The following is an 82,304-nucleotide window of genomic DNA, read 5'->3' as shown; positions in this document are numbered from 1 at the left end:
TCCAACTTGAGCCTAGACACCTCAAGGATCACAGGAGACGGCGTGTTTCCCGTATCGGGGCAGCTCAGGGCACCCACACATACGGCAGGAGAGCCCCTTTTTCCCTGCACCCTCTTGCCGAACTCGCCCTCGGCAACAGGGTGTTCTCCGCAGTGGAATGATGATGACCGGCGACACAGGACGACGCCGGGGAGCGCGGATTCCCGCTGACCCGGGCACCCCCGCCGACCCGCCGGTCCCCAACCGTCCCACCTGGTGGGAGAGGAAGATCACTTGGGACGGAGGCGGTCTTGGCCATGCGCGCGTCACGCGGTACGGTCGGTCCGATATCGACGACGGCGAAACGGAAGCCGGTGTGAATCCGGCACGGTCGCGCCACTGTATGCGGGCCCCCAGGGGGCTCGTGAGTCAGACCCGTGGTCGTCGTCCTGTGCACCACCGAGATGGGACGCGAACTCCCAGAGGAGGTCCTGCCATGGCGCAGACCGTCGCCCAGCCGACAGCCACCACCCCCGTCGTTCCCGCCAAGCTGCCACTGAAGGCGATTGCTCCCTGGGCGGTCTTCTTCGGCATCCTCATGCTGGTCCTGCTCTACTTCGTCGGCGCCGAGCAGGGCGCCACCTCCGTGCTCAACGGCACGGACGTCCACGAGTGGGTGCACGACGCCCGCCACCTGCTGGGCTTCCCCTGCCACTGACGCGAGGGTCACCGCACACCCATGAACTCCGCAACCGTACGGAACCTTCTCGTTCGGGGCATGCTCGCCGGCCTCGCGGCCGGTGTGCTCGCCCTGGTCGTGGCCTACGTTCTCGGTGAGCCGAACGTCGACAAGGCGATCAGCTTCGAGGAGGCCCACTCCCACGAGCACGAGATGGAGGTCGTCTCCCGCTCCCTGCAGTCGACCGCCGGCCTCGCCACCGGTGTCCTCGTCTACGGGGTCGCCTTCGGCGGCATCGCCGCGCTCGCCTTCTGCTTCGCCCTCGGCCGCGTGGGCCGCTTCGGCCCGCGCGCCACGGCACTGCTGCTGTCGGGCTGCGCGCTGCTCGCCGTGTACGTCGTCCCGTTCCTGAAGTACCCGGCCAACCCGCCGTCGGTCGGCAATCCCGACACCATCGGCAAGCGGACCACCCTGTACTTCCTGATGATGCTGCTCAGCGTCCTGCTGGCGGTCGCCGCCACCATCCTGGGCAAGCGGCTCGCGCCGCGCCTGGGCACGTGGTGGGCCACGGTGGCCGCGGTGGTCGCGTTCACCGTCGTGATCGGCCTGGCCTACCAGTTCCTGCCCGTCGTCAACGAGGTGCCCAAGGGCTTCCCGGCCACCCTGCTGTGGCGGTTCCGGCTCTCCGCCCTGGCGATCCAGACCACGCTGTGGGCCGGATTCGGCCTCGTCTTCGGTGAGTTGGCCGAGCGGCTGCTGAACCCCAAGCCGGCGACCGCAGCGAACCAGCGAGCGGTTCCGGCCGCGCACTGACTCGCTCCATACGGCAGAGGGCCACAACGTAACCATCCGTCGGGCCCTCTGCCGTTCTCCTCGGCTAACCGGCCTCCGGCGCGGCAAGCGGACACCCCAGTCGCAGATTCCAGCGCCCGGCCCGGCCGCTGAGTTCGGTCACGGTCAGCGGCGGCACGTCGAGGCGCCAGAAGACCGCCGCGGGCAGGCCCAGCGCGTCGACGACCGCCGCCCGCACCACCTCCGGTTCGACCACCGCGACCGTACGACCCTCCAGCTCCTGCGCTACGGTCAGCCAGCCCGCGACCCGCCCACACAGGTCCCGCACGGACTCACCCCCGTGCGGTGCGCATGCGGGGTCGGTGAGCCAGCGGCCCACCGCGTCCGGCTCGGCGGCCCCCACCTCTTCCAGGGTGCGCCCGCGCCAGCGACCCACGTCGAGGCCCGCCAACTCCGGTACCGGCACACCGTCGAGGCCCAGAGCCACGGCAGTCTCCCGGCAGCGGACGCCGGGGGAGGTGAGCACACGGACCGCCAACGGCAGGGCGCTGGCCGCCGAGCGGGCCCGTGCCGCGCCGCTCTCGTCGAGAGAGCCGCCGTCGTCGAAACGGGCCTGCCGCAGCGACGCGCTCATGGCGGGGGAGACGAGAAGGACTCGGCTGGTCATGTGATCCAGAAGTACCAGCATCCGCATCGCTCACACAATCCGCGGGGCAGGTCGGGTCAGTGGTAATAGGCCTTCAGTTCCGCGATCGACGTGAACGTCTGGGTGCCGCCGCTCCCGCCGATCACGCCTACGCCGTCGCCGGTCGTGGTGTCGAAGTCGAAGACGTACGTCTGGTTCGTGTCGACAGGACATAGCAGTAGCCCAGGCCGGCGACGCGCAGCGTACGGCGGCTCGGGCCGTCCGCCGCCGGAGTGGAGGTGGGTGATGGTGAGCCGGCCATGCTGAACTCCTCGGAATCGTGGGGCTTCCCGGTTCGCTTGCGCGGTCGTTCACGTGCCGGTTCGCGGTGCTCCGCCCGTACGGGGGGATGCCGGGCGGAACACCGCGAAGTCTTCGGGGGCGCACCGCCGGGTACACGGTCACCCGCCGACTCGGTTACAACGCTACGTCCCCGCACAGGTGGACATCGACGCCCAGCTCGGCGAAGAGGGCGGCCTTGGCGCGCAGCGCCTTGTCGGCCGTCTCCGCGTCGGGGGCGTAGGCCACGTTCAGGTGGTTGGCGCGGTGGCGGGCCATGAACTGGTCGCGGCTGACGCCGTGCAGCACCGCGTGCATGATCGGCCACTGCGGGGTGGTGGCGTCCAGCGGGCGCCGGGTCTCCTCCTCCGGCAGCTCGATCGCCGTGGCCACGACGATCAGCGGAGCGTCCTTCGGCAGGGTCTTGAACACCTCGATGCCGGCGCGCTGGCTGTCGATGAAGCCGTGCCCCTTGGCCGCGTCGAAGGCGTGGCCCCGGCTCACCTGCCGGCCGAGGTCGGTCAGCGCCGCGGCGAGGTCCTTCTCCAGCTTCTCCTGGGTCGGCCAGCAGGTGACGTTGGCGGCGGGGCGCAGGTCACCACTGGCCACGGTGTAGACGGTGTTCGGTTCGGCGGTTGCCGGCCGGCTCGGGACGGGCAGGGTGTACGAGGTCATGCGATCTCCGTTGGGGTGTGCGTATGACGGCCACCCTCCGGCCGACCGAGTCGGGTGGTGGGAGGGCATAGGTCGGGGGGCCAGGGGCGGAGCCCTCTGGCGGGGTTCAAAGGGCGGAGCCCCTTGCATGGACGCGGATGGGCTCAGCGCTCCTGGAGCGGCGCCAGGGCATGCACGGTCGCCGACGTCTCCCGGTACAACTGCCGGTAGAGGCCGTACAGCTCGTCGTAGCGGTGCCGGTGCTCCGCGCGGGGCGCCACCGTCCGGTGCACCGGGTTCCAGTCGTCGATGTCGGCGTCCCCGACGAGCTGGGCCGCGAGCAGGGCGCCGCCGTAGCTCGCGCCGATCGTGGTGGTGCGCAGCTCCTGCGGCCGGCCGGTGATGTCGGAGACGATCTGGGTCCACAGGGCGCCCCGGGTGCCGCCGCCGACGGCGACCACCCGGCGGATGTCGCCGCCCGCCTCCTCGATGACCTCGATGTTGTGGCGCACCCCGAACCCGGTGGCCTCCAGCGCGGCCCGGTAGAGGTCGCCGCGGGTGTGGGACAGGGTGAGTCCGGCGATCACACCGCGGGCGTCCGGGTCCATGATCGGAGTGCGCTCGCCGGAGAAGTACGGGAGCATCAGCAGCCCGCCCGCGCCGGGCCCCGACTCGGTGGCCAGACGGGTCAGTTCGGTGTGGTCGCCGTCGGCGAACAGATCGCGCAGCCAGTTGGTGACCGCCCCGGAGGTGGCCATGCCGCCGGCCAGGTTGCGGGTGCCGGGCAGGGCGCCGACCGTGCCCCACAGCGACGGGCTGGTGAGCGGCTTGGGCACGGTGTGGATCAGAAACATGGTCGTGCCATACATGAGCATCAGGTCACCGGTGTGCTGTGCACCGACGCTGAGGGCCTCGGCCCAGGCGTCGATGGTGCCGGTGGTGACGGGGATCCCGGCCGGCAGGCCCGTCGACTCCGCGGCCTCGGCGGTGAGGCTGCCGGCCGCCTCGCCGGACCAGTGCAGCGGGGGCAGCTCGATGCCGGGGGCCACGTCGGCCGCCCAGGGGCCGTACCACTCGCCCGCGAGCGTGTCGTACAGCGGGGTGCACTGGCTGGCCGAGTGGTGGTCCAGCACATAGGTCCCGGTGAGCTTGCGGACCAGCCAGGAGCTGGGCATGTACAGGCGGCGGGCGCGGGCGTAGAGCTCGGGCTCCTCCTCGGCGACCCAGGCGATCTTCGGACCGGCGGCCTGGGTGGTGAGCGCGGAACCGCACCGGCGGATGATCTCCTCGGCGCCCAGCTGTTCCTCGACGCGGCCGATCTGGCGGACCGAGCGGGTATCGACGCCGTAGAGGATCGCGGGGCGCACCGGGGTGTCGTGCTCGTCGGTGAGCAGGACGCAGGGACCCATGCCGCTGACCCCGACCGCGAGCACGGTGGTGTCACCCGGGCCGGTCAGCTCGCCGGCGATTTCGGTGAACTCGCGCCACCACACGGAGGCGTCCATCTCGAAGCGGCCGGGACCCGGCCTGGTGGGGGTGTGCTCCCGCACGGCCGAGCGGATCAGGGTGCCGTCGAGGCCGACGAGGACGCCCTTGCTGCTCGATGTGCCGATGTCCACACCGATGACTGCGTTGCGAGACTTGCGAGGCATGAGATGCACGCTGGCAGAAATCGATTTCATCGTCAAGAATCCGCGCGGAGTCGGGTCTTGCGGCTGGACGCAGTCGGGCAATCCGCATAAGACGGGTATGGCGGGGCGATGAGATGCGTAGGGATCTCACCCCTTGACGCCCCCTGGCGTCGGCCCTACTTTTCGCTGAAATGGATTTCAAAGGGTCGCACGGCGGCTCCGAGCCCGCCCCGCACCCCACCCATGAAGGCACAGAACACGATGACGACCTTTGGACTCGACGGGATCTCCCGCAGGACCCGTGCCGTGAGCCGTTCCATCAGCGCCGAGAACTTTCATGGTGCCAAGTCCGGCGGCGGCCGCGCCACCGAGGGCACCGGTGCGGTCGCGGCGAGCAGGCTGGGGCAGATCGTGGAGTCGATCAAGACGTCCGGACTCAAGTAGCTCCGGACCCTGCCGTGGGCCCGGGCGTGCGGCGGCGCAGGGCCCACGAAAAAAGGGCGCGGTACCGGTCACCCGACCGGTACCGCGCCCTTCGCGTGCGTGCCTGCGGGTCACGGCCCGGCGGTGCTCTCCCGCACCTGGAGCTTGGTGCGCAGCACCACGGTCTGCAGCGGCGACGGCTTGCCCTCGATGCGCTGCAGCAGCAGATCGGCAGCGGTACGGCCCAGTTCGTACGAGGGCAGCTCCACGGCGGTCAGGGACGGCCGCAGCAGCGACGCCCACGGCACGTCGCCGAAGGACAGCACACCGATGGCCGGGGGAGCGCTTCCGACCTCGCGCAACGCGTCCAGGACACCGATCGTCATGAGGTTGTTGGCGACGAACACGGCGTCCGGCGGCTCGGGCAGCGCCAGCAGCTCGCGCATCGCGGCCCGGCCCCCCTCGACCCGGAAGTCCGCGTGCCGTACGTAGGCGTCGCCGACCTGGTCGGCGTCGCCCGCGGAGTACAGCGCCGTGCGGTACCCGGCCAGGCGCTCCTCGGAGGTGGAGGCGCCCCGGGGGCCGGTGATGCAGGCGATGCGGCGGTACCCGGCCTTGAGCAGATGGCGGGTGGCCACCTCGCCGCCGTGCTGGTTGTCCACCTGCACCGCGTCCACCTCGGCCGCGTGCGGCCGCCGGTCCACGGCGACCACGGGCACGCCCCGGGCGATCAGCGGCGCCAGGTCCGTCTCGTCCTGCGAGGCCGCGGCCACGATCACACCGGCCATCTGCTCGCCGAGGGCGACCTCGAGGTAGCGGCGTTCCTTGTCGGTGTCCTCGTCGGAGTTGCACAGGACGACCGAGAAGCTGGTGCGCTGTGCGGCGTCCTCGACACCGCGGGCGAGCGAGGTGAAGAAGGGGTTCTCGATGTCCGGGATGATCAGGGCGATCACGCTGGACTGCTGCTTGCGCAGCGACCGGGCCAACCGGTTCGGCGCGAAGCCGAGAGCCGCGGCGGCCCGCTGGACGGACTGGGCGCGTTCCGGCGTGACCTTGCCGCCGTTGAAGACACGCGAGACCGTCGCCGGGGACACCCCGGCGGCCCGCGCCACGTCATGGATCGTCACCAACTGAGTGCGCATCCTTTCACCCGTGTGTGATAACACCCTACCCCGCGCCTGAAAAGGATTTCATCCCCGTGAGCTCAGGACAGGGCAGACGGGATGCCGGTCCTGCGCAGCTGCCCGGCCATGCCGTCAGGAACGCCGTCCCGCCGGCATGGCGCGGACATGCGGGGCCCGTGGCCGAGTGGTGCAATGACGGCAGGGCGTCCCCGAGTTCGACGCACGCCAGAGCATGCTCTCCGGCTGACACGGGAGGAACCATGCCGTGACGCGGTCGGATCCCTCGCCCGCTCCCGCCGTCGGTGCGCAGCCGGAAGAGGCCGACCGGCTGCGGGAGCTGTTGCGCGATCGCGCCTACCAGAAGGCGCTCGTCTTCTCGGCGCTCATCGGTGTCCCGGTCTCCCTGGCCGCCTTCTGGTTCCTCGCCGGGCTCCACGAGCTGGAGCATCTGCTGTGGGCCGAGTTGCCGGCCCGCCTGGGCGGAGGCGTTCCGCCGTGGTGGTGGCCGCTGCCCCTGCTGGCGCTCGCGGGTCTCGCCGTCGGCCTGGTCGTCAGGCAGCTGCCGGGAGCCGGCGGGCATGTCCCCGCCTCGGGACTGCACGCGGCGGGAATGGCACCGAACGCCCTGCCCGGAGTGATCCTCGCGGCCGCGGCCAGTCTTCCGCTCGGCGCGACACTCGGCCCGGAGGCCCCGCTGATCGCGCTCGGCGGCGGCCTCGCCCTGTTCTTCAGCAACCTGGCCCGCGCACCAGCGACACCGCAGGGCAAGGAGCTTCTCGGCGCGGCCGGTGCCGCCGCGGCCCTCTCGGCGATCTTCGGCAATCCGCTGGTCGGCGCGGTGATCCTGATCGAAGTGGCCGGGGTGGGCGCCCCGCAGCTGTTCGCGACCATGATTCCCGCGCTGCTGTCCAGCGGTATCGGATCGCTGGTCTTCACCGGATTCGGCCGCTGGACCGGCCTGTCACCGGGCAGCCTGTCGCTGAAGGTGGGCGTCCCGTTCCCCCGGCTCGACGCCGGAGACGTGCTCTGGTCGGTGCCGATGGCCGTCGCAGTCGCCGCCGCCGTCCATGTGCTGCTGTCCGTCGGGCGTCGGTCCGCGGTGTTCGTCTCCGCGAGCCCGGTCCTTCGCACGGTGCTCTGCGCCGTCGCCGCGGGAGCCTGTGCCTCGGTGTACGCGCTGACCGTCGACCGGTCGCCGGCGGACGTGGCCTCGTCCGGCCAGGGCGTGCTGGCGCGGCTGGCCGCGGATCCCCACGCCTGGAGCGTGGGCGCTCTGGTCGCCGTGCTGCTGTGCAAGGCAGTGGCGTACGCGCTCTGTCTCGGCAGCCTGCGCGGCGGCCCCGTCTTCCCCTCACTGTTCCTCGGCGCCGCCGTGGGTGTGCTGCTCGCCCCGCTGCCCGGCCTGGGCGTCGTGCCCGGCATGGCGGCTGGCATGGCGGCCGCGACGGCGGGGTTGCTGCGGCTCCCGGTCAGCAGTGTGCTGCTGGTCGTCCTGGTGCTCGGCAGCACCGCGATGATGCCCGTGGTGATCCTCGCGGCCGTGATCGCCTTCGTGACGGCGGAACTGCTGCCCCCCGGCCGCGCCGTGCCGCCGATGGGCAAGCCGGCCGACCCCCCGGCCGCCCGTCCCGCCACCACCGAGGACGACAGCCCCGAGCCCCGGAGGAGTTCCCGATGACCTCGCACCAGCGGCCCGCTCCCACGCACTCCCCTCCACCGCAACCCCTGTCCGAAGCGGCCTTCCGCGACCTGTACCGGCGGCTGCGGGAGCAGGCCCTGGACGGCGGGGACCGGCGGCGTGGCGCGCTCGACCGGCTGACGCCGGAGCGGGTGGTGGCGGCCGCCGCCGAGGTCCGCTGCGGGCGCACCGTGTCGCTGGCCGCGCACGTCGAGACCCGGTCCGGCCCGGACAGTCCGGAGCCCGCGACCCACCGGATGACGGCACCGACGCGACGGGAGACCTACGGGCACGGCCTCGACTTCGCGCGTGACCGCTTCGCCATGAATGTGCACGGCGACGTCGACAGCCACCTCGACGCCCTGTGCCACGTGATCTTCGACGGCGAGTTGTACGGCGGCGTCCCGGCGAGCACCGTGACACCGGACGGCGCCGGGGCGCTCACCCTCGATCTGGTGCGCGACGGCATCGTCGGACGCGGAGTCCTCCTCGACATCCCGCGCCTGCGCGGCGTCCAGTGGCTCGAGCCCGGCGACCAGGTGACCGCCGAGGACCTCGTCGCGGCCGAGACCGCCCAGCGGACCGCTGTCGGACCGGGTGATCTGCTGTTCGTGCGCGTGGGGCACCGCCTGCGGCGGCGGACCCTCGGGGCCTGGGACGTGACACGGGCCAGGGCGGGTCTGCATCCGACGGCGATGCGCTTCCCGGCCGAGCGGCGCGTGTCCGTCCTGGGGTCGGACGGCAACAGCGACGCCGCGCCGAGCGCGGTCGCCGACGTCGCGTTCCCCGTGCATGTGCTGGCCGTCAACGCCATGGGACTGCACCTGCTGGACTACCTGGACTTCGAGGACCTGGCAGAGGTGTGCGAACAGCAGGGGCGCTGGCACTTCCTGTGCGTGGTCGCCCCGCTGCGACTGCCGGCGGCGACCGGGTCCCCGGTGAACCCGATCGCCGTTCTGTGACCCGTGCCGGTGCGCGGCCCGTTTCCAGGTGCCGCACCGCCGCGGGGCGCCTAAGTTCGAAGAGGCATACCCGCAAACGGCCGCAGACCACGCGAACAAGGACGGTGGTTGACGTGGACGCCCTGCCCTCGTACGACGTCATCGTGATCGGTACCGGCGCCGGCGGCGGCACGCTGGCCCACCGCCTCGCCCCGTCCGGCAAACGCGTCCTCGTCCTCGAGCGCGGCGACTACCTACCGCGCGAACGCGACAATTGGGACTCCACGGCCGTGTTCGTCAAGGCCAAGTACCGGGCCCCGGAGTTCTGGCTGGACCGGCACGGCAACGAGTTCCCGCCCGAGGTGAACTACTACGTCGGCGGCAACACCAAGTTCTACGGCGCGGCACTGTTCCGGCTGCGTCCCGAGGACTTCGGTGAACTCCGCCATCACGACGGCATCTCTCCCGCCTGGCCCATCGGTTACGACGACCTGGAGCCGTACTACACCCAGGCGGAGCGCCTCTACCTGGTGCACGGCCGGCACGGCGAGGACCCCTGGGAAGGGCCGTGCAGCGCTCAGTACGCCTATCCACCGGTCGAACACGAGCCGCGCATCGAGCAGTTGAGCCACGACCTGGAGAAGCGCGGACTGCACCCCTTCCACCTGCCGATCGGCGTCAACCTGACACAGGACGCGGTCGGCCGGGCCACCCACACCAGCGCCTGCATCCGCTGCAACCGGGTGGACGGCTTCCCCTGTCTGGTCCGCGCCAAGTCCGACGCCCAGGTGATCTGTGTGGAGCCGGCGCTGGAGCACCCCAACGTGGAGATGATCACCAACGCCCGGGTGACACGGCTGGAGACCGACCCCTCCGGGCGCAGCGTCACCGGCGTCGTCGTCCAACTCCCGGACGAGCAGGAGGCCCGGTTCTCGGCCGACGTCGTGGTCGTCGCCTGCGGGGCCGTCAACTCCGCCGCCCTGCTGCTCGCTTCGGCCAACGACCGGCATCCGAACGGGCTGGCGAACAGCTCGGACGTCGTCGGCCGGTACTACATGCGCCACAACAACCTCGCGCTGATGGCCGTTTCGAAGGAGCCCAACGACACCCAGTTCCAGAAGACCCTCGCCCTGCACGACTGGTACCTGGGCGCGGACGACGGGGACCACCCCCTCGGCGGGATCCAGATGCTCGGCAAGTCCGACGCCGAGCAGATCCACGGCGAGGCGCCGCGCTGGGCCGGAGCGGTGACGCCGGACATGCCGTTCGAGGTCCTGGCCCATCACGCCGTCGACTTCTGGCTGTGCGGAGAGGACCTGCCGCAGCCCGACAACCGGGTCACCCTGGAAGACGACGGCCGGATCCGGCTCACCCTCGACGAGGGCAACAACATCGCCGGTGTCCAGCGCCTGCGGCACAAACTGCAGCACATGCTCGGCCATCTGGGCATGCACGAGCACCGTCTGCTGTCCCGCAGTATCTACCTGCACAAGGGCATGCCGATCGGCGCCACCGCACACCAGGCCGGCACGGTGCGCTTCGGCACCGACCCGGCGTCCTCGGCCCTGGACGTCCACTGCAAGGCCCACGACCTGGACAATCTCTACGTCGTCGACACCAGCTTCTTCCCGAGCATCGGCGCGGTCAATCCGTCCCTGACGGCCATGGCGAACGCCCTCCGCGTGGGCGACCACCTGCTGGAACGGCTGGGCTGACCCTCCGCCGGCGCCCCCGACTCCGACCGGGCCAAGAACCTCAGCCGGGCAGCGCAACCCGGTCCGCTCCGGGATGCCGCCCCCTCTCGGCGGTGCTTGTCTGAGGCCCGGACCTCCGGGCGACGGGCCCGGCTGGATGTGGGCACGCAGTGGAGGAGCAGGACATCGTGAGTTCCACCGAGGGCGCACCCCAAGACGTCATCCCCACCCACCTGCTACGGGGGCAGAAGGCGCTCGTGACCGGCGCGAACTCCGGAATCGGCAAGGCCACGGCCGTCGCCCTGGGCCGGGCGGGCGCCGATGTCGTGGTGAACTACGTGGCCGGCCGTGAGGACGCCGAGAAGGTGGTCGAGGAGATCACCGCATTCGGGGTGCGGGCGGCCGCCTACGAGGCGGACGTCTCCGACGAGCAGCAGGTCGTCGCCATGGTGGACCGGATGGTCAAGGAGTTCGGCACGATCGACATCCTGGTCGCCAACGCGGGACTGCAGCGGGACGCGGCGGTCACGGACATGACCCTCGCCCAGTGGCAGAAGGTCCTGGACGTCAATCTCACCGGGCAGTTCCTGTGTGCGCGTGAGGCGGCCAAGGAGTTCCTGCGCCGCGGGATCGTCCCGGAGGTGTCCTGCGCGGCCGGGAAGATCATCTGCATGAGCTCGGTGCACCAGATCATCCCGTGGAGCGGTCACGTCAACTACGCCGCTTCCAAGGGCGGCGTGCAGATGATGATGGAGACCCTGGCCCAGGAACTCGCCCCGAAGCGGATCCGGGTGAACGCGGTCGCCCCGGGCGCCATCAAGACCCCCATCAACCGCAGCGCCTGGGAGACGCCGGAGGCACAGCAGGACCTCATGCGGCTGATCCCCTACAAGCGGATCGGCGATGCCCAGGACATCGCCCACGCCGTCGTCGCCCTCGCGTCCGACCTGATGGACTACGTCGTGGGCACCACCCTGTACGTCGACGGCGGGATGACGCTCTTCCCCGGCTTCGCCACCGGCGGCTGACCCACCGCACCCGCGCCGGCCTTTGGAGACACCTCACATGCGCACGGTCCTGCTGCTGGCGGACGTGCCGCCGCAAACACTGCCGGCCAGATCGATGATGGCCTTCACCCTGGCCTCGCACATCATCCTGGTGCCCCTCGGCGTGGCGCTGCCGCTGATCACGCTCATCACGCACGGCTACGGTCTGCGCCGTGACGATGCCACCGCGCTGCTGCTGGCCGTCGGATGCCAGATCCTCGCCAGCCGGCTGCGGATCCCGGCCCCGATCCTGCTGCCGCCGGCCGGGTTCGCCGCCGGCGCCCTCACCGACGTCGTCCGCCCCGACGACCTCTCGGGACCGGCCTTCTCCCCGCTGGTGTCGGTGTCCGTGTCCCGCTTCTCGTGGGCGGTGCTCCCCGGGTCCTCGATCTCGTCCGAGCGCTGCGCGCCGCCGGACTGGACGTGCTGATGTGGGCGGGGGCGGCACAGGAGAGGATGCGGATCGAGGCGGCGGGGATCGAACTGGCCGCCGGGGAGCTCATGGCCGCGGCCTCCGATCCGCAGGCACGGCTGGAAGGGGTCACCTCACCCCATCTGCTGACGGACGACGACTTCAACGCGCTCGCCGCGATCGTCATGGAGGACAGCGTCGAGGGCCCGGTCCACCGGGTCGGCCCGCCACCCGACAGCGAGGGCGTCGTCGCCCGCTACACCGCCGGTGGCACCGTCTTCGGCCCGGAGCTCGTCCGCCACGTCCCGGCGACCCGGCATGCGCGGGGCGCCCGCTTCCATCTGCGGACCGCGTCGGAACCCCGCCCACCGGGGCACGACGCCCTGTTCGTCGTACGGCGCGACGGCCGGCTGGAACCGGTCACCGGCGACCGGCCGGTTGCCGCGCGGCAGGGGGACACCCTGGTGCTGCTCGGCCCCGGACGACCGGAGGGCTGAACCCGGTCCGCACTAGCGCCGGTCCAGCGCCTCGTTCAGGGTGAGGGCGGAGTCGATGAGCGCGAGATGCGTGAACGCCTGTGGGAAGTTGCCGAGCTGACGGCCCGTCGGGTCGATCTCCTCGGAGTACAGGCCCAGATGATTGGCGTACCCCATCATCTTCTCGAACACCAGCCTCGCCCGGTCGGTCCGCCCCGCGCGCGCCAGGGCATCGACGTACATGAACGTGCACAGCGAGAAGGTGCCCTCGGAGCCACGCAGGCCGTCCGGCGAGGCATCGGGGTTGTAGCGGTAGACGAGGCTGTCGCTGACCAGTTCCTCCTCCATGGCGTCCAGAGTGGACGCCCACATCGGATCCTCCGGGGTGACCACCCCGACCGTCGCCATGCGCAGCAGCGAGGAGTCCAGTACCTCACTGCCGTAGTGCTGGACGAAGGCCTGCCGTTCCTCGCTCCAGCCCTTGGCCATGACCTGTTCGTAGACGGCGTCCCGCTCGGCCTGCCAGCGCCCAGAGGCCGACGGCCACCCCGTCGACTCGGCGAGTCGCAGGGCGCGGTCGAACGCCACCCATGACATGACACGGCCGTAGGTGAAGTCCTGGCGACCGCCGCGGGTCTCCCAGATACCCTCCTCCGCCTGGTCCCAGTGGTCGGCCAGCCAGTCCAGGTCCGCCCGCATCGAGGTCCATCCCCCGTGCCCGACCTGGAAGCCGTGCCGGTGCGCGAAGTAGATGCTGTCCAGGGCCTCGCCGTAGATGTCCAGCTGGAGCTGCGTCGCGGCGCCGTTGCCGATGCGAACCGGCGCGGAACGCGCATAGCCCTCCCAGTGGTCGAGGATCTGCTCGTTCAGGTCGGAGGAGCCGTCGACCTTGTACATGATGTTGAGCGGACCCGTGTTCCCCTCGCTGCCGACCCGCTCCTTGACCCGGTTGCTCAGCCAGATGATGAACGCCCGGGCCTCCTCCGTGAAGCCCAGTCCCAGCAGGGCGTACACGGAGAAGGAGGCGTCACGGATCCAGGTGAAGCGGTAGTCCCAGTTGCGTTCGCCGCCCAGTTGCTCCGGCAGAGCCGCCGTCGGGGCGGCCACCACGGCGCCGCTCGGGGCGAAGGTCATGAGCTTCAGCGTGATCGCGGAACGCTCCACCACCTCCCGCCAGCGCCCGGCGTAGCGCGACTGAGCCAGCCAGGAGCGCCAGAACGCCGCCGTCTCGTCGAAGAGCCGCTGGTGTTCGTCGCGGTGTATCTCCGCGGGCGGCCCCTCGGCGCCCATCTCCAGAATCAGCCCGCGTTGCTGGCCGGCCCGCAGGGTCAGCGTGAGGTGCAGATCGGCGTCCCGGTCCGTGATCAGGTCCGCCAGCCGATCGTCCTCCGGTTCGCGGATCGGGTGCACGGTGAGTTCGGTGCCGTCCTCCGCGGCGAAGACCGCTCCGTGCGGGGTGATGTGCAACCGGTGGGCCATGCGCCCGTAGTCGAACCGCGGGGCGATCTCCACGTCGAACGACATGCTGCCGCGCACACAGCGGACCAGGCGGACCAGCCGGTGGCGGGAGGTGACCGTCGTCCCCGTCACGGGCATGAAGTCGAGCACCTCACCAGCGCCCGCCTCGGTCATGAACCGCGTCACCAGGATCGCCGTGTCGGGCAGGTACAACTGCTTGGTCGCATGGGTGAGATGCTCCGGCCGGACGGTGCAGTGTCCGCCCTTCTCCTTGTCCAGCAGCGCCCCGAAGACACTCGGCGAGTCGAAACGCGGAGAGCAGAACCAGTCGACCACTCCCTCGGTGGTCACCAGCGCCGCGGTCTGCAGATCTCCGATCAGACCGTGGTTCTCGATCAGCGGGTAGTCGTCCATCGGGGTGCCCCTTTCGGTGTCCGATTCACCCGGATGGGCCCCCTGGTCAGCGTAAGCCGCGGGTTCTGGTCCGGCCACGGGGCCGCCACCGGTCCCCGGACACGGCCGGAACTGAACGCTCGGCGGCGGCACGTTCGGCGACGTCGGGCGACGGGGCCCCACCGTGCGACTCCGTCGCATCTGGCGGATAGTGAGGAAAGGACGAGATCCCCGGCAGCTCCCCGCACCTCAGGAGGCGCTCGATGCCCCCTTCACGGTTGTTGGCCGCGCTCACCGGCATCGCGTTGCTCGGTGTCGCGCTCACCGCCTGCCAGGACCAGGCGTCCGGTCAGATCGTGGCGCGCAACGGTTTCAGGATCGTGCAGACCCTCTCCAACCCGCCGATCCACCAATGTCACCGTTTCCCCGAGGGCGTGACCCAGGTCAACAACCAGACACAGAGCAGCCTGCTCCTGTACACGACACCGGACTGCGCCGTGCCGCCGGGTGGACAGAGCGACTACCTGGACATCGGGGCGTCGGACCAGGTTGTCAGGACCACCGGCCTGTGGCACAGCTTCTCCTTCGCGCCTGGATGACGTCCGGACTCGGCATTGCTCGAACTAGCGCCCGAGGCGGCCCTGTTGAACCCTGATCAGGTGCCCTTCGTCACCAGCGGCTTTCACCGCCCACACGCTGCGGCGTGCCCGGTCGCTCAGCGGGCCCGTCGGGGCGCGCCTGCTGTACGGCCGCAGCCTGATCCGTGAGGGCGGCCGGGGGGCTCGCCTTCCTCGTCGCCCGGCTCGCGGTCCGGTCGGGCACCCGCGTACCTGTCCACCGACAAGATCATCTGGACCGAGCGGGCGACTGCCTGCAGGTGTGCCGGCAGTCGCTCCAGATGTGTGCGCCCGAATCTGGGCCGACCATGGATGAGGGCAGGACACCCGCCGGTACGGCAAGAGCCGAGGCGCCGAGCGGGAAGGAAAACGAGGCATGGGCACGAAGGACTCCTCCCGAGCAGGCCACGGCCGGTCGGTGGCGGGTCCTGGCGCGCCGCCCAGTGGCCTGCTGGATCTGCTCAGCATCGCCGCGGTGGTGCTGGATGCGAACGGCCGGGTGGTCTTCTGGAGCCCGAAGGCCGAGGACCTCTTCGGCTACACCGCCGCGGAGGCGCTGGGCCAGCAGGCGGCTCGGCTGACGGTGCACGAGGAGCACCGCGACGAAGTGATCAAGCTGTTCGCCGAGACCATGGAATCCGGCACCGACTGGGCAGGGACCTTCCCGATCCGGCACAAGGACGGCAGCACCCGCCTGGTGGAGTTCCGCAACATGCGGTTGCTGGACGACCTCGGTGGCGTCTACGCCCTGGGCCTCGCCGCGGACCAGGCCGCTGTGGAGCAGATCGAGCGAGATGCCGCCCTGGCCATGCGCCTGGTGTCCCAGTCCCCGGTCGGGCTGGCCATTCTGGACCCGGACCTGCGGTATCTGGCGGTGAATCCCGCTCTCGAACGCATCACCGGTCAGTCCGCCGCCGAGCGTCTCGGCCGGCCGGTCGGCGAGATCCTGACCTTCCTGGACACGAACCCCGAGGCACGTCTGCGCCGGGTCCTGGAGACGGGCGAGTCGGTCGTGGACCGGCACATCGTCTGCCGTCCCCCCGCCGACCCGGACCACGAGCACGCCTGGTCCGTCTCGTACTACCGGCTGGAGGATTCCGGGGGGCGGGTGCTGGGCCTGGCCTATTCCGTCATCGACGTCACCGAGCGTCATCGAGCCGCTGCCGAGACGGCACACGCCCGGCAACGGCTGGCACTGATCGCCCAGGCCTCCGCCTGCGTGGGTTCCACCCTCGACCTGGAGACGACAGCGCGGGAGCTCGCCGACATCGTCGTACCGGTCCTGGCCGATGTGGCCGCCGTGGACGTACTCGACAGCGCCCTCGACGGCCGGAGCGCGTCGCGCGAGGGCCCGGCCCGCTTCCGCGCCCTCGCCGTCAGCGGGGCCCACTCCACCGAGACGGTCCGCGCGGCCGACCCGCCAGGAGGACTCGCCACCTACGACAGCGACCGCCTGATCACCCAGTGCGTGCGCACCCGCCAGCCGGTACTGGTGCCTCACACCACCCGTCAGGATCTGGAGCGCATCGCCCGGCACGGCGAGGCCGCCTCCCTCCTCGCGGCGGCCGGCGTTCACTCCTACCTGGCCGTACCACTCCTGGCCCGGGGCGAAGTCCTGGGCGCCCTCGACCTCGCACGCACCCGGAACCCCGCGCCTTTCGACGACGACGACGCGCTTCTCGCCGGCGAGTTGGCCGCCCGAGCCGCGGTCTGCATCGACAACGCCCGCGGATACCAGGCCCAGCGCCAAACGGCTCTCACCCTCCAGCGCAGTCTGCTCCCCGAGTGCCCGTCGCACCTGCCCGGCCTGGAGGTTGCCTGCCGCTACCAGCCCGCCGGCGCCACGAGCGAGATCGGCGGCGACTGGTACGACGCCGTATCCCTCCAGGGTGACAGAACCGCCCTGGTCGTCGGGGACGTCATGGGCAGCGGTATCAAGGCCGCCGCCACGATGGGTCAACTCCGCAGTGCTGCCCGCGCGTTCGCCGAGCTCGCCGTCGCCCCCGCGGAGGCTCTCCGTCACCTGGATCACCTGACCGAAGGTGTCGAGCAGACCATCACCACCTGCGTCTACTGCGTCTACGACCCTCACCGGGGCACGTGCGAGATCTGCCTCGCCGGCCACCTGCCCCCGGTCCTGATACGACTCGGCCGAGCAGCCCGGCTGCTCGACCTTCCCACCGGCGCGCCGCTGGGTGTCGGCGGGGTGCCCTTCGAGGCCGCCACCATCGCCTTCCACCCCGGCGACGAGCTGGTCCTCTACACCGACGGCCTGGTCGAGACCCGAAACGAACCCATCGACGCTCGCCTGGACACCCTCCTCGACGCCCTCACCACGACACGGGGCCACGATCTGGAAGACACCTGCGACCTCCTCCTGGAGATCCTGCGCTCGCCCGGTGGTGAGGACGACGTAGCACTGCTCATCGCCCGGGCCCGGTCCTGAGCGATCACAGCCGGCACAGGTCCGGACGCAGCCACGACGGGCGCGCGGGCGCACCCCCACGCACCGGTGTTCGTCCTGCATCCGGTCACTGTGGCGGATCCTGTGAAAGGGCGTCGCGGAGTTGGGCCCTCGCGTGGATGCCCAGCTTGGGGAAGATCTTGTGCAGGTGGTAGCCGAAGGTGCGGGGCGAGAGGTACAGCCGGGCCGCGATGTCGCGGTTGGTGAGGCCCTGCGCGGCCAGTTCGGCGATCTGCCGTTCCTGCGCGGTGAGTTCGTCCGCGGGGCGTGTGGTCGGCCCCGCTGCCACCGGGGCTCCCGACGCCCGCAGTTCCGCGGCGGTGCGATCGGTCCAGGGTCGGGCGTCGAGCCGCTCGAAGCACTCCAGCGCCGCGTTGAGGTGCGGCCGTGCCTCGGCGCCGCGGCGGCGTCGGCGCAGCCACTTGCCGAAGTCGAGTTGGGTGAGCGCCTTCTCGAAGGGCCAGCAGTCGACCGCGGAGTCGGCGAGGGCGGCACGGAAGTGGCCCTCGGCGTTCTCGGCGTCGCTCAGCAGGGCGGCGGCCCGGTGCAGGACGGCGGCCAGCCGGGGTGACCGGTCGGGTTCCAGGCTGTGCTCGACGGCCTCGACCACCGTGCGCGCGTCCTCCTGCCGCCCGGCACGGACCGCCGCGGCGGCCAGGTCGCCCAGATAGTAGGCGGAGGCGTGGTAATGGACGGGGGCGGGTCGGAAGTCGCGGGTGAAGGTCGCGCGCAGCTGCTCGTAGGCGTCGGCGTGGTCCCCGGCGACGAACGCGGCCATGCCCAGGGCGTGCCGGTGCCGGACCTGAAGGCTCAGGGACCCGCGCAGGTCCACGCCCCGTACGGCTTCCAGCGCCTGGGTCCGCCCGGTCGCCCCGCAGCGCTCGCAGGGTGGCCTGGAGGATGCAGGAGCCCAGGGTCACGTTGTCGGATCCCGCTTCCGTCGCCATCCAGAAGGCCTCGTCCGCCGCCTCCTGGGCCGCCGTCCACGAACCGCTCTCGAACAGGGCGAGGGCGAGCGCCTGCGTGACGGTCGCGTTCGTGCCCGCGCTGCCGGCGCGGCGTATGACGTCCATGGTCCGCCCGAGAATGCGGACGGCCTGCTCGGTCTCGTCCAGGATCTCAGCAGCGTCAGCGCCTCGTCGTGGCGGAGCGTGACGCCCAGGGCCCATCCGCCCAGGAGCGATGCCTCGGCACGCAGCCGCGCGTCCTCGGTCAGGTCGCCGACCCGGCCGCTGATCTCGCCGACCCACTGCGGATGGCCGGCGAACATGGGCGCCTGCGCGGCCATCAGCAGGCGCCGGGCGCGCAGTTCAGGCTCCGGGGTCAGGTCCGCGGCGCGTTCCAGCGCCGACGCGGTCGCCGCGTACCCGCCCCGCGCACGGGCGCGCTCCGCGCTGTCCGCCAGGGCGTCGGCGACCTCCGGCTCGCGACGCTGACCCTGCTGCTCAAGGAGCTCGGAGACGCAGGCCGCGACGGGCGGTCGTAGTGGGGGAGCCGGGACAGAGTTGTCGTGCCGTCCCTGTTGCCGGGGCTCGGAGGCGCTGGTTTCGTGGCGGCCGGTCGCGAGTACGGCGTCGGGTCTGCCATTCGACGCGGGCGGGCGGACGGCGCCCGCGATGCACTGAAGCAGCTGTTTGACAATGAACTCAAGCGGCTGCTTGAGTTCACGCTGTGGTACGGGCGGAGAAGACGGATCTGCGTCGAGAGGCTGGTCAGCGCACGCGGGACGGCCTGCTGGCGGCTGCCCTGGAGCTGCTCGCACAGCGAGGCCAGGACGGTGTCACACTCCGGGAGATCACGGATCGCGCTGGAGCCAATGTCGCCGCGGTGAGTTACCACTTCGGGTCGCTGAAGGCGTTGTGCGACTCGGCGATCGAGCACGCGTTGGAACGGTATCTGGACGCGCAGATCCTGGCGCTCGATTCCGTCGGCTCCGCTTCGACGCTCCAGGAGCTGGCGGCAGCGTTCGCCCGGCCGATGGTGCGCGCACTGGCGGCCGGTGGACAGGACCTGGCCGTGATGCGGACCGTGGCGCGCGTCGGAATCGATCCGCCTCAGGGGTGGGAGCGACTGGCCGGCAAGTTCGACCGGGCTCGCCGGGATGCCCTCCGGGTGCTGTCGGCGAACCTTCCCGGGGTCGACGAGCAGGAACTGATCTTCCGTACGCGATGTGCAGCCGGCCTGCTGAACTGGCTGGCGCTGGCACCCATCGGCGCCGAGCTGGCCGCCATGTCCGCCGAGCAGATCGAGCGGCAGCTGGTCCCCGTGGTGGCTGGGGCGTTCCACGGGGGCCCCGTCATCGGCCGCTGACCAGGTCAAAGACCAGCGGAATCCAAACAACTCAAACGATTGCTTGACAAGGTCCCAAGTCGTCGGCATCTTTTTAATCAAGCATTTAATTAACTTCGTGGAAGGGGAGAGTTGTGATGGCTACCGACGCGGAAGGCGTGGTCCGGGCGGCGTACCACGCGGCGGAGGGCAGTGTCCTGGACGTTCAGGGGTTCATGGACCTGTTCACCGAGGACGGGGTGTTCAACAACGTCGTCGCGGGGGAGAGCTACCGGGGTGAGCACCTCGGTGATCTGGTCGTCTTCATGGGCACGTTCGCGCCCGACGTCCACCGTGAGCTCCACCGGTTCCACGTCATGGGCGGCACAGTCGCCGTCGAGCTGACGATCGAGGGCACTTTCACGGGGCCGTTCGAAACGCCTGCCGGGGTCATCCAGCCGACCGGCGCCAAGCTCAGCATCCCGACCGCCGACTTCTGGTACGTCGAAGACGGCAAGATCAAGGAGTTCAACTGCTACGTCGGCCTCAGCGTCATGCTCGCCCAGCTGGGTGTGCAGCCGGACTTCGCCTCCGCCGTCACGGCGTCGACGGCCGCAGCCAACTGACCGACCCGGCCGAACGCGAGGGAGGTGTGCGTCTGCCGGGCAGACGCACACCTCCCTTCTCCGGCCGCTCGCACAGCCCGTAGTCCGGGTCTGCTCGCACCGTGCCGCGCGACCGGCGAACCGCACCTCGACTCGGAAGGACGCCCCGTGGGCACCACACCCGCTCCGCTCATCGATGTCCGTCGGTCCGACGACCGGTCGGAGACCAACCTGACGTGGCTTCGCGGCAGGCACTCGTTCCGGGTCGGTGGCCAGCCCTACGAGCCTGGCAACACCCACCACGGCCTGCTGCTGGTCCACAACGAGGACACCATCCGACCGGGCACCGGCTTCGACACCCATCCTCACCGGGACATGGAGATCGTCACCTGGGTCCTCGAGGGAGCGCTGGTACATCAGGATTCCGTCGGCAACTCCGGAGTCATCTATCCGGGGCTTGCCCAGCGGATGAGCGCCGGTACCGGCATCCTGCACTCGGAGAAGAACGACTCCTGGCGCCTCGGCCGACAGCGCCACACGAACCCGGTGCACCTGATCCAGATGTGGGTAATGCCCGACGAGACGGGCGTGACCCCCGGCTATGAGCAGCTGGAAATCCACAACGACCTCTTGTCGGGCAGCCTGATGACAGTCGCTTCGGGCATGGCGCAGCATGACGGCGATGCCGCCATCCGCATCCGGAACCGTCACGCGGCGATGCATGCGGCCCGGCTGGTGCCCGGTCGGCCGGTGGAGCTGCCCGAGGCTACCTATGTGCACCTGTTCGTCACCCGCGGCTCGGTCGAACTCGAAGGTACCGGCGCGCTGGCCGGGGGTGACGCGGTCCGCTTCACCGCGAGCGGCGGCCAGCGGATCACTGCCTCCGTGCCCGCTGAGATTCTCGTCTGGGAGATGCACGCGGACCTCGCGATCTGACCCTGTGACGGGGGCAGCGTCAGCCACCGGTCCGCGTGGACCAGGCAGCACGGCGGATGCTGCGAGTATGCCGAGACCGCGCCGTCCTTCTGCCGCCGTCAAGCAGTCATCCTCACACCGCCTCACACCGTGCAGATGTGAGTGGTGCTGGACGATGCCGATGCCCGAACACCCCGAACTCGACAGTAAGTTGCTGTCCGGCGGACTGGTCGATGGCCTCCGACACGGACAAGCACAAAGACGCGTACGCTGGTCAGCCTCCGGTCCGGCGCAACCACTCTTCTTCCTCACCTGGGTCGGGCAACACGTGCCCACCCTCGACAGCGGACCGTGCAGGACCGTCCTGCAGCACCACCATGGTCCGGCGCACGTCCACGCCGGAGATCCGGGCGATCGCCGAGGACAGCTCCAGGGCCAGTCGCGTCGCCTCCTTCTGCGGATGGCCTCGCCGCACCCAGCCAGTGAGGATCAGCGGCGTCGCCGGCTGCCCACCCGCGAAGACACTGTCCGTAGGCAGCTCGGCTCGGGTTCCTGGCCCTCGGTGTTCACATGGTCGGTCGTGCAGTTCGCCGTGGGCTCCGTCAGAAGCCTTTGCGTACACCCCCGTCGATCGACAGCATCACGCCCGTGAGGTACGACGCGGCGGGTGACAGCAGGAAGGCGGCGCTGCGGCCGAACTCGTCCGGGGTTCCGTAGCGGCGCAGGGGGACGCCGGCGGTGGCACGCTCGCGGGCTGCGTCCGCGTCACCGTGTCGGGCGTCGAGTTCGCGTACCCGGTCGGTTTCGATGTGGGCGGGCACGAGGCCGACGACGCGGATGCCTCTGGGGCCCAGCTCGTTCGCGAGGTTCTTCGCGTAGCCGGCCAGGCCCGGCCGCAGGGCATTGGAGACGGCGAGGCCGGGGATCGGCTCGTAGACGGAGCTGGAGAGGACGAAGCCGATGGCACCGCCTTCGCCCAGCTCGGCGGCGACGGCGCGGGAGAGCCGCACCGCGCCGAGGAAGACCGACTCGAAGGAGGTGCGCCACTGGTCGTCGTCGATGGTGTCCGACGTGCCGGCCGGGGGGCCGCCGACGCTGATGAGCACTCCGTCCAGGCGCTTGAAGGCGTCGCGTGCCGTGGCGATCAGCCGGTCCGGAGTGTCGGTGTCGGCGTTGTCGGCCACGACGCCGACTGCTTGCCCCGGGCCGCCGAGTTCGGCCTGTGCGGCGGCGACCGACTTCTCGTCGCGGCCGCTGACGACCACCCTCGCGCCGTCCGCCACCAGTTCGCGCGCGGCGGCCATGCCCAGCCCCCGGGTGCCGCCGGTGACTATGTACACCCGGTTCTTCAGTCCGAAGTCCATGGTTGTTGTCCTCTCTCCGCTGTTCATTCTTCGACCGTGCGATCCGCGCGGCCTACAGCATGGCCTGCTGGGGTTGTGTGGTGACGACGATGACGGTGGTGGTGCCGGCGGTCAGGGCCGCCTTGAACTCCCGTTCCAGGTCCTCGGTGGTCTCCACGTCGACCGCGCGGCATCCGAAGCCGCGGGCGACGGAGGCGATGTCGAGCCCGGGCAGGTCGAGCCCCGGGACGCCGGGGGTCTCCTCCAGCACCGCGAACGACTTGAGGATGGAGTACTCCTGGTTGCGCATGACCACGTACACGATCGGGAGGTTGTGCTGGGCCGCCGTGTAGACGGCCTGCACGGAGTACTGGAAGGAACCGTCGCCGATCAGGCCGACCACCGGCCGTTCCACACCCCGCTCGCGGTCGCCGAGCGCGGCGCCCACGGCGGCCGGGGTGCCCCAGCCGATGCCTCCGCTGGCCGTGGCGAAGAACGATCCGGTCCGGGTGGTGGGGGCACCTTTCATGACGTATGGTCCGTTCGGTGATGGGCCTGCTCCAAGGGCTGGCCCGGGTTGCCGTGGTGGTGGACCATGGCTGGCCACTCGGTGAGCGAGGACCGCCGCTGCCTCCGCCCCGGCTGGTCGGCGGCTGTCAGGTGAGGCGGCGGAGGGCGTCCGGGGTGAGTTCGGCGAGGGTGGGGTAGCCGTCGACGGCCATGATCAGGTCTGCTTCGGCGAGCAGGGACCGCAGGACGTGAACGACGCCGGCCTCGCCGCCGTAGGCGAGCCCGTATGCGTAGGGACGGCCGACGCCGACGGCGGTGGCGCCCAGGGCGATGGCCTTGATGATGTCGGCTCCCGTGCGGACACCGGAGTCGAACAGGACGGGCGTGCCGTCGGCGGCCTGGACCACCCCGGGCAGGGCGTCGAGAGCGGGCAGGCCGCCGTTGGCCTGGCGTCCGCCGTGGTTGGAGCAGTAGATGCCGTCAACACCGCCGTCCTTGGCGCGGCGGACGTCGTCGGGGTGGCAGATGCCCTTCAAGATCAGCGGCAGATCGGTGATCGAGCGCAGCCAGGACAGGTCGTCCCAGGTCAGCGGGTTGCCGAAGATCCGCGCCCACTCGGCGACCGCGGCCGTCGGGTCGTCCTCCGGGCTGCGGGCAAGGCGGGCTCGGAAGACGGGGTCACTGGTGTAGTTGGTCAGGCAGTGCCCGCGCAGCTGGGGGAAGTTGCTGACGCCGAGGTCGCGGGGGCGCCAGCCGGTGATCCAGGTGTCCAGGGTGACCACAACGCCCTTGAACCCGGCCTTCTCGGCCCGGTGGACCAGGCTCTCGGCCAACTCCCGGTCCGTGGGCGTGTAGAGCTGGAAGACGCCCGGGGTAGCGCCGAACTCGGCGGCCACCTGCTCCAGCGGATCGACGGTCAAGGTGGAGGCGACCATCGGCACGCCGGTGCTTGCGGCGGCACGGGCCGTGGCGAGATCGCCATGACCGTCCTGCGCGCAAAGCCCGATCACGCCGACCGGGGACATGAACAGCGGCGAGGGCAGGCGCATCCCGAACAGGTCGACGGACAGGTCCCGGTCCGTGGCCCCCACCATCATCCGCGGGACCAGGCCCCAGCGTTCGAACGCGGTGACATTGGCCCGCTGGGTGCGCTCGTCGCCGGCGCCGGCCATGACGTAGGAGCGCACCGAGGCAGGCATCGCGGCCTGAGCCAGCGGCTCCAGCTCGTCGTAGGTCATCGGGAAGCGCGGCACCACCCCGCGCAGCCCGTCCATGTAGATCTCGTCCTGATAATCGCCGTACGCCATGATCCGGCCCTCCTTCACGCTCGCCAGGTGCGGGCCCCTGAAGTCCACAATGGGAGAGTGACGCGTGAAAGCCGCCAAACGCAGGAATCTGCCTCAACGGGCTGGAGCATGCAGGATGATGCGCCCGCACTGCTGAAAGAGGACGACCTGGCGCTGATCAACGCCCTGCAGTTGCAGCCGCGGGCCTCATGGACCGAACTCGGGCGCGCCCTGGACGTCGACCCGGTCACCGTGGCCCGCCGCTTCGGCCGCCTGTCCGAGCAGGGCGCCGCATGGGTGGGCTTCTCGCCCGGCCCACGTCTGTTCGAGCAGGTCTGCGTGGCCTTCGTCGTGATCGACTGCGCTCCGGGAGCCACCGCCGACGTCGCCCGAGCCCTGAGCGCCCACCCTCAGATGCTCACGATCGAGCGCGCGGCCGCCGGCCACGACATCCTCGCCACCGTCGCCACCCGCGACCTGTCGGCCCTGTCCCGCTACACCCTCGACCTGCTCCCGAACCGTCCCGGCATCACCGCCGTGGAGGCCCGGATCGTCACCCATATGTTCACCGAGGGCGGCCGGTGGCGTATCGCCGCCCTGGCCCCCGGCCAGCGCGCCCAGCTGGCAGGTCCGCCGCCGGCCCACGCCCCTGTCGCCCCCGGTGAGATCACCCCCTTCGACCGCGCCCTCATCACCCGGCTCGCCCACGACGGCCGCGCCTCCTACCAGACCCTGGCACGCGACCTCGGCGTCAGCCTCAACACCGCCAAACGCCGCACCGAACACCTCACCCGACGCGGCCTGCTGCGGTTCCGCTGCGACTTCGCCCGCCCCCTCGGCGGCTGGCCCGTCTCGGTCACCCTCTGGGCCAGAGTCCCACCCGCCGACCTCCCCGAGGTCGGCCAGGCCCTCATCCGCCTGCCCGAGACCCGCAACTGCGCCGCCGTCAGCGGCCCCCACAACCTCATCCTCCAGGCCAGCCTGCACTCCGTCAGTGACGTACTGCGCCTGGAAACCCAGCTGGCCTCCGCTCACCCGAGCCTCGACATCGTCGACCGTGTCATCACCCTGCGCCAGGACAAGCTGCTCGGACGCCTCCTGGACCCCCACGGCCGCTCCGTCGGCATCGTCCCGCCCGACCTCTGGTCGGAGCCGGAGATGTGACGCACACGGTGCCCCAAGCTGCCGGCTCCTCCACGTTCCTCATGGCCGGCCTGCCGACGGCCACGTCACGCAGGAAGTGCCGACAGGGTGGGGCACTCGGCCCAATGAGGCACGGCAGCACGGCGGACGATGCGCTTCGTACCCGTCGCCTCGCTCAGGCGAAGTGTCGGAACTGCTTGGGCACGGTGGGGACAAGGAGCAGGGTCGTGCCTGCAGAGCATCGGGCCGGGCCGCCGACGGCGCCGACTCGCGCGCGCAGAACACCGCGGAAAATCTGGTCCAACCAGTTGACCAGTGGGCCCGTCACCTTCACCCTGATCGCCATGAATCAGGGACTCATCCGGCGCGAGGCGGTCTCCGACCAGCTTTTCGCCCTGCTGCGCGACAGGATCCTCGGCGGGGAACTGCCGGCCGGTGCCGCGCTCACCGCCGAACGGGTTCTGGCAGCCGAGTTCGGGGTCAACCGGCATGCCGTCCGCGAGGCCGTCAAGCGGCTCCAGCAGGCACGGCTGGTCGAGGTCAGCCACGGAGGCCGCACGCTCGTCGTGGACTGGCGGCACACCGCCGGCCTCGACCTCGCCATGGGCATCGCGGCGGCCGACGCCGGACCCTCGCTGGAGGACCTCACCCGCGACGCCCTGGAGATGCGGGCGTGCATCGGCGCCGACGCGGCCCGGCTGTGCGCGCTCCGGTGCTCCGAGGCCACCGCCGGAAAGATTGCCGAGGCCACGGCCCGGTACGCGCGCACCGGGCCCGATCTGACCGAACTGGGCGACGCGGACGTCGCCTGGTGGCGGCTGATCGTGGAGGGTTCCGGGAACGTCGCCTACCTGCTGGCCTTCAACAGCCTGGTGGGCGGGACACTCCCGGTCGCCGCCGTGCCGGACGACCTGCGGACCGCGGAACTCCTCGACGTAGAAGCGCATCAGCGGCTGGCGGCGTACATCGCGGCACGCGAGGCCGAGGCGGCCGAACGGCTGGCGCGCGAGCTGCTGGGCCGCAGCGTGCCCGCGACGCCCCGGAAGGCGGTGCGCTGACATGATCCCGGCCGTGGTCTACGCGATACCCGCGTTCGTGCTGCTGGTCGTCGTCGAGGCACTGTCCTACCGCTTCCTCCCGGACGACGACGAGCGCGGCTACGAGCTGCGGGACACCGTCACCAGCATGTCCATGGGCGCCGGCAGCCAGGTCGTCGCGATGCCGTGGAAGGCGGTGACGATCGTGCTGTACGCGGCTCTCTTCGCCGTCGCTCCCTGGCACCTGTCGCCGTCCTCCGCGTGGACGTGGGTGCTGCTGTTCTTCGGCGACGACCTGGCGTACTACGCCTTCCATCGTGCCCACCACCGGGTCCGGGTGCTGTGGGCGAGCCATGTGGTCCACCACTCCAGCGTCCGCTTCAACCTCTCGACCGCCCTGCGCCAGAGCTGGACGCCGATGACGGGCCTGCCCTTCTGGCTGCCGCTGGCACTGCTCGGCGTTCCGCCGTGGATGATTCTCCTCCAGCAGGCCTTCAGCCTCGTCTACCAGTTCTTCCTGCACACCGAGCGGGTGGAGAAGCTGTGGCTGCCGGTGGAGTGGTTCTTCAACACGCCCTCCCACCACCGAGTCCACCACGGCTCGAACAACGTCTACCTGGACCGCAACTACGGTGGCATCCTCATCGTCTGGGACCGGCTCTTCGGCACGTTCGAACCGGAGGGCGAGCGGGTGGTGTACGGCCTGACGAAGAACATCGGCACCTACAACCCGGTGCGTGTGGCCTTCCACGAGTTCGCGGCCGCCTGGCGAGACGTCCGCGCGGCGCGGCGCTGGCGCGACCGAGCGGGGTACCTGTTCGGGCCGCCCGGCTGGACACCCCGGGCGGACGCGTGACACGCCGCTGCTGATCGTCGCCTTCGCCGCGCCGGCCGCTCTCATCCAGGAGATCGCCGGCGTCTGGTCCAAGCTCCTCGGCCGGTTCATGTCCGGCGGCGCGGCCGCGCAGGGCGGGACGGCGGCGGAGGGCATCCAGTCGACGGTGGCGAGCGACAGCACGGCGCGCAGCGTGCTGTTGATGTCGGCAAGGCCAAGAGCTGCGGTACGACCGCAGTCTGATCTGTGAGGTCTCGGACACCAGCAGCACCTCGCCCCACCTGCGCTACGCGGCCACTACCGACGAGGGCGGCCGAGGGCTCTTCCTCGTCGCCCAGCTCGCGGCCCGGTGGGGCACCCGGTACCTGTCCACCGGAAAGATCATCTGGGCCGAGCAGGCGATCCCGGTACCGATGGCGGAAATTGCCGAACCATCCAACAGGTGACCGTCGGCACAGCCCCCGTGCGGATGTGTTGTCCGTGCCTTCGCCGCGCTCGCCCTCGCCGAGGCTCTCCATCACCTGGATCACCTGACCGAAGGTGCCGAGCAGGTCATCACCACCTGCACCTACTGCGTCTACGACCCGCACCAGGGCCGCTTGGCGTCGGCGGGGTGCCCTTCGAAGCCGCTTTCGAGGCCGCCACCCACTCGGGCACCCCGCACATCACTGCCCTCCCCGACGGCGGCCTGGAGGCCGGCATCGGTTTCGCGCGCGGCCACTCCCGGCCCCGGACCCGGGGGCAGACAACGATGTGGAGCCGGCCCGCTCACGCAGGCACCTGGCTCCGCACCGCAGAGTGCCACACTTCGCCACGTCCCGGGCGGCCGATGAGGGCGGACCGGGACGTCGGGCTCAGGCGAGGTCGAACCGGTCGAGATTCATCACCTTGTTCCACGCTGCCACGAAGTCACGTACGAACTTCTCTGCCGCATCCTGAGACGCGTAGACCTCCGAGACGGCTCGGAGCTGGGAGTGCGCACCGAAGATCAGGTCGACCGCGGTGGCGGTCCACTTGACCTCGCCGGTGGCGCGATCCCGGCCTTCGAACACGTTCTCGTCCGTGGCCGACGCCTTCCACTCCGTGCCCATGTCGAGCAGGTTGACGAAGAAGTCGTTGGTCAAGGTTTCCGGCCGGTGGGTGAAGACACCGTGGGGGGATCCCTTGAAGCCGGTGTTCAGGGCCCGCATTCCGCCGATCAGCACCGTCATCTCGGGAGCGGTCAGCGTCAGCAGGTTGGCGCGGTCCAGCATGAGGGTCTCCGGCGACAGCTTCTCGCCCGACGGAAGGTAGTTGCGGAAGGCATCCGCCTTGGGCTCCAGCACGGCGAACGACGCCGCGTCGGTCTGCTCCTGCGAGGCGTCCGTACGCCCCGGTGCGAAGGGAACCGTGGCGTCGTACCCGGCGTTCCTCGCGGCCTGCTCGACGGCCGCGCACCCGCCGAGGACGATCAGGTCGGCGAGGGAGACCCGCGTTCCGCCGGTCTGCGAGAGGTTGAAGTCCTGCTGGATCCGTTCGAGCGTGCGCAGTACCTCCGTCACCTCGGGTAGGTCGTTGAGTTCCCAGTCCTTCTGCGGCGCGAGCCGGATTCGTGCTCCGTTCGCCCCGCCGCGCTTGTCGGTGCCGCGGAAGCTCGCCGCCGACGCCCAGGCGGTGGTGACCAGCTGGGAGACGGAGAGGCCCGAGGCGAGGATCCTGCCCTTGAGGGCAGCGATGTCCTCGTCCCCGACCAGTTCGTGATCGACGTCGGGAACGGGGTCCTGCCACAGCTGCGGCTCGGGAATCCACGGGCCGAGGTAACGCGAGCGGGGTCCCATGTCGCGGTGCAGCAGTTTGTACCACGCCTTGGCGAACGCCACCGCGAGTTCGTCCGGGTTCTCGTGAAACCTCTTCGTGATCGGGCCGTAGACCGGGTCCACCTTCAGCGCGAGGTCCGTCGTCAGCATCATGGGGGCGTGCCGCTTCGACGGATCATGGGCGTCCCGTACGGTGTTCCTGGCCGCGGGATCCGAGGGAGTCCACTGGTGGGCGCCGGCGGGGCTGCTCGTCAGCTCCCACTCGTACCCGTAAAGATTGTCCAGGTACCCGTTGTCCCACGTGGTCGGCTCGGTGGTCCATGCGCCCTCCAGACCACTGGTGAGCGCGTGGGGGCCCGTGCCGCTGTCGTATGTGTTCCGCCAGCCGAGGCCCTGCTGCTCGATGGGGGCCGCCTCGGGTTCCGGGCCGATATAACTGGCTTCGACGGCGCCATGACACTTGCCGAAGGTGTGGCCGCCGACGATGAGTGCGACCGTCTCCTCGTCATTCATCGCCATTCGCCCGAACGTCTCCCGAACGTCCTGGGCGGCAGCCATCGGGTCCGGGTTTCCGTTGGGCCCCTCCGGATTGACGTAGATCAGTCCCATCTGTACGGCGGCGAAAGGACCGGTGAGTTCCCTGTCGCCGCTGTAGCGCTCATCTCCGAGCCATGTGTCCTCGGGCCCCCAGAAAATTTCCTCGGGTTCCCAGATGTCCTTTCGTCCGAAACCGAACCCGAACGTCTTGAACCCCATGGATTCCATGGCACAGTTTCCGGCGAAGACCAGAAGATCGGCCCAGGAGATTTTCCGGCCGTACTTCTGTTTGACCGGCCAGAGCAGACGGCGCGCCTTGTCCAGGCTCGCGTTGTCCGGCCAGCTGTTGAGGGGGGCGAAGCGCTGGGCTCCGCTGCCGCCGCCGCCGCGGCCGTCCTCGATGCGGTACGTTCCCGCGGCATGCCAGCTCATGCGGATGAAGAGCGGCCCGTAGTGACCGTAGTCGGCGGGCCACCAGTCCTGGGATGTCGTCATCACCTCGAAGACGTCACGCTTCAGCGCGTCGACGTCGAGGGTCGCGAACTCTTTCGCGTAGTCGAAGTCCTCGTCCATCGGGTCGGATCGGGGCGAGTGCTGGTGGAGAACCTGAAGGTCCAGCTGATTCGGCCACCAGTCCCGGTTCGTCCTGGGCCGCCGAGTTGGTGTGGGCGTCGGTGAAGAGATTGCAGGATTCTCACTTTCACTGCCGGACATGCCCGTCCTTCTTCCTGTCTCGGGTTTCCTCCTGCCGGCTGCCGCTCCTGACGTTGGCTTTGCTGGTGTCGAGCACGTCGACCCACACAATCAGCGCACCATGGCGCCCACCGGCTGGAAAATGTGCTGTACCGCGTCCGTATGGTGGCGCACCGCGGACCACACCTCTATGAAACACGCAGAGCACCCCGCATGACAGACGTGAGAGAAAGGCGCGGCCTTTCTGCTCCCGTGCCGACTTCCGACGCAAGCCGAATCGAATACGACAGCCCCCGGACTCGCCCGAGGGGCCTGGCTGGTGGAGTCTCGCCGCACAGTACCGCCGCCCGTCGCTCAACGGGTTCCTGGAGCGGACCGGTGGCGGCTCGCACCACGTGTCGCCCGGCCTGGTACCCCGGCTGCGCAGCCCGGGCCGGGTCCGCCCGCACGCTCCACCCCACCCCGCGTCAGTCCGGACGCCACCGACGCGGCCCTCGCCCGGCCCGGGACGCGCGTCTTCGACATGGACAGTCGCCCGATGCGCGGCTGGATCGTGGTCGTGGAGGACGCCGACCTGGCCGGGTAGATCGACGAGGGCCGCGTCTTCGCAGCGAATCCGCCGCCCAGGTGACGGCACTGGTCGATGCGCAACCCCCACCCTATTTACGCTGCGAGGACTCGAGTGGCGCTTCCCGCGCGTGGGATCAAGGACTCGGCCCACGCCTCGGTACGGTTGAGGCGCCTGAGGACGGGGAGCCCAGCCCGTGTGGGCGCCTTGTTACGCGCCGCCCGGTCGGCATTGCAATGCGCCGACACTCGGCCCAGGGCCTGGCGGATCACCGTGCCTGGCATGTCTACGCAGATACGTTCCTCCGCGTAGGCGCGGACCAGTTCGTGCGTCCGGAACCACCCCGATTCCGCCTCCACCACGAGATGTGCTGCCGACAGTGCCTTGAGATGCGCTCGCGTGGTCTCGTCACGCTCACCCGCGAGCGCAGCGGCGCCGGCGGTGTCTGTGCGGTGCATCGGGTGGAGGGCGAGGAGGCGCAGCAACCTCTGCGCACCTGCGCCCAGCCGCGCGTCGGAAGCAGCTATGGCGCCACGGACGCCGTCCTCGAGCGCGAGGTTGATCACGGGCTCGCGGTAGTAGTCGTCCAGCGTCCATCCGGGGTGTTCCCGCATGTGGCGGCCGACGACGGCCAGCGCCAGGGGGAGGTGTCCGAGGTCCTCGGCGATCCGGTAAAACGCTGTGGTGCCCTTGGTGACTCGATCCGCTCCGGCCGTCTGCCGCAGTACTTCCACCGAGTCGACCGGCGCCAGCGGGGCGACCGGCAGACGGATGGCGCCGGACAGAGAGTGCAGCGCGCGGCGGCCGGTGACCAGAGTGCGGCAGGTGGGGTCATCGGGGATGAGCGCCTCCACGTGCTCTTCGTCCGCCGCGTCGTCCAGGACGACTAAAGCGCCTGTCCCGGCGAGGAGCTGCCGATACAGGCAGGCTCGGGCGTCGACGCCGTGCGGGATGCGGTCCCCGGCGACGCCCAGCAGGCGCAGGAAGGTCTCCAGGACTGCGGCCGGATCGGCGGCCGGGCCGTTCGGTGCGAAGCCGCGGAGGCTGGCGAAGAGCACGGGCGTCCCGGCGCACCGTTGCTCAAGCAGGCGACGGGCTACATGCAGGGCCAGTGAGGTCTTGCCTACTCCTGCAGTACCTTCCAGCACCACAATGCCCGGTTGGCTACCAGGCGTGAGTGCAGCTTCAGCCTCAGACGCCACCTGGGCTCGGCCAATGAGACCGGTAGCCGCGGCGGGCAGCCGGTCGTAGGCGCTGACACGGGCAGCTGCCTCGGCTTCGCCCAGGAATGATCGACGGGTTGCCCGCCCACGCCTTCAGCAGCCGCAGCTCCGCGATGAAGTCGTCTATTGTGCGGGCTTTCCCCGGATCCAGTACCTGCGGCACGAACATCCTCCCCCATGGGACACTGGCCACGATCAACTTGGAACGGTCATTTCAAGTTAGGGGATGAGGGGCCACGACTGTCAAGCGGTTTCCGAGTGTTGGTCATCCGCCACGGAGCGCATCCAGGATCGTCCACGATCTTTCTGGAACTCGTGTTCTGTTCCTGATACTGAGTGCCGTCTTCGCTGACCACATCGGTCGCAAGACCCGCTCGCCTCACCACCACCGGCGGCTACATGGCCGCCTCCGGGCTGGCCGCCATCCACATCCCGCTGGCCGGCTGGCGCGTGCCGTGGTTCGCCCAGCTCCCGCTGGTCCTGATCCTGATCGCGGTGAACCGGTGGATTCCGGAGTCGGCCGCCTTCACCGCCCGGCAGGCACGGCCCGAACCCGTCCCCGCCTCCGCCCTGTTCAAGCGCCCGCAGACGGCCAAGACGGTGGTCGTCAGCGCCTACGCACTGGCCTGGGGCCTCGTCTACTGGGGCTTCATCACCTTCCTGCCCAGCCATCTGGAGTCCTCGGGCGGGCACGGCATGTCCGCCGCCGCCCTGCTGTTCATCTCGTCGCTGCTGGCCATCCCCACCTGTGCTGTGGCCGCATGGCTCTATATGCGCTGGTCGGCAAGGGGCACCATGGTCGTCTACGCCGCCCTCACCGTCGCGGCCCTCCTGGTGCTGGCCGCCGTCGGCATGGACGGCAGCCGGCCTGTCCTGCTGACCGCGGTGATGCTGCTGTTCGCCGGCACCGCCGGTGTCATCTCGTGGCCGTCCGGGGCACCGCCGGCGGATGGGCCGCCGCCGTCGGCAAATCTGGAGGAGCCTTCGGACCGCCCCTCATCGCACTGGTCCTCTCGGCACCGGGAGGCATGCGCACCGCCGCGGTGCTCGTGGCGCTCCCCATGGCCCTGGCAGGCATCTCCGTCGCCGTCCGCGGAAGCAACCCGCAGACCACTTCGCAGCCGATCGCGGGCACCCCACTGGACGCCGAACTCGACGACCTCGTGCGCAGCGAGGCCGTTACCGCCCAGGCCACACCGGCAACGCCCGTTCCCACGGCGTATCCGTCTCAGGCTGCGGTCAGTCGGCTGATTGATTCCAGCGCCGCGGTGACCGTCCTGTGCAGCGCCTTGGCATCGGCGCCGGCGCGCGAGCGCAGGTTCACGCCATAGGCGAGCAAGGCCAGTAGGTCGGCCGCCGCTCCCGGGTCGGCTCCGGCTGCCAGCTGCCCTTCGGCTTCGGCCGCGACGAGCGCCGCGTACATCGCGTCCCGCAGCTCCTGGTGATGCTGGTCGAGGATGGCGCGGACGTCGGGATCACCGTTCTCCGCTCCCGCATGCGCGTTGGAGACCATGCAGCCCCAGCGGGCGTACTCACCTGAGCACCGTGCCTTGATCAGGCCGTCGAAGAATTCCGCAACGGCGGGCAATCCACGCTCGTCCTCGGCGAGCCGGCGGAACATCGGCTGGGACCGCTGTTCGAGATAGCGGCGCAGCGCGGCGAGATAGAGCTCTTGCTTGCCGCCGAAGGTGGCGTACAGGCTGGATCGGTTGAGGCCGGTCGCGGTCACGATGTCCTGGATGCCCGTGGTGGCTACGCCCTGCTGCCAGAACAGCCGCACCGCGGTGTCCAGGGTCGCGTCCGGGTCGAAGTGCTTGATGTCCGGCATGTTCCACCCCGCCATCTTGAAATAACGGTTCCAAGATACTCCGCGTACGCGGCACGGCAAGGCTTTCGTCTGTGCTACGAGCTTTGCGCCGACCGCAGGGGAAACCGCCGCGTCCAGGATCGTCCACGATGCACCCCACCATGCCATCAAGGCGCCATCCTGCGGCCATGAATCGCATACCAGCGCTATGGACGGCCGCATACGGCCCGCAAGCTCCACCGGCCCTTCGCTTCCTCGCCCGCAAGGCGGTGCGTCTGGCCGACTTCGTGCGCATGCTCGCCCTGGCGGACCACCAGCACTTCACCACCCTCTGAAAGCCCGATACCGCACCTCGCCTGGCGCGGGCCGTACCCTGCCACTATCTTGGAATGAGCGTTTCAAGAATCGGACCCGGGGCATCGGCCCCGCGCCAGGCGTCATCCGGGAGGAACGGCACCGTGACCAGCCTCAACGCTGAACTTCGCGCCTTCTACGAAGCCCGCCAGCAACAGATCCCCGCCGAAGTGCGGCAGGTCATGCAGCGGGCCGGCCAGGAACTCGCTGACTCCGGTCAGGCTGAGCGTGCCCTCACCGTCGGCGACCGGGCTCCCCGGTTCAGGCTGCCCTCCGCAACCGGCCAGACGGTGGCGCTGGACGACCTGCTCGCCGACGGCCCGGTCGTGCTCACCTTCTACCGCGGCGCCTGGTGCCCGTACTGCAACATCGCCCTGCGGGGCCTGCAGCAGCACCACACCGACATCACGGCACGTGACGTCCGCCTCGTCGCTGTCTCCCCCCAGATCCCCGACGAGTCCCTGACCCTCACCGAGAAGCACAGCCTGGCCTTCGACGTCCTCAGCGACATCGGCTCCGACACGGCCAAGCAGTACGGCCTCGCCTTCGACCTCCCCGACGACCTCGCCGCCGTCTACGACAAGCTCGGCTTCGACCTGCAGCACGTCAACGATGGCCACCCGCGGACACTGCCGCTGCCCGCCACCTACGTCATCGACCGCGATGGCGTCATCCGCTGGGCCTTCGTCAACACCGACTACACCATCCGCGCCGAACCGGCTGACATCATCGCTGCCCTCGACGCACTGGGCTGAGAAGGCGTCTGTCATACCGATCTTGAGCAGTGTTCGCCGAACCGCAGCGTCGATCGGGTGATCGCGGAGGTGCCGGGCATGGGACCAGGAGTGAGCTGCTCTTGCTTTCGGTTAGCTCCCCTGTCGGGTTGCCTGGAGCCCAACGATGCCTCGAGGCAACCGACTTCAGGCTCTAGAAGAAGCCAAGCTTCTGAGGGCTGTAAGGGCTGGGACCAGAATGAGGTGCTTGCCGTTTAGAGGTGGCGGGATGTCAGTTCTCGTTGCCGGGCAGGGGATGGGTGCGACCGAAACGCATAGTGGGGCAAGCCGAGGCTGGTCGAGGACGGGCCCAGGAAGCGGTTCAGGCGCTACGGCGCGGGCGGCTTGCTTGGCGGCTCCCAGCCGTGGGTGAGGATGTCGAAGATTGCCTCGACGGCGGCCCGGCGATCCTGCCGGCCGCGAGCGAGTACCGGGATCTCGAGTACGAATCGGGCAAGAGCCACACATGCGAGGTTGTCGTGGTCCACGCCGAACTCGTCGGCGATGACCGCGCTGAGACTGTCGGTGTACCGGGTCCACATGCGTTCGGCGTAGGCGCGCAGCACCGGCGTGGAGTTCACCAGGTTGGTGAACTCGGCCGCCTGAGGATGTGCCTCGATCGACGGCCAGGTGTCCAGGACGTGCTGTCGAAGGGCGTCGGGGATGCTCTGACCGGAGGGTCGCTGCCGCACCGCGGCGATCAATTGTGACTCTCGGTCTTCGTCCTGGTCGAACACCAGCGCTTCCTTGCCGCTGAAGTGCTTGAACACCGTAGCGGTCGACACGTCGGCGGCGTCGGCGATGTCACGGATGCTCACCTGATCGTAGCCACGCTCCAGGAAGAGTTGCAGTGCGGCGTCGGCGATCGCCTGCCGGGTGGCCGCCTTCTTACGGTCGCGGCGGCTGGCAGAGGGCACGGTCATGGCTACAGCGTACTCGATAGTCGAACCAGTCACTAAGTAGAGTCGTTGCACTTTTTGACTCGCTCTGATTTCATCGGTGCCTGAGCGGCACATCCCCGTCGGCCTGGTCATCGTCTGCACCGCGCCAACCTGTTCAGCTGAGAGGCCCCTCCGCGTGGCACATCCGGTGCCGAAGCCGACAACGCCCGGCCTGCTCGCCCTCTTCGCCGACTGAAAGGGACAACCATGAACTCCCCAGAACCCGCCCGGGCACGCATCAGCATCATCGGTGCCGGCCCCGGCGGACTCACGTGCGCCCGCATCCTTCAGCAGCACGGCATAGCGGTCACCGTCTACGACCGCGACCGGGGCCCGAACGCGCGCAACCAGGGCGGCACCCTCGACCTGCACGCCGACAACGGCCAGATCGCCCTGCGCGAAGCCGGTCTGCTCGACGAGTTCTTCAACCTCGCCCGCCCCGAAGGGCAGGAAATGCGCCAGATGGACCCGGCCGGCACGATCACGTCCCATGAAGCCCCGGCGGCCCACGAACTCTTCAAGCCGGAAATCGACCGTGGCCAGCTGCGAAACCTGTTGCTCGACTCCCTGCAACCGGGAACCGTGCACTGGGGCCGCGCCCTCGACACGATCAGTGGACCTGACGACGGGCCGCGGCAACTGCACTTCACCGACGGCACGACCATCCAGACCGATCTGGTCATCGGCGCCGACGGCGCCTCCTCCCGGGTACGCCCGGCCGTGTCCCCCGCCGCCCCCGAGTACACCGGGGTGAGCTTCCTGGAAGCATGGTTCTCAGACGTCGAGAACCGGCACCCGGACATAGCCGAGCTGGTCGGCCAGGGCAGCGCCCACGCAGCCGACGGCGAGCGCGGCCTGTTCGCCCAGCGCAACAGCGGAAACCACATCCGCGTCTACATCATCCAACGAGTCCCGGTCGACTGGATCAGCACGAGCGGCCTGACAGTCGAGGACACCGACGGCATCCGCACCCTGCTCCTGGGCGAGTACGCCCACTGGTCGCCCCGCATGCGCCGGATGATCACCGAAAACGACGGCCCCTACGTCAACCGCCCGATTTTCGCCCTCCCGGTCCCGCACACCTGGGAACACAACCCGACGGTGACCCTGCTCGGAGATGCCGCCCACCTCATGCCCCCGCTCGGCGTCGGCGTCAACCTCGCCATGCTCGACGCCAGCGAAATCGCCCTCGCTCTCGCGAACGCCGCCACCGTCACCGACGCGATCCGCACCTACGAGAACACCATGCTCCCCCGCTCCACCGAGACGGCCAAGGCCCTCGAAGGCGGCGCCGAACACCTGCTGTCCGCCGACGTACCCGACCTCGGCAGCAACGACGTCCTGCCGGAGCCGCTGGCGGAGGCGGCGGAGGTCAGGCCGTAGGCCGACTGCAGGTCGCTGGGGCCGAAGCCGGTGGGGGAGTCCCGGCGGCGTTCGGCCGGACGGTCTGGGGTGCGATGCCCTTCTTCGCCGCCTGCTCTTCCTGGAAGGCGGTGGTGCCGCTGGTGACGCGCAGGGCGTTGCAGGATGCGTAGCCCTTCTTCGGGGTGCCGGTGCACTGCAGCATCTCCAGGCGGAACCGCCGGCCCGCCCAGCGCTACGCCGTGGGGGGCCGCTGCGGGGAGCGGAGTACGAGCAGGGTGATCTCGCTCGGGGCGAAGACGCGGAAGGGCGGGCCCCAGAAGCCGGTGCCACGGCTGGTGTAGAGGAGGGTGCGGGTGCCGTGGCGGCTGAGGCCGGCGAGGGCGGGCTGGTCGATGCGGACCAAGTGGTGGAAGGGCCAGATCTGGCCGCCGTGGGTGTGCCCGGAGAGCTGGAGGTCGACGCCGCCGGCTGCCGCCCGGTCGACGAACTTGGGCTGGTGGGCCAGGAGCAGGACGGGGTAGTCGGGGTCGGCGCCGTGCAGGGCTCCGGCGAGGTGGGCGCCGTGGCCGGCGAGGCCGGAGGACTCGGCCGTGACGTCATCCACGCCGGCGACCACGAGGGTGTCGCCACCGCGTTCGAGCAGCAGATGGCGGTTGCGCAGCGGCTCCCAGCCCAGCTCGTCCATCAGGTCGACCCAGCCCTGGGCCTCGCTGTAATACTCGTGGTTGCCGGTGACGTAGACCCGGGCCCGGGTGGCCCGCACGGTGCCGAGTGGGGCGGCCTGGGCGCGGCGGCGTTCGGCCGTGCCGTCCGCGATGTCGCCGGTGTGGCAGACCAGGTCGGCCTCCAGCGTGTTGACCGTCTCGCAGACCCGCGCCGACCAGCGGGCGCGGTCGAGCGGGCCGTAGTGGGTGTCGGTGATGAGGACGACACGCGTGCCATCCAACCCGGCCCCCAGGCGCGGAAGTTGCACGTCCAGACGGCGTACCCTTGGTACCCGGCGGGCCTCGGCGTATCCCCAGGTGAGCAGCACGGTGGCTGTGCCGAGGACCGCCCAGGCGACGATCCGGGCCCGGTCCTGGCCGTCGCCGACGCCGGTCACGGTCAGGGCGAGCCGCAGCGGGACGCCGAGCACGACGGACCAGGTGAACAGGGTCCAGATGGTGCCCAGCAGGGTGTCTCCGACGATCGCCGCCCAGTCCTGCTGGCGGCGGCCGTGGCCGCGCACCATCGCGAGCGGCATACCGATCAGGCCGAGGGCGAACAGGGCGGTGCCGGCGAGCGTGACAGGGAGCGGCCACTGCTGGCCGGTGTGCAGCAGCAGCCAGCAGGGCACGGTCCACAGCAGGACCGGGGCGATCAGGGGGAGGTAGCGCATCAGGCGGTGCAGTCGGCTCTGCTGAGTCGCGTGCGCTGCACTGTCGGCGGATCGGGTTTCGCTGGTGTCGGTCACGCTTCCCCTCCTTGAGCAACCAGGCTGCCGTCGCGCGCACTGTATCCGGCCGTCCCGGGCCGGTCGGACGGACGGGGTGCTCATGGTGGGCTGCCCCATGTGGCGAGGTGGCCTCCGAGTTCGCCCCCGGCTCACGCGGTTGGTGACTCCGCTCCTGACCGGGGCCGCGGCGGCTTCGAACGGTGAGGCGTAGAAGCTCCGGAAGCAGTGGAGAGTACAGCCCATCGTCGTGGGCCGGGTGAGATCCACATGCCGGTGCCCGTAACGCTCAGTATTTCACCGAGTACTTCGGCGTCAGATCCTGGGCCATGACATACCTCGACTTCCTCAGGGTGTGCGTCGTCTGCACCAGCACGATTGCCCCGGTTCGACCACGCCGGACCTGGGCGGTCGTGGCTCAAGCCACGATGCAGTCGACGATCCGGCGCTCTTGTGAGGGTGACCGGCTGTGAGTTTCGGGTACGCGGGGAGGCGGCCGACCACGGCAGCGGGAGAGATGAGGACCGCATGCGTACTGTCCTCGGCAGCCGCCCGTCTACCGCCATGCGCGACAGCCCACTGCGGGGCCGGGTCGCTGTGGTGACGGGGGCGGCGCGCGGTGTCGGCGAGGCTCTGGTGCGGCGCCTGGCCGTGGAGGGCATGCGGATCGCTCTGGTCGGCCGTGAGGAGGCGACGCTGTCCCAGGTGGCGGCGTCGCTGGCCACCATGACCGTCTGCGTCGAGGCGGACGTGACCGATCAGGTGGCCCTCGACCGTGCTGCGCGGCAGGTCGAGGAGCTGCTCGGAGCGGCCGGTGTCGTGGTGGCCAACGCCGGCATCGCCGTCGGCGGGCCCTTCACCCGCACCGAGGCCGAGCTGTGGCGACGCGTCGTCGACGTCAACCTGGTCGGGGCGGCGAACACCGCCAGGGCCTTCCTTCCCCAACTCACGCGGACCGGAGGTTACTTCCTCCAGATCGCCTCGACCGCCGCGTTCGGCTCCGCTCCGATGATGAGCGCGTACTGCGCGTCCAAGGCAGGTGCGGAGTCCTTCGCCTTGGCCCTGCGTGGTGAGGTCGCCCCCGAGGGGGTCACCGTCGGCATCGCCTACCTGCACTGGACCGGCACAGACATGATCGCCGGCATGGACGAGCACCCGGTGCTGAGGGCCCTCCGTCGGCACCAGCCGTCGTTCGCACGGCAGGTCCACAGTCCGGCGCAGGTGGCCGACTGGCTCGCCACCGGCATCACGCATCGCGCCCGGAACATCTACGCGCCCCCGTGGCTGCGCTGGTGCCAGCCGCTGCGGCCGATCTTCCCGTTCGTCGTCGGACACATCACCCGACGCGAACTGCGGGAGGGACCGACCGACGAACTCGCGGCCGACGTCGAAGTCCTCGGCGCGGGCGGCCGTGCCGACTGGATGTCGGTCAGGCCCGAGACCTGACCCACGACGGGGCCCGGAGGCGACCAGAGGGTGTCCGACAGGCCGTGCGACGTCCGCGCATCGCTGCGATCGTCAAGCGCAACGCCCGCGGAGGGAACGCCTACGCCGGGCCCGCGATCAAAGGCCCGCTGCCCGACCGGGACCGCCACAACACCTCGCTGTCGGCAGTCCGCATGCGGTCGGCCGGACCGGCCAGACGGAGCGCTCAGCCACACGCCGTAAGGAAGCAACGCGGCCCGGTGAGACCGTAAGTACATGCCTGGGCCCTTGTGCCGTGCACGGCTTCAATGCCCTACCCGAGGAGTGGTTTCCCAGGGCGGAAGCGGCCGTAGGGCCGCCAGGCGGGTAAGTGGTCGCCATGGACGAGGATGACGGGGACGCGGCGCTGCGAGCGGCGCTCGACCAGCTGGCGTTCGCCACCCGGAGCGCGGCGGCGCTGTCGAGCACGCTGGACGCGGTCGAGGGACTCAGGCGGGTGTGCCGGGTGCTGGTGCCGGGTCTGGCCGACTGGGCCGCGGCCGACCTGATGGACGAGGACGGCGCCGTCGAGCGGGTCTGTGTCTCGCACCGTGACCCCAATGCCGCCCTGACCGGCCTGACGGGACCGTTGCCGACGGCGCCGGAGACGGCGGCAGGCCCGTTGTCCCGGGTGCTTCGCGGTGCCGGCCCGCTGCTGCTGTCGGCCGGGCGGCTGGCGACCGGGCAGGAGGCGTCCGATCCGTTGCACGCCGCATCCATGCAACCGTTCGCCCGACTGGGTGGAGACTCCGTGATCATGGCACCCTTGCGGGCACGCCGGAGAGTGCTGGGTGCGCTGACCCTGGTCAGGGGCGAGGGGCACCCGCCATGGGGCGAGGGGGACCTGGCGCTGGTCGAGGACCTGACCCACCGCATCGCGCTGGCTCTCGACAACGCCAGGCTCTACGCCGAGACCCAGGCCGTCGCCGAGCGCCTCCAGCGCTCCCTGCTGCCGGTCCTGCCCGTCTTGCCGGGTCTGCGCATCACCGCCCGCTACTCCCCGGCGCTCGCCACTGCGCAGATCGGCGGTGACTGGTATGACAGCTTCGTCCTGCCGGAAAGCGGTGACACCACTTTGATCATCGGCGACGTGACCGGCCACGATCTGCATGCCGCCGTGACCATGAGCCAGGTGCGGAACATGCTGCGTGGCATCGCCTGCGACCGCCGGGAGCCCCCCGGCATGATCCTGCGCCGCTTGGACCTCGCAGTCGACGCCCTCTACAGACACCGGACCGCCACCTGCGTGTACGCGCTGCTCAAGGGCCAGGAAGGAGGGCCCTACCAGCTGGAATGGGCGAGTGCCGGACATCCACCGCCCCTGCTGGTCACCGCGGACGGCGACACCGCCTACCTGCACGAAGCACATGGCCTGCTGCTGGGCGTCGACCCGCACGCCGAACGGCCCAGTGCCTGCCTGTCCCTGCCCGAGGGCAGCACCCTGCTGTTGTACACGGACGGTTTGATCGAACGGCGCGGCGAATCCATGGATCACGGTATGACCCGGCTCCGGCAGCACGCTGCCGCCTTGGTCGACCAGGACCTCGACGAGCTAAGTGACGAGCTGATGAACGGACTCGTGGCAGGGGCCCACGACGACATCGCCCTGCTCGCCCTGCGACTGCCACGGTCGGACGATGGCGCTTCCCCTTGAGGCCAAGTCGGCTGCAGGCCGTACGCGATGCAGGCAAGGCTTGCGATCATGACGCCTAGGTGTGCGCTGGAAAGGAGACACTGCAGGAGCCGTGGACGACCTGGGCCGGCCTGCCGAGCAGCGAGGAGGGCGAGGACTCGTGGGCCAGGAGATCGACATCCACGTCAGCACGCATCCGAGTCCCTCCGCCCAGCCGGATCCGGTCGAGCGGCTTCGGCGGGAGAATGTCGCCCTGCGCAATCGGATGCTCGCGCACGCGGCCGTGGCCGCCGCTCAGGGGATCCTCAAGGAGCGATACCGTCTCGCCTCCCTGGAGGAGGGGTCCGAGCTGCTGCGCCGTACTTCTCAGCGGCACAACGTCAAGCTCCATACTTTTGCGGACGCGGTCATCCGCATTGCCGGGCCGGACGAGCGGACCGGCGCCTGGCTTCCCCACCGCGCCCGGGCCGGCGCTCCCCCGCTTCCCGGGCTCCGGCTGTCCGGCGGCACAAGCTCGACGGCTCCGCAGGGCGCGGTCCTCGGCGCGGGGCTGCGCCGGGTACTGGAGATCACCGAGGCCGCCATGGGCAATGTGCAGCTAGCCGAGGGCGGACTGCTGCGCCTGGAGAAGCACTCCGGGCTCGGTCGGCAGTCCACGGACTTCTTCGCCTTCGTCGACCACTCCGGCACCGCATGCGCGCGGGCCGCCCGGGACCGCCGGCAGGTGACCATTCGCGACGTCGCCACTGCCACCGCCTTCGACGAGGATTCCCGGCACGTGATCCTGCGCGCCGGCAGCCGCGCTTGTCACAGCGTTCCGCTGCTCGGCGAGCGTGGTGCCTTGCTGGGAGTGATCCCGTCGCATCACGCCCGGTCGATCGCCGGATTCACCCGCAGCCAGCTCGCGGCCCCGCACGAAACCGCTGACGTGGTGGGCCGGGCCGGCATGGCACCGACGCACCGTCATCCTGGACGCCCTGGAGGATTTCCAGCGCACAGCGTCCCAGGCGTACTGAGCGGCTGTTCGGCCCGGCCTGCCGCCCGGTGCTGGTACGCGGCCTCGGCCGGCCCCGGCGCGCGTACCTACGGCTTCACGCCCAACGGACCGCGCATACGCGAACGGCTGGGGGTTGCTCGAGCGTCGCAGGGTTCGGAGCAGATCCCGGCGTGAGCCTCCGGACGTGCCGTCACGGTCCGGGGGCTCACGCGTCCCGTCGCACGAGCAGCACCCTCCGCGAGCACCTTGAACGGATGGATGGACACGAGAAGAGGCGTAGTCCCTCCTCGTACCCATGCGAACGACGCGCCGGGGCGAGAGATCCTCGCTGGCGGACTACGGAACGACGGGACCGCCGGGCGTCTGTGCGGAGCCCCGCTGACGCGTCCTTCCCCCCGACGCGCACGTCACCCGATTGCCGCGCGCACGGAGTGCATCCGGCCTGACCGGCGGCACGGTAGAGACAGTGGAGAAGTCCGGTGCGGTGCACCGGTGCACGAGGGAGCGCAGGAACGGTGACCTTGCGCATGAGGCAGCCATGATGATGACCGAGGACGAAGCGACGGCCCGCGAAGCGCTGACCTGTCTGGTGACCGGCGCGAGCGGATACATAGGCGGCCGACTGGTGCCGGAGCTGCTGGACGCCGGTCACCGGGTGCGCTGTATGGTCCGCACGCCGCGCAAGCTGCGCGACCATCCGTGGGCGGACCGGGTGGAGATCGTCCGGGGCGACGTGACCGATGCCGAGTCCGTGGCGCGCGCCATGGAAGGTGTGGACGTCGCCTACTACCTGGTGCACGCGCTCGGCAGCGGCCGCGATTTCGAGCGGACCGACCGCGACGCCGCGCACGTCTTCGGCGCGCAGGCACACCAGGCAGGCGTCCGCCGCCTTGTTTACCTAGGTGGTCTCACGCCCGCCGGCGTCGACGCATCGCGGCTCTCCCCGCATCTGCGCTCCCGCGCCGAGGTCGGCCGCGTCCTGTTGGCCTCGGGTGTGCCGACCGCCGTTCTGCGCGCCGCCGTCATCATCGGTTCCGGCTCGGCCAGCTTCGAGATGCTGCGGTATCTGACCGAGCGGCTGCCGGTCATGGTGACCCCGCGCTGGGTGCAGACCCGCATCCAGCCGATCGCGGTGCGGGACGCGCTGCGCGTCCTGGTGGGCTGCGCCGGCCTGCCGGCTGGCGTCAGCCGCGCCTTCGACATCGGCGGCCCGGAGGTGCTCACCTACCTGGAGATGATGCAGCGGTACGCCGCCGTCGCCGGCCTGCCGCGGCGGCTCATCGTGCCCGTTCCTGTGCTCACGCCCGGCCTGTCCAGTCACTGGGTCGGCCTGGTGACCCCGGTGCCGGCTTCGATCGCCCGCCCGCTGACAGAGTCCCTGCGCCACGAAGTGGTCTGCAGGGAGCGGGACATCGAGCGGTACGTGCCCAGCCCTCCGGGACACCCGCTCGGCTTCGACCGGGCCGTCGCCCTGGCGTTGCAGCGGGTACGTGACGCGCAGGTGAGCACTCGCTGGTCGTCCGCCTCCGTGCCCGGCGCGCCCAGCGACCCGCTGCCGACCGACCCGGACTGGGCCGGCGGCAGTTTGTACACCGACGTCCGGGAACGTGAGGCGGACGTGGCGCCCGACGCCCTGTGGCAGGTGATCGAGGGGATCGGCGGCGAGAACGGTTGGTACTCCTTCCCGCTGGCCTGGGCGGTGCGCGGCTGGCTCGACCGTCTGGTGGGCGGTGTGGGCCTGCGCCGCGGTCGGCGGGACGCCGGGCGGCTCCGGGTGGGCGACTCGCTGGACTTCTGGAGGGTGGAGGAGATCGAGCGCGGGCGGCTGCTGCGGCTGCGCGCCGAAATGCGACTGCCGGGTCTGGCCTGGCTGGAGATGCGCGTCGACGGAGACGACGGCGGGCCTGTGCGGTACCGGCAGCGGGCGGTGTTCCATCCGCGGGGGCTGCTCGGCCAGGTGTACTGGTGGAGCGTCTCGCCCTTTCATGCGGTCGTCTTCGGCGGGATGGCCCGCAACATCGTCCGTGCCGCCGCCCGCGTCCAACGTGCTGCCTCCGACGGCGCTGAACCGGCAACGAACGGCCGCCTCGCATCCGGACCCGCCACGCCGCCGGAAGACAGTGCCGTCCACACCGGCCGACGCCGCCCGCCGGAACGAAGCTGACCACTATGCGTGTCTTGGTGGTTCTTTTCGCCTCCTACCTGTGCCTGCACGACCATCCGCAGTTCCGTGCGGCGGTGGAGACCGCCGGCGCGGTCGTTCCGCTCCTTCGTCCGTGACCGCGCCGTGGATGCGGCCGGATTCGCCGCGCCCAACCGCGTGGCCTTTCTCGGCGCCTGCCTGGCCGACCTCGACACCTCTCTGCGCGAAACGCGGCGGCCAGCTCGTGGTGCGCTCCGGCGACCTGGTGGCGGAAGTGTGCCGCGCGGTGCGCGAGGATCCCCCTCGACCGCGACGACAGAGCGGCAGTGCCACTTCCCGGCCTCCGCACCGAGGCTCCGACCGAGCGGGACCGGATGCGCGATACCTGCCGGACGGCACTCCTCGCATTCGTTGCCTATGCCGTCGACGAGGCACCGGGTCGGGCGGGAGGCCGATGCCCGTCGAGCCGACGCCCGCGCCGGTGCCCAGCGTCGGACCTGAAGAAGCCGGTAGGGCATCGAAGGACCTGCGGTTTTTCGACTTCCCGGAAGTGGAGCAGCATTCGGGTGTGGGGAACTCCCTCGTCGCCGCCTGCCCTGCCCCTGGGCCGAAGCGGAAGCCCCCGATACGTCTCCTCGGGCCGGGCGGAGCCGTGATGGCCTGCTCGCCCGCATGTACGAGCTCGGCCGGCGGGTGTTGCATCAGCGGCTCGCTCCGGTATCGCCATCGTCATGTGGAGAATTCCGGTGTCTCCTGCCGCCCGGAGCGGAGTCGTCCCCCTTGTCTTCCAACAGTTCGAGGAGCGCGGCGTCCGCCCTCTTCTGATCTTCCTTCGTCAGCTCGACCGGCGCATTGTTGTAGACGGTGTAGCGACTCGGATCGACGATGTTGGCGGCCCGCAGGGTGAACGTCAGCAGGCGGCGCCACCCCTTGCGGTGACCGACCCGCGCTTGCAGCTGGACCGTGTAGTCACGGGCCTCCGGCATGAACCCGGAGAACGGTGCCTCGAACTCGATGAAGAGCTGTTGCGCTTCTCTGCCGGGCACGACGAAGCCCGCCGGCAGCTTCGCGTCCTCGTCCGGCCCCGGCTGGAGGCGAGACGGTGAGGACACCCACAGAAGCGGCAGGTGAGAAGCGGGTTCGTCGGGGAAGGTCAGGATGAGGTCCTGGACGACTATCGGCTTGGGGCCGGTGTTGTGAAGGACGAGCGGGAGCCGCAGGCGGGCCGTGGATGAGTGGACAATCGCTGCGAAGGCATGAGGCTCCCATGTCTTCAGGCGCCCTTGTCTGGCGTTGAGCCACCAGAACGACGCGACGGTGAAGAGCAGTGCGCAGGCCGACACCACGCCGGCGCCTGTGAGTGATGAGGACGCGGCCTGATCGGCCGCGGTCATCAGCGGAACCACAGATTCAGTGTGCCAGGCCTGGAGTGGGCTGGCTAACAGGACTCAGGGACCTCCGCCGCGGGTTCATGTCATGAGTCGATACCGACAAGGAGCACGAGATACCACGCGACCAGAGCGGCGCACACCACCGCCGGGACGAGTTTCGGCAACCTGTCTCCCTTGCGCACGTGCGTGGTCACAGCACTGGCGAGAAGTATCAGGAGCCCGACGCCGGCCAGACCTCCGAACAGCGGCAGGACCGGTCCGAGGGCCACGCCGATGGCGCCTGCCAACTCCAGCGCACCGATCACTCGGTAGGCCGCGGGGGTGAAGCCGGCGTGGGCGGCCAGCTCGGGCATCGGGCCGAGCGCCATGATCTTGGCCACGCCGAGCAGGTTGAAGATCAGCACGATGAGACAGGCCAGGGCGGCGGAGAGGGTCATGAGGCGTCCTTGACGGTGTGCGGGTGACGGGCCTGGCGGCGTTCTGTTCCCAGGCGGGCGAAGTAGGCGACGAGGTCCGGGTTGTCGACCGCCGCGGGGTTGAGGACCTGTTCGGCGGGGGCGCCCTGGAGGAGGCGTTTGACCGGGACTTCGAGTTTCTTGCCGGTCCTGGTGTGCGGGATGGCCGGTACGGCGAGGATCTCGTCGGGGACGTGGCGGGGCGAGGCGCAGGCGCGGATGGCGGCGCGGATCTTCTCGCGCAGGACGTCGTCCAGGGCGACGCCGGGCGCGGGTACGACGAACAGGGGCATCCAGTAGCCGCCGTCGGGTTCCTCCACGCCGATGACGAGTGCCTCGGTGATCTCGGGGAGGCGTTCGACGATGTCGTGGATGTCGGCACTGCCCAGGCGCACGCCGTTGCGGTTGAGGGTGGCGTCGGAGCGGCCGTGGACGATCACCGAGCCGTGGGAGGAGAGGGTGATCCAGTCGCCGTGCCGCCACACGCCCGGGTAGGCGCCGAAGTAGGCGTCGCGGTAGCGGCTGCCGTCGGGGTCGTTCCAGAGGTGCAGCGGCATGGAGGGCATGGGACGGGTGACGACCAGTTCGCCTACCTGGTCGACGACCGGCCGTCCTGCGTCGTCGTAGGCCGCGAGTGCGACGCCGAGGTGGGGGGCGGACAGCTCGCCGGCCCAGACGGGGGTCGTGGGGGCGCTGCCGGCGAAGGCGGAGACGACGTCGGTGCCGCCACTGGTGGAGGCCAGCTGGATTCCTGCGCCCACGTGGTCGCGGACCCAGGGGTAGGCGGAGGCGGGCAGGGCGGAGCCGGTGCTGCCGACGGCGCGGATGGCCGACAGGTCGTGTGCGGAGGGTTCGATGCCCAGTTTGGCCATGGCCAGCAGGTACTGGGGGCTGGTGCCGAAGACGGTGACCTTGTGGCGGGCCGCCAGATCCCACAGGACGTCGGGGCGCGCCACCGGGGCGGGGCTGCCGTCGTAGGTGCAGGTGGTGGCGCCGGTCAGGAGGGTGGAGACGACCAGGTTCCACATCATCCAGTGGGTGGTGGTGTACCACAGCAGGCGGTCCCCGACGCCCAGGTCGCAGTGCAGGCCGAGGATCTTGAGGTGTTCGAGCAGGACGCCGCCGTGCCCGTGGACGATGCCCTTCGGCAAGCCGGTGGTGCCGGAGGAGAAGACGATCCACAGAGGGTGGTCGAACGGCACCGAGGTGATGGTGAGGTACTCGGTGCGGGTGGCGGCGTCGTCCCAGGGGACCGTGAGGCCCGTGTGCCGGTTCTCGGGCCAGGCAGTGCCCAGGTGATCCACGAGCACCGTGGCCTTCAGGTTGGGCAGGGCGTCGGCCAGTTCGAGGGAGGCGGCGCGGCGGTCGTGCGTGGTGCCGTTGAAGAGGTAGCCGTCCGCGGTGATGAGCACCGTGGGTTCGAGCTGGGCGAAGCGGTCGGCGGCGGCCTTGGGTGCGTAGTCCTGGCCGCATACCGACCACACGGCGCCCAGGCTGGCGGTGGCGAGGAAGGAGATGAGGGCGTGGGGGGTGTTGGGCAGGTAGCCGACCACCCGGTCGCCTTGGCCGACGCCCAGGTCCCGCAGGGTGGCCGCGACGGAGGCGACCTGGGCGCGCAGCTGCCGGCCCGTGATCTCGTAGCCGGCTCCCGTCTCGTCCAGCGCGGTGATCGCGGGAGCGTCCGGGTGCAGGTTGCGCAGCGCGTGGTGGGCGTAGTTGAGGGTGGCGCCGGGGAACCAGCGCGCGCCAGGCATGGTCTCCTCGGCCAGCACCCGCTCGTACGGGGTGGTCGCGTCGATGTCGAAGTACTCCCACACCGCTGCCCAGAAGCCCTCCAGGTCGGTGACGGACCAATGGTGCAGAGCCTGGTAGTCGGTGGGGTCCTGGATCGCTTCGGCACGCTGTTGCCTGGCGGCCCAGCGGGCGAAGTCCGCGATGCGGCTGCCGGCGACCGTCTTCGGGTCGGGCGACAGGAACGGTTCCGGATACGGCGTGGGGCGCTGGGGGGTCATGGCGCGGTGCTCCTCGGCAGGGGGACGGACCGGGCTTCGGCGGTAGGACGGGCCGTGTGCAGCAGGGAGGCCCAGGCGGTGGAGTCCGGGAAGGCACCGGTGCCGGCAGGCACGGTGCTCATCACGACGCGGTCGGGCCGCAGCAGAACCGCGTCCGCCCGACCCTGTACCAGCCAGTCGGCCAGGGTGCCGTCGTCGTCAAGGTCGTCGACGTGGATCGTGGGTGCGTCCAGCGCCGTGACCACGGCCGTCATCTGTGGGGTGGGCGGGACAGCGGTCAGGACGGCGAAGGAGTCTCCCAGTACGTCATCCAGGCGGACTCGCCTGCCGTCGGTGGTCACCCAGGGCTGTGGGCAGAAGGTGCCGGCCAGCCCGCGTTTGATGAGCCCGGGGCGGCGTCGTACGAGCGGGCCGGCGGTCAGCGCGGGGCTGAGGTCACGGCTCACCGCAGAGGTCACCCCGGGCACGCGGCAGGCCATGCCCACGGCGGCCCGGCGGAGCGCCGCTGCGTGGTCCTGTCCACCCGTCATGGCCCAGCCCATGGCCACCGCGAGCCGGATCACATGGCGGGCGTGCGGTTTGCGCTCGCGCTCGTAGGTGTCCAGCAGCCTGTCGTCTGCGCCCTGTTGGAGAACGCGGGCGAGTTTCCAGGTCAGGTTGCGGGCGTCGCGCAGGCCCGCGCACAGGCCCTGCCCGATGAAGGGCGGGGTGAGGTGGGCGGCGTCGCCGAGCAGGAAGACGCGTCCCCGGCGCCACCGGTCCGCGAGGCGGGCCCGGAAGGTGTACTGCGCCTGCCGGATCACCTCGAAGTCGTCGCCGCCCGAGGCGTCGGACGGCACGTCCACCCAGGGGGCGATCAGCTCTCGCAGGAGTACCCGGCCGTCCGGGCCGTCCAGGTGTACGTCGGCGGGCAGCCGGAACTCCCAGCGGTAGCGGTCCTCGCCGAGGCGCATGAAAGTGGCGGGCTGGGTGGGGCAGCAGATCTGGTCGACGCCTTCCCATGTGCGCACCGGGCGGCTGGTGCGCACGTCGATGACCCGCCAGCTCTCCTCGAAGTGCAGGTCCTCCCACACGGCGCCGATGGCGTCACGGGTGAGACTGCCCGCGCCGTCACAGCCGAGGACGGCGTCGGCCCATACGTGCTCCTCGTCGGTGCCGCCCTCCCGTCGGAAGGTCACCCGGACCGGAGCCGTACCGTCGGTTTCCTGGGTGACGGACAAGACCTCCACCCCGCCCCACAGCTCGCACTCCGGGCGGCGCGCGAGAGCGGCGCGCAGCAGGCGCTCCAGGTCCGGCTGGTCGAACATGCTCGTCTGGGGGAAGCCGTGGTGACCGTGCGGCGACCGCGCGAATTCGGCGATCACGCGGTGCCGGGAGTCCAGCAGCCGCAGCCCGCGGGCCGGTCGGGCGAGGGCGGCGAACTCCTCGTGGATCCCGGCACTCTGCAGGATCCGGCGCACCTCGTCGTCGGCGACGACGGCGCGCGGCAGGGGGTAGACGTCCTGATGGCGTTCCAGGACGAGGCTGCCCACTCCGTGCCCGGCGAGCAGGAGCGCGGCCGTGACGCCGACGGGCCCCGCGCCGATGATCACCACGGGTCTCCGGGCTGTGTCGCTCACGTCGCGTCCGCCACGGCGTTGCGCTGCTCGCCCAGGTCGATGTGCCCGTCGGGGGTGGAGATCGTGGCTGTGACGAGGTCGCCGTTGCGCAGGTATCGGGGGTTCTTGGCCTGGCCGTTGAAGAACGCCTTCCACTTCAGCGCGGGCGGCAGCAGGGCGGCGATCTTCTCGACCGGCTTGGGCGGCGCCTTGAGGGCGGTGCCGCCAGGGGTTCCGGTCAGCAGCAGGTCACCCGGGTCGAGGGTCTGGAAGCGGGCGAGCAGGGTGAGCGCCTGCGCGGGCCGTACGATCATGTCGGCGAGGGTGCGGTCCTGGCGCGGCACGCCGTTGACCGACAGCCGCAACCGCAGGTCGATCAGCCGGGCGAAGTCCTCGGGCTCCAGCAGGGCCAGGTACGGGCCGGTCGGTGTGAAGGTCGGGTACGACTTGCTCTCGTAGAACTGGGTCTTGGTCAGCTGCACGTCGCGGGCGCTGACGTCGTTGGTGAGGACGAGCCCGGCGACGTAGCGCGGCAGGTCCGCCTCCTCGACGACGGTGCCCACCGGCAGCGTCGCACCCATGACGAGGCCGAGTTCGACCTCGTAGTCGAGGAACTTCACGTGTGCGGGGCGGACGATCGTCTCGTGCGGGCCGCTGACCGAGCCGGACGCCTTGCGGAAGAAGGTGGGCGGGATGTCGCCGGTGAAGCCGGAATCCTTGGCGTGACTGCGGTAGTTGACCATCTGGGCGACCACCCGGCACGGGGTGGTGACCGGAGGCAGCGCCACCAGGTCGGCGACGGGCGTGCCGCTCTCGCCGGAGGCGGCGGCCTCCCGCACGGCGGCGCGGTCGGCGAGCAGGTCGGCGGTGGTAACCGCCTTGGTCTCGATGCGGACGGCGCGCTCGTCGCGGACGACCCACCAGCCGTCGCTGGTGCGCAGAACGTTGGTGCTCATGAGCTCATCGCTTTCATCAGGCCCAGCAGGCGTGCGGGGTCGAGTTCGTTGTCGTCGCGCAGGGCCGTCATGACCTCGCGGAGCTTGGCGGGGGAGGGGGTGGTGCCCAGGAAGTCGCGGGTGGCGGGCGGGCCCCACTGGGCCAGGCCGCTCGCCGACATCGGCGCCCAGCCGGGTTCGAGGTCGCAGGAGAACAGGTCGCCGTCGGCGAAGTGCTCCAGCATGAAGCGGTCGGGGTCGCGCCAGTAGTCGAAGAGCTGACTGCCCTGGATGTGCCGGCCGATGCCCCAGCTGCGCCGGTAGCCGCGCTCGGCCAGGTACTCCCCGCCGGCGGCGATCGAGTCGAGGTCGGTGACCTGGTAGGCGGAGTGGACGTAGCCGGTCCCGGGCCCGAGGTGCAGGGCGAGAGTGTGGTGGTCCACGGGCGTGCTGCCCTGGTCGCAGCGGATGAACGCCATGGTGGGACCGCGCTCGCGCTGCCCGTCCAGGAACAGGAAGTCCGACACGATCATGCCGAGGGTGTCCAGATACCACTCCAGGGTGCGGGCGAACGACCGTGTCTCCAGCACCACATGGCCGAGACGCTGGATGCGGGACGGCTCGCGGGGCGGACGCTGGGTGGCGTTCGTACGACGGTGATCGGAACCGAAGTTGAGGATCAGCGGCTCCTGCCCGGGCAGCGCGGGCAGCGGCTCGGCACAGTGCACCACCCGGACCGGCAGGCCCGATGGATCGAACAGGGCTACCGACCGGCCGCCACCCGGTACATCGATGTCCCGGACGGTGTGCCCGACGGCCGCGGCAAGCCGGTCCACATCGGCCCGCTCGGCCGCTCGGAACGCCGGCCCGAGGAAGCGGGAGGCGCGCCCACGCCGGATGACCATGCAGGGTGAGCCCTCGAACGTGCCGCGCAGCCACAGTTCGTGGTCGGTGCGGGCGGCGATCGCGAAACCGAAGTCACGGGCGAACACCTCGGCCCGGTCCAGGTCCGGCTTCTCGAACTCCAGCCAGGCCAGGTCCGCCACCTTGATCACGGGATTGCGGGCTCGTCCGGGGTGCTCTCCGCGCAGGGCGCCCTGCTCGCTGTGGAGGTCTTGGTGGGGCGTCAGAGGACCGCCCTTGTTAACGGGGATGTGGGACATGGTGTCCTCCAAGCAACACTGCTGTAATGAGGGAATCATCAACTCTGCTGTTTCTCATCGTCAATAGGTGAAGCCCAAATAATTGAGGATTTCATCAGTAATGGCAGGGTCATCGTCGCGGCGGTTACACTGAGCCGTATGCCGACGTCAGCCCCACCCAAGAACCGCTTCGAGCGGCGCCGCGCCGAGACCCGTCAGGCGCTCGTGCGTGCGGCCCGGCAGATCCTCGCGGAGACCGGGGACACCAGCGCCAGCATCCAGGCCATTGCCGAGCGCGCCGATGTCGGTTTCGGATCCTTCTACAACCACTTCGAGTCCAAGACGGAGCTGTTCGACGCCGCGGTGACGGACGCCCTGGAGGAGTTCGGGCAGGTCATCGACGAGCGCGTGGAAGGCATCGACGACCCGGCCGAGCTGGTCGCCGCCGGTTTCCGGCTCACCGCCCGGATGGCCGACTCCCACCCGGAACTCCTGCGGATCCTGCGCGACCGCGGTCTGTCTCACATCCACTCGGACAGCGGTCTCTCCCCGCGCGCCTTGCGCGACCTGGAGATCGGCATCGCGTCGGGCCGTTTCACCTGCGGCAACGCGACAACCGCCCTGTCCGCCGTGGGCGGCACCCTGATGTCCCTGGTGGCGCTACGACTGGCCCGCCCCGACATCGACGGGGACGAGGCCGCCTCCGACCTGGCCGAGATGGTCCTGCGCATGCTCGGCGTCCCTCCGGACGACGCCCATGAGGTCACCCGACGCCCGCTGCCGGACCCCGCCTGACAACGTCCCGCACCTGGAGCGCAGCCGCCTGCGGTGCCACGCCGGCGGCGACGAGGAATGCGGTGGCGGCGGCCTCACCCGTCGGGTCCGCCCACGTGCCCGCGGCGTTCTCCTCGGCGAGGGTCAGCATCAGTGCTTCCAGCGCCTGGGCGAGGACAGGTGCCGGGACATGGTCTGCGAACACGCCTTGGTGTTGACCGCGCCGTATGGTCGCGACGGCCTCCTCACGGGCCTGTGCCAGGGTGGCGCGGATCGCCTCCTCTCCCAGGTGGCGTCGCCCCAGAGAGATGAGCATGCGGTACTGGTCGCCCACCGCCCATGCCGCCAGCACCATCCGCGTCATCGCCTCGAGCGGATCGGCATCCGTGGCAGGGGCTGCGCCGAACGCCTGCTTCAGCGCCCGTCCCGCTTCCCGTGCCAGCTCGGCGACCAGCGCCTGCCGGCTGGAGAAGTGTCCGTAGAGGGTACGTCGGGCGACGCCGGCCGTCTGAGCGATGCCGTCGAGACTCGCGTTGGGGTCGTCCCGCAGTTTCTGGCGAGCGGCCGCGAGGATTCGTCTGCGGTTCCCGTGAGCATCCCTGCGCTGCGGAGTACCGCCCGGGGTGTCGATCGTCTGCATGGCTCCGTCCCTGCACGGTTCTGCTGCTGGAAAACCGTGGGCGCCGGTGCTCCCTCACGCACCGGCGCCCACTCACCCCTGCCCAGGGTGGCTTGGTGTCCTGCTGACGGGCGTCAGGGGACGAGGATGAGGCGGATCGGGTCGCCGATCTTGTTCTCCAGGCGTCTGACCGCGTCGGCCGCGTCGACGAGCGGGATGTGGTCCGTGATGGAGGGGGCCAGGTCCAGGCGCCCGGCTGCGGCCAGTCGCACCAGCTCGGAGACCGACTCCGGGAAGCCGCCGTAGTGACCGCGCACCTGCTTCTGCAGGTAGTTGAAGGTCAGGCCCTCGGTGATGGTGAGCGGCTTGGGCGTGATGCCCACCAGGATCAGGGAGCCGCCCAGGCCGAGCACGGAGGCGGCCTGCTCGCGGACGGCGGGTACGCCGGCGCAGTCGAAGGCGAAGTCCAGGCCCCGTCCGTCGGTGGCCGCGCGGACCTGGTCGGCGAAGTCGGGGGCGGCCGGGTCCAGGGCGTGGTCCGCGCCGAAGGCCAGGGCGCGTTCGCGGGCGCTGGGCAGCGGGTCGACGGCGATGATGGGTGCGGCGCCGACCAGGCGTGCGAGGCGCACGTTGTGCGCGCCGACTCCGCCCACGCCCCAGATGCCGACGGACTGGGCGGCACGGACGCCCGCGGTGGCGACGACGGCGGCGTAGGGGGTGGACACCGCGTCGGGGATGATCGCGGCCTGGTCGAAGGGGAGGCTGTCGGGGATAGGGATGAGGGTGTCCTCGCGGGCGATCACGTACTCGGCCCAGCCGCCGTCGTAGTCGATGCCGGCGGTGAGCATCTGTGTGCAGGGGCGGCGGCGCACGCAGCCGGCGCACCGGCCGCAGGTCTTGCCGGCCTCCAGGGTGACGCGGGTGCCGACGGTCAGGCCGCGCTTGAGGTCGGGGCCGAGGGTGTGGATCACACCGGAGACCTCGTGGCCGACGGTGACCGTGTCGGAGGTGGCGAACAGCGGGACGAGGGAGCCGTCGAGGAGGTGGACGTCGGAGAGGCAGACGCCTGCGGCCTTGACCTCGATGAGTACCTCGCCCGGGCCGGGCACGGGGATGGGGACCTCCTCCACGGCGAACTTCTTGCTGTCCAGGTGGAAGCGTCCGGCGAGCATGGTGTCCATGAGGATCTGCTTTCTGTGAGCGGCACTCGGCGGTTCGGGCCGATGGGTGCCATGCGGTGTCCGAGGGGCTTGTGGTGGCCGGGAGGCGTACGGCCGGCAGCGGCGGATGCCGCACGCCTCCCGGCGGCTGGGGGGCACAGGCCTTGACGGCGTGCGACGGTCAGGCGAAGACGTCCTGCTGGTAGCGCTCGTCGGCTTCGAGCCGGGCGAGCCACTGCTGGGCGGTCTCGTCGTCGCAGCCGGTCCGCCGGCGGTAGATGGCGGCCAGTGCCTCGCGGACCGCGGGTGCCATGCGGCGGCCGTCACCGCAGACGTAGATGTACGCGCCGTCTTCGATGGCCTGCCACACCGTGTCGGCGGCGCCCGCGATGGCGTTCTGCACGAATCGGGCGGGGTGGCCGGTCACCGCCGAGAAGGCGGTGTGGACCTGCGCGATCCCGGCCTGCTCCCAGCCCTGCATCTCCTGCCGGTAGAAGTAGTCGTGCTCCGGGTGGCGGCAGCCGACGAAGACCTGCGACAGGCCGACCTGCGTGCCGTTCTCGTGCTGCCAGGCCCGCTCCTCAAGAAAGCCGCGCAGCGGCGCGATGCCGGTGCCCGGGCCGATCAGGATCAGCGGAGTGGCGGGGTCGGCCGGCGGGGCGAACGTCGGGGAGGGCACGCGGACATAGCCGTAGACGACGTCCCCGGGCTCGAGGCCCGCGATGTAGGAGGAGCAGGTGCCGCGGTACTGGCCGTCGCCGGACAGGGCCGGACCCTCCAGCAGGCCGACGGTGAGGCGCACATGGCGCGGGTTGGCCGACGGGGCGGAGGAGATGGAGTAGAAGCGCGGACGGATCGGCCCCATCATCTCCAGGAACACCGCCAGCGGCAGCTCGACCGCGGGGAAGCGCTCCAGCAGGCCCAGCACCGAGACCCGCCTGCCGAGGATCTCCTTCTGGTAGTGCTCCTCGGCCTCTTCCGTGTCGGCCGCGTACGCCTGGAGCTGCGGCCGCGTCCACGGGCACTGGGTGTACTCGGCCAGGGTCTGGATCTGGGAGCGGGTGGCCACGTCCTGCAGCTCCAGGAACTCGGTGAGCAGGATGCCGGCGGTGACGGGCACGCCGACCGGCAGGTGCGTGCGGCCGCCGCCGGGCTGGTCGAGCCGGAGTACTTGACCGTACTCGACACCGAGTCGCCTCAGTGCGCGCTCCACGAGGGCGGCTTCGTTCTTGGCGAAGACGGCCAGATGGTTGCCGGTGTCGTAGGTGACACCCTCGGGCAGCTCGACGGTGATGGACTTCGCGGACGGGCGCGGCGGCTCGATGCTGAAGTCCCACAGGCCGGTCGCGTCCTCCACGAGCTCCTCGTTGGCCACCACCGTGAGCGGGTATGCCTGCTCGGAGACGATGGCGGGGCGCACGTCGGACTCGGTGAGCAACTGGACCTGGTAACGCGGGCCGCTCGCCGCGGAGGTGTCGGCGGCGTACTCCTCGGCCAGGGTGGCCCACAGGGCATCCATCCAGCGACTCGCCATGCCGTCGAAGTCACCGGCGGCGTCCGCGATGCCGCGCTCGACGACGGGGGTGGCGCCGGCGGCCAGCAGACCTTCCTCGATCCGCTTGGGGAATGCCTGGAAGGTGGCCACCCACTGGGTGTTGCCGGCACCCAGCAGCGCGAACCGCACGTCGGACAGTGAACCCTCGGGCAGGCCGGCGGCGAGCAGGTCGTCGAAGCGCTGGGCGTTGTCGGGCGCCTTGCCGTTGTAGCTGGCGGCGACGACGACGAGCAGGCCCTCGGTGGGCAGGTTGTCGCCGAGGTCGTCCAGGCTCGTCAGCGTGGTGCCGAAGCCGGAGCGCTCACCGCGGTCGGCGAGGGTGCGCGCAAGGTCCTCGCAGGAACCGAGGCTGGAGCCGTAGGCGACGGTCAGGTTCACCCCGACACCGCTGACCGCTGTCTGCGCCTGGGTGTCGCCGGCCTGCAGGTCGGCGGCGCCGAAGACGGTCCGCTGGTGCTCCTGACGCCTGCGGACGACCAGCTGGAAGTCGCCGGGCTTGCGCGTCAGCGCCTCGCGGACGTCCATCTGGTAGTCGGTGGTGTCGGAGAACCGGAACTTCTGCAGTACCAGCGCCAGGGCCAGGCGGGCCTCGGTGAGCGCGAACTGCCGGCCGATGCAGGCACGTACACCGTTGCCGAACGGCTTGTAGGCGTGGGGGTGCTGCTCGGCGCGGTTCTCCGGCAGCCACCGGTCGATGTCGAACTCCTCCGGGCGGTCCCACGCCTTGGGGTGGGAGTGCAGTGCGCCCATGAGGATGTTGGCCCTGGTCCCCTTCTTCAGCTCGTACCGGTCACCGATGACGGTGCCGTCGATGGGCGCCTTGGCGATCATCGGGATGGGAGCCCACAGGCGCAGGGTCTCCTCCAGGATCCGCGGGATGACGTCCAGCTGCATGATCGTGTCGTAGTCCGGGACCGTGTCACCGGGCAGCAGGCGGTCCACCTCGGCGTACGCCTGCGCCAGAACGTGCGGGTTGCGCATCAGCGAGTACGTGGCGAACGACAGCAGGCCGCTGGTGGTCTCGTGACCGGCGATCAGGAAGGTCACCACCTGGTCGCGGACGTTGTCGTCCGCCAGCAGCTCGCCGGTCTCCGGGTCGGTGGCCTCCAGCATGAGGCCGAGCAGGTCCTCCTCGCCGCTGCCCTTCCCCTCACGGCGCTCCTTGATCACGCTCTCGACCAGGTCGCGCATCAGCTGGATGTTCTCGCGGTACTTCCGGTCGTCCGCCTTACGGAGCTTGGTCATCATCGGCAGCTCCTGGGAGCGCCGCATCGACTCGATCAGCGCCTCCAGCAGCGCGTTGAGGAAGGGGTGCAGCTCCTCCTTGTCGAAAGACTGGAAGCGGTAGCCGAACCCGGACAGGGCGATGGTGTCGAGGGTGAGCCGGGTGTAGTCGTCGGTGATGGCGACCGGCTGACCCTCCCGGCTCTCCCATTTGCCGACCAGGTTCTGGGCGATCTCCAGCATCTGTCCGTAGTAGGTCTTCATGGCTCGCTGACTAAAGGCCGGCAGGAGGATCCGGTGGGCCATGGCCCATTCCTCTTCGTGCTGGTGGGCCGTGAACAGCCCCGCCCCGGTGTAGTCCCGCACATGGGTCAGCGGCGTCTTCTCGATCTGCTTGAAGAACCGCGTCTCGTCGCAGACCTCGGCCACCAGGTCCGGGTCAAAGACGAAGACCTGCTCGATGCCGGCGATGTCCATGCCGTAGATCCCCTCGGGGAACTGCTTGGACAGCTCGTTGAAGTACTCCACCGGGTTGGTGTCAGGGATCTGCGGCGTGTGGCCGAGGAGGGGGATCCCGCGCGGGGACCGGATGGGGCGAAGGTCGTTCGCGGAGTTCGTGGTCATGGCTTGCTCCTGTGTGGGAGGGAGACGGGCAAGGGCGCGGTGCGCTGGTCGATGCCGTGGCGCCTCACGGAAACATACGCCGTATGGAATTGGTACCGTACGCCGTATGGAAACTCGACGCAACCCCCGGCGGTGCGGCCGGCCGCTGTGATCAAGGTCATTTCCATACGATGTACGAAACTGATACCGTGCGAGGTATGGAAAAGAAGGCGAGGCGTCCCCCGCGGGGAACGAGGAAGAGAGACGTGCCTCTGACCGAGGCCGGGATCTATGCCGCCGCCCTGCGGCTCATCGACGAGGACGGGGTCGAGGCGCTCACCATGCGCAAACTCGCCACCGAGCTCGATGCCAACCCGATGTCGCTGTACCACCACGTGCCGAACAAGGAAGCGGTGCTGCGCGGCGTGACGAGAATGGTCGGCGCCCAGTTCCGCACCGTGACGCTGGAGGACGCTCCCTGGCAGGAGCGCATCCGCCTGCTCGCCACGGACTTCCGTACGCTGGCGCATCGTCACCCCGAGCTGATGGCCTACTCGTTCAGCCACCAGCCGGATTTCATCCAGCCCGACGATCCGTTCTGGACCGCGCTCACCGCGATCGTGGCCGCCGCGGGAGTGCCGGAGTCGAAGGTCTCGGAGGCCGCTGCTCTGGTGCTCGCCGTCGTCGTCGGTGTCCTCACCGCCGAACTCAACGGCTCGCTTCACCAGTGGGCGAGCCTCAAGCCCCCCGGTCTCGCTGCCGGCGAAGACGAGTCCACCGACGCAGACCCGTCAGGGCCTGTCCAGGACCGCAGATTCCGCCTGGTGATGGACACGCTCATCGCGGGCCTGGAAAGCCGGCTTGCCGCCGAACGTGACAGCCAGGGCGCCGGCCGTTGAGTCCATGCTTCTGAGGCGTGGCTGCCTGGGAGCCGCCACTGACAGGGCCGCAGTCCGGATATCCGGGCGGCCCTCGTCGGGAGGGGGCGAGCGGGCCCTGGCCGGGCGGGCATCCCGAGGATCTTCTGGTGCAGCCGTCTGGTGCAGCCGTCCCCAGACGCCGGCCCGGGGCCAGATCAGGAACCGGCGGCGCACTGTTGACTTCGGCACCCCGAGGCATGGCGGCAGGGGCCGCCAGGCGCAGCCGGTGACCGGCACGTAGCTGATCGCCGCGAAGACTGCCTCATCAACGATGTTCGCGACCCCGCCGCACTGCGAACGCACCCGTGTCGGTGGCGGCCTCGCGGTCTCCCGCAGACCCTACGAACGATCCGTCCCCACCGTCCACTCCCCATAGCCGGCACTACCGCCAACTGGCCATGCGGGGCACGGCCTTGAGGGGGTGTGGGGAATTCGAGTATGTGAGGGGCCGCCGACCGCGAGGTCGGCGCCCCCCTGGGAATCAGTGCAGTGCGTCGTGGTCAGTCGTGCAGTGATGAGGGGGCGTCCGTGAGCGTGGCGTCGAGGGCGGCCGGGCCGAACCCGGCCTCGGTCAGGACGTCGGCGGCCACTCCGCGGCCGAGCTGGGCAAGACCGATCAGCAGGTCGTCGCAGTCGATGCGGTCGGAGCCGTTGTGTTCGGACCGCCTCTCGGCGATGGCGATGGCTTTGCGGGAGTAGGGCGTCCAGGCGATGCGCTCGGTTGCCTGGGAGGCACCCGTGCTCAGTCGGGTGCCGACGGACCGGTGGACCTCACGAGGAGCCGTGCGTCCGGCAGGTGCTCGACGTATGCCTCGACCAAGTCGTCAGCCAGCGCGTGCAGTTGGCCGGCAAGTTCGGCGGCGACGGTCAACAGGGCGAGCCAGTCGAACTGTTCTTGCCTTGCGGGGAGGTGCGCGGTGTCGCATCTCCGGTCGACTTCCGCGATGAGATCGTCCAGGTCCGGAAGAGCCATGGGGACGTTCACCCTTCTGGCTGCGTCAGCTGACGAAGGTCAACCGTCATCGCAGGGGCGAGTCGGCGGTGGGCGTCAGCACGGACTCGGCGATGCCGACGATCTGGGTGATGTCGAAGCCTTCCATGTCCGCGCGGAATTCAGGACTCGACAAATACGCCTCCAGCCGCTCCTGCATGTCGTCGGCGTCCCTGTAGGAAACGAGGGCGTACAGCTGGGGAGCCTCGCTTGCGGGCGCTGCGGGCGCCGTCCAGACGCCGTGTGTGGTGATCCGGTGCTTTGCCATACCGGGAATGTGCTTGGCCCAGATGTTCTCGTAGGCGTCGAGCGACTCAGGGCTGCGCAAGGTGTAGACGCGAAGCTGGTACTGGGACATGAACTTTCGTTCCTTTTCTTCTGGGCGTGGATGGGTGGCGGTCAGTCTTGCGAGAGGAGTGACGCCAGTTCGGTGTCCCAGTCGATACGTCCGGACTCGGTACCCCGTGGCACCAGCGTCTCCGTGTTTTCCAGGAAGGACTTGATGACCTGCACGGGAACCTCGAGCAAGGCGGTGCCTGCGGAAGATCCGAGGGTGATGTACATCGCCTCGTCACCAGGACCAACGGCCGGACAGACCCGGACATCTCCATCGCCTGCGGAAGCCTTCAGGCCCTCACTCAGAAGGTCGCGACCCAGGACCCATTCGACCGGCTCATCACCGTGGACGAAGAAGACGGCACGGACGACATAGGGGTCGGCGGGTTCGTAGCACAGGCGCATGCACATGGGCAGGGAGTAGTCGCGTGAGACGACAAGCTGCGCGGCCACATCCCGCACGACGGTCTTCAAGGACTTCATCGACATTCACTCCAAGGCGCCTCTCCCTCGGCCGCACCCCGCCGCCCGGCTGGCGACGAAGCGGCGGTGGAGGGAGGGGTGTTGCAGCGGAGCCCGGGCGCCGGACCGCACACTTCGTGTGCCATCGCGACAGCTGGGCGACGTGAGCCCGCGACACCTGATGGGTATCCGCAGGCAGTGGTGAGGAGGCAGGGCTCTCAGTCGGGCGGCCTGGACGGCGCTCAGGGACCGCTGATCCCTGACCAGCGAGTGCGTCCCTGCCGCCGACGGACTTCAAGGCGGGGGAAACGGCCTGGGCCCCTGGCCTCAAGCGGATCCTGCCTCACCAGTCACCGTGGTTCCGGTTGTGGTGTTCCCCGTTCCAGCCGATGTGCTCTGAGCGGTTCCAGTCGTGGCGGTACGACCGGCCGGACTTCCAGCCATGTCCGTCGCCCGGCCAGCGGTAGAAGTGACCACCGCGGTAGAAGAGACCATCGCAGTCGTGCCGGGTCGAATCGGTGCCGTGGTGGTCCTGGTGCCAGCCGCGGATCACGTCGCAGGAGTAGCCCTGTTCGAGCAGGTAACCGACTCCGCGGTCCCACTGGTAGTCGGCGGCCTTGACGCTGACGGGCGGCCGGTGGGCGTGTGCGGGCGCAGAAGTCGCGGCCGAAGCGGTGCCCCCGGCACCCAGAACGGCGACACCCGCGACCGCCACAGAGGAAGCAGTGACAGCGATGCGCTTCGTGAGCTTCTTCATGATCTTTCCTTCCTGGTTGGCGTGAGGTGCGCCGACCGGTTGTACAGGCAGGCGATGTGACGCCTGGCGCGGTCCGAGTCAGATTTTCCATACGGTGTATGGAACCTTCTCTCCATTAATACCATACGTTGTATGGAATGGTCGAAGTGGCGTGGGTCACGGAGATGGCCGGAGCTGACCAGGGCGACAACGGAGGCTTTTCTCAAGAGAGTTGCAATGCCCGCCTCATCGGCGCTCGGGAGTATGCGTCCCGCAGCCGCGACGTGCGGGCCTGCGATTCCCGGCCCCTGCTGAAAGCGAGGGGTGAGACAGCGGAGGAAAGTGGTGGACCTGCGCACCGGGGTGACGGGCACGGGCCTGCGCGGGAACGGCAGCTTCACCAGCGCGGAGCTGTCCGACGGCAGCCGCGTGGACGCGGACGTGTGCGTCGTCGCGCTGGGTGCGATCCGCAACGTCGAATAGCTGGCGGACTCCGGCCTTGCAGCAGGCCCGCGCGGGATCGCCTGCCAGCCCTTACTCGCTGTACGCGGAACTCCGCGGCTGGTCCCGTGGTACAGCAGACAGACGGCAGTTACCTGATCGGCACCTACCACGAGATCGCCGCTCTGCTCCACGACCCGCGGATGAGTACCGACCCCCGCGCCCGGGGGAAGTGACCCACAAGCCTCCGTTCCTCCGGCTCGACGACCCCGAACACCACAGGCTGCGCACCCTGGCCATGTGGCCCTTCGGACCGCCGCACAGCCCCGACCGGGTCGACTCCATGCGCGGCGAGATCGAACGGATCACCAGCGAACTGATGGCGTCCTTCGAGGCCGGCCGGCAGATCGACATCGTCGACGACTTCGCCTACCCGCTGCCCGTCACGGTGATCTGCCGGCTGCTCGGCGTACCGCGCGAGGACGAGCCGCTGTTCCGGGCGTGGTCCGACGCGCTGGTCGCGGCCGCCGACGTCAGGCCCGGCGACGACTCCACCGAGACGGACAAAGCCGGCGATCAGGCACGGATGGAGATGGGTGGGTACCTGGTGCACCTCGCCGAGCGGCGTCGCGGTGATCCGGGCGACGGCATGCTCTCCGCCTTCGTCACGAACCGGACCCGGCCCTGCGACTCACCCAGGAGGAACTCGCGGAAACCGCCGCGCTGTTGCTCATCGCCGGGCACGAGACGACGGTCAACCTGATCACCAACGGGGCGCTCACCCTCCTGCGTCGGCCCGAGCAGCTGGACCTCCTGCGCCGCGAACCGGACCTGCTGCCGCGAGCGGTGGAGGAGCTGCTGCGCTACGAGCCCCCGGTCCACATGCGCGAGCGCGTCCCGCGCGCCGGCATGGACGTCGCCGGCACCAAGATCCCGCAGCACGCGTCCGTCATTCTGGTGCTGGCCTCGGGCAACCGCGATCCCATGCGGTTCCTCGAGCCCGACCGGTTCGACCCCGGACAACCAGCACCTCGGCTTCGGCAGTGGTATCCATGTGTGCTACTGCAGCCCCCTTGCCCGCGTCGAGGCGTACGCCGCGCTCGGCGCGCTGCTTCCCCGCCTCGGCAGCGCCCGCCTGGTCGAAGACCCGCCCCCGTACCGGCAGAACGCCATGCTCCGCGAACCCCGCCACCTGCCCATCCAACTGTGAAGCCGCGTAGCCACGGCGCCCTCGCCCCCGCTGCGGCAGGACGAGGGCGCCGAACGATGAGCTGCACAGCGCGTGTCTGATTCCGATCAAGCAGGAGGGTCTTGACGTCTGAGGCATTACATCTGACTATTTCATCAGAAATGGACATAAGCTCCACTCTGATTCAAACCGCACCGTGTGCCGCTCACCGGGACAACGCCGTTCACCACGGCTGCACACAGGGCCGCCGGACCAAGCGCTGGCGCTCTTACTTCCGCACCGATGGGACGGACCGCTATGACCAACACCGACCACTTCCTCCTCGCCGAGCCGGTGGGCCCCCGTGATATGCCCGATGCCGCAATAGCGATGATCGATGCCGAGGGCATCGTGGTGGGGTGGACGCACGCCGCTCAGCAGCTCGTCGGCTATTCGGCCGGTGAGGTGGTGGGCCGGTCCGCCGTACACGTGCTGCCGCCTCCCCAGGACGCCCGGAGGGCTTCGGCGTTCTCCGAGCAGTGCCGTGCGCAGGGTGGCTGGTCCGGCACCGCGGCGATACGCCACCGCGACGGTCACACGCTCAGGATGACGCTGCGGGTCTCGCTGCTGCGGGGGCAGGACGCCGACACCCGCTGGCTGGTGTCAGTGACGGACATAGGCTCCCTGTCACCGGGGGCGACCGGAGGACCGGTGCGGGAATCGCTCCTTGCCCGCGCCCCGATCGGCATCGTCGTATATGACTCCCAGCTGCGCTGTGTCTGGGTGAACGACGCCATGGAGCGGTACGACGGCCTTCCTCGTCACCGACGCTTCGGGCGCGGTCTGAAGGACTCCCTACCCGCCGTCGAGGCCGAAGCGCTCAAGGTGGTGATGCGGCAGGTGCTGGAGAGCGGCACGACGACGGTGCACGAGTACCGTGCGTGGCCGCCTGCGGACCGGCGCCGTGAGCACGCGTTCTCGGCCTCGTTCTTCTGCCTGCAGGGCGCGGCCGGCACGCCGCTGGGCGTGTGCTCCATGACCGTGGACGTCACCGGGAACCGGCGGGCGCGTGAGCGCCTCGCCATCCTCAGCGAGGCCGGCACGCACATCGGGAGCACCCTCGACGTGATGCAGACCGCGCAGGAACTGGCAGAGCTCACCGTGCCCCTGCTGGCCGACCACGCCCTTGTCGATCTCGTGGAGACCGTACCGTTCGGCGTCGAGCCGTCGGCACGGACCGGCACAACGAGTGGCCGCTCGCGGCCGATGCGCCGTGCCGGTCTGGCCTCCATCGACCTTGGCGTCGTCGAGTTGCCGTGGGTGCGTGAAGAAGTGGTCCACCCCCACCCGGCCTCGCCGTTCTCCGCCGCCATGCGCACGGGTCGGTCGTACCTGGAGCCGGTGCTGGACGCCCATGCCGGCCCCTGGGTCGACCGCGACCCGGTGCGGGCGCAGAAGGTACGCGACAGCGGCGTCCACTCCTTGATGGTCATACCCATTCGCGCGCGGCGCTGCGTGCTGGGACTGGCGCTGTTCGGCCGCTCCGTGGAACAGACGCCGTTCCAGGAGGACGACCTGCTCCTCGCCGAGGAGCTGGTCACCCGGGCCGCGCTCAGCCTGGACAACGCGCTCCAGTACGCGCGTGAGCGCACCGCCGCCCTGACCCTGCAACGCGACCTGCTTCCCCATCGTGTGGGGGGCGGTGCCGCCGTCGAGGTCGCCTCGCGCTATGTGCCGGCCGACCTGGACCACGGTGTGGGGGGTGACTGGTTCGACGTGATCGAGTTGTCCGGCGCCCGGGTGGCCCTGGTCGTCGGCGATGTGGTGGGACACGGCATCAATGCCGCGGCGACCATGGGCAGGCTGCGCACCGCCGTGCGCACGCTCGCGGACCTCGACCTGCCCCCGGACGAACTGCTGGCGCACCTCGACGACACGGTCCGTCGACTGAACGACGAGGACGCCGACGACTCCGACCAGGTCCCCCCGGTGGTCGGTGCCACCTGTCTGTACGCCGTCTACGACCCGGTCACCCGGCGGTGCACGATGGCGCGGGCCGGGCATCCCCCGCCCCTGGTCGTCGACGCACAGGGCGGGGTCACCGTCCCCGACCTGCCCGCCGGAGCCCCGCTCGGCCTCGGTCTCGGCCTGGTGCCTTTCGAGTCCGTGGAACTGGAACTGCCCGAAGGAAGTGTGCTCGCCTTCTACTCCGACGGGCTGGTCGAGTCCCGCGACGAGGACATCGACGTCGGCCTGCAGCGTCTGGGTGCCGCCCTGGCACAGCCCGAAGTCTCCCTGGAGGACTTGTGCTCGCGGGCGATGGAGACCTTGTCGGCTCAGACGCCGGCCGACGATGTCACCTTGCTTCTTGCGCGGACCCGTGCACTGCAACCCGCCCAGGTCGCCTCCTGGGACCTACCGAACGAACTCGTCACCGTCCCGATGGCCCGGCATCTGGCCGCCCGCCAACTCCGTGAATGGGGTCTGGAGCCGCTGGTGACGGCCGTGGAGTCGGTCGTCAGTGAACTGGTCTCCAACGCGATCTGCCACGGCAACGGCCCGATCCGCCTACGGCTCATCCAGCACCAGGTGCTCACCTGCGAAGTCTCCGACACCAACACCGGTCAGCCACGCCCCCGCCGTCCCGGCACTCTCGACGAGCACGGCCGCGGCCTTTACCTCGTCGCTCGGCTGTCGCGCAGATGGGGTTCCCGCTCCGCAGCAGACGGCAAGGTCGTCTGGGCCGAACAAGACCTGCCGTCCACAGCCGGCGCCCTCTGACGCGCCGACGGCCGACAGCGGCCACAGGCCCCCTCTCCCGTAGCCCCGCAGCGTAACCCGCACGGTCCGGCGCGCGACCAGTAGATCGACAGAGCAAGCGCACGCTCACGCCGACGAGGTATGACCCGGATCCACGAGGCCACGAGGATCCGCCGGCGTGTCCGTCCCCCGCGGCCGTCACCCCGGGGAACGACAGCCATGACAAGACTCCGCGAACGCAAGAACAACTGGGAGGCGGTCCTGCGATCCCTGTACGGGGCCGTCGAACGCAATCGCCTCGAGGTGAGCGGATCGGTACTCCGCGCCGAGCTGGGCCTGCCCGACGAGGACCTCTCCGCCGCCTTCGCCTATCTGGCTGACGAGGGCCTGATCATCGTGGACTGGACCTCGCACCGGACCCCCGCTTCCGTCTCGCTGACACATGAGGGCATCTGCCTGATGGAGGGGCTGGAGGAGGAACAAGAGGAGATGGCGGAGAAGGAGGCGGAGCCGGGCGACTGACCCGTCCGCTTCTCCTCGGCCCAGGAGTAGCCTGACCGTACCGAGAGCTTTTCGCGCAGCGCTTCCGGCGGTGCCGTTCCCGGCGAGGGACGAAACGGGCAGTCGTCCTACGGCTCCCGGGACGGGACCGCACGATGGAACCCACCAGAACGCCGGCCGAAGGCGCGTCCGGTGCCGACGCGCACACGTACCGCATGCCCCTACCCCGCCTGACCCTCACCCCGGACGTCAGCCACGGCCCGCTGGACGGGGCCTGGTGGCCGCGCTGCGACGCGCCGGAGCTCGAACTTCCCTCGCTCGTCGACTTGTTGGAGCCGGAGCCGGGAGCCGCGATACGGGTCACCGTGGACCCCGCCGAATGGCCTGACTACCCGCACACGGTCATGGCGCCCGGCCGGGTGATCGCCGTGGAGCCGGCCGGACCCGGGAGCGACGCGCCCGTGATCACCCTGGACTGCGGCACCGTGGGACGCTGGGTGCTCCTGGTCGTCCCGCCCGAGGAGCCCGCCGGAACCGCCGCTCGGCTGCTGGCCGCCGCCGACCCCGAGAACCCGCTGACCGCCGCGCGCATGCTGAGGCTCGCCGAAGAGGGTCGCCCGGTGGGCGCGGCCGGGGAGGCGGAATGAGGCACGGGGCCCCCTGGGAGCCCACTGCAGGGACGACCGGCCGGCCTCGACCACCATCCTCGCGCGAGCCGTTGCCCACTCAGGATGAAGCATCTGCGCTCTTCGAGGAGTGCCGCATCGTCCGCGCGCACGGCGAACTGGACACGCGGACCGTGGCCCCACTGGTCCGCGCCCTGGCCGAGGCCCGCGCGGCCCGGCCCGGACGCCTCCTCCTGATCGTGGACCTGAGCGAGGTGACCTTCAGCGACTCCAGCATCCTGCCGCCCCTGTGCGAGGCGTGGTCCGACTGCTGCGCCCGGGGTGGCTGGATGCGCATTGTGTACGACAACCACACGACCGATCTGGTCGTCCGCCACACCGGCCTGCTCGACCGCTTCCCCGCCTACGCGAACGCACAGGACGCCTGGGAGGGGCGAACGGCCGACGACACCCCACCTCACCGCGAGCTTGCTCCAGGCCGCCGGGGCGCACCGCCCGGCCGAGGACGACGTGCCGCGCCGAACCACCCGACAGGACACCTCATGAGCAACCAGCTACGGCGCCCGCCACCGGCCCCGCCCCTCCTCCGCCTGTACGTCGCGCCCGAGAGCACCGTGCCACGCCGTATCGACGGGGCCTGGTGGCCGCGAACCTTCGACCTCATGGTGGAACTCCCGTCACTTCTCTCCGGTCTGCCCAGCGGCTGGGGCCAGATCGTCAGTGTCCTGGTGAACGGCACAGGGTGGGCCGGGGCCCCGGGCCGCATGCTTGTCTGCAACCAGGTCGTCCGGCTGCGCAGGACCACCACTGCCCGCACTCCGAGCACCATCGTTCTGATGGCTCCCGCCCATGGGCGCCGGGATCTGCTGGTCGTGCCACCGGAGGCCACCGAGCAGTCCGCAGATTCGCTCATGTCCGCAGTGGGACTGACGCCGGAGCAGGGTCACTTTGCAAGCTGAGTGCGTGGGTCCGGCCCGTCCGGCGGCACAGGCAGGCACACCCGACGAGGATGTGCTCGGTTGGTGGCGGACCGGACGCGCGAACCGCGTCCCGAAGGGGCAGGCGGTTCGGCAGTGAACCGCAAGCCGCACGAGGCAGGTTCGGCCCGGCCCGCTCCGCTCGGTTGTCGCCGCCGGGCTGCGCGGCGACAACCGGTGTGGCCTGGTTGAGCCGCCCCCACATTGCTTCGCATGCGCACGCGCAACGGCTCACGGGGCGGCCAACTCAGGAGCGTCCGACCGCGAGTCGGCAAGGGCCGCGCGCACCTCGCACCACCCCCACCGATGAATCCGTGTCCTCAGTGTGCTCTTGAGACCGGACAACAAGGGTCCGGCGCCGACCGGTTACGGGGGACGAAGGGATGGGCCATGGTGCCCTGACGCTGAGCGGTGATGGGGTGGACATCGGCCGGCTGCGGGCGAGGCTTCTTCCGGCGCGGCCCTGTGCGCGATGCGGTGCAACGTCTGGCGTGGGTACGGCGGCTTACGGCTGTTGACCGGTGGCTCTCGGTGTGGGCGCGGGGCGTTGCGGCGGTCGCGGTGCGGTCATGTCGAGCAGGAGGAGGGCGTCGTGGTCGGGGGTGCCGGGTTCGGCGATGTAGACGCCGATGCGCTGGCCGGGTGTGCCTTCCACGTGCAGGGACTGCGAGGTGAGGGTGACCGTGCCGACCTGGGGGTGGTGGAAGGTCTTGTGGGCGGGTCTGCGTCCGGTCACTTCGTAGCGTTCCCAGAGGCCGGCGAAATCGGGGCTCTTGAGGAGGAGTTCGCCGACGAGGTTGGTCAGGTCGGGGGCGTCGGGTGCGGTGCCGGCGATGGCGCGCAGGCGGGCGACGCATGCGGTGATCTGCCGGTCCCAGTCGGTGAAGAGGCCGCGGGCCGCGGGGTGGAGGAACAGGTAGCGGGCGAGGTTGCGCTGTTTGGCGGGCCAGTCGTCCAGGCCCGTGTAGAGGGCGAGGCCGCCGGGGTTCCAGGCGAGCATGTCCATGCTGCGGCTGATGACGTAGGCCGGGTTGGGGCGGAGTGATTCGAGCAGCAGTTTCAGGTGGGGGTGCACGGTCCGGCTCGGGGCGGGCGCCGGTTCGGGGGTGTAGCGGGCGGCGCGGGCGGCGAGCTCGCGCAGGTGCTGGTGCTCCTGGTCGTCCATGTGCAGGGCGCGGGCGAGGGAGTCGAGGACGGCGGTGCTGGGGCGGGTCTCCTTGCCGCGCTCGAGGCGTACGTAGTAGTCGATGCTGATGCCGGCGAGGGTGGCCAGTTCCTCGCGGCGCAGCCCGGGGGTGCGGCGGATGCCGGCGCCGATGGTGAGGCCGACGTGTTGGGGGCTGGTCTGGGTGCGGCGGGCGCGCAGGTAGCGGCCCAGCTCGGCTCCCTCGCTGTTCGCGCTCTCGGATGCCATGTTTCCAGTCTCACCCGATGAGTACCTGCCGCGCGGGGGTGAGGGGGGTCCTGTCATTACCCCTGAAGAGCCCGCCCTGCCACACCGGCGCCATCCGGGCGAAGGTGAATGAACAAGACGCCGGCACCCCCGCCGCCCCGCCGCCCGAACCACAGCAGGCACGACCTGCCGGGCCGGGCGAGAGTGAGGGGCCGGGCCACGACATGAACCGGAGGGAGTGAGATGCGGCTCATCAAGCTGCGTGACCTGGAGGTTTCCCGGATCGGCCTGGGCGCGATGGGCATGTCCCACGGCTACACCGGCTCGGGCACCGACGACGCGGAGTCGATCAGGACCGTGCACCGGGCGCTGGAGCTGGGCGTCACGCTCATCGACACCGCCGAGATCTACGGCCCCTACACCAACGAGGAACTGCTGGGCCGGGCACTGAAGGGCCGCCGGGACAAGGTGGTGCTGGCCACCAAGTTCGGCCTGGTCTCCCACGGGGGCGACGGCGCGTGGAACCTGGACTCCGGCCCGGCCAACATCCGCACGGCCGTCGAGGGCTCCCTGAAGCGGCTGGGCACCGACCACATCGACCTGTACTACCAGCACCGGGTGGACCCGAACACGCCGATCGAGGAGACCGCCGGTGCCGTCGGCGAGCTGATCACCGAGGGCAAGGTCCGCGGCTTCGGGCTCTCCGAGGCAGGCCCGGACACGATCCGCCGCGCCCACGCCGTCCAGCCGGTCACCGCGGTGCAGTCCGAGTACTCACTGTGGACGCGCGGCATCGAGGAGCGCATCCTGCCGGTCCTGCGCGAGCTGCACATCGGGCTGGTGCCGTTCTCCCCGCTGGGACGCGGTTTCCTGACGGGCACCGTGCGTTCCACCGATCAGTTCGACGAGGACGACTTCCGGCGCGGCAACCCACGCTTCACCGGCGAGAACTTCCAGCGCAACCTCGCGCTCGCCGACGAGGTGCAGGCCCTGGCCGTCGAGGTCGGTGCCACGCCCGCGCAGGTGGCGCTGGCCTGGCTGCTCGCCCAGGGCGACGACATCGCCCCGATCCCCGGCACCAAGCGCGTCAGCCGGGTCGAGGAGAACACCGCCGCCGACACGGTCACGCTGACCAGCGAGCAGCTCCACCGGCTGAGCAGTCTGCCGCCCGCCGCCGGCGACACCCACACCGCGGCCCAGGCGCAGATGCTCGAACGCTGATCCCGCCCCGGCACGCCGCGCTTCTCGTGGCGCCATCCCGCCCCTCGTTTGGAGTAACACCTTTCATGCGTGCAGCAGTGATGTACGGAGCCGGCGACGTCCGCGTCGAGGACCGGCCCGACCCGAAGATCGTCCAGCCGACCGACACCGTGGTGCGCACGCTGGCCGCGTGCGTGTGCGGCAGTGACCTGTGGCCCTACCAGTCGATGCCCGCCACTGACGCCGGCCGCCCCATGGGGCACGAGTTCCTCGGCGTCGTCGAGGAGATCGGCGCGGACGTGACCGGTCTCAAGCCGGGTGACCTGGTCGTCGCGCCATTCACGTACAGCGACAACACCTGCGACTACTGTGCCAAGGACCTGCACATCTCGTGCCGCAACGGAGGTCGGTACGGCTTCGACGGCGTGGACGGCGGGCAGGGCGAGGCCGTCCGCGTCCCGTACGCGGACGGCACCCTGGTGAAGCTGCCGGTGGCCCCCGACTCCGCGCTGCTGCCGTCGCTGCTGGCGCTGTCGGACGTGATGACCACCGGTCACCACGGTGCCGTCACCGCCGGCGTCGCACGCGGCGACGCGGTGCTCGTGGTCGGCGACGGCGCGGTCGGTCTGTGCGCGGTGATCGCCGTGAAGCGGCTGGGCGCCGAGCGGATCGTGCTCGCCGGCCGCCACGAGGCGCGCACCAACCTGGGACGTGAGTTCGGTGCCACCGACGTGGTCGCCGAGCGCGGCGAGGAGGGCATCACCCGCATCCGCGAGTTGACCGGTGGCGTGGAGAAGGTGATCGAGGCCGTCGGCACCCGCCAGGCCCTCGACACCGCTCTGGGCGCGGCCCTGGATGGCGGCACCATCAGCCGCTTGGGCGTCCCGCAGTACGAGCAGGGGCCGATCGGTCCGGCCGAGTTCATGCGCAACATCACCCTGACCGGCGGCGCGAGCCCCGCCCGCGCCTACATCGAGCAGCTGCTGCCCGACGTCCTGGACGGCGCCATCACCCCCGGCCGCGTCTTCGACCAGACCTTCACCCTCGACCAGGCGCCGGACGCCTACCGGTCCATGGCCGACCGCCAGGTCCTCAAGGCCCTCATCCGCCCCTGACCACCGCCCCCATCCCGCACAGTGAAGGACATTGCGCTCATGCAGACCGTCACCCTCAACAACGGCGTAGAAATGCCGATCCTCGGCTTCGGCGTCTACCAGATCCCCGCCGAGGACACCGAGCGCGCCGTGTCCGAGGCCCTGGCCGCCGGCTACCGCCTGCTGGACACCGCCGCCGCCTACGGCAACGAAGAAGCCGTCGGCCGCGCCATCAAGTCCAGCGGCATCCCGCGCGAGGAGCTGTTCGTCACCACCAAGCTGTGGGTCCAGGACGCCCCCGCCCAGGAGAACACCCGCCGCGCGTTCGAGACGTCCCTGAACAAGCTGGGCCTGGACCACCTCGACCTTTACCTGATGCACCAGCCCTTCGGCGACGTGTACGGCCAGTGGGGCGCCATGGAGGGACTGAACCGCGATGGCGTGGTCAAGGCGATCGGTGTCGCCAACTTCTACCCGGACCGGCTGATCGACCTGATCGTGAACAACGAGATCGTGCCGGCGGTCAACCAGATCGAGACCCACCCGTTCTTCCAGCGCGCCGACTACCAGGACCTCATGCGGCAGCACGGGGTGCAGATCCAGTCCTGGGGCGGCTTCGCCGAAGGCCGGAACGACCTGTTCACCAACCCGCTGCTGGCCGAGATCGGCAAGGAGTACGGCAAGTCGGTCGCGCAGGTCGTGCTGCGCTGGCTGACCCAGCGCGGCGTCGTCGCCATCCCCAAGTCGGTGCGCGCCGAGCGCATGGCCGAGAACATCGACGTCTTCGACTTCCAGCTCACCGACCAACAGATGGCCCAGATCGCCACCCTCGACACTGGCCGCTCCCTGTTCTTCGACCACCACGACCCCGAGATCGTCACCTGGCTCGCCAAACGCCGCCTGGACGCCTGATCCGCTCCCGCCCCTCCCGTGCCAGATCCCTCGCGCAGGCCCCCTGTCTGTGATCGCACCACCCCTCGCCCGCCCAGTCTCCACGCAGGGACAGTTCGGTCCAGCCAAGCTCGTACAGAGACCGAACGGCGCCGGACGCGCGCCTTTGGGACGGCAGCCGGTCCGGGTCCACCGGCCGCAGCACCAAGGACAGTCAGCTGCCCGAGTCCTTGAAGCGCGCGATGGCCCGGCAGGCCGAGGCCGAGCGGGAAAAGCGATCCAAGATCATCAACGCCGAGGGTGAGTCCCTGGCCGCTGCCGCTCTGGGCGACGCTTCCGACACGATGATGGCCCACCCGCTCGCCGTGCAGCTGCGCAACCTGCAGAGCCTGGTCGAGATCGGCGTGGACAAGAACACCACCGTCGTCTTCCCGGCACCGCCGATGAGCACCATCGGAGACCTCGGCGCCTTCCTGGCCCGCGAGGCGAACGCGGCCGCCACCACGGCGCCACCGTCTCCCCCCAAACCCGTACCGGCCCTCGACCTGCCCGACTCCGCTCGCGTGCCGGCACCGAACGGGGCGCCCGAGACCAGGTGAGTGCCCCTGTCACCTCAGGGGCGACTCGCCGGTCAGCACCGACTCGTCGCACTCCAGACCGGTGACCTCCAGCAGCCGCAGGTCGGCCGGCACGATGTCACCCAGACGCAGTTCCACCACATCACCGGGCACCAGCGCCGTGACGTCCACCAGTGTTGCCCGGCCGTCTCGCAGCACCACCGTCTGATGGCGGATCTGGGAGTGCAGCGCCTCGGCAGCTTTCTCGGCCCGGTACTCGTTGACGAATCCCAGCCCCACGGACGCACTCACGATCACCCCGATGATCACCGCATCGCTGCGCTCTCCCACCAAGAAAGACGCCACAGCGGCTGCCACAGGCAGTGCGAGCAGCGGCGAGCGCAGATGGTGCCACAACACGGGAAACACTCGGGCACGGTGCGTAGCGACCGCGTGGGGCCGAACCGCGCCTGCCGTCGCGCGGCCTCGTCGCGTCCCAGTCCCTCCCCGGCGACGACACCGAGCCCACGAAGGACATCGTCCCCCGACACCGCCGCCGCCGACACCACCCCGGGCGCGAGCACGGGCGGTTGCGACGGCGCAAAGACGCTCACGGACCATCCATCCGTGCGGGATACCGGCTGGCCTCACGAAGCCGGCACTGCTGCTTGGTCATCGCGTCGCCGCCTTGGGTCCGGTGAGGACGCGGAGTCCGAAGGCCAGGGCGCACTCGGAAAATCCAGCATCGCTCGTGCCCGCTCCTCCCCCTGTGACGACGAGAGCTGACACTCCCATGAAAGACAGACGACCCAGCACCTCGTCTCTGCCGCCGTCCGAGCCTGAACAGCAAAAACGCAACTGACCGACCCAGAAAGAACGGATGCGACAGGCCAGTCAGGCCCAGGAATGCCAATCATCCCTCTCGCCGGAGGCCGCCGAAGGATCTGCGTCCCCGCCCTCGGCCGCGTCGGCGTTCCCACAGATCGCGTCATGGACGTCGCGGATGAGGTGCTGTTGTGCCTCTGTAAGGCCGCAGGGCATGGTTTTTCCGGAGCCGGACTCAAAACGGTCGCCGCCGATGGTCAGGTCCCCGAAGACGCACCGGTTCGGGCCTCCGAGCGCGTACACAACAAGGGTGGCGATACGGTTGAGCAGGTGGGTGCGACGGGACCTCGGATGTCGCCGTGGAGGCCGTGACCACCCCATGCGGCCCGCTGGATGGCGAAGGCAGCGCCGGTGCCCTGGTCCGGGATGCCGTCGCGGAACTGGATGCCGCCGTCGATTCGGATCAACGCGTAGATGCTGTTCATGAGAGCGCCTGGATTCGTGCGTCCGGTAGGCGTGATCCGCGAACGGCAAGGAACCGCAGCGATACCGCGGCGTGAGGCAAGGGAGCGGGCCCGTCTGCTCGCCGTGTGGCTGTTTCCATCTCCATCGATCCCGTGATACGGGCCACCCTGCGAGGGCCGCATCTCACCGTGGGGATTTGCCACGCGAGGCACAGGAACAGGCTCAAAGCGTTGACAGACTTGATTCCACATCATGGGTAACGACTACCTGACCGCGCCCGACCACAAGGTCCGCCTCAGCTGCCTGACCCCTTCCGGCCCGCCCGTCTGGGGCGTGTACTTCAACGACTTCTGCCCCACCTAGTTCGTCACCGCCTTCACCACCGCGCTCGCCGAGGCGTACCAGCAGGGCCCGCACCGGCCGGGAGAGCGCCCTGGTCACCGCTGCTGCTTCGTGCGGCCGGCTGAAGCCTGCTGAGTGTCCGCGCCGGAGCTGACGTGCCGCAGGGTCTGCTGGGGGCCGTGCCAGTCCAGGCACATCACGGTGGCATCATCTGCGAGCCGGCCCCCGGCGGCATCCCGGACCGCGGACGTCAGCGTCAGCGCCGTTTCCCGTGGGTGCAGATCCCGGGTGCGCTCCAGCAGGGCGAGCAGGTCGACCTTCTCCCCATGACGTTCGAGCATGCCATCGGTCACCATGAGCAGACGGTCACCCGGGCGCAGGTCGATGTCCTGGACACGGTAGGGGTGGGGCACGGAGACAGGCAGCCCGAAGGGATGGTCCACCTCGCAGGTGATCGCTTCCGCAGCCCCCTCGCGCATGCGCAGTGGCCAGGGGTGGCCGGCGTTGACGAGCCGGGCGCGACCGGTGTGGAGGTTGATCCGCAGCAGTTGCCCGGTGGCGTGACCGTGGCCGTGATCGGCCAGGGCCTGGTCGGCCCGGTGGGCCTGCTCGGCCAGGCCGGCTCCTGCGCGACGGGCGCCGCGCAGGGCGCTCACCAGCACCGTGGCGGCCAGGGCGGAATCGATGTCGTGGCCCATGGGGTCGGTCACCGACACGTGCAGGGTGTCGCGGTCCAGCGCGTAGTCGAAGGTGTCGCCGCTGAGGTCTTCGGAGGGCTCCAGGTGCCCGCACAAAGTGAACTGCGCAGCCTCGCAGGACAGTGACGGGGGCAGCAGCTGGTACTGGATTTCAGCAGCCAACGTGGGGGGCCTGGAGCGTTTGCCCCAGGTGTAGAGGTCCGTGAAGCGTCCGTCGGCGATCACGACGTAGGCCAGGATGTGGGCGGCTTCCCCGACCTCGTCAAGGACATCGTCGCCGGGGTCGGCAGGCAGGAACAGTTCCAGCAGTCCGATGGCGTCCCCCCGGTTGGTGACCGGCACGATCACCCGCTGTCCCTGGCCGGTCGCCTCCTGATACAGCCGCTGGGTACGGATCACCTGCTCGTAGACGCTGCCGAACATGGGGATCCGCTGCGCTTCCTGCTCACCCTCCGCACCGACGGCAGTGGCCAGCCGCGCCACCGCCTTGCCCGTCAGGTCCACGATGAGGAATGACACTTTCGTGGCCCCGAAACGCCGCCGCAGGTCCTCGGCGACCACCGCGACGGCGTCCACCGGCGCCGCCCTCTCCGCTGCGGTCAGCAGCCGGGGAAGTCCACTCTGCCTAGTGCTCACGACCACGGCCCCTTCCACCAGCCCCTTCCCAGCTTGGGAACCGTCACAGCAGGCGTCAATCCGTGCGTGATCACGGCCGGTGGTCAAGCTGTGCCTACACGGAGATGAATCGGCCTCGGCGCCCGCCTGGGGGAGCCGCCGTCTGGTCGCGCGACCCGGCGAGGCGCTGACGTATCCGCCCCCACCCCACCACCACACTCGCAGGCGGGGGCGACCTGCCATCCGGCTCCACGCCGAGATGTCGGCCCACTTCGTCGCGTTCGATGCCCTCCAGATCGACGGGCAGGAGCTGTCGAGGGCCAGGAGCTGTTGCGGGCGCCGTGCCGTGAAGCCGTGCCCGCTTGGAGGCGCTGTTCGCCGAGCGCGACCTGACCGACCCGTGGGGCCTGTGCCCCGAGACGACCGACGTCGCCCTCGCCAAGGAGTGGTTCACCGCCTGGACCGAGGCGCCGGGTATCGGGGGCTGATCATCCGTGGGAGCCAGCAGCGGTACTTGCCCGTCGCCCGAGCTCTCATCAAGATCCGGACGTCATCGGCGCGGTCGCCGGCGCCCTGCGCCGCCCCCCCAGAACCTCCTGCTGGTCCGGTACGACCGGGAGGGGGCCTTGCGGGCCGTGGCGCGCAGCACGCAGTCCGATCCCGACCACGTCCGGTACATCGCCAGACCAGCTCAGCCCGGCCGCATCGGGACACCACTGAGAGGGCACACGGTCCACGACGCCGTTCACCACGCCATCGGGATCACGAACCCCGCTGGGCGTCGTCCTCGTCGAGCCCGAGCCGGTCGCCGAGATCGACGTGGACACCGCCCGGGACCGAGGGGTCCGGAGGCATCCCGCCCGATTCGTGCGAGTCCGTGAGGACATGGAGCTCGAAGACGTCGCCGCGTTCGCACAGGGAGCTGTGCCGATGGCCGGGTGGCCTCAGCCGATAAGCCGGAGCAATCCTCGGCGGCCTTGGCCGCACGGCAGGCCCGGCACACGAGCTGGGCCTTGCGTCCGTAACGGCGCGTCAGCCCCTGGCAGCGAGCGCAGTAGCCGACATCGTCGGGGCGCATCCGAGCAGCAGAGCGACGGCGAACCGGGTCATCTCGACCTTGTCTCGCTGAAGGCGCAGGAAAACGGTGGTGGTCGCGGTCAGGAACCGGTTCCGAAGCGGTCGAACTGCAAGGCCAGGCACTGGCCGGCGAAGTCTGAGCGCCTCTGGCCGATCGCCTGCGCGCCGGCTCTCTCCAGTTGCCATCGGGGTGTGCTCAGCGCTTTCTGGAAGAGCGGGTGGAACGGCCCGTTCTTCCAGGAGGAGCGCACCATGGCGCAACCGGTAAGTAGGCCGACGATCAGCGCCGAGCAGTTCAGCCGAGTGTGTGACGAGATCAGGAGCACGGCGGCGACCGAGAAGAGCGCCCAGTCCATCCGGGACTGCGCTCTGCGCATCGTGCAGACCCTGGGCCTGGCGCTGTCCACTGATGACCTGAGCGGACTCCTCGCCGAACTCATGGCCCCCGGGGCGGCCCCACCCCGAGGGAGCCCTCACTACACCCGAGAGGCCATCCTGGACATGCCTGACGAACAGAGAGGAGAAGACGAAGGTCCGGTCAGGTAGAGCGGCCGGAACGACTGGTTGTGTCCCCGGCTCGCCGGACGGTGCTTGTTCCCACCGCCCGATTTGTGTCCCGTGGAAGTGGCGGTTGGGAACGGGCAAGACCGTCCTGTGCTCCCGAGCTCACCCCGTCGAGGGCGTGTGCTCCGGGAGATGCTGTCGGCCCGATCCAGCCAGATCAGCAACGTTTCTCCCCGATGGCCGAGCACGACCTGTAGGTCGGGATGACGGTCGAGAGCACCTCGGAGGATCAGCCGCAGTGCTGCTGTCGCGGTATCCATGTGCCATCCCCAGCCGAAAGTGGCCAGGGCGAGTTCCGTCATGGGGTCGAATCCTCGGTACGAGGCATCACGGACAGCTCTCGACGGCAGTTGAGGGTGAATGAACACGGGCTGCCCGATTTCCGATGCCGCGCCGAAAAAATCGTCGTAGACGGGATCGTCGAGAAACAGGTCCTCTGGTCGGCCGTACACCATGGTTCCCACGTGCCCCATACCCGCGGCTCGTTCGAGCTCGGCCGGAACGCCCTTCAGTGAGGACATGGGCAGGGTGGACAGCGAGCGAAAACGGGCGGGGTGTCGGGCGACGGCCGCCGCGGCCACGTCGTTCGCAGCGCGACTCAGCGCCAGGGCTTTCGGGTGGCAGCGCCTGGGTTCCGGCGTAGCTCGCCGAGGTATCGGACACCGTGCCGACGGGAGGCGGTACCGCGCCGACCATGACGTGCATTGCCCGTGAATACCGACCGCCGGCCGTCGTGCCAAAGCACGGTCGCAGAATGGATGAAGGATTTCCTCCACCCATAGGCCGTTGTTGACGTGCGCGCCTCAAGCGCGGCGTGACCGGGCGTGCCGCGCCCTCTCTGGCACAGGAGGCCACGTGTCACCGCGTCGCTTCAAGACGAGGGAGCGCAGATCCTCCGGCAGGCGGTGAGTGAGGATCCGGGCCATCTCGGAGGGCAGGCCCCTCCTACCACAGAGAAGGGTCCGCTGGTCCACCCGTTCGGCAGCACGCCGCGCCTGCGGGCCGGGGCACCCCTAGCATGCTGACTGTGCGACCCATTCTCCCGAAGATCGAGGGCGGCCGGGTACAGGGCCTCCTGCAGCTCATCGAGGACGGCATCCACCTCGTCGTCGCGGCGCTCCTCGTACTGCTCGCGGGGCTCCTGAGCGTTGGGGTCGTCCACGACGTCATCAGGTCGGTCCAGGGGCCGTACCGCGAGGAGACGGTCGTTCTCTCCGCCCTGGACAACGGCCTTGTGCTGTTCATCGTGGCCGAGCTGCTCCACACCGTCCGCCTCACCATCAGGAACCAGACCCTCGATGCGGAGCCTTTCCTCGTCGTCGGCCTGATTGCCGGCATCCGCAAGGTGCTCATCGTGACGGCCGAGGCGGAGCAGTCCTTCCGGTGGAACGTCGAGGGGATCGAACTGCTGATCCTGGCGGGTCTGATCCTCGTGATGGCGACAGCGGCGTACGTGTGGCGGCGCTCCACGCGGCCGGGAGACTATTTCCCGCTCCAGGAGGCGCGGCGCTCTCCGTCGCCGACTTCGTCACCCACCTCGGTGCGCGGGCCCTGATCCGTTACCTTCCGCAGCCAGGGTCGTCCGCACCCGCTGCTCCTCGCGAGCAGAGCCGACGTCCCGTTCCAGGGGTGTGCGGCTCACGGCCGTCGCGAGGTCCTCCAAGGCCCGCTTCCGCAGTTCCGCCCCGCGCCGCACCACCGGGCTCCGGTCCCCGGCGGCGCCCTCCCACGAGTGGAGCGCCTCCTCCACGCGCCCCCAGTCCGGATTCCTGTCACACCGATGCCGGAGCAAACCCCCGGATCAGGTCGAACCCGTACACCACTTCCGTGGACGCAACCGGAGGCGCAGTGGCCGAGCCTGTCCGTATGCGCAGACCGACCGACCAGGAAGGGCAGAAGCTGCAGCAGATTGTGCGGCGTGGCAGCACCCACGCGGTGCGATCGAGTCGCATCTCCCAATTGGCGGTCGAGTCGTCGCGGGGCTCGGGCGGCCAAGCCTTTCCAGCCACCTCATGGCGAACCGCTGACAGCCATACCCGGAGTCCCTGGGTCCCGCTGATCTTACGAGTGACCAGTTCGAACCACGATCAAGAAAGTAGGGCATCCGCTGGGGCGGACGGCCCCAGCGATTGGCGGCCTGACCTGGCAGGAAGGTGAGTCACCGAGATTGCGGGGCGAGCGGGGCTTTTCGCCTGAGGCGGCAACTGGTGGCGCCGACAGGGACTCAGGGTTCGATGACGAGGCGTTCGATGAGGCCGTCGCGGAGTGTGAACTGGTAACGCAGATCGATGGTCCCGCCGGGGAAGTTGCCTTCGAGGTGGTGGGTGGCGATGTAGCGGGTCGCGTCGGTCTGCTGGGCGCCGGTGAGGTGGATGGTGTAGGTGAATTCGGTGGCCGATCGGTCGAGCCACTTCCCGATCGCCTGGGTGCCCTCGTAGGTGTTGCCGTCGTCGATCACTGTGGCTTCGCGGGTGAACGCCGTGATCGCGGTGGCGGTGTCGTGGGCGCGGTGCGCTGTCAGGTAGCGGGTGATCACCTCGGGCAGGGTGTCCGGGGTGCTGGTTCGGGGCTGGTTGTCGTGCATGTCGCTCCTTGGGGTGGTGGCGGGTTCAGACGGTGGGGGTGGTGCCGCCGTCGATGACGTGTTCGGCGCCGACGATGGCCGAGGCGCGGTCGGAGACGAGGAAGGCGACGAGCTCGGCGACTTCCTCGGGCCGGTTGGGACGGCCCAGCGGGATGCCGCCCAGGGAGTCCATGAGCCGGCCCAGCGCCGCTTCCTGCGTGATGTCTGCGTCGTGGGCGATCCGGGCGACGAGGTTGTCGGCGGCCGAGGTCTGCACGAAACCGGGCGAGACGGTGTTGACGCGGACGCCGTGCGGGGCGACCTCGTTGGCCAGGCCCTTGCTGTAGGTGGTCAGGGCGGCCTTGGCGGCGGCGTAGGCCAGGGTTCCGTTCCACAGCGGCATGCGGCGCTGGATCGAGGTGACATGCACGATCACGCCCTTACCCGTGGCGATCATGTGCGGCAGGAGCGCGCGGTCCAGGCGGACGGCGGCCAGCAGGTTCGTGTTCAGCTCCCTGGTCCAGTCGTCCTCGCCGAGCGCGGCGAACCCTCCGGCCGGCGCCTCGGACCCGCCGAGGGTGTTGACCAGGATGTCGACGCCTCCCACGCGGGCGTCCACCTCGGCGGCCACGTGGGCTGCGCCCTGGGCGGTGGACAGGTCGGCGGTGATGAACGCCTTCTCCTCGACGTCGTCGGGGCGGCTGCGGGCCGTGACCAGCACGGTCGCGCCGGCCTCGGCGAGACGTCGGGCGATGGCGGCTCCGGTGCCCTTGGTGCCGCCGGTGACCAGAGCGCGTCGGCCTTCGAGGGATTCGCTGATGGATGTGGTCACGGCGTGCTCCGTTCCCGGGTGCGGGCGCAGAAGGCACCGCTCCCGTCGTTACTGCTAAAATGGAAGCTAATAACTTCGACTTTAGCAGTAACCGAGGGGATGGCCACCATGGCAAGGCGGATCAGGCTGGAGGACAGGGAGTGCCCACTGTCCACGACGGTGGAACACGTAGGTGAGTGGTGGACGCTGCTGATCCTCCACGACGCGTTCGACGGCTACACGCGCTTCGACCAGTTCCAGGAGAGTCTGGGCATCTCCTCCAGCATGCTCACCACCCGGCTGAAGACCCTCGTCGCAGACGGACTGCTGGAGCGCCAGCCCTACCAGACCAACCCCGTACGCCACGAGTACGTCCTCACCGAACTCGGGCGCTCCCTCCGACCGGTGGTCGTCGCCCTGGCCGCGTGGGGCAACTCCCGCCTCACACCGGCCGAACGCAGCATGATCCTCGTCGACGCGCGCAGCGGCGAGGAAGTCGAGCCCGTCGTCGTCGACGCCAAGACGGGCCGCCGGCTCGACGACAGCGACACCTACGTCTTCACCGCAGGTCCCGCAGCCAGCGACGCCATGCGCCATCGATACGCGACACGACCGACCACCTCCGCGGAGGCGTAAGGCTCAACAACTTCGTTAGCTATCCCGGGTGTTGTGCTCGTATAGTTCTGTGCATGGAGTTGCTGCGGTTGTCCAAGGCTGCGAAGTGTCTCGG

Annotated in this window: 75 protein-coding genes, 6 pseudogenes and 1 riboswitch; of the genes and pseudogenes, 44 read left to right on the top strand and 37 right to left on the bottom strand. The window is 70.0% G+C overall.

Annotation, left to right across the window (positions count from 1 at the left end):
* The first annotated feature begins 302 nt into the window (after window positions 1-302).
* Window positions 303-440: riboswitch (cobalamin riboswitch) on the top strand.
* A 35-nt stretch (window positions 441-475) separates the two neighbouring features.
* Window positions 476-697 (top strand): CbtB-domain containing protein, encoded by a 222-nt coding sequence (locus AB0M27_RS28015; protein ID WP_365725295.1) that lies wholly within the window; start codon window positions 476-478, stop codon window positions 695-697.
* A 21-nt stretch (window positions 698-718) separates the two neighbouring features.
* Window positions 719-1,471, top strand: a complete 753-nt coding sequence (locus AB0M27_RS28010) for a CbtA family protein (RefSeq protein ID WP_365725294.1) — start codon at window positions 719-721, stop codon at window positions 1,469-1,471.
* A 64-nt stretch (window positions 1,472-1,535) separates the two neighbouring features.
* Here AB0M27_RS28010 and AB0M27_RS28005 read toward each other — a convergent pair whose 3' ends face one another.
* From AB0M27_RS28005 to AB0M27_RS27995, 3 genes are all read right to left on the bottom strand, one after another.
* On the bottom strand, window positions 1,536-2,117 hold the full coding sequence (locus AB0M27_RS28005) for a histidine phosphatase family protein (protein ID WP_365725291.1): 582 nt from the start codon (window positions 2,115-2,117) through the stop codon (window positions 1,536-1,538).
* Window positions 2,118-2,552: 435 nt separating this feature from the next.
* On the bottom strand, window positions 2,553-3,089 hold the full coding sequence (locus tag AB0M27_RS28000) for a hypothetical protein (protein WP_365725289.1): 537 nt from the start codon (window positions 3,087-3,089) through the stop codon (window positions 2,553-2,555).
* Window positions 3,090-3,232: 143 nt separating this feature from the next.
* Entirely contained in the window at window positions 3,233-4,720 is a 1,488-nt protein-coding gene (locus AB0M27_RS27995) for an FGGY-family carbohydrate kinase (protein ID WP_365725288.1), read from the bottom strand.
* A gap of 285 nt (window positions 4,721-5,005) precedes the next feature.
* Here AB0M27_RS27995 and AB0M27_RS27990 point away from each other — a divergent pair, with 285 nt between their 5' ends.
* The gene (locus AB0M27_RS27990; protein ID WP_365725286.1) at window positions 5,006-5,143 is read left to right on the top strand and encodes a hypothetical protein; all 138 of its coding nucleotides are present in this window, start codon (window positions 5,006-5,008) and stop codon (window positions 5,141-5,143) included.
* Between the two features lie 110 nt (window positions 5,144-5,253).
* Here AB0M27_RS27990 and AB0M27_RS27985 read toward each other — a convergent pair whose 3' ends face one another.
* On the bottom strand, window positions 5,254-6,264 hold the full coding sequence (locus AB0M27_RS27985) for a LacI family DNA-binding transcriptional regulator (RefSeq protein WP_365725285.1): 1,011 nt from the start codon (window positions 6,262-6,264) through the stop codon (window positions 5,254-5,256).
* A gap of 247 nt (window positions 6,265-6,511) precedes the next feature.
* Between AB0M27_RS27985 and AB0M27_RS27980 the strand changes: the two genes are divergently transcribed.
* The 6 genes and pseudogenes from AB0M27_RS27980 (at window position 6,512) to AB0M27_RS27955 (ending at window position 12,514) form a co-directional block, all read left to right on the top strand.
* Window positions 6,512-7,924, top strand: coding sequence for a chloride channel protein (locus AB0M27_RS27980; RefSeq protein ID WP_365725284.1), 1,413 nt, complete (start codon window positions 6,512-6,514; stop codon window positions 7,922-7,924).
* On the top strand, window positions 7,921-8,886 hold the full coding sequence (locus AB0M27_RS27975; protein ID WP_365725281.1) for a cyclase family protein: 966 nt from the start codon (window positions 7,921-7,923) through the stop codon (window positions 8,884-8,886). The genes AB0M27_RS27980 and AB0M27_RS27975 overlap by 4 nt, the downstream gene beginning before the upstream one ends.
* Window positions 8,887-8,999: 113 nt before the next feature.
* The gene (locus tag AB0M27_RS27970; protein WP_365725280.1) at window positions 9,000-10,580 is read left to right on the top strand and encodes a GMC family oxidoreductase; all 1,581 of its coding nucleotides are present in this window, start codon (window positions 9,000-9,002) and stop codon (window positions 10,578-10,580) included.
* Between the two features lie 167 nt (window positions 10,581-10,747).
* Window positions 10,748-11,587, top strand: coding sequence for an SDR family oxidoreductase (locus AB0M27_RS27965; RefSeq protein WP_365725277.1), 840 nt, complete (start codon window positions 10,748-10,750; stop codon window positions 11,585-11,587).
* A gap of 37 nt (window positions 11,588-11,624) precedes the next feature.
* Window positions 11,625-11,807: pseudogene (locus AB0M27_RS27960) on the top strand (cytochrome ubiquinol oxidase subunit I); the annotation flags it as partial.
* A 161-nt stretch (window positions 11,808-11,968) separates the two neighbouring features.
* A complete protein-coding gene (locus AB0M27_RS27955) occupies window positions 11,969-12,514 on the top strand; it encodes a hypothetical protein (protein ID WP_365725275.1) in 546 nt (181 codons plus the stop codon).
* 12 nt (window positions 12,515-12,526) lie between these two features.
* On the opposite strand, the gene AB0M27_RS27950 is transcribed toward AB0M27_RS27955, so the two are convergent.
* Window positions 12,527-14,365 carry a glycoside hydrolase family 15 protein gene (locus tag AB0M27_RS27950; RefSeq protein WP_365725273.1) on the bottom strand — a complete coding sequence of 613 codons (1,839 nt, stop codon included), beginning with the start codon at window positions 14,363-14,365 and terminating at the stop codon, window positions 12,527-12,529.
* A 242-nt stretch (window positions 14,366-14,607) separates the two neighbouring features.
* Between AB0M27_RS27950 and AB0M27_RS27945 the strand changes: the two genes are divergently transcribed.
* Window positions 14,608-14,943 carry a hypothetical protein gene (locus tag AB0M27_RS27945; protein ID WP_365725271.1) on the top strand — a complete coding sequence of 112 codons (336 nt, stop codon included), beginning with the start codon at window positions 14,608-14,610 and terminating at the stop codon, window positions 14,941-14,943.
* 394 nt (window positions 14,944-15,337) lie between these two features.
* Window positions 15,338-17,407: a SpoIIE family protein phosphatase gene (locus AB0M27_RS27940; protein ID WP_365725268.1), complete on the top strand. Its 2,070-nt coding sequence runs from the start codon at window positions 15,338-15,340 to the stop codon at window positions 17,405-17,407.
* A gap of 85 nt (window positions 17,408-17,492) precedes the next feature.
* Here AB0M27_RS27940 and AB0M27_RS27935 read toward each other — a convergent pair whose 3' ends face one another.
* Window positions 17,493-18,257: a helix-turn-helix transcriptional regulator gene (locus tag AB0M27_RS27935; protein WP_365725266.1), complete on the bottom strand. Its 765-nt coding sequence runs from the start codon at window positions 18,255-18,257 to the stop codon at window positions 17,493-17,495.
* Between the two features lie 309 nt (window positions 18,258-18,566).
* On the opposite strand from AB0M27_RS27935, the gene AB0M27_RS27930 reads away from it, so the two are divergent.
* From AB0M27_RS27930 to AB0M27_RS27915, 4 genes are all read left to right on the top strand, one after another.
* Window positions 18,567-18,911, top strand: coding sequence for a hypothetical protein (locus tag AB0M27_RS27930; RefSeq protein WP_365725263.1), 345 nt, complete (start codon window positions 18,567-18,569; stop codon window positions 18,909-18,911).
* A 185-nt stretch (window positions 18,912-19,096) separates the two neighbouring features.
* Window positions 19,097-19,735, top strand: a complete 639-nt coding sequence (locus tag AB0M27_RS27925; protein WP_365725261.1) for a TetR family transcriptional regulator — start codon at window positions 19,097-19,099, stop codon at window positions 19,733-19,735.
* A gap of 116 nt (window positions 19,736-19,851) precedes the next feature.
* Window positions 19,852-20,319 (top strand): nuclear transport factor 2 family protein, encoded by a 468-nt coding sequence (locus AB0M27_RS27920; RefSeq protein ID WP_365725259.1) that lies wholly within the window; start codon window positions 19,852-19,854, stop codon window positions 20,317-20,319.
* 147 nt (window positions 20,320-20,466) lie between these two features.
* Entirely contained in the window at window positions 20,467-21,234 is a 768-nt protein-coding gene (locus AB0M27_RS27915) for a pirin family protein (RefSeq protein ID WP_365725257.1), read from the top strand.
* A 253-nt stretch (window positions 21,235-21,487) separates the two neighbouring features.
* Here AB0M27_RS27915 and AB0M27_RS27910 read toward each other — a convergent pair whose 3' ends face one another.
* From AB0M27_RS27910 to AB0M27_RS27895, 4 genes are all read right to left on the bottom strand, one after another.
* Complete coding sequence (locus AB0M27_RS27910; RefSeq protein ID WP_365725255.1) at window positions 21,488-21,688, bottom strand: hypothetical protein; 201 nt, start codon at window positions 21,686-21,688, stop codon at window positions 21,488-21,490.
* A gap of 127 nt (window positions 21,689-21,815) precedes the next feature.
* Window positions 21,816-22,577 carry an SDR family oxidoreductase gene (locus AB0M27_RS27905; protein ID WP_365725253.1) on the bottom strand — a complete coding sequence of 254 codons (762 nt, stop codon included), beginning with the start codon at window positions 22,575-22,577 and terminating at the stop codon, window positions 21,816-21,818.
* Window positions 22,578-22,629: 52 nt separating this feature from the next.
* A complete protein-coding gene (locus AB0M27_RS27900; RefSeq protein ID WP_365725251.1) occupies window positions 22,630-23,085 on the bottom strand; it encodes a thiamine pyrophosphate-dependent enzyme in 456 nt (151 codons plus the stop codon).
* A gap of 127 nt (window positions 23,086-23,212) precedes the next feature.
* A complete protein-coding gene (locus tag AB0M27_RS27895; RefSeq protein ID WP_365725301.1) occupies window positions 23,213-24,373 on the bottom strand; it encodes a lactate 2-monooxygenase in 1,161 nt (386 codons plus the stop codon).
* Window positions 24,374-24,481: 108 nt separating this feature from the next.
* Here AB0M27_RS27895 and AB0M27_RS27890 point away from each other — a divergent pair, with 108 nt between their 5' ends.
* The 4 genes and pseudogenes from AB0M27_RS27890 to AB0M27_RS27875 form a co-directional block, all read left to right on the top strand.
* Window positions 24,482-25,516, top strand: a complete 1,035-nt coding sequence (locus AB0M27_RS27890; RefSeq protein ID WP_365725249.1) for an Lrp/AsnC family transcriptional regulator — start codon at window positions 24,482-24,484, stop codon at window positions 25,514-25,516.
* 323 nt (window positions 25,517-25,839) lie between these two features.
* Complete coding sequence (locus tag AB0M27_RS27885; RefSeq protein WP_365725247.1) at window positions 25,840-26,553, top strand: GntR family transcriptional regulator; 714 nt, start codon at window positions 25,840-25,842, stop codon at window positions 26,551-26,553.
* Window position 26,554: 1 nt separating this feature from the next.
* The gene (locus AB0M27_RS27880) at window positions 26,555-27,388 is read left to right on the top strand and encodes a sterol desaturase family protein (protein ID WP_365725245.1); all 834 of its coding nucleotides are present in this window, start codon (window positions 26,555-26,557) and stop codon (window positions 27,386-27,388) included.
* Window positions 27,389-27,597: 209 nt separating this feature from the next.
* A pseudogene (locus AB0M27_RS27875) lies at window positions 27,598-27,813 on the top strand (ATP-binding protein); the annotation flags it as partial.
* A gap of 408 nt (window positions 27,814-28,221) precedes the next feature.
* Here the strand turns inward: AB0M27_RS27875 and katG are convergent.
* Both katG and AB0M27_RS27865 read right to left on the bottom strand, forming a co-directional pair.
* Window positions 28,222-30,414, bottom strand: a complete 2,193-nt coding sequence (gene katG, locus AB0M27_RS27870) for a catalase/peroxidase HPI (RefSeq protein WP_365725243.1) — start codon at window positions 30,412-30,414, stop codon at window positions 28,222-28,224.
* A gap of 642 nt (window positions 30,415-31,056) precedes the next feature.
* The gene (locus AB0M27_RS27865) at window positions 31,057-32,019 is read right to left on the bottom strand and encodes a hypothetical protein (RefSeq protein WP_365725241.1); all 963 of its coding nucleotides are present in this window, start codon (window positions 32,017-32,019) and stop codon (window positions 31,057-31,059) included.
* A gap of 564 nt (window positions 32,020-32,583) precedes the next feature.
* Here AB0M27_RS27865 and AB0M27_RS27860 point away from each other — a divergent pair.
* Complete coding sequence (locus tag AB0M27_RS27860) at window positions 32,584-33,435, top strand: MFS transporter (RefSeq protein WP_365725239.1); 852 nt, start codon at window positions 32,584-32,586, stop codon at window positions 33,433-33,435.
* On the opposite strand, the gene AB0M27_RS27855 is transcribed toward AB0M27_RS27860, so the two are convergent.
* Window positions 33,413-34,012, bottom strand: coding sequence for a helix-turn-helix domain-containing protein (locus tag AB0M27_RS27855; protein ID WP_365725300.1), 600 nt, complete (start codon window positions 34,010-34,012; stop codon window positions 33,413-33,415). The two genes, AB0M27_RS27860 and AB0M27_RS27855, sit on opposite strands and share 23 nt — an antisense overlap.
* 167 nt (window positions 34,013-34,179) lie before the next feature.
* Between AB0M27_RS27855 and AB0M27_RS27850 the strand changes: the two genes are divergently transcribed.
* Together AB0M27_RS27850 and AB0M27_RS27845 are read left to right on the top strand one after the other, a co-directional pair.
* Window positions 34,180-34,326 carry a hypothetical protein gene (locus AB0M27_RS27850; RefSeq protein WP_365725237.1) on the top strand — a complete coding sequence of 49 codons (147 nt, stop codon included), beginning with the start codon at window positions 34,180-34,182 and terminating at the stop codon, window positions 34,324-34,326.
* Between the two features lie 123 nt (window positions 34,327-34,449).
* On the top strand, window positions 34,450-35,100 hold the full coding sequence (locus AB0M27_RS27845; RefSeq protein WP_365725235.1) for a peroxiredoxin-like family protein: 651 nt from the start codon (window positions 34,450-34,452) through the stop codon (window positions 35,098-35,100).
* A gap of 347 nt (window positions 35,101-35,447) precedes the next feature.
* On the opposite strand, the gene AB0M27_RS27840 is transcribed toward AB0M27_RS27845, so the two are convergent.
* Window positions 35,448-36,041 carry a TetR/AcrR family transcriptional regulator gene (locus AB0M27_RS27840; protein ID WP_365725299.1) on the bottom strand — a complete coding sequence of 198 codons (594 nt, stop codon included), beginning with the start codon at window positions 36,039-36,041 and terminating at the stop codon, window positions 35,448-35,450.
* Between the two features lie 225 nt (window positions 36,042-36,266).
* Here AB0M27_RS27840 and AB0M27_RS27835 point away from each other — a divergent pair, with 225 nt between their 5' ends.
* Window positions 36,267-37,442, top strand: coding sequence for an NAD(P)/FAD-dependent oxidoreductase (locus AB0M27_RS27835; protein WP_365725233.1), 1,176 nt, complete (start codon window positions 36,267-36,269; stop codon window positions 37,440-37,442).
* Here the strand turns inward: AB0M27_RS27835 and AB0M27_RS27830 are convergent.
* Window positions 37,432-37,626, bottom strand: coding sequence for a hypothetical protein (locus tag AB0M27_RS27830; protein ID WP_365725231.1), 195 nt, complete (start codon window positions 37,624-37,626; stop codon window positions 37,432-37,434). The genes AB0M27_RS27835 and AB0M27_RS27830 overlap by 11 nt on opposite strands.
* A gap of 30 nt (window positions 37,627-37,656) precedes the next feature.
* On the bottom strand, window positions 37,657-38,877 hold the full coding sequence (locus tag AB0M27_RS27825) for a metallophosphoesterase (RefSeq protein WP_365725229.1): 1,221 nt from the start codon (window positions 38,875-38,877) through the stop codon (window positions 37,657-37,659).
* A 507-nt stretch (window positions 38,878-39,384) separates the two neighbouring features.
* On the opposite strand from AB0M27_RS27825, the gene AB0M27_RS27820 reads away from it, so the two are divergent.
* The 5 genes and pseudogenes from AB0M27_RS27820 to AB0M27_RS27800 form a co-directional block, all read left to right on the top strand.
* Entirely contained in the window at window positions 39,385-40,302 is a 918-nt protein-coding gene (locus tag AB0M27_RS27820; RefSeq protein WP_365725227.1) for an SDR family oxidoreductase, read from the top strand.
* Window positions 40,303-40,660: 358 nt separating this feature from the next.
* Window positions 40,661-41,974, top strand: a complete 1,314-nt coding sequence (locus AB0M27_RS27815) for a GAF domain-containing SpoIIE family protein phosphatase (RefSeq protein ID WP_365725224.1) — start codon at window positions 40,661-40,663, stop codon at window positions 41,972-41,974.
* A gap of 139 nt (window positions 41,975-42,113) precedes the next feature.
* A complete protein-coding gene (locus AB0M27_RS27810) occupies window positions 42,114-43,124 on the top strand; it encodes an ANTAR domain-containing protein (protein ID WP_365725222.1) in 1,011 nt (336 codons plus the stop codon).
* A gap of 370 nt (window positions 43,125-43,494) precedes the next feature.
* On the top strand, window positions 43,495-45,114 hold the full coding sequence (locus AB0M27_RS27805; RefSeq protein WP_365725298.1) for an SDR family oxidoreductase: 1,620 nt from the start codon (window positions 43,495-43,497) through the stop codon (window positions 45,112-45,114).
* Between the two features lie 5 nt (window positions 45,115-45,119).
* Window positions 45,120-45,376, top strand: a pseudogene (locus AB0M27_RS27800) (deoxyribodipyrimidine photo-lyase); the annotation flags it as partial.
* Between the two features lie 418 nt (window positions 45,377-45,794).
* Here the strand turns inward: AB0M27_RS27800 and AB0M27_RS27795 are convergent.
* The 6 genes from AB0M27_RS27795 to AB0M27_RS27770 form a co-directional block, all read right to left on the bottom strand.
* On the bottom strand, window positions 45,795-46,499 hold the full coding sequence (locus AB0M27_RS27795) for a hypothetical protein (protein ID WP_365725307.1): 705 nt from the start codon (window positions 46,497-46,499) through the stop codon (window positions 45,795-45,797).
* 68 nt (window positions 46,500-46,567) lie between these two features.
* Window positions 46,568-46,921 (bottom strand): DoxX family protein, encoded by a 354-nt coding sequence (locus AB0M27_RS27790; protein WP_365725220.1) that lies wholly within the window; start codon window positions 46,919-46,921, stop codon window positions 46,568-46,570.
* Window positions 46,918-48,951 carry an acetoacetate--CoA ligase gene (locus AB0M27_RS27785; RefSeq protein ID WP_365725218.1) on the bottom strand — a complete coding sequence of 678 codons (2,034 nt, stop codon included), beginning with the start codon at window positions 48,949-48,951 and terminating at the stop codon, window positions 46,918-46,920. Before AB0M27_RS27785 ends, AB0M27_RS27790 begins: the two co-directional genes overlap by 4 nt.
* Window positions 48,948-50,570 carry a bifunctional 3-(3-hydroxy-phenyl)propionate/3-hydroxycinnamic acid hydroxylase gene (locus AB0M27_RS27780; protein ID WP_365725215.1) on the bottom strand — a complete coding sequence of 541 codons (1,623 nt, stop codon included), beginning with the start codon at window positions 50,568-50,570 and terminating at the stop codon, window positions 48,948-48,950. The genes AB0M27_RS27785 and AB0M27_RS27780 overlap by 4 nt, the downstream gene beginning before the upstream one ends.
* A complete protein-coding gene (locus AB0M27_RS27775; RefSeq protein WP_365725213.1) occupies window positions 50,567-51,505 on the bottom strand; it encodes a fumarylacetoacetate hydrolase family protein in 939 nt (312 codons plus the stop codon). The genes AB0M27_RS27780 and AB0M27_RS27775 overlap by 4 nt, the downstream gene beginning before the upstream one ends.
* Complete coding sequence (locus AB0M27_RS27770) at window positions 51,502-52,647, bottom strand: VOC family protein (protein WP_365725211.1); 1,146 nt, start codon at window positions 52,645-52,647, stop codon at window positions 51,502-51,504. Before AB0M27_RS27770 ends, AB0M27_RS27775 begins: the two co-directional genes overlap by 4 nt.
* A gap of 138 nt (window positions 52,648-52,785) precedes the next feature.
* Between AB0M27_RS27770 and AB0M27_RS27765 the strand changes: the two genes are divergently transcribed.
* The gene (locus tag AB0M27_RS27765) at window positions 52,786-53,421 is read left to right on the top strand and encodes a TetR/AcrR family transcriptional regulator (protein WP_365725209.1); all 636 of its coding nucleotides are present in this window, start codon (window positions 52,786-52,788) and stop codon (window positions 53,419-53,421) included.
* Here AB0M27_RS27765 and AB0M27_RS27760 read toward each other — a convergent pair.
* From AB0M27_RS27760 to AB0M27_RS27750, 3 genes are all read right to left on the bottom strand, one after another.
* Window positions 53,390-54,040, bottom strand: a complete 651-nt coding sequence (locus tag AB0M27_RS27760; protein WP_365725207.1) for a TetR/AcrR family transcriptional regulator — start codon at window positions 54,038-54,040, stop codon at window positions 53,390-53,392. The genes AB0M27_RS27765 and AB0M27_RS27760 overlap by 32 nt on opposite strands.
* Before the next feature lie 113 nt (window positions 54,041-54,153).
* The gene (locus AB0M27_RS27755) at window positions 54,154-55,200 is read right to left on the bottom strand and encodes a zinc-binding dehydrogenase (RefSeq protein WP_365725205.1); all 1,047 of its coding nucleotides are present in this window, start codon (window positions 55,198-55,200) and stop codon (window positions 54,154-54,156) included.
* A 160-nt stretch (window positions 55,201-55,360) separates the two neighbouring features.
* Window positions 55,361-58,582, bottom strand: coding sequence for a cytochrome P450 (locus AB0M27_RS27750; RefSeq protein ID WP_365725204.1), 3,222 nt, complete (start codon window positions 58,580-58,582; stop codon window positions 55,361-55,363).
* A 245-nt stretch (window positions 58,583-58,827) separates the two neighbouring features.
* Between AB0M27_RS27750 and AB0M27_RS27745 the strand changes: the two genes are divergently transcribed.
* Entirely contained in the window at window positions 58,828-59,460 is a 633-nt protein-coding gene (locus tag AB0M27_RS27745; protein ID WP_365725200.1) for a helix-turn-helix domain-containing protein, read from the top strand.
* 138 nt (window positions 59,461-59,598) lie between these two features.
* On the opposite strand, the pseudogene AB0M27_RS27740 reads toward AB0M27_RS27745, so the two are convergent.
* The 5 genes and pseudogenes from AB0M27_RS27740 to AB0M27_RS27720 form a co-directional block, all read right to left on the bottom strand.
* Window positions 59,599-59,817: pseudogene (locus AB0M27_RS27740) on the bottom strand (transposase); the annotation flags it as partial.
* 406 nt (window positions 59,818-60,223) lie between these two features.
* Window positions 60,224-60,454, bottom strand: coding sequence for a hypothetical protein (locus AB0M27_RS27735; protein ID WP_365725198.1), 231 nt, complete (start codon window positions 60,452-60,454; stop codon window positions 60,224-60,226).
* Between the two features lie 46 nt (window positions 60,455-60,500).
* Window positions 60,501-60,830: an NIPSNAP family protein gene (locus AB0M27_RS27730; RefSeq protein ID WP_365725197.1), complete on the bottom strand. Its 330-nt coding sequence runs from the start codon at window positions 60,828-60,830 to the stop codon at window positions 60,501-60,503.
* Window positions 60,831-60,871: 41 nt separating this feature from the next.
* Window positions 60,872-61,291 carry an SsgA family sporulation/cell division regulator gene (locus tag AB0M27_RS27725; protein WP_365725296.1) on the bottom strand — a complete coding sequence of 140 codons (420 nt, stop codon included), beginning with the start codon at window positions 61,289-61,291 and terminating at the stop codon, window positions 60,872-60,874.
* 322 nt (window positions 61,292-61,613) lie between these two features.
* Window positions 61,614-62,027 (bottom strand): hypothetical protein, encoded by a 414-nt coding sequence (locus AB0M27_RS27720; RefSeq protein ID WP_365725195.1) that lies wholly within the window; start codon window positions 62,025-62,027, stop codon window positions 61,614-61,616.
* Window positions 62,028-62,351: 324 nt separating this feature from the next.
* Here AB0M27_RS27720 and AB0M27_RS27715 point away from each other — a divergent pair, with 324 nt between their 5' ends.
* From AB0M27_RS27715 to AB0M27_RS27690, 6 genes and pseudogenes are all read left to right on the top strand, one after another.
* Window positions 62,352-62,489, top strand: a complete 138-nt coding sequence (locus AB0M27_RS27715; protein WP_365725305.1) for a hypothetical protein — start codon at window positions 62,352-62,354, stop codon at window positions 62,487-62,489.
* Window positions 62,490-62,505: 16 nt separating this feature from the next.
* Window positions 62,506-63,657 (top strand): annotated as a pseudogene (locus AB0M27_RS27710) (cytochrome P450).
* 261 nt (window positions 63,658-63,918) lie between these two features.
* On the top strand, window positions 63,919-66,396 hold the full coding sequence (locus AB0M27_RS27705) for a SpoIIE family protein phosphatase (protein ID WP_365725193.1): 2,478 nt from the start codon (window positions 63,919-63,921) through the stop codon (window positions 66,394-66,396).
* 198 nt (window positions 66,397-66,594) lie between these two features.
* Entirely contained in the window at window positions 66,595-66,897 is a 303-nt protein-coding gene (locus tag AB0M27_RS27700) for a hypothetical protein (RefSeq protein WP_365725190.1), read from the top strand.
* Window positions 66,898-67,091: 194 nt separating this feature from the next.
* Window positions 67,092-67,523 carry a DUF5994 family protein gene (locus tag AB0M27_RS27695; RefSeq protein ID WP_365725189.1) on the top strand — a complete coding sequence of 144 codons (432 nt, stop codon included), beginning with the start codon at window positions 67,092-67,094 and terminating at the stop codon, window positions 67,521-67,523.
* Window positions 67,524-67,594: 71 nt separating this feature from the next.
* On the top strand, window positions 67,595-68,461 hold the full coding sequence (locus AB0M27_RS27690; RefSeq protein WP_365725188.1) for a DUF5994 family protein: 867 nt from the start codon (window positions 67,595-67,597) through the stop codon (window positions 68,459-68,461).
* Window positions 68,462-68,984: 523 nt separating this feature from the next.
* Here the strand turns inward: AB0M27_RS27690 and AB0M27_RS27685 are convergent.
* Window positions 68,985-69,893: a helix-turn-helix transcriptional regulator gene (locus tag AB0M27_RS27685; protein WP_365725185.1), complete on the bottom strand. Its 909-nt coding sequence runs from the start codon at window positions 69,891-69,893 to the stop codon at window positions 68,985-68,987.
* A 222-nt stretch (window positions 69,894-70,115) separates the two neighbouring features.
* Here AB0M27_RS27685 and AB0M27_RS27680 point away from each other — a divergent pair, with 222 nt between their 5' ends.
* The 4 genes from AB0M27_RS27680 (at window position 70,116) to AB0M27_RS27665 (ending at window position 73,656) form a co-directional block, all read left to right on the top strand.
* The gene (locus AB0M27_RS27680) at window positions 70,116-71,093 is read left to right on the top strand and encodes an aldo/keto reductase (RefSeq protein ID WP_365725183.1); all 978 of its coding nucleotides are present in this window, start codon (window positions 70,116-70,118) and stop codon (window positions 71,091-71,093) included.
* A 65-nt stretch (window positions 71,094-71,158) separates the two neighbouring features.
* Window positions 71,159-72,187, top strand: coding sequence for an alcohol dehydrogenase catalytic domain-containing protein (locus tag AB0M27_RS27675; RefSeq protein ID WP_365725181.1), 1,029 nt, complete (start codon window positions 71,159-71,161; stop codon window positions 72,185-72,187).
* Between the two features lie 39 nt (window positions 72,188-72,226).
* On the top strand, window positions 72,227-73,078 hold the full coding sequence (locus AB0M27_RS27670; RefSeq protein ID WP_365725179.1) for an aldo/keto reductase: 852 nt from the start codon (window positions 72,227-72,229) through the stop codon (window positions 73,076-73,078).
* Window positions 73,079-73,299: 221 nt separating this feature from the next.
* On the top strand, window positions 73,300-73,656 hold the full coding sequence (locus AB0M27_RS27665) for a hypothetical protein (protein ID WP_365725177.1): 357 nt from the start codon (window positions 73,300-73,302) through the stop codon (window positions 73,654-73,656).
* Window positions 73,657-73,665: 9 nt separating this feature from the next.
* Here the strand turns inward: AB0M27_RS27665 and AB0M27_RS27660 are convergent, their stop codons facing one another.
* Together AB0M27_RS27660 and AB0M27_RS27655 are read right to left on the bottom strand one after the other, a co-directional pair.
* Complete coding sequence (locus AB0M27_RS27660) at window positions 73,666-73,965, bottom strand: hypothetical protein (protein ID WP_365725175.1); 300 nt, start codon at window positions 73,963-73,965, stop codon at window positions 73,666-73,668.
* Window positions 73,966-75,341: 1,376 nt separating this feature from the next.
* Window positions 75,342-76,580, bottom strand: coding sequence for a PP2C family protein-serine/threonine phosphatase (locus AB0M27_RS27655; protein WP_365725173.1), 1,239 nt, complete (start codon window positions 76,578-76,580; stop codon window positions 75,342-75,344).
* Window positions 76,581-76,921: 341 nt separating this feature from the next.
* On the opposite strand from AB0M27_RS27655, the gene AB0M27_RS27650 reads away from it, so the two are divergent.
* Together AB0M27_RS27650 and AB0M27_RS27645 are read left to right on the top strand one after the other, a co-directional pair.
* A complete protein-coding gene (locus AB0M27_RS27650; protein WP_365725171.1) occupies window positions 76,922-77,047 on the top strand; it encodes a hypothetical protein in 126 nt (41 codons plus the stop codon).
* 781 nt (window positions 77,048-77,828) lie between these two features.
* Window positions 77,829-78,182, top strand: coding sequence for a hypothetical protein (locus AB0M27_RS27645; protein WP_365725303.1), 354 nt, complete (start codon window positions 77,829-77,831; stop codon window positions 78,180-78,182).
* On the opposite strand, the gene AB0M27_RS27640 is transcribed toward AB0M27_RS27645, so the two are convergent.
* Window positions 78,113-78,781 (bottom strand): amidohydrolase family protein, encoded by a 669-nt coding sequence (locus tag AB0M27_RS27640; RefSeq protein ID WP_365725170.1) that lies wholly within the window; start codon window positions 78,779-78,781, stop codon window positions 78,113-78,115. The genes AB0M27_RS27645 and AB0M27_RS27640 overlap by 70 nt on opposite strands.
* A 437-nt stretch (window positions 78,782-79,218) precedes the next feature.
* On the opposite strand from AB0M27_RS27640, the gene AB0M27_RS27635 reads away from it, so the two are divergent.
* On the top strand, window positions 79,219-79,755 hold the full coding sequence (locus tag AB0M27_RS27635) for a phosphate-starvation-inducible PsiE family protein (protein ID WP_365725168.1): 537 nt from the start codon (window positions 79,219-79,221) through the stop codon (window positions 79,753-79,755).
* Here the strand turns inward: AB0M27_RS27635 and AB0M27_RS27630 are convergent.
* From AB0M27_RS27630 to AB0M27_RS27620, 3 genes and pseudogenes are all read right to left on the bottom strand, one after another.
* Window positions 79,729-79,971 (bottom strand): annotated as a pseudogene (locus tag AB0M27_RS27630) (FUSC family protein); the annotation flags it as partial. The gene AB0M27_RS27635 and the pseudogene AB0M27_RS27630 overlap by 27 nt on opposite strands.
* Window positions 79,972-80,424: 453 nt before the next feature.
* The gene (locus AB0M27_RS27625; RefSeq protein ID WP_365725166.1) at window positions 80,425-80,784 is read right to left on the bottom strand and encodes a nuclear transport factor 2 family protein; all 360 of its coding nucleotides are present in this window, start codon (window positions 80,782-80,784) and stop codon (window positions 80,425-80,427) included.
* A 25-nt stretch (window positions 80,785-80,809) separates the two neighbouring features.
* Window positions 80,810-81,595, bottom strand: coding sequence for an SDR family oxidoreductase (locus AB0M27_RS27620; RefSeq protein ID WP_365725164.1), 786 nt, complete (start codon window positions 81,593-81,595; stop codon window positions 80,810-80,812).
* A 108-nt stretch (window positions 81,596-81,703) separates the two neighbouring features.
* Here AB0M27_RS27620 and AB0M27_RS27615 point away from each other — a divergent pair, with 108 nt between their 5' ends.
* Window positions 81,704-82,210 (top strand): helix-turn-helix domain-containing protein, encoded by a 507-nt coding sequence (locus tag AB0M27_RS27615; protein ID WP_365725162.1) that lies wholly within the window; start codon window positions 81,704-81,706, stop codon window positions 82,208-82,210.
* Window positions 82,211-82,304 lie beyond the last annotated feature (94 nt).

It is taken from the genome of Streptomyces sp. NPDC052107, assembly GCF_040680215.1.
Classification (GTDB): domain Bacteria; phylum Actinomycetota; class Actinomycetes; order Streptomycetales; family Streptomycetaceae; genus Streptomyces.
The sequence above is the reverse complement of the archived record's forward strand: the minus strand, read 5'-3'. Positions and strand labels throughout refer to the sequence as shown.

Coding starts and splice junctions, on each gene's coding strand:
- AB0M27_RS27705 (WP_365725193.1), top strand. CDS start 63,919: ATGGGACGGACCGCTATGACCAACACCGACCACTTCCTCCTCGCCGAG.
- AB0M27_RS27835 (WP_365725233.1), top strand. CDS start 36,267: ATGAACTCCCCAGAACCCGCCCGGGCACGCATCAGCATCATCGGTGCC.
- AB0M27_RS27805 (WP_365725298.1), top strand. CDS start 43,495: ATGACCGAGGACGAAGCGACGGCCCGCGAAGCGCTGACCTGTCTGGTG.
- AB0M27_RS27830 (WP_365725231.1), bottom strand. CDS start 37,626: ATGCTGCAGTGCACCGGCACCCCGAAGAAGGGCTACGCATCCTGCAAC.
- AB0M27_RS27815 (WP_365725224.1), top strand. CDS start 40,661: ATGGACGAGGATGACGGGGACGCGGCGCTGCGAGCGGCGCTCGACCAG.
- AB0M27_RS27755 (WP_365725205.1), bottom strand. CDS start 55,200: ATGGACACCATGCTCGCCGGACGCTTCCACCTGGACAGCAAGAAGTTC.
- AB0M27_RS28015 (WP_365725295.1), top strand. CDS start 476: ATGGCGCAGACCGTCGCCCAGCCGACAGCCACCACCCCCGTCGTTCCC.
- AB0M27_RS27775 (WP_365725213.1), bottom strand. CDS start 51,505: ATGAGCACCAACGTTCTGCGCACCAGCGACGGCTGGTGGGTCGTCCGC.
- AB0M27_RS27900 (WP_365725251.1), bottom strand. CDS start 23,085: ATGAAAGGTGCCCCCACCACCCGGACCGGATCGTTCTTCGCCACGGCC.
- AB0M27_RS27750 (WP_365725204.1), bottom strand. CDS start 58,582: ATGACCACGAACTCCGCGAACGACCTTCGCCCCATCCGGTCCCCGCGC.
- AB0M27_RS27785 (WP_365725218.1), bottom strand. CDS start 48,951: ATGACCCCCCAGCGCCCCACGCCGTATCCGGAACCGTTCCTGTCGCCC.
- AB0M27_RS27855 (WP_365725300.1), bottom strand. CDS start 34,012: ATGCCGGACATCAAGCACTTCGACCCGGACGCGACCCTGGACACCGCG.
- AB0M27_RS27700 (WP_365725190.1), top strand. CDS start 66,595: ATGACAAGACTCCGCGAACGCAAGAACAACTGGGAGGCGGTCCTGCGA.
- AB0M27_RS27820 (WP_365725227.1), top strand. CDS start 39,385: ATGCGTACTGTCCTCGGCAGCCGCCCGTCTACCGCCATGCGCGACAGC.
- AB0M27_RS27695 (WP_365725189.1), top strand. CDS start 67,092: ATGCCCCTACCCCGCCTGACCCTCACCCCGGACGTCAGCCACGGCCCG.
- AB0M27_RS27975 (WP_365725281.1), top strand. CDS start 7,921: ATGACCTCGCACCAGCGGCCCGCTCCCACGCACTCCCCTCCACCGCAA.
- AB0M27_RS27890 (WP_365725249.1), top strand. CDS start 24,482: ATGCAGGATGATGCGCCCGCACTGCTGAAAGAGGACGACCTGGCGCTG.
- AB0M27_RS27880 (WP_365725245.1), top strand. CDS start 26,555: ATGATCCCGGCCGTGGTCTACGCGATACCCGCGTTCGTGCTGCTGGTC.
- AB0M27_RS28005 (WP_365725291.1), bottom strand. CDS start 2,117: ATGACCAGCCGAGTCCTTCTCGTCTCCCCCGCCATGAGCGCGTCGCTG.
- AB0M27_RS27840 (WP_365725299.1), bottom strand. CDS start 36,041: ATGACCGTGCCCTCTGCCAGCCGCCGCGACCGTAAGAAGGCGGCCACC.
- AB0M27_RS27920 (WP_365725259.1), top strand. CDS start 19,852: ATGGCTACCGACGCGGAAGGCGTGGTCCGGGCGGCGTACCACGCGGCG.
- AB0M27_RS27885 (WP_365725247.1), top strand. CDS start 25,840: ATGAATCAGGGACTCATCCGGCGCGAGGCGGTCTCCGACCAGCTTTTC.
- AB0M27_RS27730 (WP_365725197.1), bottom strand. CDS start 60,830: ATGTCCCAGTACCAGCTTCGCGTCTACACCTTGCGCAGCCCTGAGTCG.
- AB0M27_RS27995 (WP_365725288.1), bottom strand. CDS start 4,720: ATGCCTCGCAAGTCTCGCAACGCAGTCATCGGTGTGGACATCGGCACA.
- AB0M27_RS27850 (WP_365725237.1), top strand. CDS start 34,180: ATGAATCGCATACCAGCGCTATGGACGGCCGCATACGGCCCGCAAGCT.
- AB0M27_RS27895 (WP_365725301.1), bottom strand. CDS start 24,373: ATGGCGTACGGCGATTATCAGGACGAGATCTACATGGACGGGCTGCGC.
- AB0M27_RS27725 (WP_365725296.1), bottom strand. CDS start 61,291: ATGAAGTCCTTGAAGACCGTCGTGCGGGATGTGGCCGCGCAGCTTGTC.
- katG (WP_365725243.1), bottom strand. CDS start 30,414: ATGTCCGGCAGTGAAAGTGAGAATCCTGCAATCTCTTCACCGACGCCC.
- AB0M27_RS27860 (WP_365725239.1), top strand. CDS start 32,584: ATGGCCGCCTCCGGGCTGGCCGCCATCCACATCCCGCTGGCCGGCTGG.
- AB0M27_RS27680 (WP_365725183.1), top strand. CDS start 70,116: ATGCGGCTCATCAAGCTGCGTGACCTGGAGGTTTCCCGGATCGGCCTG.
- AB0M27_RS27665 (WP_365725177.1), top strand. CDS start 73,300: ATGGCCCGGCAGGCCGAGGCCGAGCGGGAAAAGCGATCCAAGATCATC.
- AB0M27_RS27985 (WP_365725285.1), bottom strand. CDS start 6,264: ATGCGCACTCAGTTGGTGACGATCCATGACGTGGCGCGGGCCGCCGGG.
- AB0M27_RS27625 (WP_365725166.1), bottom strand. CDS start 80,784: ATGCACGACAACCAGCCCCGAACCAGCACCCCGGACACCCTGCCCGAG.
- AB0M27_RS27790 (WP_365725220.1), bottom strand. CDS start 46,921: ATGACCCTCTCCGCCGCCCTGGCCTGTCTCATCGTGCTGATCTTCAAC.
- AB0M27_RS27765 (WP_365725209.1), top strand. CDS start 52,786: ATGCCGACGTCAGCCCCACCCAAGAACCGCTTCGAGCGGCGCCGCGCC.
- AB0M27_RS27945 (WP_365725271.1), top strand. CDS start 14,608: ATGCCCCCTTCACGGTTGTTGGCCGCGCTCACCGGCATCGCGTTGCTC.
- AB0M27_RS27735 (WP_365725198.1), bottom strand. CDS start 60,454: ATGGCTCTTCCGGACCTGGACGATCTCATCGCGGAAGTCGACCGGAGA.
- AB0M27_RS27950 (WP_365725273.1), bottom strand. CDS start 14,365: ATGGACGACTACCCGCTGATCGAGAACCACGGTCTGATCGGAGATCTG.
- AB0M27_RS27720 (WP_365725195.1), bottom strand. CDS start 62,027: ATGAAGAAGCTCACGAAGCGCATCGCTGTCACTGCTTCCTCTGTGGCG.
- AB0M27_RS27670 (WP_365725179.1), top strand. CDS start 72,227: ATGCAGACCGTCACCCTCAACAACGGCGTAGAAATGCCGATCCTCGGC.
- AB0M27_RS28010 (WP_365725294.1), top strand. CDS start 719: ATGAACTCCGCAACCGTACGGAACCTTCTCGTTCGGGGCATGCTCGCC.
- AB0M27_RS27940 (WP_365725268.1), top strand. CDS start 15,338: ATGGGCACGAAGGACTCCTCCCGAGCAGGCCACGGCCGGTCGGTGGCG.
- AB0M27_RS27675 (WP_365725181.1), top strand. CDS start 71,159: ATGCGTGCAGCAGTGATGTACGGAGCCGGCGACGTCCGCGTCGAGGAC.
- AB0M27_RS27905 (WP_365725253.1), bottom strand. CDS start 22,577: ATGGACTTCGGACTGAAGAACCGGGTGTACATAGTCACCGGCGGCACC.
- AB0M27_RS27615 (WP_365725162.1), top strand. CDS start 81,704: ATGGCAAGGCGGATCAGGCTGGAGGACAGGGAGTGCCCACTGTCCACG.
- AB0M27_RS27760 (WP_365725207.1), bottom strand. CDS start 54,040: ATGCAGACGATCGACACCCCGGGCGGTACTCCGCAGCGCAGGGATGCT.
- AB0M27_RS27685 (WP_365725185.1), bottom strand. CDS start 69,893: ATGGCATCCGAGAGCGCGAACAGCGAGGGAGCCGAGCTGGGCCGCTAC.
- AB0M27_RS28000 (WP_365725289.1), bottom strand. CDS start 3,089: ATGACCTCGTACACCCTGCCCGTCCCGAGCCGGCCGGCAACCGCCGAA.
- AB0M27_RS27770 (WP_365725211.1), bottom strand. CDS start 52,647: ATGTCCCACATCCCCGTTAACAAGGGCGGTCCTCTGACGCCCCACCAA.
- AB0M27_RS27635 (WP_365725168.1), top strand. CDS start 79,219: ATGCTGACTGTGCGACCCATTCTCCCGAAGATCGAGGGCGGCCGGGTA.